Raw genomic sequence first — 115,343 nt, forward strand, 5'->3', positions numbered from 1 at the left:
TTCCATAAGCTGCATAAAAAGAGGGTAGCGGGCGAATAGTATGTTCAGGAGGTGCTGATAATGGCTATTCGAAGAAAAGAACCGAAAACAACCGGAAAAGCTGATGACAGCAGTCAAAACTCCCCGCTCTCCCACAGCCTTGAGGATAATTTGCAGCAGATTAGAAAAGCTCTGGGAGATAGCCTGGACCTGACGATACGCCATTTCGAACCGATTGAATGGGCTCCCCAGGTTGCTGCTGTCTACATGGTAGGCATCACCGATAAGGAAATCGTAGATGATTTCATTTCACATGCCATGTCCTTTCAAGCCTATCGCGGTGAAGAGGAGCCCAAGGTGTTAACGGGCATGGATGTTCTAAATTACATGAAGGAAAAAGCGCTGAATGTCGGCAAACAACAGCCTGTCAAAAATCTTAGCGAGCTGTTTGCTGCCCTATTGTCCGGGAACACCATCGTTCTGATTGATGGCCAGGATGAAGCGCTCAGCAGCAACACAAGCGGAGGCGAGGTCCGCAGCGTCTCCGAAGCGGGAACCCAGGTGTCGATCCGCGGCTCGAAGGAAAGCTTTACGGAAACGATTTCGACCAATATATCGCTTGTGCGCCGGAAAATTAAGAACCCTAATCTATGGGTGGAGTCGATGAAGCTGGGTGCGGTGACTCAGACGGATGTGGCGATTATGTATATGCACGGCATTGTGAATGAAGAGATTCTCGGGGAATTGAAGCAGAAGCTGAAGGAAATCCGGGTAGATTCTATTTTGGAATCGGGCTATATTGAACAATTGATTGAAGAAAGCGGGTATTCACCGTTTCCTACACTATTCAACACGGAACGGCCCGACAGCGTTGCCGGTAATCTGCTGGATGGAAGAATTGCTGTTTTTGTGGATGGAACGCCTTTTGTACTCATTGCTCCTACAACATTTTTTATGTTTTTCCATACCGTAGAGGATTACTATCAGCGGTTTGATATTTCGACATTGATCCGTTTATTGCGGTTCCTCTGTCTGCTCATTTCTTTGTTTGGCCCTGCTGTCTTTGTCGCAGCGCTTAACTTTCACCAGGAAATGATTCCTACTCCGCTGCTGATTAATTTGGCTTCACAGCGGGAAGGGGTCCCATTTCCTGCTTTTGTCGAAGCCTTGATGATGGAGGTTACGTTTGAAATTATCCGCGAGGCGGGAATCCGCCTGCCTTCACCGATAGGACAGACTGTATCTATTATTGGAGGTTTGGTTCTTGGACAGGCCGCGGTTCAGGCGGGGATTGTCTCTCCAGCCATGGTTATCGTAGTTTCATTAACGGGGATCTCAAGCTTTACCACTCCTGCATTTAATATGGCGCTCTCTATACGTATGCTGCGATTTGTTATTGTGTTTGTTGCTGCGTTTATGGGGCTGTATGGAATAGCCATATTCAGCATGATGCTGGTAGCCCATTTATGCAGTCTGCGTTCGCTTGGAGTTCCATATATGTCGCCTATGGCTCCTTTTGCCCCGCAGGATCAGAAGGACACTTTAATCCGTTCACCTATCCATTTCACGAAGATCAGGCCGCGCCTGGCAGACAAGTCCAATATTGTGCGCAAGAAGGCGGGTAAAGCCAGCGGACGGGGAAATAGCAATGAGAGCTAAAATAATCGTCTGCATGGTTGTATGTTTGGGTCTCTCCGTAATCCTGACCGGCTGCTGGAACAGTAGGGAATTGAACGACCTGGCGATTGTGAGCGGGATCGGGATTGATAAGGCGCCTGGCTCGGATAGGTATCAGGTTTCATTTCAGGTGGTGGTCCCATCGGCTTCGAACTCCAGTCAAGGTGCAGGCAGCGGCCAAGCGTCAATTACCATTTATTCCTCAACCGACAGCACCATCTACGGAGCGCTTCGCAGAACCTCAAAGCGGGCGACCCGGAAGCTGTTTTTTGCTCATACTCAGCTATTGGTGCTGGGGGAATCTGTGGCCAAAAGCGGGATCAATGAAATATTCGATATCTTTGAAAGATCCCATGAGCTCAGACTGAACACGACAGTGCTGATATCCAGGGATACGGACGCAGCTTCGGTCCTAAAGGTATTATTGGCGCAGGAAAGCGTGCCTTCTATTGGACTGGTCAAAAAGTCGGACAACACTGCAAAGGTGTGGGGAGAGAACCAGAAGATCAATGTTTTTGAGGCGATTAATGATATCACAGGAAATGGCGGTATGACCATCAGCGGAGTGCGGATTATCGGCAGCGTGGAAGATGGCAAGAAGAAAACGAATCTGGATCAATCCGAGGTGCAGGCAGCTATACTGATGAGCGGTCAAGCTGTATTCAAGAAGGGAAAGCTTATAGGCTGGATCGAAGGCTCGGAAGCGAGAGGTGCGGGATGGATTGTTAACAAACTTCTGGAAACCAATTTGAATATTGACACTAGTGATATGAAGGATGCCGTTGCCGTTAACGTGCTGTTTTCCAAAACAAAGGTCAAGGTAGAGATCGTGAAGGGGTTGCCGGTTTTCCATGTCCTCGTCACTGAGGAAGGAAATATTTTTGAAACGAAAACCTTCGTGGATTTGAGCAAAAAAGCGGAAATCAAAAAGCTGGAAGCGGCCATGGAAAAGCAGACGAGGGACGAAATCCAGCAGGCTGTGCAGGCGGCGCAAAAAATGAAATGCGATTATTTGAACTTTGGAAATGAATTAAAACGCGTAAGTCCGGCCGTATGGGCAACTGTAGAGAAGGATTGGGAACAATTATTTGCCAAAGGAACGCTTGATCTTAAGATTAAAGCCTATATTCGCGGTACTGGAATGAGGCTGGCGCCGTTCTCGTCCCCTTGAGGGAGGAGCGCTTGGTTTCTAATGAATAGATAGGGTGAGCTAAGGTGATGAGAAAAGAAGCTGTCGGACCAAGTCAGTTATTCTCTATGATCGTGCTATTTGAATTTGGAACGGCGCTGGTTGTTCCTATTGGCCTGGAAAGCGGTCGGGCAGTATGGCTGTCCATACTGATGGCCTTGCCTGGAGGAGTAGCGCTGTATCTGATCTACAATGATTTATACCGGCAGTTTCCGGGTCTGATCATCAGCGGCTATACACAAAAAATACTTGGCAAGGCTATCGGCTGGCCGCTGAGCCTGCTGTATATTCCAGTGCTGTTGTTCAATGGCTCCAGAAATTTGCGGGAGGCGGGCGACCTCTTAATCTCGGCTGCCTATGACCGGACACCGCTCCTGATCATCACTGCGATTATGGTCATTGCTGTAATGTTCATTCTGAACAAAGGCATCGAGGTATTTGCCAGAACCGCTGAAATATACTTTTGGATTATGATGATCATGGGGGTCATCTGCAATTTTGTAGTGATTGCTGCCGGACTGGTTGATTTCAAGCACCTGTTTCCGCTTCACGCCAAGGATCTATGGGACGCATTCGGTTCGGCATACCCCAGCATCTGGATTTTTCCGTTTGGGGAATTGGTCTGCGTAACAACGATACTTCCATTTTTCAGCAAAGTTAACAAGGCGAAGAGAGTAGGCGTAACAGCAGTGATATTAAGCGGGCTGCTGCTCACGATTACTCATATGGTTGAAATGTCGGTGCTTGGGGAGGACATGTACAAAAGAGCAGCCTTCCCGATATATACGACGATAACATTGGTGAACGTGGCTAACTTTATCCAGCGGCTGGATGCGCTTGTCATTTTAACCTTGATTATTGGCGTATTTTTTAAAATGTCGATCTATTGTTACGCGGCAACGGTAATCACTGCAGATTTATTTAAGGTTAAGGATTACCGGAAATTGGTTGTGCCTGTCGGGGTGGTTGTTCTGTTCAGTTCTTTTGTCAGTGCGGAGAATTATTCCAGTCATCTGAACGAGGGAAAGGTATTCCTGAAATATATTTTGCAGGTCCTGTGTGCGTATATTCCCATATTTCTGTTCGTTGTCCACCATATACGTAAACGGTTTGGCTGGTACGATTAGCTCAGGATTGGGATTTCTTGTTCTTCTTAAGCGCCTCCCATGCTGTGATGATAACCGGAAGACAGAGAAATGCAGTGATGACCACCAGTTCCTGGAAGGTTGTAGTGGCAAAGATAGAGCCTAAGAAGCTGAACGACTCGGAAAATGGAGTCCCGGTCAGCCAATCAATGGAGATTACGATGGATAAGTCCAGCATGGCAAGCACCAGGTAAATAAAGAGGATTTTCACGGGGATCGTCTCCTTCATGGATGAATTAACGTTACTATTCCCTTCTTCGCCGGTCTCTAGTCATTCGGGCAGCCTTTATATTGACAGACTACGAACAAATCGGTAGATTGATTGAAGGCTGGAGTAATAAGGTTATTTACTTCAGGAAGGAGGCGGGGCATATCATGACGACCTGGAATTTGCAAGGGACGGTCAACCATTTGCTGATCTGCGGCGGCAGCAGTTGCCGGAAACATAAAGGTGAAGAGGTAGCCGAGGCCATAGAGAATGAGATTGAGAAGCAGGGCGCGGCAAGCAGGATACATACCACTGTGACTGAGTGCAACGGAAGATGCTCGGATGCCTGTATCGTGATCTCTTATCCTGAAGGGGTATGGTACAAGGAGATGACCCCCAAAGCGGGCAAAAAGCTGGTGCGGAAGGTTCTGCAGAGGGAGCAACTGGAAGATCACATTCTATACACCTATGACGGAGGGCTGCGGGCCGCGACTGAAAAGGGTGCCAAGGGTAAAAAGAAGAAGTAAAAATTACATCCAATAAGATCAAAATACCGTCAAAGCGCTGACGGTATTTTTTTTATAATGTAAGCAGAGTTAAGGCATGACCTATAACGAAACAATTGAGGTGCTTAAGACATGGGGCAAAATATGGAGACTATAACGCAAAAGCCGCGGGCTGCGCGGGAGCGCAAGTCCTGGTCGCTGCAAAAGGGCGAAACGCTGTCCGGACTGCTGTTTGTAAGCCCGATGCTGATCGGGGTTACGGTTCTGGTGCTGATCCCGATCATTGCTACGATGGTGCTCGGCTTTGCCGACTGGAACTTTGTGCAGGGCTTTGATGGTATCCGCTGGGTGGGGCTGCAGAATTTCAGCAATCTGCTGCAGGATGATATGTTCATCCGCTCGGTGCGCAACAACTTTATTTTTCTGCTGACGGTGCCGGTGTATTTGCTGGTGTCGATGGTACTGGCGATATTGATTGACCGCTATGTGTATATGAAGGGCTATTTCAAAATCGCTTATTTTGTCCCTTATGTATCCATGACTGTCGCGGTGGCGATTGTGTGGCAGGTGCTATTCCAGCCCTCCTACGGACCGATTAACGAAATGCTGAAAGCCTTCGGAATTGCCGATCCGCCAAAATGGATTGCCGATCCGAATTTTGCCCTGATCTCGATTATGATGATCTCCATCTGGATCTCTATCGGCTTCAATATGATTATCTACATCGCTGGCCTGCAGTCCATTCCAAAGGATTTATATGAGGCTGCCGATATCGACGGGGCAAATAGCTGGACGAAATTCAGACGGATCACTTTCCCGCTGCTGTCGCCGACTACCTTTTTCCTGCTTGTAACCGGTATCATTGCTACGTTCAAGGTGTTTGACATTATTGCAGTTCTGACACAAGGCGGGCCGATTGGCTCAACAACGATGATGGTCTGGTACCTGTATGATACAGCCTTTGTTAATCTCAAGGTTGGTTATGCTTCCGCCATCGCTGTAGTGCTATTCATATTCGTCATGCTGATTACGTTCGGACAATGGCTGGCCGAGAAGAAATGGGTCAATTATTAGACAGAGAAGTGAGGGGAAGAAGCATATGGAAATGCGCACAGGCCTTGATTGGCGCAAAATTATCGTTACGGTTGTGATGTTTGCGGGAAGTATATTGTTCCTGCTGCCTTTTATATGGATGCTGGTCACCTCGTTCAAGGTGGAGTCGGAGGTGTTCGCTTATCCGATTCAGTGGCTGCCCAAGCAATGGAATGCGATTGAGAACTATAAGGAGGTCTGGTTCGGAGATTACCCGTTCACGCTGTATTACTGGAACTCGATTAAGGTTGCGGTGATTACAACTGCGGCGTCTTGCCTGATCTCGGCAATGGCTGCCTACGGCTTCTCCAAAATCAAATTCCGCGCCAGCAATATCCTCTTTATGATCGTGCTCGTTACCTATATGATTCCAGGACAGGCTATTCTGATTCCGCAGTTTATTATTTACCGCAATATCGGGCTGTTCGACAGCCATCTGGGTCTGATTCTGCTCGGGACCTTCAGTGTGCTTGGAACCTTTATGCTGCGGCAGTTTTTTATGGGGCTGCATCAGGAGTTCATTGAATCGGCCAAAATCGACGGTGCCGGACATCCGCGTATTTTCTGGTCGATTGCCCTGCCGTTGGTGAAGCCTGCTGTGGCCACCTACGCGATTCTCCGTTTCATCTGGACCTGGAACGATTATCAGAACCCGCTGATCTTCATCCGCAGCGACAAATGGCTGACCCTCCCGATTGCGATCCAGAAGTTCACTTCCATGAGCGGAGAATTCTATTCCCTGATTATGGCTGCGGCGGTATCGGCAATCCTCCCTCTTATTATTATTTTTATTCTGGGTCAAAAGAATGTTATTGAGGGAATCGCGCTTGGTGGAGTGAAGGGTTAGAAATTCTGAAATACCGCTTATAAAAGCAGTATAAAAGGTGAACTTGAAAAATCCGAAAATTTAGGAAAGGGACGGAGGGGAAGTTTGGAACTGGAGGAGCGAACGCGTCCGCCTGAGAGCTTTCCGTAGGAAAGCTGGCATCGTAAGCATAGGCTATGTTTGGATTTCTACCGCGACCAGCGGTTTCAATCAGGAAATCCAAACATAACAGCGGCCGGAAGTCCAAACATTCCCCGCAGTCACGACCAAGCCCAAATTGGCCGATCTCAGATTCACTTTTAATACAAGTAAAAATAATTCAATAAAAGTAAATATTGTTTCATGTGCCAAATGAAAGCGTATTCTATAATTCGTTTATGAGTCACCTAAATATTCAAGGGAGGGTTCAATGATGGTCACAAGAAAAGTATGGCCGGCGGCAATTGCGGGGGTTCTGATGTTAAGCCTGCTGGCTGGCTGCGGCGGCAATAATGCTGCAAATAGTAATGAAGAGGCGGGCAAGGCAACGAATGGAGCAGCAGCCGGCAGTACAGAGAAAACAAACCTGCGGCTCTATACCTATGGTACGGAGGAAGCCTACAACTGGAAGCACACGCTGGAGGCTTATGAAGCAGCCAATCCGGATGTCACGATTGAACTGGTGCAGTTGAGTGAGAAAGGCGATACACAGGAGGCTTTCAAGAAGCTGGATCTGGAGGCGGCATCCTCTGCACAGATGGATATTCTCATGTTCAGTGATGCAGCCGGTTATGCGCAGCGTGTGGCGCTCGGCATGGCTGAGCCTTTGGATGATTATATTGCCAAGGACGGCTACAAGGTAGAAGAAGACTATAAAGTGGATACCCATCTGGATGGCAAGGTCTATGCGCTGCCAGGCAAATTCAATCCGTGGTATGTGCTGCTGAACAAGGACAATCTGGATGAGGCCGGTCTTGCGGTTCCAACGGATTGGACATGGGATGATTTTGCCGGCTATGCCAAGAAGCTGACGAAGGGCGAAGGCGCTTCGAAGCGTTACGGCGCTTATTTCCACGGTCCGCAGGCAGGAGGCTGGATGGAGTTCCTGAAGCTGAAGATGGAGAACCAGCCGCAGAACTCTGAGTTTCTGAAGGCAGACGGCACCTCCAATCTGGATGACCCGAATTTTAAGGCAACGCTTGAGCTCAGACTGAGAATGGAAAAAGAGGATAAATCCTCGGTGCCCTACACGGACATGATCTCTCAAAAGCTGGCTTACCGCACACAATTCTTCAACCAGTCCGCCAGCATGATTCTGATCGGCAGTTGGATGAACACGGAAATCGGCGGAACGGAAAAGGTGCCTTTGAACTTTAATCTCGCGGTAGCTCCATTTCCCAAGAACAACGCTGGTGATGAAAATGGTCTGACGCCAGTGACTACAGACTATGTGGCCGTAGCCGCCAAATCCAAAAACAAGGAAGCCGCCTATAAATTTGTCCGCTGGTACACCACGGAAGGCCAGCTTGTCCAAGGCAAAAACATTCCGGCCTGGAGCAAGGTGACAAGTGATCAAGTCGAAGGGATTATTGACACGATCCTTGCCGGCACGAAGAATCCGGAGAAGGTTGACAAGAAATCACTCGTAGACACGCTCGTAGCTTCCAAAGCATCGGCAATCATTCCACCGGCCACCTATCAGGCTGAGGTATACAAAGCGATTAACGAGGAATATGAGAAGATGATTCTTGGCGATCAGGATGTGGATACGACGATTCAAAACGCTCAGGACCGTGTTAATAAAATAATTTCGGCCAACAAAAAATAATTTGATATAATGTTAACAAATTCAAGTGATTGTGGGACGGCCTGCCTTCCTTAACTGGAGAGCAAAGCCGTTTCTACTTGTCTAGGGGGATACAGCCATGCTTGGCAGACTCAGGGAACTCACCCCGAAATCAATCCGGCACAAGCTGATCATAGCTTCTATAGCCTGTATTCTGGTTCCGGCTGCCCTCACGCTGCTCATTTACAATTCCTTGACCCAGGAGGCCGTCAAGCGGCAGGCGATCGCCAATGCGGAGGATTCCCTGCAGCTCGTGAACGGCTCGGTGACGAACAGCCTGAAGGGGATGCTGACCATCGCCAACTATGTCCAGACCAATCCTGGGCTGAAAGCCTATTTCAAGCTGGCAGCGACCAATAATGTCAGCGGCAACGAGTATCAACGGTTTATGGACTCGAACCGGGTGCTGGAACAATTGGATACCCTTACAGTCGTTGGACAGAACAGCTATGTTACGATTCTATTGACGAATAATACTTATTTCATGAACTATTCTGTTAGCGATTACAATCCGCTGGATTTCAAGAAGAAGATCTGGTTCCGCAAGATGACGGAACTGAAGGGATTGGAGTCATATTGGGCGGGTGTGGAGCCGACCGGGTTCTCCTACGATAAATTTGATCATCCCTATCAGATCACGGTGGCCCGGACTCTGCGTCTGGACAGCACAGAGATCTATGGCTATGCGGTGGTGACGATTATGGAGGATCAACTGCATAATATCTTTGGCAATCTGTCAGCGGGACAAAAGGTGGTGCTGCTGGACGGCAAAGGCAATATTGTGTCTGAGGCGGCTTCGGAACGGCTTGGCCAGCCTTTTCCGTATACGGATGATGTGGACCGGTTAGACGGTTCCGGGGTGGTGACGATTGCTGGAGACAGATACCTGGTGGTGCAGCAGCAGCTTTCCTTCAACGGCTGGCGTCTGGTGCTGATGCAGCCCTATAAGGAGAGCATCGTCGATATCAGTTCGATTTTTAACCGTGTGTTTATTATTCAACTGCTCTCCTTCTTCTTATTTCTTCTTCTGCTGATTACACTTGTGCGGACCTTCACGAAGCCGCTGGTAAGGCTCGGCAAAGTGACAAGTGCGGTACAGCGGGGCAATCTGGAAGTGCGTTCCGGGGTTAGGGGCAATGACGAGATTGGACGGCTTGGCCTGCTGTTCGACCAGATGCTCGACCGGGTGAAGGAGATGATATTCGAGGTGTCGGACACCCAGGCACGCAAAAGAAAGGCGGAGCTGAAAATGCTCCAAGCCCAGATCAACCCTCATTTTCTGTTCAACGTGCTGAACTCGATCCGCATGAAGGTGATGAAGCGCGGAGATCCGGAGAGCGCCAAAATGATCGGCTCGCTGTCCATGCTGCTGCGGATGACGATCAGCCGGGAGGAGGACGAGATTTTTCTGCATGAGGAGATGGATCTGGTCTCGCATTATGTCGGCCTGATGAATTTGCGGCAGAAGGAGAAAGCGGAGCTGCAACTGGATATAGATCCGAAGGCTTTTCTGATTAAGGTGCCACGCTTCTTCCTTCAGCCGCTGGTTGAGAACGCGCTGATTCACGGGCTCAGCCAGCAGCCGGGGATCATCAGCATCCGGGCGGCAGTGGAGGAGAAGGGGATTATCCTCGCGGTTGCTGACAATGGTCGAGGGATGAATGCAGGTGTGCTCGCAACCATTAAGAGCCGGATGGAGGAGGGGACCGGGAGCATTCCTTCCTCTGAGGAGCCTAAAGGCTCTTTCTCCGGCATGGGGATGTCTAATGTGGCGGAGCGGATGCGCATGCTGTTTGGCGGGGATTTTGCCATTGATGTGTCCAGCACAGAAGGCATAGGCACACTGATTGAGATGCATATTCCGCACAGGGAGGAGATAGGGGATGTATAAGGTCATGCTCGTGGATGATGATTATCCGGTAATAGAGCTATTATCCGAGAGTATCCGCTGGGAGGAGCTGGGCTTTGACCTGATGGGCACTCATGAGAATGGTGAGAGCGCGTGGGAGCATGCGCAGCAGGAAATGCCGGATATTCTGATTACGGACATCGGCATGCCACGGATGAATGGGCTGGAATTGTCCGCCCGTGTCAAGGAGCTGAAGCCGGGGGTCCGGATCGCGATTTTGTCCTGCCATAATGAATTTCAGTACGCCCAGCAGGCGATGCGCCTTAATGTACAGGATTATTTGCTGAAGGATGCGCTCGACCCTGAGGATCTTGTCGGGCTGCTGCGGAGATTCAAGGAGTCGATGGAAGAGGAGAATCGTGCAGGCTGGGAGAATTCCAGAATTAAGCATCTGTTCAGAGAGACCAGAGAGCTGCGCAAGGAGCGAAGCATCAAGAACTTCATTCACCAGCCGCTGCTGTCTCCCGAGAAATGGATGGATGAGGTTGCCGAGTACGGACTGTTTCAGCATGAGGAATTCTGCCTGCCTGTCATAGCTTATCTGGAGGATTACAGGCATGTGAAATACCGTTTTTCCTCGGATCAGACGCTGCATTTTGCCGTGAGCAATGTCATGAATGAAGTGCTGGACGGGATGAAGCCGCGCGGACTTTATATTGGCTACAATGTCAGAGCCTCATTCCTGCTCTTCTCCTACAGGCCAGGACTTCATGGAAATATTTATGCTGAAGCCGCTGCCGGGCTGAAGGTCATCCAGTCAACCTTGTCCAGAGTGCTGAAGGTCCGCATGTCCTTCATTACCGGGGAGGGCGCGGGTACGCCGAAGGAGCTCAAGCAGCAGCTATCCGAATTGCTGAATGCCGAAGAGCAGCGTTTCTACCTGGTGCCGGAGGAGATTGCCAAGAGAAAGACTGTTCATCCACCGTCCATCCCGGGCAATCTCTTCGCCCATTATGATCAGGCAACGGCAGAGCTGAGGGAGGTGCTGCTTGGGCGGCAGGCGGAGCAGGCGCGAGCCGTGACAGAGAAATGGATATCTCTGATCTGTAATGAGAAGTACCCGCCGGAAATGGTGAAGGACTGGACGCTGAAGCTGCTGCTGGACCTGAAGCTGAAGCTGCATTCCTTGCAGTATATCCGGCCCGCTTATTCGGCAGATACGCTGTACAAGGAGATTGTGGATATTGATTCTCTGCTGGCGCTGCGGGAATGGCTGGACAGCCATCTTGAATCCATTGTTGCCGCGAAAGGGGCGGGAGCCGGAGGCAGCAAAAGGGCTGAAGTGACGGAAGCCTGCCAGTATGTCTCTTTGCGTCTGGGGGCAAGGATCAGTCTCGATGAGGTGGCGGATCACTTGCATTTGAATGCCAGCTATTTCAGCAGGCTCTTTAAGAAGGAGACAGGCATTACTTTCATCGAATATGTTACGAGGCTGAAAATGGAAAGAGCCAAGGAGCTGCTGGATGGGACCCATTCCACCGTGGGGGAAATCTGCGAACAGCTTGGCTATGACAACCAGAGCTATTTTATTAAGACATTTAAGGTTCATGCGGGGGTAACACCGGCGGAATATCGGGGCTAGCTTGCATGACGGGAAAGGCGGCGCGTGATGGAACGATCCGAACTGCTTGCGGTAGTCAGAAATATGGAGGAAGCCGATCTCAGGCTGTATTACCCGGATGGAAACCCGTCGGGCTTTTGGTCCACGGTAAGGGATTCACCGCTGTACGCGGAGGAAGTAGCAGAAATTCGCGGAGAAGGGGCAAGGCTGAGGGGGACGCCGATTCCAGGGCTTACTTATGAGCTGTTCTCTATCTATAGCCGTACCGGTTCCAGGCTGGAATATGAACGGGTCTATTTCGAGCGGAGAAGAATATTGAACACGGCTGTGCTGCTCATGCTGCTGGAGCCAGAGCAAGAATCGCATGTAAGCGCTGTATGTGAGATAGTATGGAGCATCTGCGGCGAGAATACCTGGTGTCTGCCCGCCCATGTGGGGGAGAACGGGATTTCGGAGACGATTGATCTGTTCTCGGCCGAGACCGGCTTTGCGCTTAGTGAAATCGGCTGTTTGCTCGGGGACCGGCTTCCGGCCCTGCTGCAGGCCCGGATTAAGGAAGAAGTACATAAACGCCTGTTCGTACCCTACCTGACCTTAGGTCCATACCACTGGGAGACGGCAACGCATAACTGGGCCGCTGTCTGCTCCGGCTCGATTGGTTCGGCAGCCCTGCTGCTGATAAAAGACCCTGAGGTCCTTACAGATATTCTCATCAAGGTGCAGGGCACGATGGAATATTACCTTCAAGGCTTCGGGGAGGACGGTGCCTGTCTTGAGGGGCTGGGCTATTGGAATTACGGCTTTGGTTATTTCGTCTATTATGCCGATCTGCTCCGTCGCAGAAGCAAGGGAGCGCTGGATTGGTTCCGGCGGGACAAGGTGGGCAGCATTGCCGCGTTCCAGCAGAAATGCTTTCTAGGCGGGGGCTTGGTGGCGAATTTCTCCGATTCTCAGCAGAACGGCAGCGTGTTCCTGGGCCTAAGCCATTATCTTGCTGCAGCCTATCCCGAAGTGGAGCCGCCTCCCGCGTCTCTTCGGGCCGCGTACACGGACGACCACTGCAGCCGCTGGGCTCCGGCGCTGCGCAACCTGCTCTGGCGCAGCCCGGAGGCGGGCAGCAGTGAATGGGGCAGCGCCAGCAGCTATTTGCCGGATGCAGCGTGGCTGTTGTCCCGCAGAATCGGGCCGGAAGGTGCGTTCAGCTTTGCCGCGAAGGGCGGGAACAATGACGAGCCTCACAACCACAACGATCTCGGCCAGTTCATTCTGCTCGGAGAAGGAACGGTCTACCTCTCTGACCTTGGATGCGGGGAGTACACCGCCGATTACTTCGGTGCAGCGCGGTACTCTTATGACTGCAACGGCTCGCAGGGCCATAGTGTTCCGATTATTGACGGTCAGTATCAGTGTACCGGAGCGGATGCTTATACAGAGGTTCTGGAGGCTGCTGTGGGCGGGGGCGCGGATGTGCTGAAGCTCGATTTAACACGGGCCTACAGCCACGTGCCGCTGGAACAGTTGACGCGTTCCTTCAGGTGGCATGGGGAGGGTGAACTGTCGGTGCTGGAGCTGATTGACGAATTTCGGTTTGGGGAAGTGCCGGAGACATTGACCGAGCGGTTCGTGACCTTTTGCCGGCCGGTGCTGGAGGACGGCAGTATTCTGCTGAGAGGCAAAGGCGGCCGGGGGCTGCGCATATGTAGTGGCGGCGGCCCGCTCAGCACGGAAATTTCGGAACATACCTACAATGACCATTTTGGGGTGGTTAAGACTTGGTATGGTCTCGATTATCATGCCTTAGGTAAGCTGGACAAGCAAGCAAGATATGAATTCAAGTTTCAGTTCATGAACTTATAAATAATATCAAATCCATGAATGGCGGTGGCTCAAGTTGACAGCGGAAACAAAGCTGAAGTGGGTAGAAGAGGCATGGAGCAAGGCACTGGAGAAAACACAGCGGAATAGTCTGCGGATCGGCGCGGGCTTCCCCCATGCCAGTCAAGGCGGAACCTATGTGCTGGAGCAGCCGCACTGGTGGACGGCGGGCTTCTGGCCGGGCCAGTTGTGGCTGCTGTATAACGGCAGCAAGGATGAAGCCTTGCGGGCGCTGGCCGAGCAGTGCGAGGAGCAGCTGGACCAGGTGCTGAATGATTATGTGCGTCTGGACCATGATCTGGGGTTCATGTGGACCTTGACCAGCGTAGCTTCTTATAAGCTGCTGGGCAGCGAGGTCTCGAAGGTAAGAGCGCTGAAGGCGGCGAATTTCCTGGCTGCGCGCTTCAATTTGAAGGGCAGCTACATCCGGGCCTGGAATCCCTGGTACGAAGGCGAGGACAACAGGGGCCATGCCATTATCGACTGCTGCATGAACATGCCGCTACTCTTCTGGGCTGCGGAGGTCACAGGAGATCCGCGTTACCGCCATATTGCTGAGGCGCATATGGATACGGTCGTGAAGCATTTCATCCGCCCGGACGGCTCGGTGTATCATATTGTCCGCTTCGACCCGGAAAGCGGGGAATTTATCGAAGGCTTGGGCGGCCAAGGCTACGCGGCAGAGTCCGCCTGGTCCAGAGGAGCGGCCTGGGCGATCTACGGGCTGACGCTGGCGTATCATCACACCGGCAAAACTACGTATCTCCATACAGCCCAGAAGGTGGCCCACTTCTTCCTGGCACGCCTGCCGGAGGATCATGTGCCGCATTGGGATTTCCGCGCACCGGAAGCAGCGCGGAAATTCCGCGATTCATCGGCTGGTGCGTGTGCTGCGAGCGGACTTCTGCTTCTCGCCGGGAAAGTCGGGGAGGTTGAGGCGCTGGTATACCGGGAGCCTGCGATCAGGATGCTGGAGTCGCTGTACCGCAATTACGGCACCTGGGGCAATGATGCCGAGGAAGGGCTGATTCTTCATGGCACGAGCCACTATCCGGCAGGTACGAACATTGACGTTCCATTGATTTACGGGGACTATTTCTATGTCGAAGGTCTGGCGCGACTGAAGAACATTGGCCCATTTTATTGGGAATAAATAAGCTCACTATGGGAGTGGTAAGGATGAATAAGCATTTGGAGCAGATAAAAGCGAATCCGCTGGTTACTAAAGCGGATATGCAGGAAGCCTTCCGGCAGCTTGTCTATCCACTGAAGCCGCATTACAGCGCAGGGCATGCCCGGCTGAAGCTGGGGGTGACGGGAGTTCATTATGGCCCGGATATTGCGGAGATGGAAGGGTTCTCGAGGGTGCTGTGGGGGTTTGTGCCTTTTCTTGCCGGAGGCGGAGAAGATGCGCTGTGGGACAACCTTCTGGATGGCATCAGGAACGGAACCGATCCCGGGCATCGGGAGTATTGGGGCGTGGCCAACGATTATGATCAGCGGCTTGTAGAGATGGCGGCATTCGGCTACGCGCTGTCACTGATCCCAGAGCGGATCTGGGGGCCGCTGAACGAGCGGGAGCGGTCGAATCTGTATGCCTGGCTGAATCAGATGAATTCGCATCCCTGCTACGATTGCAATTGGCTTTTCTTCAACGTGCTGGTCAATCTGGGCTTCCGCAAGGCGGGACTTCCTTATGACGCGCAGCAGATGGAGGCCAATCTGCGGCGCATAGATGATTTCTATTTATCGAACGGCTGGTACAGCGACGGAATCGGCGGGCACAGCGATTATTATGTTCCGTTTGCACTGCATTTCTATGGCCTGCTGTATGCCAAGCTGATGAATGACGAGGACCCTGAGCGTTCCCGTATATTCAAGGAGCGCGCCGCGAAGTTCGCAGGTGAATTTATCCATTGGTTTGCCGAGGACGGCTCAGCCCTTCCGTATGGGAGAAGCCTGGCATACCGCTTCGCGCAGTCCGCATTCTGGGGAGCGCTGGCCTATGCCGAAGTTGAGGCGCTGCCTTATGGTGTAATCAAGGGGTTAATTCTGCGCAATCTGCGATGGTGGTTCAAGCAAGATATCCTCAATGAAGCAGGCGTGCTGACCATCGGTTATGCTTACCCGAATCTGGTGATGGCGGAGAATTATAATTCTCCGGGCTCGCCTTACTGGTCCCTGAAATACTTCATGCCGCTGGCGCTGCCGGACGAGCATCCCTTCTGGATTGCTGAGGAGCTGCCGCTTCCTGAGCTTGAGGCGCTTGCTGTCCAGCAGCCTGCGCATTTGGTTATTTGCCGGCAGTATGATACCGGTCATGTCGTTGCCTTCAACAGCGGACATCTCTCAACCAATGATCATACGCACACTTCGGCCAAATATGAGAAGTTTGCGTATTCCACGGCTTTTGGCTTCAGTGTGCCCCGCTCGGAATGGGGGATAGGCCAAGGCGCGTTCGATTCCATGCTGGCGCTCAGCGAGGCCGGCGACAATCTGTACCGTGTAAGAAGACAGAATGAGGAGTCGCGGATTGAAGACAATATCCTGTACTCCCGCTGGAAGCCGTGGCCGAATGTTGAGGTGCAGACCTGGGTTGTGGCTGGTCTTCCCTGGCATATCCGTATCCACCGCCTGCAGACCGAAAGAGCGCTGGATGCCGCTGAAGGGGGTTTTTCTGCCAGTCTAGAGCCTGCGCATCAGGAAATCGTCTCTGCTGACCGCAAAGGAATCACTGCAATCAGCAGTCATGGCATCAGCGGAGTCCTTGGTTTTGCCGGCCACAGAGAAGCCGTGATGATCCGTCCGAATACCAACACTAACGTGCTGATGCCCCGGACCGTTATTCCGACACTGCTCGCCAGTCTAACTCCCGGAACACACTGGCTCGTCTCGGCGATCTATGGAGAGCCGGTTGACATGAGCACAATGAGCGCGGAGATTGCTGCACGCCATGCTGAACAAGCTGGCGATCCGCTGCAGCTTCTGGGCGTCCGGATTAGCGAACAGGAGATCAGCATTACGGCCCGCAATGGACGAAGCGTGATTCTTCCGCTGGATTGATTCAAGCGAATATTATGTCGTGTAGATGCTCTGTTGCCGGAAATTGTTGGCAGCGGGGCATTTATTTTTGGAGGAGGGAGGATTATGATTGAAAGAAAGGGAGATTAAGGGGGAGAGGTAATGTTTGAGAGATTTGAAGCGGATGATCGGGTGCTGGAGAGTGGGCAGTTCGTCCGGGAGGAGGTTCGGTATAATATCATCCGCCGGATTATCGAATATCCCGATGCGGTTCTTCTTACTACAGCGGAGCGCAATTTGATTCTCGCTCAAGCCGGGGGGCATAATCCGTGGCTGTGGGTGTCGGATGAGCTTGAAGCTCAGCAGCAGACCAGTCTGGTGCAGGAGCTGGCAGAGTGGGTAAGCGATTATGATTTCCCCGGGATCTCTGCGCAGCCGGAGACGGCGAAGACGTTTGCGGAGGTTTTTTGCGGAGCCAAAGGTAAACTCTATCATACCAATATGATACTGGAAGCCTATCAATGCCCTGAGGTGCGGCGGCCTGCGCAGGTCAAGGGAGAGCGGATACAGGCGAAGGCGGAATTGATTCCGGTGATTGCGGAGTTCATGCTCCGTTTCATGGAGGACGCCTTTGGCGAGAAGGGGCAGGCGGAGCATTTTTTGAAGATGGCTGAAGAGGATGTCCGCTCCGGGAATCTCTATCTATGGACCGTGGAGGGCACGCCTGTTTCGATGGCCAAAATCACTAACCGCTCAGCCCGGCATGGACGCATTAATGATGTATTTACGCCGCGCAGCCACCGCAAGCAAGGATACGCTAGTAGGCTGGTTGCGGAGCTGAGTGCGCAGCTTCTTGCCGAAGGTCTGACCCCGGTGCTCTACGCGGATGGCAAAAACCCCGATTCGAATAAGGTCTATCGGTCGATTGGCTTTCGGCACGCCGGACAAATTGCCGACATCAAATTTGACTGAGTGCGCCAACATAGGAGGTTGTATGCAAAGAATATTAATAATCGGTTCAGCAGGTGCGGGCAAATCGACCTTGAGCCGAAGGATTGGCGAAGCACTGGATCTCCCCGTAATCCATCTGGACGCCTTTTATTGGCAACCTGGCTGGGTAGCCACGGAACGCGAGGATTGGGAGCAGGTCGTCAAGGCCCATGTGGAAAAAGACACCTGGGTACTTGACGGGAATTATTCAGCAACCCTGGATATGCGGCTGGAGCGGGCGGATACGGTGATTTTTCTGGATATGCCCAGGCTGCTGTGCCTTTACCGTGTTATTAAACGGCGGATTCAGTATCATGGCCGGACCCGGCCGGATTTGAATGAGGGATGCCCGGAGCGGCTGGATTGGCCGTTTATCGTTTGGATCTGGAATTACCGTAAGCGCAGCAGAAGCAAGGTAGTTGCGAAGCTTGAAGCGTGCCGGGAGGAGAAGCAGGTGATTATCCTCGACAGCCGCCACAACATCCAAAAATTCATCAGCTCCATCACCCGCCAAATTTGACTTGCGGCCCCGGCGTTGACTATGCTATTACATAGTACAAATAATCTTACATATGAATGAGGCAAATGTGGTAAGGGGTGGGGGAACGATGGATAGACTGCAGGTATGGCCTGAGAAGTTCAAGAAATTTATTCTGAATAACAGATTTGTGGTATCTCTGCTTATTGTGCTGCTGATCGGGGTAAATGTGCTGGTATTCTCGAAGGTTCCGTTCGTCTTTAAGCCGATATCGGTGCTTCTGAATACGGTGGCTGCACCGCTGCTGCTGTCAGGGATCTCTTACTATCTGCTGAATCCGCTGGTTGACTGGCTGGAGCGGAGATTCAAGATCAGACGGGCATATGGCATTGTCATTTTATATCTGTTGATTGCCGGGATTGTCACGCTGATTCTGCTTACGGTGATCCCGATCATCCGTTCTCAGTTGGTTGGCCTAATTGACAATTTCCCCAAATACAGCTCTGAGATTCAAGATCAATTCGTCAAACTGACCGGCAGTGAGCTGTTTGGGCAGATTCAGGAAAATGTCGGCACGGATTTCAAGGATATCACCAGTAAAGTGACCACATGGGGGACCACTTTTCTGAACAATGCCGTTAGCGGTGTAGGCAATTTCGTTGGAGCGCTGACGGAGATTGTTTTGGCTGTGGCTACCACGCCGTTTATATTGTTCTATCTGCTGCGGGACGGAAGAAAGCTGCCTGATTATTTGATGAAGTTCATTCCTACCGCCCTGCGGCCGCAGACCCGGGAAGTGATGTCGGAAATGAACAGCCAGGTGGCCTCCTACATCCGCGGGCAAATTATCGTAAGCTGCTGCATCGGCGTTCTGCTCTATATCGGCTATCTGATTATCGGGCTGGAATATTCACTGGTGCTGGCAATTGTCGCGGCTTGTACGGCTGTCGTTCCTTACTTGGGCCCGGCGATTGCCATCACTCCGGCGTTGATCGTTGCACTAGTAACCTCTCCGTTCATGCTGCTGAAGATGGTGTTTGTGTGGACTGCCGTCCAGCTCATTGAAGGGAAGTTCATCTCTCCGCAGATCATGGGCAAGTCGCTGAAGGTTCATCCGATTACGATCATTTTTGTCATTATTTTTGCAGGTAAAATGTTCGGGGTGCTTGGCATCATTCTGGCAGTACCGGGTTACGCCGTGCTTAAAGTGGTCGTTACCCATGTGTTCCAGTGGTTTCGCCTCCGCTCCGGATTATATCAGCAAACTGCAGAGAACAAGGAATAAAGGAAGAGGATGATTGACATGACAGCACCACTGGTAACCACATTATATGGGAAGCTGCAGGGCACCCATGAGGATGGCGTAAATGTGTGGCGCGGGATTCCTTTTGCAGCGCCGCCTGTCGGCAAGCTGCGCTTTCGTGCGCCGCAGCCGCCGCAGTCCTGGAGCTCCGTCAGAGATGCTCTGGAGTTCGGGCCGGTCAGCCACCAGCCTGTGAGTACCAGCAGCACCCGGTTTGGCGGCTTGTCTCCGGAGTATTCGGAAGACTGTCTCTATCTGAACGTCTGGTCTCCTGCCGCAGAGGGCGAATCGCTGCCCGTGATGGTCTGGATTCATGGCGGAACCTTTGTCACCGGTGCGGGCAGTCAGCCGATGTTCGATGGTGCCAATATAGCCCGTAACGGCAAAGTGGTCCTGGTTACAGTAAATTACCGGCTGGGACCGTTCGGCTTCCTGCATCTGTCCCAGATCGGCGGAGGCCTTGCCTCCAACGTCGGCCTCCTGGACCAGATTGCTGCGCTGGAATGGGTGCAGGGGAACATTGCCGCCTTCGGCGGCGATCCGCAGCGCGTTACAGTCTTCGGCGAGTCGGCGGGCAGCATGAGCATTGCTGCACTACTGGCAATGCCTGCTGCGAAAGGGCTGTTCGCGGGGGCGATCATGGAGAGCGGTGCGGCGCAGAGCCTGCAGCCGCAGCAGGGGGAAGAGATTGCTGCAGCGCTTCTTGCTGAGCTGGGGCTTGCCCCCGGCGGCGACCTCACGCTGCTGGACACTCTTCCGGCAGAACGGATTCTGGAAGCGGGCGCGCGTATGACGTACAAGCTGTCCGGTGAAGCGCTCAGTATGTTTTTCCAGCCTGTAGTGGAGCCTTCCACCTTGCCGGTGGAACCTGCTGAGGCTATCGCGAACGGCGCGGCAAGCGGGATTCCGCTGCTAATCGGGACCAATCTTCATGAAGGAAATCTGTTCTTCCGGGAAGAGCGACCGGGTGAGAGCTTCGAGCAATCGCTGAAATCGCTGGAGCTGCTGATGGGCATAGATGATCTGGCGGAGCTTGCCAAGGGCTATCCGAAGTCATGGGAGGGCCAGGCCGAGTTTCTGACGGACCTTTTTTTCTGGGGCAGCTCAATTGCACTGGCGGAGAGCCAGCTAGGGTTAGCTCCAGTCTGGATGTACCGGTTCGACTGGACGGTTCCCGGTCATCCGCTGCTGGAAAAGGCCGTGCACGGTGCAGAGATCCTGTACGTGTTCGGCAACCTGCATCAGTTGAAGCATTACGGCCTTACAGTTACTCCAGAGATGGAGCGCTTGTCGGAAGCGATGCAGATGACCTGGACGGCGTTCGCCTACCGGGGCGATCCGTCTTCAGCCGGCTTGGCTTGGCCGCAGTATACGCTGGCAGACCGTGCCACGCTGATTTTTGACCAGGAGGTAAGAGTGGTGCAGGACCCTGATCAGGAGAAGCGCACACGCTTGTTCTCTTCCGCTTCGAACTGGCCTGCGCCAGCCGCAGGCGCAACTGAAGCTAACTAATATACTAACCCGCAGCTCTGCCAGGCAAACTGGCGGCGCTGCGGTTTTTTTGCATGCTCGAACAGGGAGGCTTTTCTGGTAGATTCACACTCCGCCGAACTCCTGATCCAAGCAGAGGAAGTTCTTGCTGGAGTCGTTGTTTATCCCGTTATCGTAATTGCCGAACATGCTAGTTGGAATTTCTCCACTTCATTTCTCTGCATGCACACCCAAGCGGTTGTTAAGTGGAAAAAGGAAACTTAAATCAGAGAAATTAAGCGGAATTGGGAGTAACTCGAAGAATTAGTTTTACTTTTTCCACCTAAAGACTGAAATTCTGCAGAAATCAAAGAATTAGTTTGCTTTTTTCCACTTATGGCTGCTGAGCAGGGGGGATTCCGTCACCGCCGCACTCCCCAGCCTGCCGGTCAGAGAGGCTGCTCCAATAGCATAATAAGATCATTTCAACGACGTATAGCCTGTCTTCTCCACCAGCTCCTGCCCCTCAGCCGACTGCATCCAGTCCAGAAACGGCTGGACATTAGGGTTGACGCTTCCTGCGGTAACTGCGTAAAACTCGGCGGTAAACGGGTATTCTCCGCTACGGATGCCCTCTTTGTCAGGCTTGACTCCGTTGATCTCCAGCAGCTTGATGTCAGAATTACCATTCATCTCGGAGGCATAGAACAAAAAGCTGAAGCCCAGCGCGTTCTTGAAATTACGGTAGTCGGCTGTCTGGGAGATGATTCCGCTCATAACGTCCATAACGTCATCCTGCGGTGGTGTCATAAGCTTGCGGCCCTCCATGATTTTCTCCAGCATGGTTTGGCTTCCGCTGCCCTCATCCCGCTGAAAAGCCCGAATCTTCTCTCGCTTGCCGCCGACCTCCTTCCAATTCGTGAGCTTTCCGGCATAGATATCCTTGATCTGATCTGTGGTCAGCCCGGAAACCTTGTTACGCTTGTTAACAAAAAAGACAAAGGCCTCCCGCCCGATTGGAGTAAGCTTAAGCTCCCTTCCGGCCCGCTTAGCCTGCTTCTGCTGGGCAAGGGAGGGAGCGGCGGCAAAAATAATGTCGCTCTCTCCGGCAATCAGCCGGTTGTAGGCTTCGGGGGTTGTGGAGCAGAGCACCGTTCCCTCATCCGTTCCTTTCAAATTATAACTGCCTTCGGGGTATACGGCCTGCACATAAGCAGCATACAGCGGATAGAGCGCAGTTGCTCCATCTAGCCGGGGGAGATTGTCCTTAATGTGGTAGGAGGCCGTATGATCCAGAACAGCAGCTTTGGAGTCCGGAGCGAACGGCGTATACTGGTTCAGATCTACTTCCCGGTCATTTACTACAGTCAGGCTGTTGACATACATTTTATTCAGCTCATGTCCGGCGGTAGCCAGCAGGCACAGCCCGGCGAAGACTGCGAGGGCGATACTGCGGACACGCCGGGAGAGTAGCTGAAAAATCGCGATCACGGCATAGACGGCCAGCCCGGCAGCAATAACCACAACAAGCGGCGCGTAAAAGACAAGTCCACCGGCTAATGAGACGATAATATACGCGATAAATCCGGAAAAAACGAGGGCGATCAGCGCCAGAATCGTATAGAGCAGATTCGTTCCAAAGGATCTTTTCACAGCGGCCTCTCTTTCCTGAAGCTAAAATATGGATAAAAAACACAATTATATTATATCTGAACTCTATCAGAATATCTTCCAGATAATGAGATGGACTTGTACCAAAAATGCTGTGCATGATGAAAGAAATGTGAAGATTTTCATAAAAGACTGGACGAAAAGCAGGAACAGAGGTATTCTGAGGTTGTGAAAATAATAACGGAATACAAGATTCTCGGGGTAAGGTGAAATTCCTGACCGGCGGTGATGTTCAAGCGAACTAAGCCCGCGACTTCCTTTCTCTGTCCGCAGGGGAAGGAACTGATCTGGTGACATTCCAGAGCCGACGGTAAAGTCCGGATGGGAGAGGATCATAAGGCATAGGCGACAGGGTTATTTCTGCTGTCTTTGCTCTGAATAACCCCCGAATGATGCCTGTTTGTTTCAGGTGATTCGGGGGTTTTGGTCTCTTATCGAGGGTTTGTATCGACAAGGAGAAATGAATCATGAGTCAAGTTACTGCTTCATCTTCAGGAGCACGCACAGCACCGCTGCGCAGCGGATTCTGGCTGGTTGTGCTGGGAGCGGCGTTATGGGGCGTCGATCCGTTGTTCCGCATCATTTTGCTTAAATCACTGACCTCTTCCCAGATTGTGCTGCTGGAGCATGTCGTGCTGTTTCTGGCTGCTGCACCGGTGCTGTGGCGCCACCGCGCCGAGCTGAAGGCTGTCCGCTTGCGTCAGGCCGCGGCACTATTGATCGTATCGTGGGGCGGCTCTGCCGTGGCGACGATCCTCTTCACCAAAGCCTTGTCCAGCGGCGACCTGAATGCCGTGCTTCTGCTGCAAAAGCTGCAGCCGCTGTTCGCCATCGGTCTTGCCGCTGTAATTCTTAAAGAGCGTTTGCCCAAAAATTTCGGAATATTAATCGTTGTCGCTCTTGCCGGAACCTATCTGCTCACCTTCGGCTGGACGATTCCTTTCGGTCATGTGAACAGCTTTATCGGCGTTAGCAGTCTGCTCGCGCTGGGGGCGGCCGCATTATGGGGCGCTTCTACGGTGATGGGCCGTTATTTGCTGGGTTCGATGAAATACGAGACGGTGACTTCACTGCGCTTCATTCTTGCTTTGCCTTTGCTGTTCGTCATTACAAGCATGGAGGGGGCGCCTTGGCAAATCAACGGGGGGTTAGGCACATCAGCATTGATTGGCCTCAACCTGCTGCTTCAGGCTCTTCTGCCGGGACTGCTCAGCATGCTGCTGTACTATAAAGGACTTAACACCACCAAGGCCTCATTTGCAACACTCGCCGAGCTCAGCTTTCCGATGACCGGTATTCTGATCAACTGGATTGTTTACAACCAGCTTGTAACATTGCCGCAGATTATCGGCTTTGCGCTGATCTGGACTGCGCTCTTCTTCATCTCGAACCAGCAGAGCCGGCAGGCCGAGCCAGCCGCCCTTGATCTGTCCAAAACGAATAAAATCAGCGCCTGAGGGGACTGACCCCAGGGTACTGCCAGTAAGAAAAAGATGTCTCCGGCAGCCATTTGCGGCTAAGGAGGCATCTTTTTTGTCTGATGCTGCCGCTTTGAGTATTCCAGCTATTACCTTTGCGTCCCGGAAGAAACTTTGTACAATAAAAGCTGTGACTCTATCCTGAAATAACGATGTCCGAACAGAGGACATTGTTATGGAAGCCTCGAATTTGGCGAAGTCAAACCTAAGGGCCTTCTATGAAATTTCATCGTCTGAAGTGCCGCGGAAGAGCGGCATGGATGTCTAGTGCGGGGTGTGAAGCAGGATGTATAGAACTAATTTGTTCAGCAAAATCGTAGGTATCATGGTCATTATGCTCATCCCGATTACCATTCTCTATTTCTATTCCAATAAGACGACTACCGATGTGCTGCGGAGCGAACTGAACACATCGAATAATAACCAGCTCAGCTTTTTTCAGAGTCAGGTGGAGACCAATATGGAGCTGCTGTCCTCCTGGCCGATCCTGCTGATTCATGATCCCGATATTCTTAGGCTGAAGGACATTTCTCTCGCGCAAGGGAAAATGAATCTTGATGCCATCCAAATGGTAAAGCGGATTCAAACCAAAATCAGCATCCAGGAAAGCTCCTCCAACTGGAACAGCAAGCTGTTTTTGTACTCTCCCTCTATTCAACGGATGGTAACGGAGAACGATGCTACACTATACAGTGACGATGATTTGAAGCGCAAGGTGAAACCGGGCTGGCATGTGGAGAAAATCAAGGATCAGGGAGAGGAGCGGTTCCTGTTCTCCTGGTATTCTTTTACACCGTATATGTCCGAGTTCTCTCCGCAGCAGGCAGCCACGATTATGAAGGTAGAGTTCGACAGCCGCAACATTGAGGATATGCTTGATAAATTCAAGAGCGACGGCAGAAGAGATCCTTTCTACTATAAGCCGGGAACGGGACTGATCTTCAACCGGAGCAGCGACCGGGCACTGGCGGAGCAGCTGGTGAAGCGGCTGGAGCAGGGGCTGCTTACCGACAGCGGAAACCGGACGCTGGACATCGGCCAGCGATCCTACAGTGTCAACATCGTATACTCCGCCAAAATGGGCTGGTATCTGATCGATTACATGCCGCTCTCGGAGATTCTGCAGCCGATACATACCTCCAACCGGTTATTTTATGTCTCAGTCGGGGCTCTGCTGCTCATGAGCAGTCTTGTAGCTTACTTGCTGTACGTGCAGGTGCAGGTGCCTGTCAGACAACTGGTGGGAGGATTCCAGAAGCTCAAGCAGGGTGATTATTCCGTCCGTGTCGGCATTAAGGGCAGAAATGAGTTCAGCTTCCTTTCCGTGCGCTTCAACAGCATGGTCGAGCAGATGCAGGAGCTGATTGAGAATGTGCTGATGGAGAAAATTCATGTGCGCGAAGCCAGGCTGAAGCAGCTGCAGTCGCAGATCAATCCGCATTTTTTCTATAATTGCTTCTCCTTTATTACAAGCATGGCGAAGCTGGACAATACAAAGGCAGTGATCGGCATGTCGCATAATCTGTCCAGATATTACAGGTACACTACCCGGCAGGAGCGCGATTTGGTGCCGCTGCCCGAAGAAGTGGAATTCGTGACCCATTACCTGGAGATTCAAAAAATGAGAATGGCCCGCCTGCAGTATTCGGTGAGTATACCGCCGCAAATGCGCAGGCTTGAGATTCCTCCGCTTGTGCTGCAGCCCTTGGTGGAAAATGCGGTGCTGCACGGCATTGAGCCGGCAGCGGATGCCGGGCGGCTGAGGATAACGGGCACCTGCAGCGGCAGAAGGATGACGCTTACGGTGGAGGATGATGGACTAGGGATGCAGCCGGAGAGTATTGCCAAGCTGGAGCAAATGCTGAACCAGCCGATGGATGAAGAAATGGGCTGCGGATTATGGAATGTCCATCAGCGGCTGCGGCTTCGTTACGGCGAAGAATCCGGCATCACCTTTGCTCCTTCGCAGCTCGGCGGCTTGCAGGCCACCATTCATTGGCTGCTGCCCATCGTCCATTCTGACAAGAGCACCCGGGAGGGAAAACAATGATCGAGCTATTATTGGTTGATGATGAAGCTTATGTAACGGAGAGTCTGGCCCGTACAATTCCCTGGAGGGAACTGGGAGTGGAGCAGGTATATCAGGCGGCATCCGGTCCTGAGGCACTGCAAATTCTGGAGCAGCATGACATCGACATTATCGTTACTGACATCTCCATGCCCGGCATGACCGGACTGCAGCTGATCGAGACAGCAAGTGAACGCTGGCCGGATCTCCGCTGCATTCTGCTTACGGGATACTCCGATTTTGATTATGCCAAGAAGGCGATTCAGCTTCAGGCGTTCGATTATATTCTGAAGCCGGTAAATGACGAGGAGTTCATACGGAGTGTCTCCGGCGCAATTGAGTCGCTTAAGGATGAGTGGGAGGCGCATGACCGCTACCATCTGCTGCTGTATAACCGCAAAGCCGACTATAGCGTGCTGCGCGGCAAACTGATGCATGATTTGCTGCTTGGGAAGCGAATGACTGAGCGGGCGCTTGCCTCGAAGCTTAAGGAATACGAGATTCCGTTCGATACCGGAGCAGAAGCGGTGATGCTGCTCATTCAGCTTGGCAAGCATTACACGGCAATGGACCCGGGCTCCATCTCACTGATGGAATATGCCATTTGCAATATTGCGGAAGAGCTGTTCGAGAACCGGTTCCGTGTCTGGCTCAGCAAAGCGCCGCATGACTGCCTGATTCTGCTCGCGGAGCTGAGCAGAGAGACGCTGAACGAGATCGGGCTGCTGGACAACTACGAAGAGATCCGGCATGAGCTGCTGAAGGCGAATATCGCCAGCTTCCGCGAGAGCGTCAGCGATTATCTGAAAGGCGAGATCTCGCTCGTCGTCTCGGAGTGGTTTGCTTTTCCCGATGAAATGACCGCTGCATACCGCAGTGTGCTCAGTACCATTTATTTGGCAGCGCATAATGAGTCCGGCTATGTATTGTTCCTGAAGGACAGCCATTTGCAGGAGCAGCAGGCCATAAGGCCGCTGGACAGTCTGTATCGCCCGCCGACGCTGATTCACCTGCTGGAGTCCAAGCAGTGGGAGGCCGCCCGCCAGAAGCTTGAAGACGTGTTCCGGGATATGGAGGGCGTGCGCTTTTCCAGAGAGCATCTGTATGAGGTGTTTCTGTCCATCACCAATGCCATCATGTATATTGCTCATAAGAGCGGACAATTCATTCTGCAGATTGACCAGCACGCGTTTGATCCGCTGATTGCCCAGAATATCATCTCTTCGTTTGACAAGCTGCGGCTGTGGGCGTTCGAGCTGCTGGAGCGGCTGAAGACGGAGCTGTCGGAGAGCGACCAGAATACGAAGAGTTATATTGTCAAGCAGGTGCATGCGCTAGTGGGGAGCGATTCCGGCCATGACCTGTCGGTGAAGACGATTGCTGAGCAAGTGTATCTGCATCCGGTGTATTTGTCCAAGATTTACAAAGCCGAGACGGGAGAAGGACTGGGGGATTATATCATCCGCATGCGGATGGAACGCGCGCTCTATCTGCTGAAGAATACGAACAAAAAGGTCTATGAAATCACCACAGAGCTGGGTTATCAGAATCCGCAATACTTCAGCAAAATGTTCAAAAAGCACTATGGCATGACGCCGAATGAATTCCGGGAGGGCTAGAGGCCGGATTATGAGCGAATCCAAGGGGGAAGACAATGGGTAGGGCAAGAAAAATGTGGCTGCGGCTCCTGGGCTTAAGCGTCGTGCTGGCCGTCAGTCTTGCAGGCTGCGAGGGCAACGATAAGCGGGAACCCTCTAACTCTAACGGTGAAGCTTCCGGCGTCAATGCCCAGCCCGCAGTAACTGCCGGCAATGTCTACAAGGATAGATACGATCCTGAAGTTACGATTACTACCGTGTGGGGCGTCGACCCGGAGCTTAAGTTCAAGAACGGTGAATCCATCGAGAATAATGTGGCCACCCGGTGGGCCAAAGAGAAGTTCGGCATCAACGTCAAATCGCTCTGGTCCATTACGGATACGGGCGGAGCGTTCGGCACGAAGCTGCGCTTGTCGATGTCCTCGGGGCAGGAAATGCCTGATATCGTGACCATCGGTACGGCTGACGCTGCGGTTGCACAGGACTTGATCGATTCCGGCATGTATGCGGAGGTCGGAAGCCTATTCGATAAATACGCCTCCAGCACCTGGAAAGCTGCGATGGCTCAGGACCCAAGTGTGTGGAACCCATACATCCGTGACGGCAAAAAAATGGGCCTTCCTGTCCTCGACTATGCGTACAATCATGACTATATTTTGTGGTTCCGCCAGGATTGGCTGGATAAGCTGCATTTGAAGGTTCCTGTTACGATTGAGGAGCTGGAAAAGGTGATGGAAGCCTTCAAGTACCACAACCCTGACGGATTGACGCCTGAGCAGGTTACTCCGCTGAGCATCGGCTTCAAGACAACGATGAACACCTGGATGGGCGATCCTTCCTGGATTTTCGGCGCCTATGGCGCACTTCCGCAGCAGTGGAACGTAGGGGCGGATGGCAGGCTGGAGTACGGCTCCGTGGATGCAAGGATGAAGAAAGGCCTTGCGAAGCTGAAGGAATGGCTGGGCAAAGGCTACATCCCGCAGGAAGCGGGCTTATGGGATGAGAACAAAACAGCGGAGCCAGCCGTAGCAGGAACAGCAGGCATTATTCCCGGCCCCTACTGGATGAGCGGCTGGCCGCTGAAGGACACGCTGCAGAATGTGCCGGATGCCGTGTGGGCACCCGGAGTAATCCCGGCTGGACCGGATGGAACCGTCATGCGCCACGGCACGCAGTATGCGAATGGTGTTACGCTGATCAGCAAGAAGATGAAGCACCCGGAAGCATTCTTCACCTATGAGAACTATCTGTTCGATAACTTTGCGGACCCGCAGCCGGGCAGCGGGCTGGATAACGGTCTTTTTGCCGGGTATGATTATGAGCTGAGCGCCAGCGGCAAGATGCTGTCCAGCGATAAAATTTCCGGCGGTTATGTCAACAGTATCCGTTACCTGCTGGTGCGTGACGGAGCGCGCATCCCCGATGCCCAAATGAAGGCGATGCTGCATCTGGCGGACGGTATGGAGCCGGCCTCCAGGCTGGAGAAGGATGTGGCGGTTAACTATGGCAAGGCTACTCCTGCGGCGGCCAAAGTGCTGCTGAAGCAGAAGGAGAAATCCTTCAAGAACATGTTCACGGGGCCTACTACCGAAACGATGAAAGCGAAGCTGGATTACTTGAACAATCTGGAGAGCGAAACGTTCAGTGCCATTATATACGGCGAGCAGCCGCTGGATGATTTCGATTCCTTCGTGGCTGACTGGAAGGCGGGCGGCGGCGACCGGATTACCCGTGAAGTGAACGAATGGTACGACAAGGTGACGGCAGGCGGCAGTTGAGTCAAAATGCAGCATAGATGCTGTACGAACTTAAGCGGACGTAATAAAGAAGGCAGAACCGGGGTGATCCGGTTCTGCCTTTTCGTGATGCGCTGAAATGCCCCTTAGTTCAGAAATGCGTCAAGCGTAGCTGTTGCTCCCAATAGAACACGCCGAGTCCTTTGCCGCCGCTGACCTAGCACTGACGTCCATGCCGGCTTCGGTAATCATCACCTTTTTGCCGTAGCGCGAGACCAAGTCGTTCATGTTGGACAGAGTTTGCGTATTCTTCGTGGACCAATCGAGCTTAACAAGGCTAGCGGTTCAACAGGTTTTGTCCTACGGAAATGGTATAGACATTTGAATTGAGCGGCTCAAGAGTAAAAATAAGCCTTTTCTCCCATACTACCGTTATTCTTGCACTTAAGCTGCTTCACATCACAACCGTCAGGAGGTATCCGCGGATGAATGCCCGTACGGCGCCAACGATCTACATACAGCTCAAAAACCGGGTGATTGTGCCAAAAGGCAAAGGTGTGCTGCTGCGTGACGTGGCCTATTTAATAACGGAGCCGGAGTGGAAGGAGTCGCTGTATTCGCTTGTGCTGCAGGAGCCGAGACATAGCGACGGCAATCTGATTCTGATAGACCTGCTGATGGTCATTCCCCGGATTCATGAGCTTTTGCCCGGAGCGGATATTCAGCCGATTGGCGAGGGGCGTACTATCGTGCAGATTGAAGGCCCGGTCGAAGCCCGTAAACCTTCTATAGCGCTATTTGTGCTGGTATGGCTGCTGCTGTTCTTCGGCTCGGCGCTGACGATTATGAATTTTCATGCCGATGTCAGCATGCAGGAAGTGCAAATCCGGATTGTTGAAATGCTGACCGGACGCCGGGATGAGCATCCTTATATGTTCCAGATCGCCTATTCCCTGGGCATCGGGTTTGGTATGGTAATTTTTTTCAACCATCTGTTCAAGAAAAAATGGAATGAAGAGCCGACTCCGCTGGAAGTGGAGATGTTCCTGTATCAGAAAAATATCGACCATTATGTGGTCAACGAAGAGTACAGCAAAATGAAACGCCATGAAGAAAAAGTAAAAGGGCGCATGGAGGAATAAGCATGACCGCACAACTGTCGATGGGGCTGAATCTGCTGCTGGGCATTGCCGGAGGGATTGCTGTGGGCGGCGGGGTGATTGCTCTTTTTATTGTACTGGATGTGGTTCCACGGCTGGCTCAGCTCACCTCCTCCTATGATAAAGTGCACTGGTACGAAGGGGCGATGGTAGGTGGCTCGCTGCTCGGCACCATGAGTGATTTCTGGAATTGGCGGATTGCCGCCGGGCCTTTGGTGGAGCTGGGAGTAGGGCTGTTTGACGGAATATTTATCGGCATGCTGGCCGCAGCTCTCACGGAGGTGCTGAATGTGCTGCCGATATTAGCCAAACGCCTGCACATGACCCATCTGCTGTTCGGGCTGCTGATGGCGATGGTCTGCGGCAAGGTTGCGGGCTCTTTGTTCGACTGGTTTGTGTACCGACAGTAAAAGGGGGTTACAGAGTGGTTAGGTATATTCACAGCGGGGACTATGTTGAAAATAAGAAGGATGCAGCCAAGCCAGGTGCACCAGGCGCACAGCAGAGCAGCGTGGAAACCGATGGCAGCGCGGCAGCCGATAGCAGTATGGAGGCCAATGACAGCAGGGAATCCAGTGGCAGCGCTGAATCTGATGGCAGTATGGAGGCCAGTGGGAGTGAAGAAGCTGGCGGCAGCGTGAAAAATGATGGCAGCATGGCAGCCAATGACAGTGCGGAAGCTAATAATAGCGTGGAATCTGATGGCAGCACGGAGTTTAGTGGCAGTGGAGGAGCCAGTGGTAGCGAAGCAGCCAGTGGCAGCACGGAATCCAATGGCAGCACGGAATCCAATGGCAGCATGGCAGCCAATGACAGTGCGGAAGCCAATAACAGTGCAGAATCCAATGACAGCGTGGAATCCAGTGGTAGCGTGGAATCCAGTGGCAGTACGGAAGCCAGTGGCAACGTGGCAGCCAACAACAGCATGGAAGCCGCTATAGCGGCGAACAGCACCTCGGTAGTGGCTGCGGCAGATGTCGATGTTGCCCTTCAAGCCGGCAGCGGCTTAATGGGAGCTGGAGCAGACCCGGCTGCTGCGGATTATTCACCTGCGGGAGCAAGCGGAACCGCCGGGGAAAAAAGTGCAAATCCCGGTGAGCAGGATGCAGGGAATGCTGCCGCACCCGAAGGAAGTCAGCCGCAGGATGCGGAAATGGCCAGCGAGCCGGGAACAGAGAAGCCGCAGAGCGGCAAGAAAGGCTTCCTGGCCAGACTGTTCGGAGACGATGAGGAGGAGGAAGAAGACGACGCTGCGCCAGAAGCTGGAACTGGCGAAGGTGCAAACACTGGAGGTGATGCAACGGCAGGAGCCGATCAAGGTGCAAACACTGGAGCCGACGCAACAGCAGGAGCAAGCGAAGGGGCAAACGCTGGAGCTAACGAAACAGCAGGAGCTGACACAACAGCAGGAGCCGATGGTGCAAATGCTGGAGCTGACGCAACAGCAGGAGCGCAGGCGCATGCTGGCACGAGCCCCGGCAAGCAAGACACGGAAGCTGCGGAGGAGTTAGGAGCTGAAGAGCCGGGGAGCAGCAAAAAAGGTTTTTTTGCCAGATTATTCGGAGACGACGAAGATACAGAAGATGAAGCTGATGCAGATTCAGACCCAGGCTCAACAGCGCCGCAGGCCCAGGCGGGGAACGAAGCTAAGGCCCAGGCGCAGCAGCCGGACAAAGCCAAGCAAAGCAAAAAGAAAGATCCGCTGCAAAAGAAACGAGACGCCGAGCAGTCCGATTCTCTGGAGCAGTCGATTATTTACTGGCAGGGCAATGACAAAATCTCGCCTCATCTTGAGGAAACGAAAAAAACACTCACTGAAGTGCTGGGCCTGGGCTCCTCCTTTGATGTGATATTCCGCGAAATGTCCTTCTCCGGGCACAGGACGGCACTGCTGTGCATCAGCGGATTCGCCAAGGATACGATTATTGCAGAAATTCTGAAGCGCTTATCCTATTTGACGCCAGAGAATATTAATGCCGATGTGCTGGTCAGCTTCATGAACGAATACATCCCCCATATTCAGGTGGAAAAAGGTGACCTTCTGAGCGAGAGCATAGGCAAATATCTGGCGGGGATGAGCGTCTTATTCATCGAAGGCGAAACAGAAGTTATTATAATGGATACGCGCATCTATCCTTCAAGAAATCCCGATGAGCCCTCCATTGAACGGGTGGTGCGCGGTTCGCGCGACGGATTCACAGAGACCTTGCTGAGCAATGTCGCACTGGTCAGAAGACGGGTGCGTGATCCCGGATTAAAATATGAGCTGCACCAGGTTGGCCGCAGGACGCGAACCGATGTCTGCGTAGCCTATATTGACGATATTGTTGACAAAACCCAGGTACAGGCCGTCACCGATAAAATTAAAAGCTTGGATATCGACGGCATCCCGCTGGCGGACAAGCAGCTTGAAGAGGCGATTGTCGGCGGGGGCTGGAATCCTTATCCGATGGTCCGTTATTCCGAGCGTCCTGATGTCGTTGCCTCGCATTTGCTGGAAGGCCGGGTAGTGATTTTTGTTGACACTTCGCCCAGCGTCATGGTTCTGCCGACAACGTTTTTTGATCTTTGCCAGCATGCCGAGGAGAATCGCCAAACCCCTTTTATGGGGACCTATCTGCGCTGGGTGCGGTTCATCGGAATCTTCGCTTCGATGTTCCTGTTGCCGCTTTGGATGCTGCTCGTCATCCATCCCGAGCTGAAACCGCCGATGCTGGATTTTATCGGGCCGCAGAAGATGGTCAAAATCCCGATCCTGGCCCAGTTCATCATCGTCGAGCTTGGGGTCGATCTCTTGCGCATGGCTGCGGTGCATACACCGACTCCTCTCGGCTCAGCCATGGGCCTTATTGCCGCTATTCTGATCGGAGACATTGCCGTAAAGACAGGCCTCTTCGTCAATGAAGTGGTGCTCTATATGGCGGTTGCCTCCATAGGCATGTTCGCCACGCCCAGCTATGAGCTGGGGCTGGCGAACCGGACTGTCAGGCTTGCGCTGCTGCTTGCCGTAGCTGCGTTCCAGGTGCAGGGGTTCATGATCGGCACTACGCTGCTGATTATTCTCCTGACCACACACCGCTCCTATAATTCTTCATACTTGTGGCCGTTTATACCGTTTAATGCAAAGGCGATGGGCGAGATCATCCTGCGCCGGCCGGTGCTTACCAACAAAACAAGGCCTTCCTTCAACAAAACCAGGGATAATACACGGATGCTGCCTAACACGGGGAATAAAAACAAATCGTAGGAAAATACAAATCAACTGCAAATTAGTCCATTCTATGGCGTTCCCTCTGTCTGCTATACTGAATACACTAAATAGCCCCGTAAGAGTTCGTTACAGACTGAAATGAGGAACACTTCGGGACCACGAAACATACATTAGACAGGGTGGAATTAGAGTTCCACAGAAATTGGAGGACTGCGCAAATGTTTTTACACGGGACGAGCCGAATTAATGATAGCGGGCATTTGGAGATCGGCGGATGCGATGTTGCAGATTTGAAGGCGGAGTATGGTACCCCGCTGTATATAGTGGACGAGCAATTGATCCGGCGCCGCTGCCGCGAGTATATGGACGCTTTTGCAGCTTCCGGACTTGAGTTTCAGGTTGCTTACGCCAGCAAGGCTTTTTCAGTAATGGCAATGTGCCGGCTGGCTGACGAAGAAGGCCTGTCGCTGGATGTTGTGTCTGATGGAGAGCTGTATACCGCACTGCAGGCCGGATTTCCGGCTGAGCGCATTCACTTCCATGGCAACAATAAGACACCTGATGAGATCGAAATGGCGATTGACGCCGGAATCGGCTGCTTCGTAGCCGACAATCTGGTTGAGCTTGGCATGCTGCAGGCTATTGCCCTGCGCAAGGAAGTGACCGTGAATATTCTGCTGCGTGTAACCCCTGGGGTGGAGGCGCATGCGCATCATGCCTATGCCTCTACCGGCCAGACCGACTCGAAGTTCGGCTTCGATATCGGCAACGGCTCGGCTCAAGAAGCAGTGCGTCTGGCTTCCGGCAAAAGCAATCTGCAGCTTCTGGGCGTTCATTCGCATATCGGCTCGCAGATTTTTGAAACCGAGGGCTTTGAGCTGGCGGTTGAGCGGATTGCCGACTTCACCCGCAAGGTGAAGGAAGAGCTGGGTATTCAGTTCCGTGTAGTGAACCTTGGCGGCGGCTTCGGTATCCGCTATGTGGAAGGTGATACCCCACTGCAGGTATCCGAATATGTCGCTGCGATTACAGGTGCGGTGAAGAAGCATTTTACAGGGATAAACGAAACGCTGCCGCAGATCTGGGTGGAGCCGGGCCGCAGTATTGTGGGCGACGCCGGAACTACGCTGTATACCGTAGGCACAAGCAAGGAAATTCCCGGCGTACGCAAATACGTTGCTGTTGACGGCGGCATGACTGACAACCCGCGTCCGGCGCTTTATGAATCCAAATACGAGGCGCTGCTGGCTAACCGTGCCACCGAAGCGAATGAAGAGACCGTTTCGATTGCCGGCAAATGCTGCGAAAGCGGCGATATGCTGATCTGGGATGTGGAGCTTCCGAAGGTGGAGAGCGGGGATCTGCTCGCTGTAGCCTGCACCGGTGCGTACAACTATTCTATGGCCAGCAACTATAACCGGATTCGCCGCCCGGCGGTAGTCTTCGTCCAGAACGGGCAAAGCGACCTTGTCGTGCGCCGTGAGAGCCACCAGGACATTATCGCCAACGATATTGTACCGGCGCGCATCGCGAAGCAGGCGGTTGTGAAATAGGTCTATAGCGGCAGATACGAAGCGCAAAACAGCAGGCGGGAGAACTCCCGTCTGCTTTGCTTTGTGCGTGATTTCATAGTACACTAAGAAAAGTGTTCAATATCTGAAATTTCGAAAGGGGTCATTTACATATGGCAAAGCAAGCGAAAATCACTCTTGAAAATGGCGGCGTAGTGCTGCTGGATTTGTTCGAAAAGGATGCTCCCAATACAGTTGCCAACTTCGAGAAGCTGGCTAAAGACGGTTTCTACAACGGTTTGGTTTTCCACCGCGTTATCCCTGGATTCGTAGCTCAAGGCGGCTGTCCAAATGGTACAGGCTCTGGTGGTCCTGGCTATACCATCGACTGTGAGATCAACCCGAACAAGCATGAGCGCGGGACGCTTGCTATGGCGCATGCCGGCAGAAATACAGGCGGAAGCCAGTTCTACATCTGCTACGCACCACAGCCGCATCTTGACGGCGTTCACACTGTATTCGGCAAAGTGGTTGAAGGCATGGACCAGGTAGATGCTTTCAAAGGACGCGACAAAATGACTTCAGTGGAAATTATCGAAGCTTAATTTTCACTATTTCAGCTAAATAAAGAGCGCGAAGACAGCAGGTCCCAGATACGGGGCCTGCTGTTTTTGTGCGCGCCTTTGCTTACAATATCCTTCTCCGGCGTTCATGGCGATTACTGAAGCGCTGCGGCAGCCAGAAGAACACCAGGTACATCAGCACAAAGACGGCAAAAGCAAACGCCTCTTCAACCAGCAGATAATACGGATAAGGGCCAAAATAATCCAGCACGGAAAAAGTGCTTGGTTTGTGTGCCAGGAACATGTAGTTGGACCCCAGCATTCTATCGGCAGCATAGACCGCAGCAGCGATAATATTGAGGCAGAGCATCGTGAAGAACAGCGATTTCCAGGTTGGCCTATAGCCTTCAATCCAGGTCATATACAGCGAAGCCAGGATAATCGCGCCGTGGGCGATGAAGAACAGCAGGAAGCGGAAATGCGGGAATGGATATACCAAATTTGGTGTAATGAGCGCAATGAAAGCACCGGAAGTTCCGGCAAAATAAAGAAAGGAATAGAGCAGACGGCTGCGGGTAAGCAGCATAACGATGGAGAGTAGCAGCGTGATTCCGCACAGCTCCAGCGGCAGTGACGCACTTTTTTTCCATATGTCCTGGGATACATACCACATTTGCAGGGCTCCCTCTGACAACAGCAGGATGACCACCAGCAGCAGGCGGATGAATCTCCTTGGCCCGGAATGTGAGCGAAGTGTAAACCGCGCCCCATAGAGCAGCAGACATAAACATGCGACTAAAGACAGGGCAATGAGATGTGAAGGGGAGAACATGGTGAAATCGGTATCGTGCTGCCGGTCAAAGAAAGATATACGGTCCACAAACTGCCTCCTTAGGCCTAAAAAATATTTTTTCAAAAAAAATTATCCGAATTTTAAGATTTTATGATTCTAAAGATCTATCGTTAGGTGATATAAGTATATATCGCAGACTCTGGCCAGAACAGGATCAGATACAAATTTCTCATAAGATGAACGTAGAATTTCCAGAATACATAACTGGCCTTTTTGCGGAGTATGTCTCTACAGGGGCATTCGGCGGTGATCTTTATAAGACCTTTGGTATTCTGGCCGTTTTCTGAACATACCTATGTGTATTCAGATGGGATGAGCTGCAAGGAGGATTCATTGAATCCCACAATAATTTGGGGAACGGGGGCTTTTAGTAAATGGTGAAAAAAAGAATTAGCATGGCCGTCGTAATCCTTATGCTGTTTGTGCAATATGCCTACGGCATAGGATTTACTACGCAGGTTAAGGCAGCATCCATTGAAAATGATCGGGACATCATTACCAGTGTCTCTATGGCGGTGTACGGAGCGGACGGACAGACCGTTACAGACAATGTGTATGAGGTGGGGGCGAACGTCAAGCTGGACTATACCTGGTCGCTTCCAGATGGTCATGGCTATAACGCCGGAGATACCTTTACCTTTCAGATCCCCGCACAATTCCAGTTGTTTAATGACATCAGCGGACCGCTGGTTTCGGATGACGGAGAAGTGGGCAGCTTCAGTGTGAGCCAGTCTACACACCAGGTGGTCATGACCTTCAACAGCTACATTGAGACTCATGACAACGTGCAGGGAACGCTTAGAATCAATACGAAATTTGATAAGCAGGTGATCACCGGAAGCACGGTGCAGGAGATCAAGTTCCCTGTGAACGGCGGGATACAGACGGTAACGGTAATCTTCAAGCCGTCCGTTGACTCGACGATTGAGAAGAAGGGAGTGTCCAGCGGCTTCAACGCAGACTCCATTCAGTGGACCGTTGATGTCAACAAGAAGCTGGAACATGTGTCAAACGCTGTTGTCACCGACCCGATCCCGTCCGGTTTGTCTTTGGACAGTACGGTTACACTTGCAGTGTATCAGCTTGGAGTTCAGCTCGATGGTACGGTTACTGTAGGCGCTCTGCTTGACAGCAGCAAATATACGGCTGACGTTTCGGGCGGGAAGCTTACTGTGAATTTTACCGATCCTGTGATCAGCAGTGCTTACCGGATTGCTTATACCACAGCGATTGTGGACGACTCACCGTACTTCACCAACAGGGCGACGTTTACCGGGGATGGACGTGTTCCTGTAAGCTCTTCGGCAATAGTATCGGTGGAGCGCGGCGGAAGCCTCAGAAAAATGGCAACTGCTTATGATTGGGGCAGCCAGACCGTTTTCTGGGCAATTGAGTACAATTACAACAACAAGAAAATCCCGCAAGGCAATGCGGTCCTAAAGGATTTATTCGACGATTCACAAAGGCTTGAGACAGGTACGTTATATGTCTATCCGGTAACTCTGGATGCTGCCGGGAAAGCCACAAAGGGTACTCCTCTTGTAAATAATGTGGACTATACCGTAACAGGGCTTGGCATTGTCGGTAAGAACGGCTTCAAGCTGGAGTTCACAAGCGATATTTCTTCAGCTTACCGGATTGAGTATCAGACAGAGTCGCAAAGCCGCGTATTCAAAGACACAACCATCACCAACACGGTATCGGACAGCACCTACAGCGCTGAGGCGAAACAACTGATCCGGCCGGCAATTATTTATAAAAACTTGTCCGGTACAGATTATAAGAACAAAACGGCAGTCTGGAAAATCACTGTGAACGGCGATAATTATCCAATGAGAGAAGTTGTGGTCACGGACTCCTTCCCGCAAGGGGGATTGAAGTTCGTTCCGGGAACGCTGGTTGTAAGGGATCCCTTCGGTAAGGTGCTGGATAGCTCAGCCTATACCCTGGAATATAATACGCCGGTGCAGCCGAATGCCCAGTTCAAGGTGAAGTTTGCTTCGCCGATCAGAGATACTTATACCATCACTTATACAACACAGTTCAGCAATGACTGGTTAAATGGCAACACCGATAATTTTATCAACAATGCGCGTGTAGACTGGAAGGATATTGAGGGTCCGCCCCTTTGGACAGAAGCTAAGGGATTATTTATTCCCCGTACTGAAATGAAGAACAACGGCTTCAAAGCGGGAAGCTACAATGCCTCCGCCAAAGAAATCACCTGGACTGTAGGCGTCAATTACAACAGCAAGGAAATTGCTGATCCAAACGTCACAGATATCCTGAACTCAGGGCAATCCCTGGTCCCAGGTTCACTTAAGGTCTACAACATGAATATCAATGCCAAAGGTGATCCTTCGCAAGGCTCCGAAGTCAGCAGCAGCGCTTTTTCGTACAGCGTGAGCGGCAATGAGCTTAAGGTAGCATTTGCGGAGCCTATCAGCTCACCGTATTATATTGTTTTCAAAACAAGCCTTGAAGGACAGTTGGTGGGCACTTCAGTCTTCAATACGGCTAAGCTGCTGGACGGCACTAAGAAAGTCTCCAAGGATCTGACCGCCTCTGTGAGCATCCCCCACGGAGATGAATACGTCAATAAGGAAGGCCAGCAAAATGGCGACAAACTGGATTGGACAATTACAATCAACCGCACACAGTCTTATGTGAAAAATGCAGTGCTCACAGATACTCCTAGCTCCAATCAGATTCTGCTGCCTGATTCCTTCCACCTCTATCCTGCCGCTGCTGCAGCGAACGGAGAGGTGACAAAGAGCGGAGCTGAACTGGTGAAGGGTGCCGATTATACCTTGAACATCAGCACGGATGACGCAGGCAAGCAGTATTTCGTGCTCAGCTTTCTGCATGACATCAACTCCGCTTATATTCTGGATTATCAATCGCTAATCGTTGCGAACTCAGGCGATAAGCTGGTTAATACAGTGCTTTTCAACGGCACTAATGTCACGCAGGTAACCAAGTATACGACCAAAGAAGTGATTGTAGGTGTCTCCAGCGGCTCGGGAACAGGCAGCGGTGTCCGTGGAACCTTGACTGTTCAAAAGCTGGACGCTGCCAATAATCAGCTTGCGCTTAGCGGCGCAACCTTTGAGGTATACCGTCTGAGCGGTACGGAACGGGTGCTTGTCAATACCCGGACTACCGATGCCGCAGGCAATGCGGTGTTCAATAATCTGTGGCTGGGCAATTATATCCTGATTGAGAAGGCAGCCCCGGAAGGCTATGCGCTCGATACGAAAGAGTACCCGGTTACTATCGGTTCTTCGGCCAATATCAACCTGACTGTACTTAATACGAAGCTGGCAACACCGACGCCGACGCCGACGCCAACACCAACACCGACACCGACTGCAACGTCTACGGCAACTGCAACGCCGTCGGCATCACCGGTAGTATCGGCGACACCAGGATCGAGTGCAGTTCCTACTGTGGCACCAACACCAGGAGCACCTGCAACACCGTCTCCTTCACCCACTGCGGCACCTACTGCGGTGAGTCCTGTCAGTACTGTCGCACCAACACCGGGAGCTTCCCAGATACCGGGAGTGATTATTAATGATGATCCGGTTCCGGCCGGTGCCGCTCAGACGGCCACACCGACGGTTTCACCTAGCCCTGCGGTTTCCCCAACACCGTCAGCAGATAATGCGATTGAAATTGACGATGATGAGGTTCCGGTAGGAGCCGTTAAAGACCCTGCAAGCGGCGGCAAGCTGCCGCAGACCGGAGAAAGCAGTCCGATGCCGATCTATCTGGCAGGTCTTGGACTGATTCTTGTCGGCATTATTCTCAGCCGGGTATTCAAACGGTCTAAAGAATAGAACATTTGCTTACTAAAGAGCACGCGGCAGATCATCTGCTGCGTGTTCTTTTTTTTGGTGGGGCTCAGCCCGCCGGGCAAGTGAAGTATGAGAAACAAAAAGGCGCATGCTATGTGGGTTGTCTAAGCCCCATTTGGTAGACATTGGAGAAATACTAGGATGTGAATTGTAGTCCAAGCCTTATGGCCCAATGGGGTTGAGCGGCAGGTAACGAAGAAACAACGGCAGAAATGCCGTTGTTAGGGGCAGGGCGGCGGATTTGGGTTGGAAACAACGGCAGAAATGCCGTTGTTAGAGGACGAATAGTCAGTTTGCCCGGGAACAACGGCAGAAATACCGTTGTTGGAGAGAGGAAGGCCGGTTTTCCCAGAAATAACGGCAGAAATACCGTTGTTGGAGAGAGGAAGGCCAGTTTGCCCAGGAACAACGGCAGAAATGCCGTTGTTAGAGGACGGGCAGCCGGTTTGCTCGGAAATAACGGCAAAAATGCCGTTGTTAGAGGATGATCGGCCGGTTTGCCCAAGAACAACGGCAGAATTACCGTTGCTAGAGGAGCCAGCGGTCGATTTGTTCCGCCAAGCTCCAAGGGGCAATCGGCCTTAAGGCGCAGGCAATCCAGCCGCCTTCTTTCAGAACGGCGGTCTTCCTGCCCACCTGCGTTGCCCCCGGCCAACAGGCCAGCAGGCGAGCGCCCTCAGGCATGAAGCCGCGCCTCGGCTTCCCGGTTCTGCACTGCCTCCTGCTCACTGCCGCTCTTAAGTCCTCTCCGTCCCAGCAGTGTGACAAGTAGAATGGCAAATCCGGAGGCCAGCAACAGGAGCTCGGACGGAATCTGGTCCACAAGTACTCCGAACAGAATCATCCCAATCGGCGCGATTGCCCCGGAAGCTGTCTCGACAACGGCGAACACCCTTCCGCGATAGTCCTCTTCAATGATCTGCTGCAAATAGACCTGAATCGGGATATTGATATTCATCACCGTGACGCCGACAAGAAACATTAGCACAAGCAGGAAAATAAAAGTAAAAGTGCTGTTGAAGGAAAAAATCAGCGGGAACGCCATGCCGAGGAACAGCAGACCAAGTATGCACAGGCCCCGAATGAGGGAGCTGGTGGGATTGTTACTTTGGCGGCGGACTGTCAGCAGCAGGGACATGGTCAGCATGCCTGCCCCCAGCATGGCCTCGATTGTGCCATATTGGCCGGAAGTGAGCGAGAGGAGCTGTATAGCGACAAAGGGCAGCACGATATTTAGTGATACGACGAAAAAATTGACCCAGAAAACGATAATAATTACAGCGCGGATGATGGGCTTTTTAAACACATAGGAGATGCCCCCGGCAAGACTGGCCCGCAACTCCGCGAGCACATGGGAGCGTACCTGCGGGGCAGGGTCTTCCGCTGCCGGATGGGATGGTTCGCTGTGATCTGCCGTATCCACGGATGGCTTGAACCGAAGTCCGCAGCTCATGAGGGTGGAAACGGCGAAGCCGGCTGCGTTCAGCAGCATGAACAGCTTCAGGGAGACAATGGCGTACAGCATGCCGCCGAGTACGGGGGCGAGCAGGTTGCCGATGGAGCCGGCGATTTGATTGAGCGAGCCGGCGCGCTGGATCTGGTCTTTATCCACAAGCTGCATCAGGGAGGAAGAGACGGAGATTCCATAGAAGGTGGAGCATATGGACAACAGAACCAAAGAGGCGTAGATGGGAAGCAAAGAGACACCTTCAAGAGAGACAGTCAGAAAGGCCAGCAGCAGCGTAAGAACGGCAGCAAGGTCAGAGCAGATTAGCAACATGCGGCGGTTCATCCGGTCTGCCATAACACCGGCGAACGGCGCGAGCAGAATCCGGGGCAGCATCCCGCATACCATCGTAACGGCGAAGCTTCCACCGGAGCCAGTGAGGTTCAGGATATATAACCCGACTACAAAGGTATACATTCCGGAGCCCAGCATGGAGGCCAGCTTGCCGGTGAAGAACAGGAGCATATTCCGGTTGCTTGGCGACGAGAAAATAGCGTTTTTAGTGCTCATATGAATCACTCCATTCAACAAAAGTTAAATTTAATTAAACTAATTGTAAACTCGAAGAGCTAATTTCGCAACGAAAAGTTTAATATTATTTAACTTAACTTTTTATGAGCTTGCTGTTACGCTATACTGGAGATTAAGACGGACAGAAGGATGGCTCACATATGACAACCAAACAAACGCTCGGAGATAAAATCAAGCATTTGCGCAATACCAAAGGGCTTACGCAGAGTGACCTGGCCGGAGAAGATATGACCAAAAGTATGCTCAGCCAAATTGAAAATGGCCGAGCGCTGCCTTCTATGCGCAGTCTGCAAATATTAGCTGCACGGCTTGGGGTGGATGCGGGCTATTTTCTTGAAGAGGAACAAAGTGAAGACCTGCCCCGCTTGGTTCGCGACATTGAAGCCAAGCATAAGCAAAAAAACTACCAGTCGATTATTTCCACCGTTAAACCGCTTATGGGCGGGAAGCTGCCGATGACCGTGGATGCCGCACGGTTGATGGAGTTCTACGTGAGCGCCTGTTATTATACAGGAACGGATGGCGGTGAAGAGGCGATACAGCGGGCTGTGGAGATCTACGAGCGGTTCAATTTATATGTGGAAAGCGCCAAAGTCCAGTATTTGGCCTATGCCCTAATGTTCGCCCAGAGCAGGTACCAGGATAGCCTCGAGCTGATCCTCCGTGTCAGAGAAGATTATGTGAGCAAAAAAGTCGGCAACGACTTTTTATTCGAAATCGACCTCCATTATGCAGAGAGTGTTACGTTATCCGCGCTGGGTGATTATGACGGGAGCCGGGAAGCCGCGCTTGCAGCAATTGCGCTGTCGCGGGAGGAAGGCGTGTTTTATTTAACGGACCATTTATATCGCGTATTGTCCAATCTTGCCCAACAGTCCGGGAATCTGGACGAGGCGAGGAAGTACCTGGATAAAGCAGGGCTGTTCGTGCAGCTTACGGAGGATGACCAGTCCGTGCAGCTTTTAAGGTTGTCCGAGATCAGACAGGCTAATGTGGAGCAGCGGTATGAAGAGGCTTTATTGCTTGGACAGCAATGCCGAACGGAAGCCAAGGGAAGCAGGTATGAGTCCAGCTGGTTCCTTCAGTCCGGAATCGCCCTGTACCATCTGGGCCGGGATGAAGAAGCGCTGGCGTCTCTCTCCAAGGTCACTCTGCCTGATGATGCCTACCATCCGCTGGACCTTGCAGGTTATTTCACTGCCTATGCCTACAAAGCCAAAATCTATGCCAGTCAGGGAAAGATGGAGGAGGCGCGCCAGCAGTCGCAGATTGCTTACGAACGGGTAAGGCAGTATCCGCCTTCGTCATACAGCAAGTTCATCGAAGCCACTTACCTGGAGCTGCACCGTTAGGGCTGTCTCAAATTTCTCTTAAAAAGCCTGCAGAAATGCTATAATAATTTTAAATTCAAGATTTCGGAGGGATTAGCAATGTGGAAAGAGTTTAAGAGCTTTGCGCTGAAAGGAAATGTGCTTGATCTGGCGGTTGCGGTAGTGATTGGGGCGGCTTTTGGAAAGATTGTCTCTTCACTGGTAACTGACATCATTATGCCGCTTATTGGTATCATTACTGGCGGTATAGATTTGAAGGGGCTTAATTTTCATTATGGAAAGGCAATTGTCAATTACGGGATATTCCTGCAGTCAGTTGTTGATTTCTTTATCATCTCCTTCTCGATATTTATGGTAATCAAGCTGGCAAGCCGGTTTAAGCGCAAGGAAACGGTAAAAGAAGAGGTCGCACCGGAGCCTGCACCAACACCCGAGGTGGCTTTGTTAACGGAAATTCGTGATTTGCTCAGCGCCGGCAAGCGGCATGAAGCGGATAATTAAGTTACACAGATAAGAGCGTGGACCTGATTCATCGTTTCGTGCTCTTATTGAACATCTACACACTCTCTTTCATATGATATCGCAATTGATGAAGAGAGGTGGCCGAGGATGGAAATACCTGTAACAGGCTTCGTTGTACATTCGGGTGATTCCGATTTCAACCATTCGCATAAGCTGTATATTACTTCGTGGGACGGTAGACCAACTAATGTTCACGTGCATCCATTTGAAGGAAATACATCATTTGATATGGGGCATTACCACCATTACGCCGGAGTAACAGAGCCGGCTCCAAGTGGAGTGCCGCATGTTCATAATTATTATGCAGAAACATCATTTAATGACCAGCATAAGCACCTTATTAGAGGAACGACGGGGCCAGCCATTCCCTTGCCAGGAGGCGGGCATTACCATCATTTTGAGGGGTATACCACAGTAAACGGCAGGTTCCCTCATGCTCATGGGTACAGCGGTAACACTGGGAATGAGGAAGGATCACGAATTTAGGCTTCATGGATACAATGAACGAACCGGTTGGTTTGGTTGCTGCCGGTTCGAGATCGTGCCTTTGATAGAATCTGCGAAAAGGTTTTGTTTTGACTCCAGATCTATAAGCATTTACAATGGATCGAAATGGAGTGATGAGTTTATGGCAAAGCGCGCGATGACGCCTGAGGCGAAGGCTTTAAAAGCTCAGGCTATCTTAGACAAAGCGGCAGAAATGTTTCTTTCATCCGAGTACGAAAAAATTAAAATGTCTGATATTGCGAAACAGATGGGCATGTCGAACGGGATTTTGTTTGTGTACTTTAAAACAAAAGAAGCGTTGTTTTTCAGCCTGCTGTGCCGGGAGTATGAGAAAAGGCTTGCCCGCCTCACGGGAATGGTGAGGGAAATGCCAATCATGGATTTTAATGACTTCAAAATGCTCCTAATCAATGAGCTTACAGAGCTGGTAGATCATAACCCCTTGTATATTAGACTGGAATCCATGCGCACAGCGGTTCTTGAGAGAAATATAGATGCAGAAACAATGCTGAATCAGAAGATCAATTTGTACAAGCTGATGTCAGAGATGGTGTCCCTAATTTGCAGTCATAACGCATTGCCGCATGAGGATGTCGTGGAGATCCTTCAAGCGGAGGCGTCGATTATAACCGGGTGCAAATTATCTGCCACCTTGCCCGCAGAGGTTATTGATATTATCGAAAAAAACGGGTTGGAAGGATTTAAACGTGATTTTAAAGCTGATGTCCTGAAGACAACGATTTGTTATTTGGATGGTTACCTTAAGAATCAAATAGAAGCTCGTATTACCAAGCAATAGTTGAAATCTAATTTGCGAAAAGGAATCGGTTTGTCGCTTATGAATAAATCCAGCCTTGAGAATCACAATAAGTAGGGTGTGAATTCATAAAAGGTGGTTCTTCCATGAAAGGTACAAAAGGGGCATTGATTGCTCTGGCTTCCATTCCGCTGATAATGACACTCGGGAATTCCATGCTGCTGCCTGTTCTGCCGCAAATATCGAAAAAGCTGGGTATCAATGCTTTTCAAGTCAGTATGATCATTACTGTGTATGGCCTTATTGCCATCTTGATGATTCCAATTGCCGGATATTTATCTGACCGTTTTGGACGAAAAACCGTGATTTTACCCAGCCTCATCCTCGCTGCCTTAGGTGGAGCGGTCTGTGTTGCGGCTGCCTGGTTCTTTACTTGGGGAACTGCTTATTGGCTAATACTGGGGGGACGTTTACTTCAGGGAATTGGAGCAGCAGGCGCCTTTCCGATTGTGCTTCCTTTAGTAGGGGATCTGTTCAAGGATGAAAAGCAGGTCAGTAAAGGATTGGGAATCATTGAGACCTCCAATACCTTTGGAAAGGTATTAAGTCCAATACTGGGTGCTTATCTGGGGACATTGCTGTGGTATGCGCCTTTTATAGCCATTCCTATCCTTTGTTTGATCTCATTTGTGCTGGTTGTGCTTCTCGTTAAAAAACCGGAGCCAGGCGAGCAGGCTGCCAAAAAGAGCCTTGGGCAATTTTTAACCGCCATAAAAGGAATCTTGCATGAGAAGGGCCGCTGGCTGTATGCAATTTTCGCGATTGGTGGAATATGCATGTTTGCAACCTTCGGGGTGCTGTTCTATTTATCCGAGACCTTGGAAGCAAAGTATAACCTTCATGGAGCCACAAAAGGATTTGTACTGGCTATTCCCCTTGCCTTGCTGTGTCTGGCTTCTTATGGGAGCGGAAAGATCATCGGGAAAAATAAATTAGTAATGAAATGGCTTGGCTTCGGTGGAATAGCATTACTTACTGCGGCAATGTTCATTATTTGTTTTAGCCAAAATATTTATTTTATTGTAGGATTCTTATGTCTAAGCGGCATTGGGATTGGAGCAGCCTTGCCATGTATGGATGCACTAATCACAGAGGGTATTGAAAAAGACAACCGGGGTACAATCACTTCTCTTTATAGCAGTATGAGGTTTATCGGGGTTGCGCTGGGACCGCCGGTTGTTTCGCTCCTGATGAACCGGGCACATTGGGTCTTATTTGGCACAATGGCAGCAGTAGGGGCAGTCGGTGGAATATTGTCCTTGTTCGCTGTTACTCCGAGTAAGGAGAGGACTGACTCAAGGGGACAACAGAAGTAAAGAATTTCATCAAACCGCCAAAACCCAATCATATTAAGGGATTTTGGCGGTTTTTTTGTGTGCAGAAATGCTTTTGACCCTGATTGCCTAATATTCAGAAATTCTTTAGAAATTTCCCCTGAAGTTCTTCAGAGTTAATCTATACAATGGTGGCATTGATAATCCGATACAGGAGTTGAGAACTTGCCCCGCTTAAATCAACAAAACTCCCAGCCTGCATGGAAATCTCTGTTATGGCTTATTACTATTCCGGTCATAAATGTTTTTTATGGCATACTGAATGGTCCCAGAGAACATGTCTATAGTCTGGAAACGAGTCTGGACCGCATGGTTCCTTTTGTCCCTTCGTTTATTATCCCTTACTTACTATGGTACCCGTTTATTACTGCTGTACTGATTGCCCTTGCGTTTAAGAACAGGCAAATCTACTTTCAAACATTGCTTGCGCAGTGTAGCGGCCTGATCATCTCTTATATCTTTTTTGCTCTGTTTCAAACCGTGATTCAGCGTCCCGATGTTCTGACAGAAACAGACTTTATTCACCGTATGGTTGTTTCTGTGTACAGCAATGATCAGCCATACAACTGTTTTCCAAGTATTCATGTGTTAACCAGCTATCTCATGCTGCGGGGATCACGCATATTCGGGCAAAGGATCTGGTTGTCGATTTCCGCAATGTCCGTTCTAATTATCGTCTCTACCGTGTTGGTGAAACAACATGTATTGGCAGATATTGTCGGGGGGATTCTGGTCGCGGAGTTATGTTACCGGTTGGCAGGTAGAGTTGTTTTATACGTGCGAAAAGACAACAATATTAAGCCGCCAGTATGATTGCCCGCCTGGAGCATTTGAAAAGTATGATTTTCTGCATAATACAAGAGAGCAGGGGGAAAATGTTCAGTAGTCATGTCTGACATTACACCCACAATGGAGGAAAATCAGTTGAGTACTAATGAAAATTTTTTATTTTTGCGCAGCTTTATGCACAACCCGAAACGAGTGGGAAGCATTACGCCGAGTTCCCGCTTTCTGGCGAACACAATGGTTAGACAAGCACCATGGCCTGAGATGAGAGCAGTTGCTGAGCTTGGATCGGGGACAGGGGCAATCACCCGATTTATTAATACCCAGGCAAGTGAAACCATGAAAGTGTTGTTGTTTGAGATGGATGAGATGATGCGGAATAATCTGCAAGCCCAATATCCGGGTTTCTCTTGTCACCCCAATGCTGCCAAATTGGTACAAGCGATGAAGCAGGCGAACATAGAGCAGTTGGATTGTATTTTTAGCGGGCTGCCTTTTCTTGCATGTACATGTCGTGAAAGACATCAGTGATTCCCCGATTATTACTCCGTTTGACAGCGATAGCACTGGAACTTTTCACTACCCACTTCAACCTTTAGCATAATTCAAACCTAAGAGATAGGCTTGGTTCAGCAGCATTTCGTAATGACTGGGAGCTGAATCCAGTGTCTCATATAAGAATTCAACCTTGGAATTGGTAACACCGCAATAATCTGCAATTCCCACGTTCAGCAAATGAGTAATCGTTTCATCATAGTTACGCTTTTTCATCTGTTCTTTTGAAACACCAGCCAGACCAATCCACAAGACATGCTGATGATGAAGGTGGTTCGAACCGTACGCAAACCCATTGTTCCATACACGGTCAATATACCCCTTTAGCATAGCCGGTAAATGCCACCACCAGAGTGGAAAAATAAATGCCAAAGCATCATGCTCCTTCATCCGCATTATCTCCGTTTCTACTTCAGGGGAGAAGGACTGTTCCGCAACTGACCCATCGGGTTCATCCGGTTCTTTTAAAACAGGGTCAAAACCAATCCGGTGCAAATCCAATATCTCATAGTCGTGGCCAGCCTCGGCAAGGCCTTGTACGAAACGAGCGGCGACCTCAAAGGTCAATGAGTCTTTTCTCGGGTGTGAAACAACGATTAATACTTTCATGCTTGTATCTTCACTACCTTTCTTGAGCAGTTAATTTCTAGCCACGATCATTGGCTGATGCTATTATAAACAGTAGTAAAATGATCTGGAAGTACGCACTTTGAAGTTCTATAGGATGATAAAGGTGCCATAGGAACATGGAAGTACCTAGGCGGATTCCTTGGAAACTGACCTGGTAACGGAGGGTTAAGAGATGAGCGAACAAATGGAAAATAGCATTCAAAAGAAGTATCAAGTTGGAGTGGAAGCGGCTTTAGAAGTAATGGGAGGAAAATGGAAGCCTTTAATTATATACCATTTGATGACAGGACGGAAACGAACGTCTGAGCTTCGCCGGTTAATACCCGGCATTACCCAAAAAATGCTGACCACTCAGCTTAGAGGCCTGGAAAAGGATGAGATCGTTACAAGAAAGGCTTATAATGAGATCCCTCCAAAAGTGGAGTATGAGTTAACGCACTACGGCTGGGGCTTAAAACCCGCACTAGACCTTTTATGCTATTGGGGAGAAGATCACCTGGAAAAGATATATGGAGACAAATCCAAGGTTTTGGAAGAATTCCAAGGCAGTTGTGAAGAGTAGCACCTTCGGGTGCTTTTTTAATACTGTTGACTTCAATTGTTCACATTAAAAACTGATTGATTACACGAAAGGAAGGCATAAGAAAATGAATCAAAAAGAAAGAATGCTTGCTGGTCTCCCTTACAAGGCTTGGCTGGATGGATTGAGTGAGGAGAGAATCAAGAACAAATTGAAAATCCATGAGTATAATTTGCTTCGCCCTGATGAAGATACAAGAAGAAATGAATTGATCCGAAGCATTCTCGGCAGTGCCGGTGAGGGTGTTTCTGTTGAAGCTCCTTTCCACTGCGATTACGGAACGAATATTTCGGTAGGGAAGAACTTCTATACCAATTATAACTGTATCATTCTTGACGTGGGCAAAGTTGTCATTGGCGACAATGTAATGTTTGCTCCTAATGTGTCAATTTATACGGCCGGACATCCCGTACACCCGGAATCGAGAAATTCAGGGTATGAGTATGGTATTGCTGTTACAATTGGCAATAATGTATGGGTTGGAGGCAATGTTGTTATCAATCCGGGGGTAACTATCGGAAACAATGTGGTGATTGGCGCTGGTAGTGTAGTGACCAAAGATATACCCGATAATGTAATTGCAGTGGGTAGCCCGTGCAAGGTTGTCCGTGAAATTACCGAGGAGGACCGTAAATATTATTATAAAGACAGAGAATTCGATGTATCGGATTATTGCTGACCCTAGCATATGAAGTATGTCGTGTAATACTATCCACTTTCAAGCCCGAACTTCACTGAAGTTCGGGCTATTGTTTTGTGTATCCTTTTATATACGATATTAATATAATTATGGCCGATTTTGTGAGAAAACAAACGATTTTTATACTATTCTGTAAGTGGGAATAAGAAGGTGAGGTGCAAGTGAGTACAGAAGCTGGTTTTCCATCGAACTACAACATTGCTCAACTTTTAAGGAGGGAACTTTATGATTCTCCAAGCTGTTTTGTTTATTTTTTTGGTAACAGGTTTGTACTTCTCTATAAATAGCTTAGTTAATTCTCAGTGGTTCGAAAAATTGGCTAAACGTCAACATGAAAGATTTCTCTATTATACAAGTACCAACTATTCAAGTATGGAGGGGAACGAAAATTGAGATCATGGATTCAATTGGCCCTGTTTGCGATAATCTTGTGGTATTTGACCAATTTGTTTACGGAAAACATACGCAAAATAGCTTGCAGTTTGAAAACCGCAGGCAATGCCTATCTCACCAACAGGCCTATTTGTCTCTCTTAGCATTTCACAGCTTTTTTGAATACGATACTGAGTCAAGTAATTATTGGGTGTCAGTCCAACGTATTTTTTGAAAAGTTCACAGCATCTGCTCCTGCATACTGAACCGGCGACTGCAATCTCATCAATTGTTATTTTGGAGTCATAATTCTGATGAATGTGCCCAGTCATTCTACGGATTGTCATCCATGAAAGTTCATCATTAATATGTCCGGGAACCTGCTGTATATGATCCGCTATACTCGCACATAAAGATGCTGTCTGGGACAATAAACGAAGCAAATTGCCTGCATTGCTGTGCATCTCATCATAAATCTGGGCAAGTAAGAGCAAAATTTCCTGCTGCCAAGGAATTTGGGATGATAATAATAAAAAATCGTCAGTATTTGAACCGAATTTTTCTTCCAGGTACGCTTTTCCCGCGAGTGTGCCTTCACCAAGCAGTAAAGGATGGACGACGATTACAATGTAAGTGCAATCATCCTTGTTTGCAGAAAAGCCGTAATGAAGACGTTTACTGTTCACAAAAATTCCATTGCCTTTATTTAGAGTAACGGTTTGCCCATTCACAAAATATTCCATTGACCCATCAAGCACTAAAATGAACTCCAAATCCGGGTGCCAATGACAAGCAGCAGCGTATTTATCGAATTGATAAAGCGTTCCTTTGCGTGCGTATAAAGGAAAATCCGGCAAGTTATAATTCAATCTTTCAGATAAATCGGAAAATACTTCAAGTTGCTTGTCCATAGCTATACCTCATGGAAATATACGATTTTGATAATATAATAAACACTTTTGGAGGAGAAAACAAACGGAATCGAATACAAGTACATTCAATCGGGAGCTGTTATCCTTAGTAATTCCTATTGCATTGCAGAACCTTATATCAGCAACAGCAGTTTCAGCAGATGTTGTAATGCTGGGAGTTGTCGGGCAATCTGCAATGTCAGCCGTGTCATTGGCAGGGCAAATAACCTTTGTTTTGACCTTATTTTATATGGGGATGTCAGCAGGGGCAGGTATTCTGGCAGCTCAATATTGGGGAAAAAAGGATCTGCAAACCATTCAGCGAGTTCTTAGCATCGCCTGTGTGTTTTCTATTTGTATATCTCTTATCTTTTTCGTGATTTCCTTATTATTTCCAGATGCATTGATGCGATTTTTTACGCAGGATGAGGAACTGATCAGCTACGGTGCAAATTTTCTGCATACGATTTCCTTCTCCTATCTTGCAATGGGTCTTTCTCAGATGTATCTTGGTGTGATAAGAAGTATGGAAAATGCACGTCTGAGTGCATTGATTAGCTCTGTAGGCTTGCTCCTGAACATTCTGTTGAACGCACTGTGTATATTTGTCTTTTTTCCAGGCATGCCTGAAAAAGCGATAACGGCAGTTGCGCTTGCGACAGTTATTGCACGTTTTTTTGAGCTTGGATGGTGCTATGTGTATTCGATTACACGAGGGCCGATTCGCTTCCAATTGCCTGTACGTGATGCCATACAGCGCAAATTGCTTAAGGATTACTTAAGATACACAATGCCTGTACAAGGAAACTATATCGTTTGGGGAGGCGCTATAGCTGCAACGGCGGCAATTATTGGACATGTAAATGCTGATATGGTCGCGGCAAATTCCGTTGCGTCGGTAGTAAAGAATCTAGCCGTTGTATTATGTGGAGGCATTGCCACCGGCGGATCGGTGCTTGTCGGAAAATATTTGGGCAATGGTGAAATCGAGATGGCCAAAAGAGCCGGGAGCAGGTTGAACTGGTATGCGCTGTTATTTGGCGTTCTTTCCGGTGTGATGATTTTGCTAATTAAACCATTGGTGTTCTATGCAGTGGATTTGAATCAAAACGCACAGGACTATCTTCATAGCATGCTTTATATATGTGCTTATTATTGTATTGCCAAGTCGATGAATTCGACGACCATTGCTGGCATATTCGTCGCTGGAGGAGATTCCAAATTTGGGTTCTGGTGTGATACTGTGGTAATGTGGGGCATCATCCTGCCATTAAGTTATCTCTGTGCTTTTGTGTGGCGAGTGCCGCCGGTTGCTATGTATGCCGTAATCAGTTTGGATGAGCTTATCAAGCTGCCGGCCGCCTTAATGCGGTATCGCCAATTCAAATGGCTAAACAATATTACAAGAAATTTTGCCGAAGCAAAATAAAGGAATTTATACAAAAGGAGAAATAGAATGAATATTAGAGAACGGATGTCGAGCCTGCAATTGTTTACCGATCATGATGCTAACTATCCCGAGGAGGCTGCTGAACTTGCCCGTGCCCGCCAGCGCGGCAAAGCGCTTTGTTATGAGATTAACCGCTTGCATCCCGATGATACGGAGAAGCGGTCGGAACTGATGAAGGAGTTATTTGGAAGCATGGGGGAGAACGTATGGATGGAACCTCCTATTCGCATGGCATATGGCTCTAACACCACGGTAGGAAGTAATGTCTATATTAACTTTAATTTGACTGTCGTAGATGATTATAAAGTTACAATTGGAGACAATGTAATGTTCGGCCCTAACGTGACAATTGCAGTTACGAACCATCCGGTACATCCTGATCTGCGCAGGGAAGGCGGGATGTACGCCCTGCCGGTAGTGATTGAGGATGATGTATGGATTGGCAGCGGCGCTATCATTGTGCCAGGCGTTACCCTTGGCAAGGGTTGTGTCATCGGTGCAGGAAGTGTAGTTACCAAGGATATTCCGGCTAATGTAATAGCTGTCGGAAACCCATGCAAAGTACTTCGTGAAATTACAGAGAACGACAGAGTATATTACTACAAAGACATGCGGGCAGATCAGGTCCAATGGTAAAGGGGAAAAATAGTTCAGGAGGACGCAAAGGTTCTTATTTCGCTGAGTAGCTGAAACTGAAATACTTGCGTTTTTTGAGCAGCAGTGGTAATATTTTCGCTAAGTTAAGCCTGTGGTAGAAAACGAACTGAATATGTGTTTATCCTTCAGGGCAGGGTGCAATTCCCTACCGGCGGTGATGCTGCTGTATATTAGCTGAGAATGCTGATTGCGCTGCTCAGTCCGCTACCCGCTTCGTATGGTTCATATGGACGGTGGACCCGGTGCAATTCCGGGACCGACAGTATAGTCTGGATGGAAGAAGGAGAGATTGACGTTCTGTGCTTGTGTAGACAGGCGTAGTGCAGTGTTTTCGAATATTATGTGCGAACTTTCACAAAAGGGGACTTTTGACTGTAGGATCGCGCAGTTTTATTTGAATTGCCGTAAACTCTCGTATAACCCGTCTTGAGCTCCTCCTGGAGATTGAGACGGGTTTTCTGTTTTGAACTGAAATTCAGCATGTACATCAATGTGATCGGAGGCAAGACATGGATAGAATGAACGACGAGTTTTATATGTCGCTGGCGCTGGATATGGCGGAAAGAGCACAAGGACAGACAGGCATCAATCCGGTTGTCGGCTGTGTTGTTGTGAAGGATGGAGCGATGATCGGGCTTGGAACCCATCTGCAGCGCGGAACAGGGCATGCGGAAGTGCATGCGCTGAATATGGCCGCTGGCAAAGCGCAGGGCAGCACAGCTTATGTAACCCTGGAGCCCTGCAGCCATTATGGCAAGACGCCGCCCTGCAGCCAAAGGCTGATTGATGAAGGCGTCGCCCGGGTGGTTGTAGCCTGTGAGGACCCTAATCCGCAGGTTGCCGGCCGGGGAATTGCCATGCTGCGTGAGCAGGGGATTGAGGTAGAAGTAGGGCTGCTGCGAGGCCGTGCGCTAAGGCTGAATGAGAAGTTTATCAAATACATTTTGACTAAGCAGCCTTTTGTTACGCTGAAAAGCGCCAGCACGCTGGATGGCAAATTGGCGACCCGGACGGGAGACAGCAAATGGATTTCGAACGGTCAGGCGCGGGAGATCGTACATACGCTGCGGCACCGCCATCAGGGGATTATGGTCGGCGTCAACACCGTAATTGCCGACAATCCGTCCCTGACGACCCGAATGGAAGTGCCGGGACTGAATCCGGTCCGTATTGTCATCGACTCCACGCTGCGCATTCCGCTGGACGCTGCCGTTGTATGCGACAAACAAGCGCCAACGATTGTCGTAACTACAGAATCCGCTGATCCGGTGAAGCGTGCGGCGCTTACGGATGCTGGTGTCCAGATCGTGGTTAGCGGCGCAGGGCCGCGTGTGGATCTGCAAGCCGCGATGATTGCGCTGGGGGAGCTCGAGATCGGCTCGATTCTGCTCGAAGGCGGCGGAACCTTGAACGGCGCGATGCTGGAGAGCGGACTTGTGGACCGGGTTATCCTCTTCTTCGCTCCGAAGATCGTGGGCGGCGGCGTGGCTGCGCCAGGGACCTTCGACTTTCCGGGCGTCGAGCTGATGAAGGATGCGATCACCTTAGAGGGATTGGAAGTAGAAGTGCTCGGGGATAATGTGTGTATCAGCGGCACGCCCATCCGCTAACCAAGCGGGTGTCAGCCAAACAATATTTCAGGAGGGGATCTCATGTTCACAGGCTTGATTGAGGAAGTCGGCGTCCTGCGCGGTGTCACCAGCGGAGGCGAGATGATGGTGCTGAATATCGGCGCTTCCCTCATCATGGATGATCTGAAAATCGGCGACAGCGTGTCCGTCAACGGGGTTTGTCTTACGGCGACCTCAATCGGCGACCATTCGTTCACTGTTGACGTCATGCCGCAGACCTACCGCAACAGCACGCTGAAGGAGCTGCGAAGCGGCAGCAAAATGAACCTGGAGCGGGCGATGGCCGCCGGCGGGCGTTTTGGCGGACATATCGTTCAGGGCCATGTGGATGGAACAGGTGAAATCCGCAGTGTGAAGCGCGACCAGAATGCGGTCGTATTCGAGATTGCGCCGGAGCGCAAATCGCTGTTCAAATTTATTATTCCCAAAGGCTCCATCACGATTGACGGCATTAGCCTGACAGTGGTGAACACCACGTCGTCCCTGTTTACCGTTTCGGTGATTCCACATACCCTTGGAGAAACAGTGCTTGCGCACAAGCGGCCGGGAGACCGGATCAATCTTGAATGCGATGTACTCGGCAAATATGTTGACCATCTGCTGAACTACGGTTCCCGCTCAGGCAATGAGGAAGAAGAGAACAGCTCCCGGATCAGCCATGATTTTCTCGCGGCTAACGGGTTTGTATAATTAAGATTTGGCTTACGTCTAAGCCCGTCAGGGCTTCGTAAAGCTATCAGGAGGACAGAAAATTATGAGCCAGCAAGACAAGAAGATCAGCATCCTCGACCCTATCGAAGATGCCATTTATGACCTGATGCGCGGCAAGGTTATCATCGTGGTCGATGATGAGGACCGCGAGAATGAGGGGGATTTCATCGCCCTCGCTGAACGCGCCACACCGGAAGTGATCAATTTCATGATCACGGAAGGACGCGGGCTCGTCTGCGTGCCGATTACGGCAGAGCGGGCAGAGGAGCTGGATTTGAAGCCGATGGTGGCGAACAACACCGATAACCACGGCACCGCTTTTACCGTCTCCATCGACCACAAGGACACCACCACCGGGATTTCTGCCGGAGAGAGATCCATGACCATCAAGGCGCTGATGGACCCGAATGCGAAGCCCTCCGACTTCCGCAGACCGGGCCATATGTTCCCGCTGATCGCGAAGAAGGGCGGCGTGCTGCGGCGCTCCGGCCACACGGAAGCGGCTGTCGATCTCGCCCGCATGTGCGGCGCCTATCCGGCCAGCGTCATTTGCGAGGTAGTTAAGGAAGACGGAACAATGGCCCGCCTGCCGGATCTGGTGGAGATTGCCCGCAAGCATGAGCTCAAGCTGATCAGCATCAAGGACCTCATTCATTACCGTAATGAGAAGGAGCACCTGGTTACCCGTGAAGTGTCGGTGAAGCTCCCGACGGATTTCGGCGACTTCCAGACCATCGCCTACACGAACGAGGTAGATGACAAAGAGCATGTCGCCTTGGTCAAAGGTGATATTACCGGGGAGGAGCCGGTGCTGGTGCGGGTGCATTCTGAATGTCTGACCGGCGATGTGTTCCACTCCCACCGCTGCGACTGTGGCCCGCAATTCGAAGCGGCGCTGCGCCAGATTGAAGCGGCGGGCCGGGGGGTTCTGCTCTACATGCGTCAGGAAGGCAGAGGCATCGGTCTGATCAACAAGCTTCGTGCCTATAAGCTTCAAGAGGAAGGTCTTGATACTGTAGACGCCAACCTGAAGCTGGGCTTTCCGGCGGACCTGCGCGATTACGGCATCGGAGCGCAGATTCTTAAGGACCTTGGCGTCAGCAAGATCAGACTGCTGACCAACAACCCGCGCAAGATCAAAGGCCTGGAAGGCTACGGTCTTGAGGTTGTGGAGCGTGTGCCGATTCAAATGCCGGAGAACAAGGACAATACCAAGTATCTCCATACAAAGCAGGCCAAGCTGGGCCATCTGCTGTCTTTTGACGACATTGAGCAAAATGAGGATTCCAAGCGTTAAAATCCATATAATTTACTAATGAAGGGTAGATGAATACAATGCCAAACTTTTTAGAAGGACATTTAGTATCCGAGGGACTGAAATATGGGGTAGTCGTAGGACGTTTCAATGAATTCATTACAAGCAAGCTGCTGTCCGGCGCGCTCGATGCCTTCAAGCGTCATGGTGTAGCTGATGATGAACTGGATGTAGCCTGGGTTCCGGGCGTGTTCGAAATCCCTTTGATCGCGCAAAAAATGGCCGAAAGCGGCAAATACGATGCGGTCATTACACTCGGCACCGTCATCCGTGGATCTACAACCCATTATGACTATGTGTGCAATGAGGTTGCCAAAGGCGTAGCGGCAATCAATCTCAAGACAGGCATTCCAACTATATTCGGCGTAGTTACAACCGAAAATATTGAGCAGGCCATCGAGCGCTCAGGGACCAAAGCTGGCAACAAAGGCTGGGATGCTGCGACTGCTGCCATTGAAATGGCGAACCTGAATAAGCTCTTCAAATAAGAGAGCCACTTGACGAATGGGCCTCAAACGTGCTTATTTATATGTATAAGAAGAAAGCATGGTCAATAAGAACTTTCTACTTGTGTAGCGCCCGGGCGGCGCTGCACTTTACTTTTTTTGGCGGGAGGAAACCGCGTGACGGTATTGTACAAGCTGGAGACGTTCGAAGGTCCGCTCGATCTGCTCTTGCACCTAATTGACAAGGCGGAAATCGACATCCAGGACATTCCGGTCAGCGAGATCACCGAGCAGTACATGGATTACCTGCGGAGCATGCAGGAGCTTGAACTGGATATTACCAGTGAATTCCTGGTGATGGCTGCGACGCTGCTGTCGATCAAGAGCAAGCTGCTGCTTCCGAAGCCGCCTGTGATCGAAATCGAGGATTTCGAATATTACGAGGACGACGGCTACGATCCGCGTGCGGAGCTGGTTCAGCGCCTGATTGAATACCGTAAAATTAAGAGCATCGCCGTGCAGCTCCTGGATATGGAGAGCGAGCGCAGCCTGATTTTCACCAAGGAGCCTGAGGACCTGGGGCCTTTTGTGCCGGCACAGATCGACAATACGCTAAAAGGTCTGCACACCGCGGACCTCATTGCTGCATTCCGCAAGGCGCTCAGCAAAGCGGCCAGAAGATCCTCCTATCAGCGGATTACGCGTGACGAGATTTCGGTGAAGGACCGGATTCGCGACGTTTCGGAAGCGCTACGGCACAAAGGCGTGGGCGGGAGGCTGCGTTTCTCTTCCCTGCTGGATGATGACATGGCCCGGTATGAGATTGTGGCCACCTTCCTGGCGATCCTGGAACTCATGAAGATGAAGGCGATTTATTGCTATCAGGAGAAATTGTTCGACGACATTGTGATGGAGTGGAGAGGAGACGAAGCATTCAGTGGATTACAAAACGCTGAAATCAATTATTGAAGGACTGCTGTTTCTGTCCGGCGACGAAGGATTATCCGTCCGTCAAATTGCCGAGATTACCGAGCAGCGGCCTGACCTCGCCGGAAAAGCACTGGAGGAACTGAAAGAAGACTATGTTTCGCAGGAACGCGGCTTGCAGGTGGTGCAGATTGCCGGGAATTACCGGCTGGCTACGCTGCCTGACCATGCACCCTATTTTGAGCGGCTCGCTTATTCGCCTTCCAGATCTTCCTTATCCCAGGCGGCGCTGGAGACACTTGCTATTGTTGCTTACCGCCAGCCGATTACCAGAGTGGAGATTGAAGAGATTCGCGGCGTGAAGTCCGAACGGGCGATTCATACGCTGAATAATAAGGATTTGATCCAGGAAGTGGGCCGTGCGGAGGCTGTTGGCCGTCCGATTCTGTACGGAACGACCAAATCGTTCCTGGAGAGCTTCGGACTGGCCGATCTGAAGGAGCTGCCGGAGCCGTCGAACTTCGATACCTCCGAGGACCTGGAAGAGGAAACACAGCTTCTGTTCAGCAAGCTGGACAGTCAGATGACCTTCGATGATGTCGAGCAATCATAGAATAGGACTATGGAAATTGCTGTGAAGCCTTCTTCCATCATTCACAATGCCAAGGAGCAGCGGCGTGAAATGGTGGGAGAGGGCTTTTTTGCGCGGGCACCGAATTTTTTCCAGACAGACATGCCATACTAATCCAAAGGCTCCCAATTATTAAGGTTGCATGGAGGTTACTTTCGTGGCATTATGGCTGGCAATACCTTTGGCCCTGCTCCTGCTTGCGGTTGCACTGATTCTACTGATTCTGTCCTCGGGTATTCACTTTCATTTTCGGTTAAACAGGCTGGGGAAGGATGACCGGGTGGAATTTGATATTAAAGCCGTATTTGGACTGGTTAAGTTTCATTATGAGCTGCCTGCGCTGGTTTTTGAGAACATTAAACGGGGTATCATGGTAAAACTGGAGGAGAGCGGCATTGCGCCGTTCAGGAAGGATAAAGATCAAGAGGAGCAAATCAACAAGGAGTGGATTTCGACCTGGCTGGACAATTTCCGCAAGGCGCTGAAAGCGACCCGGGGGTTCAATAAATGGTTGAAAGATACGCTGTCCCATATCCAGATTACCAAGCTTGACTGGTCTACCGATTTCTCTCTGGGCGATGCCGCAAATACGGCGGTTGCAGCGGGAGCGCTGTGGGGCATAAAGGCAAGCATCATAGGCTGGCTGTCACAACAGGTCCGGATGAAAAAAGCTCCGCGGCTGTTTGTTGTACCTGTCTTTCAGGATGAGCTGTGTTTTTCTACAGAAGCAGTGTGCGCAGGAAAGCTGTCTGTTGGTTATGCGTGTTATGCCGGATTGCTGCTGCTGCGACGTATCTCTAAGGAAGAGGGGGGATTAGGCCAGTGGATGGAGTTGCTGAGCCGCAACCGCAAGAAGCCGGACAGATCCGAGGAGAATTCAGACTAAAAAGCACGCCAAAAAGGCAGCACGGCAAGGCGAGAGCACTTGCTAGCTGCCTCAGGTGTATACCCGGAATAAGCTCAGACCGGAACAGTCAAATCAATGCTCTCTCCGTTGAACTGAACGGGAATATGTTCCCGTCCATCGAGGTAAGCTACTGTCCCCATAGCCATCAGCCCTTCGGCGCTGGTGCCGACAAAGAAGCCGCCGATATCTTTTTTCAAAATCTGAGACTGGCCGTTATTTACGTAGTAGTGATACCAGAAGTGATGTCCTCCCAGTTTATGCCGCTTGCCCCCTTGCTCGCCGAGGAACACATGCTCAAAATAACAGGTGCTGTTGTCTTTGAAGGTGCCGAACCAGATGGATTTCAGAAATTGAATCCACTCTTCCATAGAACAGCCTGCTTTGAGCTGATGATTATCCTCCGCATATTTGCGTGCGAGCCGCATAGGCGGCGTGTTGGCAGCGAACTTGAGAAATTCGTTGATCTCCGCTGTTTCGGGGGAAATGGTCTTGTCATGAAGCTTCATGAACAAGTCATATGAGTGCTGCTTGCTGGCCGGAATCACCACCTCCTTAAAGACGGAGATTTCTTTTCGCTCGCTTCCATTCACTGGGGAATCAGGTTCAGGCAGCGGATCCATATCGACAATGACATAGCCGTTATCCTCTTTTTTCTGATCTTCGCTTACACCTTTGATGAGCGGCAGCACTCCGTTGCTTTTCATGTCCGCTTCCCAAATCTCGTTAAAAATCATCTTTTTGCCTCCCGGTGATGTGTTTGCCTTCCTGATCATTTTTGGTTCGGCTGTTGATATTTATGTGGGTCGAATTTTAGAAGGATTAATTTAGGGAGCATGCCCAACTGCGGATTTATCCCTGCGGCAGGGCGTGATGAATTTCTTATTGTTGTACATATCATGCCCGTGATGTGAGCAAACTGTAAAAGAGTAGGTTATTCCCTTACTTTTCAGACAGCAGAGGAGGAGTAGTTGATGTCAGATCACCCGATTCAAGGTCTCATGCAGACCGCTATGGAAAATATTAAAGGCATGGTGGATGTCAATACAATTGTTGGAGACCCGGTGGAAACTCCCGATGGCAGTGTCATTTTGCCGATCAGCAAAGTGGGGTTCGGCTTTGCCGCAGGCGGCAGTGATTTCCGGGTAGAGGATGACGGACCGGGAGTAAACGGTGCAGGAGCAGGTGTCAAGATGCTTCCGTTCGGAGGCGGTAGCGGCGGCGGGGTATCCATCCGACCAATTGCTTTTCTCGTAGTGGGCCGGGAAGGTGTGCATACGGTGCCGCTCGACAATCAGACTCATTTGTTTGAGAAAATTATTGATGCAGCCCCGGGGCTGATTGATAAAATTCAAAGCATGTTTCCAAACGGCACAACCGAAGGGGCAGAAGTAGTGGTAACCCCGGCGGTTAAAACAACGGTTAGACACGAGCCGGTCTCTTCGGAATCATCGACTCACTAGCGTGCAGCTCTTTGCCCGGATACTACAATGGATTGGGGATGTCGCCTTGAGTGGGGCGGTGTCCCTTTTTTTTGATCATTCACAGGGTAGAGTCGGACGCTGATTCAAGAGAAGGACATACCTACCTGCCGCGCCGCATATACTTGTACAACACAAGCGCGATTCCCTGTACTCCCTGATTAAGAACTGATAGAAGCCGGAGGATGAACATGAAGACATTACCATTCAAATCGTTGATGATGGGTTTACTGTGCGCTCTGCTGCTCTTTGCGGCTCCGCAGCCTTTGCTCCGTGCCGAGAACAGCACCATCAATACCCATGCCCGGGCGGCAGCGCTGATTGATGTGGCATCCGGAAGGATTCTGTACAGCAGCCGTGGGGATGAGCGGATGCTGATTGCCAGCCTGACCAAAATCATGACAGCACTCGTGGCTATAGAGAATGGAAGTCTGAATTCCAAGGTCAAGGTCGGGAAAAATGCCTTTGCTAAGGAAGGCTCTTCCCTGTTCTTGAAGCAGGGGGAAGAAATGACGCTTGAGGATATGCTCTACGGTCTGATGCTGCGTTCAGGCAATGATGCGGCTACAGCAATTGCCGAGCATGTCGGCGGATCGGAGGAGGGTTTCGTCTATATGATGAATGCCAAGGCGGAGGAGCTTGGTTTAAAGAATACCCGCTTTGCCAATCCGCATGGGCTTGATGCCGAGGGGCATTATTCGAGCGCCAATGATTTGGCTGTGCTGACCGCCTATGCCATGCATAACCCTGTCTTCAAAGAAATCGTGAGAACCGAAGTAAAGACGGCGGATAACCCTTATGAGAAATGGGACTACAAATGGAGCAACAAAAATAAAATGCTGCGCCTCTATGAAGGAGCGGACGGAGTGAAGACCGGTTATACCAAAAAAGCGCTGCGCTGCCTGGTCAGCTCCGCTACCCGCAACGGACAGCAGCTCGTCGCGGTTACGCTGAATGACGGCAATGACTGGAATGACCATGCTTCGCTGCTGGATTTTGGGTTCAATCACTATCCGCTCAAGACATTGGTTGAACGCGGAGAGGGCATCAGCGGCTACAAATTTGTAGCCGGCAGGAAGTTTGCGTATCCGCTGGGGCAGGGGGAGGAAGCTCACCTTGTGACGAAGCTTGTGCTGAATCAGCCGAAGAAGCGTAGCGGGGGCAGCTTTGGCCTCAAGGGGACGCTGGTGCTGCAGCTTGGCAGCAAGGAAATAGGCCGGGTTCCGGTCTATACTCCGGATCAGCTGCCGCCGGAGCACTCGGCCTACGAGAAGAGATACAGCCCGGCAGGTGCTGCCGCTTATCCGGCGGCCCACTGGCTGCAGGCGCTGGGAAGCGCACTTCGGGCATTGTTTGAATTAGGGGGGAAAGCATCATGATCAATGGGATTTGGCTGGGGATGATATTGATCGGCTTTGTATTTGCCGCCGTGAACGGCAGGATGGATGAGTTCACCGCGGCTGTGTTCGACGGCGCGAAGAACGGAGTCACAGTCAGCTTCGGCCTGATCAGCGTGCTGGTGTTCTGGATGGGAATCATGCGGGTGGCCGAGGATGCTGGCCTGCTGATGAAAATCGCCAAGGTGCTTGGGCCGGTGGTAGCCTTCTTGTTCCCGGATGTGCCGAAGGGACATCCGGCGATTGGCTATATCCTCTCTAACATGAGCGCCAATCTCCTTGGGCTCGGTAATGCGGCAACGCCGATGGGTATCAAGGCGATGCAGGAGCTGCAGACGCTTAACCCTGACAAGGACACCGCCACTCCGGCGATGTGTACGCTGCTCGCCTTGAACACGGCCAGCATTACGCTTATCCCGGCTACACTGATAGCGATTCGCCTCAATTACGGCTCGGCGGACCCGGCGGGTATCGTCGGCACGACGCTTGCCGCAACGGCGGTAGCGACGTTTGCCGCCATTGCTGCAGACAGGCTGTGCCGCCGCCTGGCTCTGATGCGCAGACCGCCGGGTCCGCCTGCCCTGAGGTCCGGCAAGTCTGCCGGAGGGAGCGCTACGCTCCCGCATTCTTCACTGAAAGGGTGAGCTTGCCTTGTTCCAGCTAATCAGCCTTATCTCAGCCTGGGCGATTCCAGTTATGATTACCTTCATTCCGCTATACGCATTTACGCGCAAGGTTCCGGTCTATGAATCGTTTGTCGAAGGAGCCAAGGACGGGTTTGGCACGGCAATAGCTATCATACCGCATCTCGTCGGCATGCTCGTTGCCATCAGTGTCTTTCGCGCCTCCGGCGCGCTGGACTTCCTGATGGGCTACATCGCTCCCACGCTGCAAAGATTTGGCGTACCGCCGGAGGTGCTGCCGCTCGGACTTCTCCGGCCACTCACGGGCACGGGCTCGCTCGCCTATACCACCGATCTGATCCGTGTCCACGGACCGGACTCCCTGATCGGGATGATCGCCTCCACCATCCAGGGCAGCACCGACACCACGCTCTACGTGCTCACCGTCTATTTCGGCGCTGTAGGCATCCGAAACGGCCGTTACGCCCTTAAGGTCGGCCTCTTCTCCGACATCGTCGGCTTCGTTGCCGCTGTAGCTGTATGCCTGCTGGTGCTTGGTTAGAGAAACCAATACGTGAACAGATCATTAAAGGGCTTGTAGATTATCATGACCAGCATCAGCGGGCTGGGCACATTAATTTTGTATGCGGAGCATGCGGTGGCGGCGAGACCCGCGAGCCAGAACAGGAAGTAGACGAGGAGGTCGCGAGGCTTCCGTTTGCGAATGAGGGCAGGCAAGTCCCATGCCGCACATCCGGCGGCAATCGCTACAAATAACAGAAACAGCATAGGGCTTCACTCCTTGATTTCATCCAGGAAAGTCTTATCCATCGTGCCGATCCGGTTGATCCTCACACTAACTTTATAGTGGACGGGCAATCGTTGCAGATACTGGTCACCTTGTTCCGCCTTCAGCTTTGCCCAGGCCTTGGGATTCGCCCGGTAAATGGCTTGCCCGAATCCCATTGCATCAACCTTCAATTGTTTGTTGATTTCCTCCACAGCACCCTTCATTCGCTCAATAATGGTTTCTTCCGTTTTTCGCTCCAAATCTCTGATGGAGCTTACAGCCTCCAGGTTCTCTTTGCTCTGAGACTCCTCCACATTGCAGGTCGCTTGAACTTTTATAAAAATATGAGGCTCCCCGTTAATGAATTTAACCTTGAGCTTCGACGACGTCTGGAGCGTTTCAATCACAATGGGCTTGTCGTCTGTTCCTGGGACGTACCCTGAAGATTGGCTGACTTTATTGATGATATAGTTATAGCCGGCCGTTGATTTCTCAGTCAGCCAACCGATGAGCTTATCTTTTCTGAACACGGCTACATTTTGGTAACGCAGTGTTGTTTTGGGCGCCGATCGTTCTGTGTTTTTTTTGTCACTACCTTCCTCTACATCGCCTACAATCTCTACTCCAGTCAAGACTGGGGCTTCTCCTTCATATAATAAATCTTCAATAAATCTGTCGAGTGTAATAGCGACAGTCCTGGCCGATATTTTATAGGATTTATCCAGAGAACTGAACAGCATGTTTGCCGGTATTTTGTCCAGTGGGGTAAGCACCTTAAGTACATTTTCCGCTGTGTTGTCCCGGGCCACCATAACATAGAAATCCATTCGCGGTTCACGGCTTCTCTTGATAACATCCAGGATTTCGCCAACTCCGGACCGGGCGAGCTCCTCCCCAATAACCAGCGCGCGGATATGGCCGAGGTAGCTCCTTCTTGAGCTGACCAGATTGAACTGGCGCAACGCATCATAAAATGTGGTAGCCGTAAAATTATATAGGACCACCGGCACCCCGCCGCCCCCCCCGCCCCCGCCCCCACCTGTTTGCGAGGTGATGGCGGATGGGATAACTACCTGCATGCTGACTTTATACCCAGACTCCGCTTTATCCAGCCCCAGTCCCAGTACAAATGCCATTTCATTGAGTTCCTTTCTCTCCCAGCATCCGCTGAGTACTATAGGAAGAAACAAGACAAGCAATACCTGGAGTAGAGACTTGTACCGCTTTTTGATCATGACTCAGGTTTCCCGCGCTTGGATGTGCTTTGCCGGACAGAATTTAGAGTATGATTCTCTGCGGGTCTGGTGCGCAGCTTCGGCCAGGGAAAGCGGAAGATCCCATCCTTCATATCACTTTTGACATAGGGGCCGAGCGGGCTCATATAAGGCATTCCGAAGGAGCGGAGACTCGCCAGGTGCAGCACCATAACAATACCCCCGCAGATCATCCCGTACAGTCCGATAAAACCGGCCAAACCTATGAATAGGAAACGGATCATGCGTGCGGCTATCGACATTCCCGACTCCGGAATGACAAAGCTTGAAATCGCAGTAATCGAGACGATAATGACCATGGCGGAGGAAATGAAGCCAGCAGCAACAGCTGCTTGACCAATAACAAGTGTGCCGACAATGGAAATGGCCTGGCCGATATTTTTCGGAATCCGTACGCCTGCCTCGCGCAATATTTCATAGGTCAGCTCCATGATCAGCGCCTCCACAAAGGCGGGAAAAGGCACGCTCTCGCGCTGGGCGGCCAGGCTGATGACAAGGGTGGTGGGGATCATCTCCTGATGGTACGTGGTAACCGCAACATAAAACGAAGGCGCAAGCAAGGTGAGGAAAAATGCCAGAAAACGGATCAACCGCAGCAGAGAGGCGATGTCCGCTCTTTGATAGTAATCTTCTGCTGACTGGAAAAAGGCAATAAAAAAAGTGGGAGCGAGCAGCACAAACGGAGTTCCATCCACAAGTATAGCTACCTTCCCTTCGAGAATACCCGCAGCTATCGTATCAGGACGGTCGCTGTTATATAAGGTTGGGAAGGGAGTAAGAGCAGTATCCTGAATAAATTCCTCGATATATCCGCCCTCGAGAATGCTGTCCGTGTCGATCTGCTGCAGGCGGCGCTTAACCTCCTGAACCAGCTCTTTGTTAGCGACATTGCTGAGATACATAATCGACACATCCGTCTGTGTGACCCTGCCGATCTGAAAGGTTTCCAGCCACAAGTGGCTGCTTTTGATTTTGCGCCGGACGAGAGCGGTATTGACCCGCAGACACTCATTGAAGCCCTCCATCGGGCCGCGCACCACCGCCTGCGAGTTGGGCTCGCTGACATTGCGGTCCTCCCAGCCGGGAAGACCCATCCGCAGAGCCGAGGAGCTGCCGTCCAGGAGCAGCATAACATTGCCGGACAGCAGATCGTGCATGAACTGTTTGTATCCATGAATTACGGACAGACTGCCGGCCATCAGGATGCGTGTCTTCAGCAATTCTATCTTCTGTTCCGGATCTAGCCGGTTGAGCTCGGAAGAGCTGTTTTCCAGCAGGGAATAGAGAACGGAGGTATGGAACAAATTCATATCCACCAGTCCATCTATATAAAACAGCGCAATCCGGGTATCCTCCTCCAGCAGATACTCCTTAACGATCACATCGGTGCTGCCGCCCAGCATTTGCAGTAGCTGCTTGTGACTGGTTTCCAGCCGGGTTGAAAGCTCATCTGAAGCCGTGTCTTTCATGCAACTCCCTCCATTTCCTATGAAAATGCTATCTGTAGTTTGGTTCATATATCCACAATTATTCCTGCGCCTTGTCTAAACCGGATAACATAATTCTGGAAACTGCAGCCATACTAAGAAAGGATCAGAGGAAGGAAAGAAGTCTGAACGCCCGCAAAGGAGGGACTATATTGAGTCTGGAGAAAGGCCGGATCAGCACGAAGCAAATGGTTACACTCGGCTTGTTCACATTAATAGGAGATATGGCGCTGGTGTTCCCGGCGGCAATAACTGCCGGTGCCAAGCAGGATGCATGGATTGCCGGACTGATCAGCATTCCGATCGGAGTGGCCCTTACCATGCTGCAGGTGCAGCTTCTAAAGCTTAATCCGGGGAAAAATCTCGTCGAGATTTGTTTGAAAATTCTCGGGAAGTGGCTAGGCAGCGCGGTTGCGTTATATTATTTGTTCTTTTTTCTACTTGCAGCTTCTACCTATGTCCGGGAAATTGAAGATTTTATGGCTACTCAGATCTATGAGAGGACACCTGGAGGGGTCATCCGGTTTATGGCGATTGTCGTATTGGTGTACGGCGTGCGTCTGGGGCTGGAAACCTTGGGCCGTGCGGCGCAGATCTTTTTACCCTTGTTTATCTTTTTTCTGGCTACTCTGATGATTCTCCTGTTTCCGCAAGTCGAGCTGGGCCGGCTGCAGCCTATGCTCATTACACCCCTGCCAAATATGCTGCATTCGATCATGTTTGGCGTTTTCTATCCCTTTGGAGAATTGTGTGTATTTACTATGGTATACCCCTATGCCCAGAAAGAAAGCAGTACAAAACGCGATATATTGATCTCCCTGATGGTTGGAGGGGTGGTGCTGAACCTTGTTTTATTTTTGTCCCTGTCGGTATTAGGAGTTTTTTACACGGAGCATCAATTTTATGCCGCTTATATTCTGGCCCAGAAGATCAATATCGGGAATTTTCTGCAAAGAATTGAAGCCTTTTTGGCAACTGCATGGATTATAAGCACCTATTTCAAAACAGCGATGTATTTCTACGCCTTTACTTTGGGTACGGCTCAATTGCTGAAGCTCAAAAGCCATATCCCCTTAATCTTTCCGACAGCATTTCTGATCTACGGCCTTTCAGAATTGATTGCGAAAGACATCATATTCATTATCAAAGAAATCCCTGCCTACTGGGTGGACTGGGATATGACCTATTCTCTCGTTCTGCCGCTGATTATGCTGATTGTCTACTATATCAGGAAGCGGCTCGGCGCTGGCTCTTCATAAAAAGCCCATCACCCCAATCCTCCGTATAACATATGCTATTTCAGCAACACGGAGGGAGGCCGACCTCGATGGAATATAAGGGTTTTATTCTGCACCATTCCCGCTGTTCGTCCATTAACGGCAAGGGCTTCGACTTTTGGATCGGAGTAGATGGGGCGATCTATGCCGCGCCGCTGCTGACGGACCCGGAATATATCCATATCTGCCTGGAAGGTAATTACGGGGAAGAGGATGCGCTTCCACCGCTCTCTGGACGCAAGGATCAGCTCTTCGCGGCAGGCAAGCTCATTTTGGAATTGGCGGCGCGGTATCAAATATCCCCATTGCTTGTAGAGCCCCACACGAAAACCTGTCCCGGAGCATTTTTTCCATGGAATGAACTTGTGATTTATCCCGCTGATGGTTATCATTAACCTGAGGTGAATAGTCGAAAATGGAAAGATTACAGAAAATTTTGGCGCAGGCAGGTGTGGCGTCGAGACGCAAGTGTGAAGAAATGATTTTGGCCGGTAAAGTGGAAGTCAACGGGGAGCTCGTAACTACGCTTGGCACGAAGGTGGACCCCGCAACAGATATAATCAAGGTCGCCGGAAGACTGATCCAAGGCGAGAATAAAATTTATATCATGTTCAACAAGCCCAAGGGTGTCATTACAAGCGCATCCGATGACAAGGGCCGCAAGGTGGTAACCGATTACCTGAAGGGCATCAAAGAGCGCGTGTACCCTGTGGGCCGCCTGGACTATGATACGGAAGGGCTGCTGCTGCTGACGAACGACGGCGAGTTTGCGAACCTGCTGACGCATCCGAAGCATCATGTGCCGAAGACGTATCTGGCTACGGTTAAGGGTATACCGCACGGAACAGCGCTGGACAAGCTTAAGGCAGGCATTAAGCTGGAGGACGGAATGACCGCTCCGGCGGAAGTGGAATACAAGGATATTGACGAAGAGAATAAAGAATCGGTCATCAGCATTACCATTCATGAAGGCCGCAACCGCCAGGTCCGGCGGATGTTCGAAGCGATAGGCCATCCTGTTATCCGGCTGAAACGGATCTCCTTCGGCGACATTCTGCTGCAGAATCTCAAACGCGGCTCTTACCGCCATCTGACCAAGGATGAAATCAACCATCTCCAGCAAATTGCCAAAGCCGGCATGCTGAAAGCAAACCAAACCCGCAAAGACACATAATGTTCACAATTCCCCCCTCCTAAAACTGTGACCACATTCGTTATAATGTTCATGAGATGTTCACATCTAACAACTAGAGTAATGAGTTGCGTCACAGAAGGGGGCTTGGCGTATGGGCAAAGCAAGAAAGCCGGTTCAAATCGTCATTCTGTTCGTGATACTTCTGCTTGGGGGTTATGCAATCAGTTCCTCCGTGTTCGGAGGAGACGGCAAGCCAAGGGAAGGCGGGAAAGCGCCGTCCTTTGAACTGCTCGGTCTTGATGGTCTGACCCATACGCTGGACGAATACAAGGGCAAGTCCGTTGTGCTAAATTTCTGGGGGTCCTGGTGTGCCCCCTGCGTCAAGGAAATGCCCGCTCTGCAGGCCCAGTGGGAGAAATGGAAGGATCAGGGCGTTGTAGTTGTGGGTGTAAATGTCGGCGAGGATCAGATGACGGTGGAGAATTTCGTCAAGCTCGTCGATATTGATTTTCCGGTTGTCATGGATACGGGCCGCGATGCTGTCCGCAGCTATGGCGTATCGCCGCTTCCGACCACCTTCTTCATCAATGCGAAGGGCAGGGTGGACAGCATTCATATCGGCCAGCTTGATCTCAGCTCGCTTGACGAGCAGATCGGGAAGCTGGTGAAGCCGTGAATAAGCACGTACCGCTGATCACCAACACCAAGTGCGAATGCGGCCATCAGAACCCGGTGGGGACCGTTCTCTGTGAAGCCTGCGGCAAGCCGCTGGATGAGAAGGAGCAGCTTTCTTCAGAGCACCTGGAAATGCGCTACGACGGCGTCGCCCGGCGCTCACAGCGTGTGAACCCGGGGGTAATCGACAGAGTGTGGAATTTTTTTTCCTCGGTCAAAATCGCCATCTACCTCATTGTGCTGACACTGCTGGGCTCCATGCTGGGAACGATATTCCCCCAGGAGAGCACCTTTTTGAATATTGACGCTTCGACCTATTATGGAGAAACGTACGGAACAGCCGGGGAGATTTATTACAGACTCGGCCTTTCGCACACCTATGAGTCATGGTGGTTCGTCACCCTGCTTGTGCTGATCGGGGCATCGCTGGTCATCTGCAGCCTGGACCGCGTGCTTCCGCTGTACAAGGCGCTGACCCGGCAAAAGATCCGCAAGCACCGCCAGTTCCTGATCCGCCAGAAGGTAGTGCTCGTAACCAAGCTGCAGGAGGAACCGGAAGAGTGGGTCGCGCGGCTGGTGCAGCCTCTGCAGAAGAAGGGCTACCGTGTAAGGACGGATGGAGGGGCATTACTGGCCGAGAAGCACCGTTTCAGCCGCTGGGGACCCTATGTAATTCATATTGGCCTGATTATCTTTTTACTGGCCGTGCTGGCAAGAGGGCTCCCGGGACTGAATATGGATCAGCATCTCGCGTTTCCGCAAGGGGAAATCGTCAAGATTCCCGAAACCACCTACTATCTGCAGAACGAGAAATTTACTGTAGAGTTTTATACCGCAGACGAGATGCCCAAGGAGTTCCGCGGCACCAAAATCCTGCCGAAGCTTTACGAAACCAAGGCAGTGCTCTATGAATGCACTGCGGATTGTGCCGACCCTTCCAAGGAGCCGAAGCTTGCGAAGGTGACGAGTCATAATATTCAGGTGAACTCGCCGCTCAGCTACAAAGGTTTGAAAGCGTATCAGTTTGACTATGACCTGACCCCCGTGCTGCGTTCGGTGCAGCCTGAGCTGACGAATGCGTCAAACGGGAAGGTGTATGGCAAATTCAAGCTGGACATGAAGAATCCGCAGCGGACATTTCATGCCGGTCCCTATACGCTGGCGCTCAAAGAGAAATATATGGATTTCGGTTTGAACGAGGAGGGACAGCCGGTGTCCAAATCTCCCTATCCGAATGCACCCGCCTTCCTCTTCTTGATCACCGGACCGGATTTGCCGCCTGAAGGGCAGCAATATTTCTATTTTCCCAAGCAGGTCGACAAGGAGAAATTCCAGATGTCAGCCATTAACGATAAGCTTAGCGGAGGCAGCCGGTTTCTGGAGCTTCAGGTCAGCAGTATGAGCGATGTGGACTTCTCGGAATCCACGACTTACCTGAACATACGTGTGGACCGGGCAATGCCCTTTGTCTGGACCGGGGCAGGCATTGTTATGGTGGGGCTGGTGCTCGGCTTTTACTGGCAGCACAGACGCATTTGGCTGGCGGCCGAGGGCGGGGAGCTTGTACTCGGGGGGCATACGAACAAGAACTGGTTCGGCTTCCGCCGTGAGATCGTTTCGATTCTGGCAAAGACAGGCTTGACAGTGGATGAAAAATCTCTGGATAACGGGGGAGGCTTGGCATGAGCTTGCTCGATTTCAGCAGTGATGTCTTTATTGCCGCGTTTTTCTTATACAGCGGGTCGTTCATGTTGTTTACCATTGCCATAATGGGCCGCAGATGGTCCGGCAGGAAGCCGGATGAGCATACCGCCCGCTGGGGCAGAATCGCTTTTATTATCTCTTCGTTAGGTCTGCTGTGCCATCTGGCTTATTTCATTACCCGCTGGATCGGGTCTGGGCATATTCCGGTCAGCAATATGTATGAGTTCATGACATTTTTATCTATGATGGTCATGGTGGCCTTTACCGTTATCTTCGCGATCTACCGTAAAATCATCCTCGGTGTTTTCGCGGTGCCGATTTCGATTATCGTGATGGCTTATGCGGCGGTTTTTCCGCAGGAGGTTCAGCCGCTGATTCCTTCGCTCAAATCAATCTATCTGAACATCCATGTCACGCTGGCTGCGCTGGGTGAATCCTTCTTCGCCGTCGCCTTCGCCGCCGGTCTAATGTACCTGCTGCGTACTGTGAATTTCCACAGCGTGGAGCGGAATGACCGCAAGCAGCAGCGTCTGGTTGAATTTACTCTGTTCTCAATCATTGTTATAATTGGTTTTCTTGGGTCGGTATTTGCTTTTCGCGGCGCCGGTTACGAAACTGTTTTTGTCCGTTCGAACGTTACGATTGACAGCCCCGGGCAGGGAGATAGTACAATAGAGAAAGTGAGTTATAAAATGCCGCCAATTGTGGCACCTTACCATAGCGAAATTGAGAGCTTCCAGCCGTTTCTCGGGATGCGTGAACCGCTTTTCGAAGCGCCTTCATGGATGAAGGGCGTGAATGCCGGGCGGAAATTCAATACAGTAATCTGGTCGCTGATTTCCGGAGCAATTCTGTACGGAATTCTCCGTTTGGCTGCCCGGGGGCCTCTGGGCGCTGCTATTCATCCGATCCTGGATGGAATTGATGAGAATGATCTTGATGAAATTACGTACAGGGCGATTGCCATAGGCTTCCCGATTTTCACGCTGGGGGCTTTGATTTTTGCAATGATATGGGCCCAGGTGGCCTGGGGCAGATTTTGGGGGTGGGACCCCAAAGAGGTCTGGGCACTTGTCACCTGGCTGTTCTACAGCGCCTACCTGCATTTGCGGCTGGCACGCGGATGGCAGGGGAGCAAATCCGCTTGGCTCGCCGTACTCGGCTTTCTGGTCGTAATGTTTACCCTGGTTGGCGTCAATTTGGTCATCGCCGGACTTCATTCATATGCGGGGACGGATTGAGGATACTTTATCTGCTGATGCAGCACTTAAATTTAAGGGTAACGTTCTACTGTATTTGATGAAGGGGTTGTTGTGAAATGGCAGAGCATTTGAACAGAATTCTGGTGGTAGATGATGAGGAACGCATTCGCCGCCTGCTAAAGATGTATCTTGAAAAAGAAGGCTATGAAATTGATGAGGCAGAAGACGGCGAAGTCGCTCTGCGCAAAGCAACGGCCAATGATTATGGCTTGATTTTGCTGGATGTGATGCTGCCTGGAATTGATGGGATTGAAGTGCTGACCAGACTCAGAGGGGTCAAATCGACTCCTGTCCTGATGCTGACAGCCAAGGGTGAGGAGATCAACCGCGTGCAGGGCTTCGAGATGGGGGCTGACGATTATGTGGTCAAACCGTTCAGTCCGCGCGAAGTGATCTACCGGGTAAAGGCGATTATGCGCCGCTCCTCCGCGACAGCCTTTTTATCCAAAGAGAGCAATTCCAGCAACAATATCGTCTTCCCGCACCTTATTATTGAGCACGATGCACACCGCGTAACTGCCGGAGGCCAGGAGGTAAGCCTCACTCCGAAGGAGTATGAGCTGCTGCATTATTTGGCTATCTCGCCGGACAAGGTGTTCTCGCGCGAAGAGCTGCTTAAGGATGTGTGGAATTACGAATTTTTCGGAGATTTGCGCACTGTGGACACGCATGTCAAACGGCTGCGCGAGAAGCTGAACAAGGTATCACCGGAATCGGCAGCAATGATCACCACGGTATGGGGCGTAGGGTATAAGCTTGAGGTACCCAAATAGGTGAATTTCTGGAGAAGTCTTGTCGGGAAGCTGTGGATCACGATCATCTGTCTGGTTGCTGTCGTGCTTATCACGCTGGGGCTTTTCCTGTTGCCCTATATCGACAGTAACTTCGCCAATTCCGGGGCGATCAAACGCTTGTTTATGTATGCCTGTATGATAGGATTTTCCTTGACTACGTTCTTCGCCTTATTCCTGTTCACGAAAATAACCCAGCCGATGCAGCAGGTGATTGAAGCGGCCAACGATATCCGCCGCGGTGAATACGGGACCAGACTGACGCTGGTGACCAGTGACGAAATCGGCCAGCTAGCCACGTCCTTCAATCACATGGCAGAGGAGCTGGAGAAGAATATCCGCAGCCTGAATCATGAAAAGGGTCATTTATCCAGTGTACTGCGAAGCATGAGCGATGCCGTAATCACCTTTGATATAGAAGGGCGGATTATACTGACGAACCCGCATGGCCAGGCTCTGCTTGAGACTTGGAGCGATCTGAGCTGGGAAACGGAGAGCGAATCCGAGCTGTACCCGCAAGGGGCGGGTAGCAGTAGGGTTCCGCCGCCGCTGCGCCGGTTGTTCGACAGCACTCTGCACCAGGGGGGAGATCAGCGCTCCCAGGTGCATGTCCGCCAGGGCGTCTGGTCTGTTCATATGGCCCCGCTGTATTCCGAGGATTCGATCCGGGGAGCTGTTGCTGTTCTGCGTGATGTAACCGAGGAGGTTAAGCTGGAGAAAATGCGCCGGGACTTCGTCGCGAATGTCTCGCATGAGATCCGAACGCCGCTCTCGATGATGCAGGGCTACAGCGAGGCGCTGCTGGATGGAATGGCCTCCTCCCCAGAGGAGAGCAGCGAGCTGGTGCAGGTTATTCATGATGAATCGCTGCGGATGGGGCGTCTTGTGAAGGATTTGCTGGATCTTGCCCGCATGGAGGCAGGACATACCGATATGAAAAAGACTCAGGTCGATATGGGTGAGCTGCTGGAGCGGATGTACCGCAAATTTTCCGTACGGGCCAAAGAGAGAGGGATTATTCTTGAGCTGAATGCCTCAGGTGATGCCCTGCTTCTTAAGGCAGCGGATGAAGACAAGCTGGAGCAGGTACTGACCAATCTGCTTGACAATGCCTTCAGGCACACGCCAGCGGATAAACATATCTCGATGCTGGCCCGCTCTACAGTGCTTGAAGGACGCCGCTTCCTGGAGATTGATATCCGGGATGAAGGGATGGGCATTCCGCCCGAGGATCTCCCCTATATTTTTGATCGCTTCTATAAAGCGGACAAAGCCCGTGTGCGTGGCGAATCCGGAGGAACCGGGCTGGGACTAGCGATTGTCAAAAATATCGTCGAGTCACATCACGGAACGGTCTCGGCATCCAGCAAGCTGGGAGAAGGAACCACCTTCACCCTGCGGCTCCCTGTCGAAAAACAGTAAAGCCAGACAATGTGTGACAGCGCCTCTGACAGCAGAGGTGCTTTTTGTTGAAATCACCACATTAATCTTGTTCATCGTGGAACATATTCTAAGCGTTCGAAGCCAGTTCTAGGAGGCGCAGCTTTATGATTTTATCACTAGACCAAGGTACTACCAGCTCGCGGGCGATTCTGTTCGACCATAAGGCGCGTATGATCTCACAGGGGCAATATGAGATCAGGCAGTCCTTTCCCCGGCCAGGCTGGGTAGAGCACGACCCGGAGCAAATCTGGGAGAGCCAGCTTGCGGCAGCGAGAGATGCCATCAGCAGAAGCGGAAGGGCGGCATCTGAGATATCCGCCATCGGCATTACCAATCAGCGGGAAACCGCGCTGATCTGGGATAAGGCGACCGGTGAACCGATATATCCGGCTATTGTATGGCAGGACCGCCGCACGGCTGAGCAGTGCGAGGAGCTGAAGCAGAGAGGCCTGGCCGAAGAGATTGCCGCCAAAACCGGCTTGGTTGTGGATGCCTACTTCTCGGCCACCAAGCTGGTCTGGATTCTGGATCATGTGCCAGGCGCCAGAGAACGCGCGGACAAGGGAGAGCTGCTGGCCGGAACCATTGATAGCTGGCTGATCTGGAAGCTCACAGGTGGCGCTGTGCACGCCACTGATGTTACGAATGCTTCGCGGACTATGCTCTTTAATCTGCATGAGCGCAGATGGGATGCACCCCTTATCGATAAACTCGGAATTCCCTTCTCTATTCTGCCGGAGGTCAAGATGTCAGGCGGAGAATTTGGAGCGGCTGAAGCCCGCTGGTTCGGAGCAGAAATTCCAATCCGTTCCGTGCTGGGAGATCAACAGGCTGCCTTGTTCGGACATACATGTCTTGAGGCCGGCAGCGCCAAAAATACCTACGGCACAGGCTGTTTTATTCTCATGAATACAGGGACTGAAGCCGTTGCCTCCAGCCATGGACTGCTGACCACTGTAGCTTGGGGCATGGGCGACGAATTGTATTACGCCCTTGAAGGGAGTGTATTCGTAGCCGGAGCCGCCGTACAATGGCTGCATGAGGGACTGGGGCTTATTGAGGGACCGGCGGACTCGGAGGAGCGGGCCGGGGAGGTAGAGGACAGTGAAGGGGTTGTAGTCGTCCCTGCCTTCACTGGGCTAGGCGCACCGTATTGGGATATGTATGCCAGAGGCGCGGTTTTCGGCTTGACCCGCGGCACTACAGCGGGGCATTTGGTGCGGGCTACACTGGAATCGCTTGCTTTTCAATCGCGTGATGTGATCGGAGCTATGGAGAAGGATGCCGGCATGCCGCTGACCGGACTGCGGGTCGATGGCGGCGCTGTGCGCAATGATCTGCTTATGCAGTTTCAAGCAGATATTCTGGGAAGCAGGGTTACGCGGACAACGTATGCGGAGACGACAGCACTCGGGGCAGCGCTGCTTGCCGGTCTGACCTCAGGGATTTGGACCAGAGAGCAGCTTGAGCGCTTTAATAAGGCCGAGAAGGTCTTCCTGCCGTACATGGAGGAGGCAGAGCGGGAACGGCGTTACGAAGCCTGGCAGGATGCTGTATCGCGCACTATGGGCTGGGAGAAGCATGAAGGATATCGGTGAGTAAGAGGCAAGCCGGAATTGAATACCGGAGGCGCCAGCAACAAAGAGCGGCCTGCAGCAGAATTCTGCTTGCAGGCCGCTCTTTTATCATTAACTCTAGTACTCGATTACAAAAGCTACGTTTTGCCAGCCTGCGCCAACGGTCCAGAACAGGACCTTGTCGCCGCGCTCGATTTGTCCCGTAGTTACCGCTTTATGCAGAGCGACAAAAGGGCTGCTAGTCGAAGTGTATCCGAATTCATCGCCGATGTAGACGGCAACGTCGTTGTCGATGCCGGTTTTCTCGGAAACCGCGCGGATGTTGGGCAGTGACAATTGCGAGAAGCAGGCCGCTTTGATGGATTCCGGGGCAATCTCATTGATGCTTAGCAGCGTGTTGATGGATTCAGAGGCCGCGTCCACACAAATAGAATCATCAAAGGGAATGAATCTCACATTGAACTCTCCCGCATCCACGCCTTCACGTCCAAGGTTAGCCAAGCCTTCTGCAGGGAACAACGAGTTCCCGTATACACAGGTATCTGTCTGGTAGATGGAATCAATGAAGCCTACGGAGTTCTCATCACGCTCCAGAATGAGTGCAGCAGCGGCGTCGCCGAAATTGGCATAATAGACAGGATCGTTTTTGTTCGCATGCGGTGCAACATGGTCGGAGCCGATGACCAGCGCGCGGCGGATTCTCGGGTTGGCCATCATTTGCCGGCTAACCTGCTCCACCGATGCCGTCATGCCCGCACAGTTCGCATTGCTGTCGATACAAATTGTATGTGATGCTCCGCCGATTAGCCGATGGATCATCAATGAATTCGTAGGAAAAATATATTCAGGAGTTTGGCTCGCATAAGCAATAAGGTCAATATCAGCCCCGGTCAGTCCCGTCTTATCCAGCACATTGCTTGCGGCCTCAAAAGCCATTGTCAGAGAGTTCTCATCCTTGCTATCAATGCTGTAGCGGCTTTCACGGCCCAGAGTAGCCAGAAGACCACGGATATCAATACCCTTTTCATCAAAATGCTGTATGAAAAAGTCATTGCCAATCTTTTTGCTTGGATGATAGATATCAATGTCCTTAATTCGAATTCCGGCCATATTAATCCTCCTCAAAGTTTTGTGAGAATAAACTTCCTGATACTTCTCTTCGAACAAAACTTGCTTCGGAAATATTTAATTAAGCAGAAACAGTCGAAATGATCTCCAGGTTTTCAAGTCCTGCCTTGCGGCCCAGACGGGCAAGCTGCATTTTGAGGATCGGGTTATTTTCCAGAGTAAGGCTCACTTTATCAAATCCGTCAGCCTTGAACATTACGAAGCAGCTTTCCAGCAAAGGCACAACATCAGGAGCGGTTACATTCAGCTTTCTGCAGTCAATGTCAAGTGCATATTCAGCAGGTGTAATTGGATTGATGGTTTGCTGATAAGCCTGGATTGACTTAAGGCCATCGTCGTTTGAGAAAGTACCTTCCAGTTCAATTTTAATGACCTTTTTAACAGAATCGGTGTTCAAAATAAATTTTCCCATTTGCTGATCTCTCCCAAGTAATTAAATTGTGTGAAGCATAAGTATTAAAATTCAAAAAACTTATATTTATATGTCGAAAATCGACATTAAAACCTTGGTTTTGGGATATTTTCCCTTTAAATATAACCATAATTTTAACTGTAATGCAAGAATAAAGTCGAATAATGTATAATTTTGTCGCAAAAGAACTTATTTGATTTCCTCCAGTGTGTCGAGCAGCACATTAAAGGCCGAAATGACTCTTGGAGCGCCTATAACCGGCACCAAGTGCAGCAAAATGCCCTTAATCTGCTCCACGGTCATTCCCACCCGGAGCGCCATCACGTAATGGACTCCCAACTGCTCGTACTGTCCCATCGTAATCAGCGAGGATATGACGGCGATTTCCTTCCAATCAGAACCGATCGCAGTACGCTGGAAAATATCGCCGTAGGCATTGCCCATAATAAACTCAGCCAATTCGGGAAAATGCTCTTTAACCGGAGCCAGCGCCTTGGCGCCATAATCGCCGGACAGATTGGAGAAATGCTCAAAACCACTGTTGATATTCTTCACAGAGATGCCCCCTATAGGTTGATGGTGCAGATGGTTCTTCTTAGTTGAGGTTCAAGGTACGGTGGGCCGTAGGAGGCACTTCGTCACGGTCAGTAAACAGCTCAATGACAGCGACACGGTTCGATGCTACTGCTTCATTCAGAGCTGAAGTAAACTGTTCTGCAGTTTCGCATCTATAGCCCGTAGCGCCCAGCGATTCGGCGAATTTTACCGCATCCATTGGAACCTCAAAGAGGGAACCGTCAATTCGGCCCGTGGTTTTTTGCATGCCCTTTAATGCCATATCGAGCTGCATATTGTTCACTACGATAAAGATGACGGGGATATCCTTGCACACTGCTGTGTTGATTTCCGCCCCGAGCATCATAAAGCATCCGTCGCCGGTAATGCAGACAATGGTTTCTTCAGGTGAGGCTACCTTTGCGCCTATAGCCATGCCAATTGAATTGCCCATGCAAGCAAAATAGGCATCAAAGACAAAGCTGCCCGGTTTCTTCACGTTGTACCACTTCACAGCATGGAAGCCATGGCTGCCGTCATCAACAAAGAGGGTGTTGTTATAAGGGAGCTGTTCGCTCAGTGTGCTCATTACCGAAGCGAGAGAAAGCTTGGACAATACAGGAAGCTCCTCTGTATAACGCGGGGATGTCTCCGGTTGACGTGCCGGAATGCTGCTGGTATCGACATTTTGCAGATAGAACGCCAGATTATCACGCAAATCGCCGCTGACAGAAATGGTGGGAGAGTTTAATATTTTCCCGACAAACGTAGGATCGACATCAAATTGAATCAAGGTCTGCGGATGGTTCTCCGCCTTGAGATTGCAGATGGTCATATCGCTCAGCCGCGAACCGAGCACGATGAACAAATCGCTGCGGTTCAACAAATCATCGCCATGCTTGCAGCCGCCGACACCGATTGGACCGTGATATAACGGATGATCCCAGGCAATAGCGCCTTTGCCCCCAGGAGAAGTCACAACAGGAATATTGAACATCTCTGCGAGCTGAACCAGCTCTTTATGCGCTCCGGAGCGGTTGACACCTTTGCCGGCAATGATGAGGGGATGGCTGGATTGATTGATAGCCGAGATCACCCGCTCGAAATTACTGTGGCTGATCAGACTCTCCCGTTCAGGGATCACAATCCGGCACTCTTCAAGGAGTTCTGTCTGCACATCAAAAGGGATGCACAGGTGGACAGGACCCCGCTTGCCGCTTAAAGCCGTCGAAATGGCATGATTAAATATGGTGCTGAAATGATCTCCGCGTTCAACCAGCTTGCTGAACAGAGTTGCGGGTCTGAACATATCCGCCAGATCGGCAAGATAGTTCGAAGAATCCTGACACTGGGGAATCCCCAGCTCCTTGATGGATTGATGGCCGGTAATGAACAGCACAGGAAGGTTGTTTGCCTTGGCATGCGCTGCGGCGGTAAGCAGATTGGTTCCGCCTGGACCGGAGGTGCCGAAGGCCACTCCAAGGCCGCCGGTTTTTAGAGCATAACCTGCGGCTTCGAACCCAGAACTGGATTCATGTCTTCCGGGAATAAACTCAATGCCATGATCAACCATCTTCAGAACTACAGGACAAATAGACTTGCCGATTATGCCAAAAGAATGTGTTACACCGAGGTTTCGTAGTGCCTGAGCCATATAATCTGCGACTGTTTTCAGAAAATCCACCCCACCCAATGTTATTATTTATTTAGCTTAAATAGAAAACCTGCACTCAGAAGGAGCACAGGCAGCTGCTAAATAACCATGTTGAACGAGAGAAACATAATACAGACGTTCCGGTTCTTAAGCAACCTGGCTGTCATGGTCCCGGGAAGCATGAGACTGTAGATCCATGGCTTTGCGTCATTCCCTTTCGGAGAATTTTGCCAATATATTTTTATTAATGAAATAAAGCATAATTTTACTTTACAATATATTCCTAGCGCTGCTTTTGTCAATATATTTGATCAAATAAGCTCGAAATTTGACGAATATAACGATTAACGACATTTATTGATTTGCATGCCAAGTGAATATTAATGCAGGAAATAAAATAATAAAGTCCCAGGTGAAAAAGTCCTAAAATGCAAACGGGATTTGAAATGCCGGACCATGGTGCTATTGATAGTTATCACGGAGGATGGCCGTAACTGTGGGAATACTTAGACTCCCAGTTGCTAATCGTAATCGTACAAGCATTCCTTGCGGCACTATCGTCCTTTGGATTCATTTTCCAAGCTCAGCTTATCCAGATATAAATGCAAATTGAAATTATCATTTTATACTGCGAAAATTCAGCATTTGGTGAATATTACATCAAGGAAATTGTAAACACAAAAAAACTGCCGCATGAGCATTTTTTGCTCAAGCGGCAGCATTGCAGGGGACGCCTAAAATTTGAAAATATGGATTGTTTTTTGCAACTGGAATACAGCTTGGGTCATCTTTTCTGTCTCTTCGGCAACGGACTTGAGGGCATTGATCTGTTCGTTCATAGATGCGGAGACCTCTTCGGTGCCTGCGGCTGTCTGCTCGGTAATTGCGGAGATATTTTCGATGGCTCCGGAAATTTTGAGCGCACTCTCCAGCATAAGGTCGCTTTCAGCAGAGAATGAAGCGATTTGCTCGGTTATGTATTGAACGCTTTGCACAATTTGAGCGAAAATATTAGCCGTTTCAATGATCATTTCATTCTGTACTTGAACGACTTCCTCGTTGATGGCAATATGCTCAATCGCCTGCTTGATGTCGCTCTCAATGCTGCGCACCAGACTGAACACCTCTTTGGTCGAGGAGGTGGATTCCTCGGCAAGCTTGCGGACCTCCTGCGCCACCACAGCGAATCCCCGGCCATGCTCGCCTGCACGGGCGGCTTCAATGGAAGCGTTGAGCGACAGCAGGTTCGTCTGCTCGGCGATTTCCGTTATCGTCTTGGTGATCATCGTGATGCCGCGGGCATTTTGTGAGAGTGCTTCAATCGTGTCGGCTACCTTTTGGGTGGCTTGTATATTTTTACGCATGCCTTCCGCTTGCGTATCTACTGACTGACGGCCTTTTTCAACCAATTCCAGCGTATGTACGGAGCGTCTGTTCATTTCCTTGGTGGAGCTTGTGTAATTGGAAACCTTCGTTTCTATATCCTTGATCGACTCTGTCATATCTGCGATATCTACAGAGATTTCATTAGCGCCAAGAGCCAGCTCATTGGAGGAGGAGGCAACCTGGGCCATCACAAGCTTCAGGTTCTGGTTCTTGTCTTCAATGCCACGGCTCGCATCCATGACTTGGCGGGTGATCTGCGACGCTTCGGTGAGAATCTTCTTCAGCTTGTCGATCATGGTATTGAAGGAACGGCTAATGTCGCCCATGGAGCCGTTTTCGTCAGCGCGGCTGGTAAAATCCCCTTTGGCTATGGTATGAGTTACGTTGGAGATGTCTTCGAACGAAGATGTAAGCGTTCTCTCAACAACGCGTGCAAGAGGATAGGTTAAGGCTGCCAGTACCGCTACTAAAATAAAGCCGATAATGATTTTGCCCATCACAATGAGTGTGATCAGAACAGGAACAGCGAATAAAGCGGCGATCAGGTAACATCCGGCAATAATTCTTTGTTTTAAAGGAAGCCTGTTCATCCATGCCATCATAAAAGTTCCCCCTAAATAAAATTAAGTTGTTTACTGTAATATTATAGGCGAATCGTGGAGGTTTGGTCTATTGTAAGAACTGACATAAAACCTTTTTTTGAGCCTATTTATGTTTGTTTTTGTGTGTGAACTCCTTATATAACGTTACGGTTTCGGCAAGGGTGCAGGTTATCCGTTCGACAAGTTCTCCAGGAGCAACGGCAATTACATCCGGGCTTAGCGAAAGCACAATGCGGCAGGCGGATTCCAGAGTATTGAAATCGGCATCCACGGACAGCCATTCCGGCTGCGCTGCTGCGCTGCTGCTGGTAATTGACACATAGCGTTCCCGCTCCAGCTCCTCCATCGTCCTGCCGTTCACCAGCAGCTTTGCGGGAAAGCGGGGGAGAGCAGATTTGAACAAAGCAGTGGATTGCTCCCAATAAGCGGCAAGCTCAAAGCCTTCCGGGCGCGTAAATGTCTCATCAGTAATTTCGGCTGCTGTCAGTCTGGAGACCCGGAAGGTTCTGAATTCTCCTTCGGTTTCGGCAACGACATACCATACTCCTCGTTTGGCTACCAGCCCCAGCGGCGAAATTAGCCGCTCCTTGCATTCTCTATCACGCATATAGCTGATCTTGACCTTGCGGTTCTCCCAGAGCGCCTCCTGCAGCAAAGAGAGGAACGGATAAGACTCGCTTGAAGGATGCCAACCCGCGCCATCAATATGGATTCGCTGATTTAGAAAGGCGAGCGGGGAATCAGGAAGCTTGGAGGTGGCGGCCTCCAGCTTGCGGGCAGCGGAGGAGAAATCCTCCTGTATCCCCAGAGCGTTCAGGATTGCAGTATCAGCCGTCAACAGCAGTGATCCGATTTCCTGGGGTTTCATGCCGGTTAGAGAGGTCCTGTAGCCTTCGCTGAGCATCCAGCCGCCATCACGGCCCCTTTCAGCGAGCACGGGCACACCTGAAGTACTTAGCGCCTCCATGTCGCGGAGAATCGTCCGCTCTGACACCTCCAGAGTCTGCGCCAGCTCCTTGGAGGTGATTTTGCCGCGGCTTTGCAGCAGCAGGAGGATGGATAACAAACGGTCGGCTCTCATGGTGAAGCTCCTTTCTACGGTGAGTTTGAGTAAAACGAGCATTTTTAGTTTAGCATAAATATATGTCAATTGGTGTCATATATAAAGCTTATGATGATTATGAAAGCCAGAAGAGAGGAGCTGTACAAATGACAAACCTGAAGGGAAAAGTAGCGCTTGTTACCGGCGGGAGCAGAGGGGCAGGGAGAGGGATTGCCCTGGAATTGGCAAAGGCGGGGGCCTACGTCTACATTACAGGCAGAACTGCACACTCTGGACAGCCGGTTCAGCGCAAAGAAACCATCCATCAAGTTCTTCGTGAGATTACGGGCATGGGTGGAGCGGGTTCCGCGATACGCTGTGACCACACAATTGACAGCGATACGGAGGCTGCGATCGGGCAGATTGCGGCAGAGCAGGGCAGACTTGATATTCTGATCAACAACGTATGGGGAGGTAATCAGCTTCCTATAGAAAGCAAACCTCTGTGGGAGCTACCGACAGAGCATTGGGACAATATGTTCACAGCCGGAGTGCGGGCGCAGCTTATGACGAATTATTATGCGCTCCCACTGATGCGGGGCGGCGGAGAATCCGGTAAACTGATTATCCATACTACCTTTTGGGACCAGTATAAATATATAGACAACCTGTATTATGATTTGGCTAAAAATGCGCTCGTGCGTCTGGCCGGCCGTTTGTCCATTGAACTGGCGGGGGAGGGTATAGCTGTGATTCCGCTGTCCCCCGGCTGGATGCGGACAGAGCTGGTGCTGGAGAGCATGAATACGGACGAAGCGCACTGGCAGGAGGTGGCGGAGCTGCAATCAAGTGAATCCACAGCTTATATTGGGCGGGCTGTAACCCGCCTGGCCGGTGATCCTGAAATCATGTCCATGACAGGCGTGCCACAGCAGGTGGGTAAGCTTGCTGAGAAATATGGTTTCTCCGATGTAGACGGGAGAATAGTTCCTGTATTCCGGATTCCGGAATAATTGCGTTGCCCTATCAGGCAGCAAATTGGCAACAAAAAATCGCTCTTTGGAAATGACTGGCTTGCGCCGCCATTCCAAGAGCGATTTTTTTAGACTTAGAGCAGAATAATTTCTTCGGCTGTGTTGATTTCAGGCAATCCGGCCAGCTTGACAAGCACTTCTTTAGGAACTGCCTTATCAACGGTCAAAAGCATAATGGCTGCACCGCCGACAATTTTGCGTCCCACCTGCATGGAAGCGATGTTGACGTCGTTTTGGCCGAGCAGGGTGCCGACATGCCCGATGATCCCCGGCTTGTCGTTATGCGAAATCAAGATTTGATGGCCTTCTGGAGCAATATCGACCGGGAACTTGTTGACTTGTACGATCCGTTCCCCGTAGCCTTGCAGCAATGTGCCTGCAACCAGGAATTCCTGTTCGTGATCTGTTTTTGTAGTGACAGTAATCAGGTTGGTGAAGCCCTTGGTCTTGGAAGCCTTTGTCACGACAACATTCACGTCACGGGTTTTGGCCAGATGCATCGAATTGACGATGTTCACATCACTGCCGAAGTGGCGTGTGAGCACGCCTTTTACAACATAGCGGGTCAGCGGCTGGGTGTCCACATCCGACAGATCGCCTGCATACTCTACATGGATTTCGCGGATAGCGCCATCTGTAAGCTGGGTTACGAAGCTGCCGAGCTTCTCGCCGAGTGTGAAGTACGGCTGAAGCTTGTTCATCACACTTGGAGCAACCGGAGGGATGTTAACGGCATTGATGAACGGTTCGTTCCGTAGAATGTGCAGAACCTGCTCCGATACGTCGATGGCCACATTCTCCTGAGCTTCAATCGTGGAGGCGCCCAAATGTGGAGTGACGATGATTTTGGGATTGGAGAGGAACGGGTGATCCGCTTGCGGCGGCTCCTTTTCGAATACGTCAAAAGCCGCTCCGGCAACAATGCCGCTGTCGATGGCTTCAACCAGCGCCGCTTCATCAATGACACCGCCGCGGGCACAGTTGATGATGCGCATGCCTTTTTTCATAACTTCAAACTGCGGGCGGGAAATCATGTTGCGTGTTTCCGGGGTCAGCGGAGTATGCACAGTGATGAAATCCGCGCCGCGTACAATGTCGTCTACGGAAGCCAGCTTCACTTCCAGCTTCTCGGCACGGTCGGCAGTAAGGAACGGGTCATAGGCGAGAATGTCCATGCCAAAGGCTTTGGCCCGTTTAGCCACTTCGCTGCCGATCCGGCCCATACCGAGGACACCCAATGTTTTGCCGCGCAGTTCTACGCCGAGGAACGTTTTTCTATCCCACACACCGGAGATGGTTTTGGCATAGGCTTGTGGAATGTGACGGGCGAGCGCCATCATCATTGCAAAAGCATGCTCACAGGTTGTAATCGTATTTCCGTCAGGAGCGTTAATGACCACAACACCGTGCTGTGTAGCTGCCTCCAGCTTGATATTGTCAACCCCTACTCCGGCACGTCCAATAACCTTCAGCTTGCTGCCTGCTGCAATAATCTTCTCTGTTACGGTTGTCTGGCTGCGGACGAGGAGGGCATCATATTCGCCGATAATGGCAATAAGCTCATCTTCACTCAGTCCAGTTTTCTTGTCTACAGTCACATCGCTTGCGTCCATTAGCTGCTGAATGCCCAAATCGCTGATCGGATCCGATACTAATACTTTAAACATGGTTTCTTGTCCTCCTTAAATGTGGAAAGCTTGTATATGCCCAAGGATGCCCCGAAGAGGCAGTCCACAGTACCAGAAGCATTGTGACGGGAAAAAACATGTCGAAATAACGAAGTAACGCGCTGTCGCGCAAAAGAAAAATGCTGCAGAAGTACGCTGAATCAAGAGAATTAGTCCTGAAAATGGCTAACAAAAAAACTCTCAACCCCATACTACTGCCGTAGTAAGGGACGAGAGTTGTCGTGGTACCACCCTAATTCACTGCAACTTATGAAGAAGCAGCCTCATTGGCCTGCAAAGGCCACACTGGTAACGGAGATGATCCGATTGTGCCTACTATAAGGTTCAACACAATATCTCAGGAGCGCTAAAGAGTTCTGTCCGCCACCGGTTTGCACCACCCACCGGCTCTCTGAAGACTTGCAGAATCCTTGTTCCATCATTGGTTTTGCTTGATTAATTTTTCATAATGTAACATGGTGATGCCAGATGTGTCAATAGGCTTATTCCGAGCGGGCTCAGTTGAAGTGCGGTTCTTTTTTGGTTATGATGCAATAGCTGGTTCTATTCATAAAAAAACGGGAGCTGGGGCATCGTTTCCTTGCCGTAATATTGCTCACGCCATTTGATGAAATCCTGTTCCTGCACCGCTCCGGTAGAAATCAGCAGGGTTACCGAAGATTGAACATCCTTCAGCTTCAGCGAGCTGGCCGTGCCGGAATAGATCATATCGTCGATCTTGGCAGTAATATCCTGCGGATCGTAGCCGGCGTAGATGCTGCGGTTGAGCATCATGCCCGCAATTGAAGCGTTTTTGAGCAGCAGCGGCATCTTTTTCCATTGGACGAAGGTGAGGGTTTTCAGCTCTCCGGCTTCATTCGGAATTTTATTGTTGGCCTTGGCTCCCCATTTCAGCATGGAGTCATAGAAATTTTTCTGCGCCAGAAGTCCGAATTTGACTGCATTTCCCGTGAAATTGTCTTTGTCCAGCAGCTTGGCCGTCTCAGCGCCGGATGCGCCCGCAGACACCTTGCTGGAGGCCTGGGAGAACAGGGTCAGACTTTTTAGGATATTGAGCTGGGCTTCATGCAGCAGCGGCGAATTGGTGAAGATGGAATCCTGGGTAACCTTTTCATACTGCTTGTCCGCCAGAATGCTGAGATTTTTCAGAATGGCTGCATTCTCACGAGTGCCTGTGCTGCGGGAGAGATTATCCACTTGGCTGTTCCAGCTGCGCTTGAATTCCCGATAAGGCAAAAATACGTTATGATAGAACGTAACAAGATCCTGCTGTTGGTAAGATCCGGAGAATTCCTGTGCGGCCCCTTCTTGCTTCAGGTGAGCGTATTTGGCTTCTGTCTTGTCTGCCCCAACCTTCACTCCCGTAAAAAAAGCGGCGAATGCAGATATCAGAAAACATAGAAATCCTAGGGTGTATAACATTTGAGTGCGGGAGGTACGGCTGTTCATAATTAATGCTCCTTCGTCTAGGGAAATTATCTTATGTAAAAACAATATAGAACAGGCAGGTTACGATGAAAAAATTCAAATTTGGCGAAATCAAGATAAAAAAAGCCGACCCTCAGCAGTTAACCGACAGGCTGCTTTTACTGAATTTGTATATAACACAGGGCCTTACTTTAATTATCGGTTTGATATGGATATTATTACAGAAAAGAAATCCTATTCACATATTAATTTTTCCGGAAAACGTACAATTTGTGTACTGGGGCCTCGGACTGGCGGGAATCATGCTCATTGTCGATTTCCTGCTAACCTATATTGTTCCAGAGGAAAGCATGGATGATGGAGGCATTAACAATCTGCTGTTCGGCAACAGGCCTTTGTGGCATATTATTGTCATTTCAGCTATTGTGGCGATTTGCGAGGAGCTTTTGTTCCGCGGAGCGATCCAGTATTCGCTGGGTCCTTATTGGACAAGCATCCTGTTCGCCGTTATTCATGTCCGCTATTTACGCCACTGGATTCCCACAGGCTGGGTATTTCTCAGCAGCTACGGTCTTGGTTATATTTACATTCATTCTGGAAGCCTGTGGGCACCGATTGTCTGCCACTTTTTCATTGACCTGTTCTCAGGTCTAATGATCCGCTACCGGAGGGCATCATGAGCGAGGAATTGAGCCGGGTAAAATCCCGGAAGAAAAAGTATAAGGGCGAAGAGCAGTTTGAGGTCAAAGGTCTGGAAAAATCACAGTCTTCCACGCACACATCAGATGAAGCGCCTGCTGCGATATCCGGCACCCTGTCCAGAACTAGCCGCTATTCTTCGGCAAAAGCGAAAAAAATGGTCAAGCGGGAAGTGACCCGGACCGATGAGGAAATAGCAACACCTTCCCGTTCTGAGACCTACCCATCAGAGCGTCTCCGCTTAAGCAAGATGTTCATCAATTCACTGATCGTTATTTTTGTGCTGCTGCTCGGATCCCTTCTGTGGTGGGGACTTGAAGGAGCGCCGCCGCTTAGGACAATATGGTGACCGTCTGGCTGCTTGGCATTCTAACGGTTTGTGTTCTGCTGCCTATTACGGTTGGAATGCTCATGCTGACGGCTGCTTTCAGAAATCATATTATTGCCGAGGAAATATTCCTGGAGTCTCTTCCGCAGGGATTTGACGGCTTCCGTATTCTGTTTATCTCGGATATCCACCGCCGGCGGCTTCCTAAAAGGCTGCTTGAGCCGATGAAGGGGAAAGTGGAAATTGTGCTCCTGGGCGGCGACATGACGGATAAGGGCGGCTCCATCAGCCGGCTAAGCGATAATATGAAGCTGGCAGCATCGCTTGCCCCGGCTTACGCGGTGCATGGCAATCATGATTACCGGGCGAATGCAGCACTTGTTGATGATGTCCTCCGTGGCAGCGGGGTACGGCTGCTGATAGATGAGAACATCATCATTGAACATGAGGGAGCTGAAATGCTGCTGACGGGTGTAGACTTTCCCTCAAAGGGCGGGAAGAGGGCTTACGCGCCTTTACCGTCACCGTCCACCTCGGAAGCTCAATTGTTCCGGATCATTCTTGTTCATGATCCGCTCTGGCTGACGCAGCAAACTGAGCTTCCCGCTGATCTTGTCCTGGCCGGGCACACTCACGGCGGGCAGGTTGTGCTGCCCTTTATCGGCCACAGGCATGTGGACCCCTTCTACCGCGAATACAACGCGGGGCATTATGTGCTTCCAAGAAAAGACGGCTCAAAATCGGAAGTCGGGCTGCTCATCAGCCGCGGCTTCGGCACCGCACATCTTCCACTGCGCTGGGGCAGTCCCGCTGAAATGCATGTGCTGACCCTTCGCAGTGGAGGGAAGCAGCAGGACATGCCGGAAGCCCGGAGATAAGCGGCTTAGTGAACAGACAAAAAAGGTATCCCTCATGTTGCAGGGATACCTTTTTTTGCTGCGCCTTCGAATCAGCGGGCGCTTATTCGCCGCTTAACGAGCTTTCAACTCGATGCTGCGCGGATCGACAAAGCTGTAGCCTTTGCCTTCCAGCGTAGTAAGCAGTGTATCGAGCGCATCTACAGTCCAAGGCAGCTCATGCATCAGGATGTTGCTTCCGGAGTGAAGCTGGTCGGTAACATTCTTAATCAGCTTTGCTGTTTTGCCGCTTTCCTTCTCCTTCATTTGCCAGTCGAGCGAGCCTACGGACCAGGTCATATAGAGCAGGTTGTTCTCGGCGGCAACCTTTTTGCCGACATCACCGCCAGCGCCATGCGGCGGACGGAAAAACTGCGGGGTTTCGCCGGTAACTTCTTTTACGATATTCTGTACGTCTTCGATCTGCTTCTTCACTTCGGTGTAGGACTTGCCTTTAAGCACAATATGATCCCAACTGTGATTGCCGATAATTCCGCCGCGGGAATGAATGAGCTTAAGCAGCTCGGGATGCTCCTTCACCCTGTAGCCGTTCACGAAGAAGATGGCCTTCGCGTGATGCTTATCCAGCGTATCCATCAGCGGATTGATCATGTCCGCATCCTTTGGACCGTCGTCGAAGGTAAGCAGGATGACTTTTTTGTCGGTACTGGCTTCATTCGGGACAACGTCATAATTTTTGTTCATATGGTACAGGAGCGGAACTTCTGCAGAGGCGGCGTTGTTTCCGGCTGCCTTCCCGTCTGTACCGGGAGTGCTGGAAGGTGACGCATCAGGTGAAGCGCTGGCCTCGGGACTTGCGCTTTCCTGTACCGCAGGGGCTGCTGTTGCCGTTTGCGTAGCAGCCCCTGCAGGCTGTTCTGTGCCGGCAGCTCCTGCATTTTTGCTATCGCCGCTGTTGCTGCAGGCTGTCAGCAGCAGTGCGGCGAGCAGCAGCGCTGATGTAGCTTTACCCACTTTTTTCATCTCGCTTTCTTGTTGTTTGACTGCATGAGCCGGAATCTTTCCGCGAACACTAAGCATGATTTTACCATACAAGGAGGTTAGAGTTATGAATACTTCGTCATTTTTATGCGGAATGCTGCTGGGTGCGGCTGCCGGCATGATGATGTCCAAAAAACGAAGTGCCATGATGTCCTCACTGCTCCGGTCGAATGATTCGATGTGCGGGGCCGGGGAAAAAGCGAAGGACAAAATTATAGGCATGGCCAAGACCGGATTTGGGAGCACGGCAACAGGAGCGGAGCATGATCACAGCGCTCATGCCTCGCATGGCCATGACGAGCACAAGGAGGAGTCTCCGGTTAAATCCAAGGAGTCCAATCTCAAAATGCTGAAGGATTTCATCCGCAGCAATCCTGATGTGAAGCAAGAGGTCGAGCAGATTCTCAAGGATACCCATACCGTTATACCGGGGCTGTAACCGCTATATGCTAAGAAGAATCATTTTGCGGATGTGTGTCCGTAAAATGATTCTTTTTCAAAAATATAAGAAAGTATAAGTTTCACGATATACTTTATCCTTATATTTCTCGCTGAAACTGATACCGTCCTTTTATGGACGGTGTAGCCGTTTCTACTTGCAGCAACAAATCAGTCAAGAATTATTTTTTATTTACGTGCATTTGCCGTGGCAAAATGATAACATACATACATAGTAACCATTTTTGGCTCATTACTCGGGACTCATCATACATTATAATAAATGAGCTTGCAAAAGGAGGATCCTGTCATGAGAATAGAGCGATTAAGTCAAGATAAGATACGGATTTTCCTCACTTTTGACGACCTGAGCGAGCGAGGCATCCAGAAGGAAGACATGTGGCAGGAAGTTCCCAAGGTGCATGACTTGTTTACGGAAATGATGGACCAGGCGTACAGTGAACTTGGGTTCGATGCTACCGGTCCGCTTGCCGTGGAAGTATTCGCTTTGCCAGCACAAGGTATGGTCGTTATAGTGACTCGGGGAAAATATGATCACCATCAGTACGGTGCATCCGGGGAAGAAGAATTGCCTGAAGAGATTTATGAAATGGAAGTTACTCTTGAACAAAGCGACTCCATTGTATATGCATTCCGCGATTTTGAAGCTCTGGTTGAAGCGGCACATGTGCTCATCGGCAATATTACTTCTCAAGGAAAGCTGTATTCTTATAATGATATATGGTATCTCTACTTCGATCCGAAGGAATTTGAAGAATCCGTTTTGTCCGGCCTAGTTGGGGTGCTCTCCGAGTTCGGAGATTCATCTCCGGTCACTGAAGCTGTTCTGTCGGAATACGGCAAGACAGTAATGCCGGAGAATGCAATTGAACTGATATGCACTCATTTCAAACGCCAGCAATGACGGCAGGGATAGGCCCTGGAAGTGTGAATTCCTTGCGCCTATCCTCGTTTTTTCCATACTAAAAAGTTAAGGCGGGGAGGGTATTCGGTGCTTTTGTTATCGGTAATTACGTCAGCAGTGGCACCGGGACTTGCGCTGCTGACTTTTTTCTATCTGAAGGACAAGTACGATCAGGAACCGCTTCATATGGTCATTAAGGTATTTTTGCTTGGCCTGCTGATAGTTTTTCCTGTAATGATTATCCAAAGGGGTCTTGCGCTTGGCTTGAACGGCGGACCTTATGTGGATTCATTCCTCATCTCCTCTGGTGTGGAAGAATGTCTGAAGTGGTTTGTGCTGTACCATATGATTTACAATCATACCGAATTTGACGAGCCTTATGATGGGATACTATACGCCGTGGCAATTTCGCTCGGCTTCGCAACAATAGAAAATGTAATGTATGCCTGGTACAGCCATGCTTCAATAGGCACTATGTTCGTTAGGGCGCTTCTTCCGGTATCGGGACATGCGATGTTTGGTGTAATTATGGGATATCACATGGGCAGGGCCAAGTTTTCGGGCGGCGTCAAGACAAGGGGGATTCTGCTTATTTCCCTTCTGCTGCCGTGGCTGTGGCATGGGATCTATGACTTCATTCTTACGACTATGGCCAATTACTGGATCTGGTTTATTGTGCCTTTGATGGCTTTATTATGGTATGGAGGCATGGGAAAGGTGAAGCTGGCCAACAGCCGTTCCCCGTTCCGCTTCCTGAAGCGTGAAGAAGAGGTTAAGCTATAACAGAGATGGACACACTTATTCTTGAAGGGCAGTTCCGTAGCAAGGAATTCCAGAAAAGAGCGAGGTGTCTTTTTTTTGCGTGTAAAAGTACGGATTATCTGCAAGCAGTGCGGTGAAAGCTACATTTTGAGAGGAAACAAGGAGCAGGGAGTCATTCAAACAGGCTTTAAGCAATGTCTGTGCAACAGCAGCAGCGGCTTTGAGATTGAAGAACGGGCATGAAGCGGCTGCTTCTGAAACGTTCTTTTTTATTTTGCTGGCCGGTCCGGTGCATAAGACTTCTCAGTTATTGTCAAACTAACGGCAATAAGCTACCGAAAGGAGTCTTGCGGCCCTATGTACAGAAGATTAAGTGCCATAATGTTCCCGCTCACTGCTCTGCTGCTTGTCGGAGCGCTGCTCTGGGGGTATCAGGAGAACCAGGAGAAAAATTCAATTCTGATTAAGGCGGAGAACCAGTATCAGCGGGCTTTTCATGACCTCTCTTATCACGTGGAGCGGCTTCATGGAGAGCTTGGAAATACCCTGGCGGTGCATTCCGGTTCCAGTGGGATGCACCGGAAAGGACTGGTTAACGTGTGGCGGCTGACGAGCGAAGCACAGAATGAAATTAACCAGCTCCCGCTTACCCTGCTGCCATTCAGCAAGACCGAGGAGTTCCTCTCCAAAATTTCTAACTTTTCCTACAAAGCGGCGGTGCGCGATTTCACCAAAAAACCTTTGACCGCAAACGAAATGGGCAATTTGAAGGCACTTTACAAAAACTCCGGTGAAATTTCCAAGGATCTGCAGGAGGTTCAGCACAAGGTCATCAGCAACCGGCTGCGCTGGATGGATGTAGAGTCGGCGCTCGCGACTGAGGAGAAAGCAGAGGACAACACCATTATCGACGGCTTCAAAACAGTGGATAAACGGGTTGCAGCCTATCCCGAGCTGGATTACGGCCCTTCCGTAGCCAGTATTTATGACAAGCGGTCTGTGAAAAAGCTGGGCGGCAAGCCTGTCACTGTGGAAGATGTGAAGCGTAAAGCGATCAAGTTCGCCGATCTCGGCGGAAATGCAAGTGTGGAAATCAGGGAGAACGGCAAGGGGACCGAATGGGCTTCTTATACCGCCACTGTAACCAGCCAGAACCATAAGCATCAGATCAGTATGGATTTTACGGTGGAGGGCGGACTGCTGATCTCCTATAATGACAACCGTGAAGTCGGGCCGGCTAAGGTCACGATGAAGCAGGCTGTTGTGAAGGCGGGGGAATTCTTGAAGAAGAAGGGATATCCCGGCATGACGGCGGTCAGCGCTGACAGATATGACAATCTGGGTAATTTGACCTTTGTAACGAGCAAGAACGGCGTGCTGATCTATCCGGAGAAAATGACGGTGCGTGTCGGGCTGGATACCGGTGATCCAACCGGCTTCCAGGCCAGTGACTATGTCCGCGAGCGTCAGGAGAAGCGGCAGATTCCGAAGCCGGTGTTGTCTCTGGCCGCTGCCAGAAAAAAACTCAATCCTGAATTCAAGGAGCTGTATAACCGGCTGGCCTGGATCAAAAATGACAATGCCGAGGAAATGCTGACCTATGAGTTCGGAGGCAGAATCAACGGCGCGCAATACCGGATATATTTGAATGCTGCAGACGGAAACGAAGAAGCTGTCGAACAAGTCAGAACGTCTTCAAGGGCCCAGAATAAATAAATACGGCCGAGCTTCAAGATATAGCTGGAAAAGGAGGGTGTTCCATAGGGATACCCTTTTTTTGTTGTATGCTTGCCTGCACAGAATAATATTTTCTCACCGGGTGCTGGGCCTCCATGCTATAATTAGCTCTAGCATATATTACTAATCAAGTGGCGGTGACATGTTTGTATCCCAAAATCAACGAATATCTATACATACAAGTTGCTTCAAGCGATGCCGCTGAAGCCGAAGTAGAATATAGATCGAGAATTGCAGAGACTGAGGATGACGCTTTTCTTATTGAAATCCCCATGCAGGAAAGCAGCGGGCGGCTGAAAAAGCTGTTTATCGGAGATGAACTCTCCGTGTATTTTCTTACAGAAGGCGGAATCAAAAATTATTTCAATACGCATGTGATCGGCTTTAAGGAAGATGTTATCCGTATGGTCCGGGTCCGCAAACCGGAGAAGGACGCAATTTTCAAAATTCAGCGCCGCAGCTTTTTGCGTGTGAATGCCGAGCTTGAGCTGGCAGTAAAGGATTCTCTGGGAGGCCGCTTTTTGGTGCACACAGAGGATATTGGCGGGGGCGGCACATCGTTCCTAAGCGATGCCAAGACGAGCATGAAGATGGGGGATAGGCTGTCTTGCTGGGTGCTCATCAATTACCGCAACGGCAGCACCGAGCATGCGAACTTCGAAGGTGAGATTGTGCGGATTAAGAAGCTTGAGAACGGCCGCAGTCTTGTAATGCTGAAGTTCGCAGAAATTTCCGATACCGAGCGGCAAAAAATAATCCGTTACTGCTTCGAGCGCCAGTTTGATTTCCGCAACCGCTGAAAAGGCATAAAGAGACACTTTTTTCTGTATAAAAAACTCTGTGCGCTTTTGCACTGAGTTCTAAACTGTGGTATAATTTTATAAGTCGCAGGCAATGCCTGCTTTTTTCTTGATAATATCAGCAAGTCTAGGTGTTTTGAGGAGGAATGCCCCGTTGGATAGGCAGGGGACACATACTTACGACAGAATTAACGTCGCCATCGACGGACCTGCCGGGGCAGGCAAGAGCACTGTAGCCCGATTGGTAGCCCAGAAGCTGTCTTACATTTATGTTGATACGGGTGCAATGTACCGGGCAATTACCTGGTATATGATCCGTGAAGGCATACCGGCTGAAGATCATGAACAGGTGGATCAAAGGGTCCGCGATATGGTGATTGAGCTTATTCCGGAGCAGGATGTGCAGAAGGTGCTGATTAATGGGGAGGACGTCACTCCACATATCCGCAGTCTACAGGTCAGCGGCCAAGTGTCGCAGTATTCGAAGATAGAAGGCGTAAGATCCAGACTGAGTCATTTGCAGCGTCAAATGGCGCTCCGCAAGGGAGTGGTGATGGATGGCCGCGATATCGGTACGACCGTGCTGCCGGATGCCGAAGTGAAGATATTCATGACGGCAAGCGTGGAAGAGCGGGCTCTTCGCCGTTACAAGGAACTGAAAGATGCGGAAACAGTGACGCTCCAGCAGCTTGAACGTGATATTGCCGCGCGGGACCGTCTCGATGAAGGACGGGAGATTTCACCGCTGCGCCGTGCCGAGGATGCCATTCTTCTGGATACGACGCATATGGATATCCAGCAAGCCGTGGAAGCTATTGTCTCCCACTGCAGATCTCATGTTTACGGGGAGAGAAATCATTTATGATTTATGCCATTTGCGTTGGATTGCTTCGCTTGATTTATGCCGTTTTGTTTCCGCTTAAGATCATAGGGAAAGAGAATGTGCCGAAGGAGGGCGGAGTGCTGCTGTGCGCCAACCACATCAGTCTGCTTGATCCGATGACCATCGGAATCAAACTGAAACGCCAGGTCAAGTATATGGCCAAGGCGGAACTGTTCAATGTTCCTGTACTGGGCTGGCTCATTAACAAGCTGGGCGCTTTTCCTGTCAAACGTGGCGGCGTAAGCAAGGAATCCATCAAAACGGCCCTTAATACGCTTCGCGGCGGACATGTTATGGGCATCTTTCCGGAAGGAACGCGTAACTCAGATTCCGGTGTGGCCAAGAAGGGCGCAGCAAGTTTTGCGCTTCGCAGCGGCGCAGCAGTTGTTCCGGCCGCTATTGTCGGGTCTTACAAGCCTTTTCGCCGGATGACCGTTATTTATGGGGCTCCCATAGATCTCAGCTCGTTTGACGGCGCGGGGAGCGACTCTCTTGATGAAGTCACCGATGTTATTATGGGACGTATTCATGAGATGATGAAGACCGGGAAGCCTACTGCGAACTAAGCAATGGCAGACAGGCGGATGTTCCGCTGATTATATAATGGCATAATCGCTATTTTTTGGAACATACTAACCTGAAAGTGCAAGTGATATCATTAAGCAATGCTTGTTTTGAACTCTGCTCTACGCGGGTTTAAATAAATGGGGTTTTGAATCGAGGAGGGTAATCACATGTCTGAAGAAACTAGAAATCAGGAAGCTGCGGCAAATGTTGACAACAATGAAGCCGTGGAAGCTGTGGAAACCGCAGCAGAAGCAGTTGCCAGTAGCGAAGAGGAAGTGACTAGCCAAGAAGGTTTGGAAATCATTTCTCTGAAAAAAGGCGATACCGTGAAAGGAACAATCGTCAAAATCGAAGATAACCAAGCTTATGTAAGCATTGGATATAAATACGACGGCGTGATTCCGATTCGCGAATTGTCTTCCGTTCAACTGGACAACGCTGCAGCAGCGGTTGAAGTTGGACAAGAAGTGGAATGCAAGGTTGTCAGCATCAACGACAACAAGGAAAGCCTGGTGCTTTCCAAACGTGCAATCGACAGCGAAAAATCATGGGAAGATCTTGAAAAATACTTTGCTTCCCAAGAAGTGATTGAAGTTACTGTGGCTGACGTTGTCAAAGGCGGCCTCGTGGCTGATGTTGGCGCGCGCGGATTTATTCCAGCTTCCATGGTTGAACGTCATTTCGTTGAAGATTTCAGCGACTACAAAGGCCGCACATTGCGTGTGAAAGTGAAAGAACTCGACCGCGAGAACAGCAAGGTTATTCTTTCTGCCAAAGAAGTGCTGGAAGAAGAATTTGAAGCCAACAAGCAGAAAATTATGTCTGAGCTGTCCGAAGGACAAATCATCGAAGGTACTGTGCAACGTCTGACTCAATTCGGCGCATTTGTGGATGTTGGCGGCGTTGACGGTCTGGTTCACGTATCTGAAATCGCTTGGACTCACGTTGATAAACCTTCCGATGTAGTATCTGAAGGCGATAAGGTTCGCGTAAAAGTACTTAAGGTTGACCCTGAAAAAGGAAAAATCAGCCTCAGCATCAAAGCCGCCGCTCCAGGTCCTTGGGACTCTGCAGCCGGCAAAATCAACATCGGTGACATAGTTACAGGCGAAGTTAAACGTCTTGTGAACTTCGGCGCCTTCGTTGAACTGCTTCCAGGCGTGGAAGGCCTTGTGCATATCTCGCAAATCTCCCACAAGCACATTGGCACTCCGCATGAAGTGCTTAAGGAAGGCCAAGAGGTACAGGTTAAGGTTCTGGACTTCAATCCGTCCGAGAAGCGCGTTAGCTTGAGCATCAAGGAAACCGAAGAAGCTCCGGCTCCTGTGGCTAGACCGGAACGCACCAACAACAGAGACAAAGCTCCAAAAGAAGTGCTGAACAATCCTAATGTGTCGCTCAGCAATGAAGGACTCAGCTTCACCCTTGCTGAACGTTTCGGCGACAAGCTGGACAAATTCAAGGGTAATAACTAATCCCTTTGTATTTACACTCATTAATGGGTAAAGTAATCGGCGAACCCTCGATACGGGGGTTCGCCGATTGTCTTTTACGGAGAGTTGATTGTTACAGAGCGGCCATCCTTTAAGGGTGTTAGCCAATTTCATGGTTTTTTGCTATGATGAGAAACGTAAGAAGGACAGGAGGAATGAATATGGCAAGACCCGTTGTGGCCATTGTTGGGAGGCCTAACGTCGGTAAATCGACGATATTTAACAGGCTGATCGGAGATAGACTGGCCATTGTAGAAGATAAACCGGGGATTACACGGGACCGGATCTATGGCGTTTCCGATTGGAACGGCAAATCCTTCAGTGTGATTGATACCGGAGGGATTGAAATTGACGGTGAAGATGCGATTCTGAAGTCAATCCGCGTTCAGGCGGAACTGGCGATTGAGGAAGCGGATGTCATCGTTTTTATGTGTGAAGCGAAGAGCGGACTGACGAATGCAGATGAAGAGGTAGCGCAAATTCTTTTCCGCTCCGGCAAGCCAATCGTACTGGCGATCAATAAAGTGGACAACATGAGACGGGCAGAAGATATTTACGAATTCTACAGTCTCGGAATCGGTGATCCTATCGGCATTTCCGGAAGTCATGGCACGGGCATCGGCGATCTTCTGGATGCGGTAACTGAACGCCTGCCGGAGAAGCTTGACGAGGAATATGATGATGACGTCATTCGCGTGGCTCTGATTGGCCGTCCGAATGTAGGCAAATCTTCCCTGGTTAATGCTATTTTGGGGGAAGAACGCGTAATTGTCAGCGATGTCGCCGGTACTACGCGCGATGCTATTGATACGCCTTTTGAACGGGATGGACAACGTTATGTATTGATTGATACTGCGGGAATGCGCAAACGCGGCAAGGTATATGAAACTACAGAGAAGTACAGCGTTATGCGGGCAATGCGTGCGATTGAGAGAGCCGATGTTGTGCTTGTTGTGATTAACGGTGAGGAAGGCATTATCGACCAGGACAAGCATATTGCCGGTTATGCTCATGATGCAGGCAAGGCTTCGATATTTGTGGTGAATAAATGGGATGCCGTCGAGAAGGATGACAAGACGATGCAGAACTTCGAGAACACGATCCGCGACCACTTCCTGTTCATGACCTATGCTCCGGTCGTGTTCTTGTCTGCACTCACGAAACAGCGCTTGCAGAAGCTGCTGCCGGTTGTTCAGCATGTGGCTCAGCAGCATGCGCTGCGCATTACGACACATCTGGTGAATGATGTGGTATCCGATGCAGTCGCGATCAACCCTCCGCCAACGGATAAAGGGCGCCGTCTGCGGATCAACTATGTGACGCAGGTTGCCGTCAAGCCGCCTACGATTGTGGTGTTCGTTAATGACCCTTCGCTGATGCACTTCTCCTATGAACGGTATTTGGAGAATAAGATCCGTGCAGCGTTCGATTTCGAAGGCACACCAATTCGACTGTTTACACGGCGCAAATCCGAAAACGAAGGTTAGGGGAGAAGATCAGTGGCGTTTGAACTTCTGGTTATCGTTGTAAGCTATCTGCTTGGCTCTGTCAGCTTCAGTGTCCTCCTGGTCCGGCTCCTCAAAGGTGTTGATATCCGCCAATATGGAAGCGGAAATGCCGGAGCTACCAACACACTGCGCGTATTGGGAAAAGGGCCGGCCATTATGGTGCTGGCTCTGGATGTACTGAAGGGGATTGCCGCAGTCTGGCTCGGAACCTGGGCCGGCGGCTGGGGGACCTGGGTGGCTGTTGCCTGCGGTATCGCTGCCATTATCGGGCACAACTGGCCGCTATATTTCCACTTTCGCGGAGGTAAAGGTATAGCGACCACAATTGGCGTTATGGCTACACTCTGTTTTTGGCCTGCGCTGATTGCTGGCATCATTGCCATTGTGTCTATTGTGATCACGAAATATGTCTCTCTGGGCTCGCTCCTGTTCGTGGCGCTGACTCCGGTGTTCCTGATCTTTTCCGGGTTTACTCCGCCTGAGCTGTGGGGCAGTATTGTTATTGCCATTTTTGCCTTTTGGCGGCACCGGAGCAACATTGTGAAGATCATAGAGGGCCGGGAGAATAAAATAGGCTCAAAGGTCAAGGAGGGGAACCGCGTTGTCTGATAAAGTAACCGTACTGGTCGCGGGCAGTTGGGGAACTGCGCTGGCTACAGTGCTGGCGGCTAACCACTCGGAAGTTTATCTGTGGACACGGAAGCCCGAACAAGCGGCCGAGATTAATACCTCGCATACTAATGAACATTTTCTGCCGGGAATTACCTTGCCTGCGAATATTGTTGCCACCACGGATATGGGAGCGGCTGTTGCAGGGTCCAAGGCCGTTGTCATTGTGGCGCCTTCTTCCGCAATGCGGGAGGTAGCCCGCAGTCTTAAGCCGTTCTGGAAGGAAGACATGCTCTGCATTCATGCGACCAAGGGATTCGAGACTGAGACGATGAAACGGATGTCAACGGTTATTGCCGAGGAGCTTGGCTGCACGGAAGGGCAGATTGTTGTGCTCTCCGGGCCAAGCCATGCTGAAGAAGTGGTGCGGCTGTGTCCAACTACAGTCGTTGTGGCCTCGCCGGATGACGTTCGTTCGGGAGCGGCGCAGGAGCTGTTCATTAACAATGATTTCCGCGTGTATACCAATCGGGATCAGGTTGGTGTGGAGCTGGCTGGAGCGCTTAAGAACATTATCGCCCTCGGTGCCGGATTGTCTGACGGTCTGGGCTTCGGCGATAATGCCAAGGCGGCGCTGCTCACCCGGGGCTTGGCCGAGATTTCCCGCGTTGGTGTGGAGCTTGGCGCGAACCCGCTAACCTTTGCAGGATTGGCCGGACTAGGAGACCTGGTTGTAACCGCAACCAGCAAGCACAGCCGCAACTGGCGAGCCGGCTCGATGCTGGGTCAAGGCAAACCGCTGGCTGAGGTGCTGGACTCCATGGGAATGGTGGTTGAAGGAATCCGCACAACGGAAGCCGCCTACGCCATTTCGCTGAAGCTGAATGTGCAGATGCCGATTACGGATCAGATTTATCATGTGCTGTTCAAAGGCAGATCGCCGCGCAGAGCGGTTGAAGCCTTGATGGGGCGTGACCGCAAGACAGAGATGGAAGCCATTTCCCAGGAAACTTGGGAGCAGTGGCATTCCTGATGACTGTTCACCTTTTTCCGGAAATTCTCATATGTTGTAAGGGGATTGACGGAGGAGGGATGAAAAGTGAGCAGAGATTTTTCCAAGGATGCATTGAACGCCATCAACAAAAAGGCGGGCAAGAACATTACGGAAGGTGCCGTCAAAAAGCTGGCCGCTACGGTCAAGCCGGGAACAACGCAGAATGAAGCCCAGCTCCGCCAGTTAATCAAGCAGGTATCATCAATGGCGAAAGTACCGGTCAGTGAAGCTACTGTGCAGGAAATTGTCAACGCGGTCAAAAAAGGCGGCGCCAACACAGGCACAATGGAGTCATTAATGAAAATGATGCTGAAAAAATAGTGTGAGTTATCGCGGTGCAAAGAGCAAAGGTTCCGGAGTCCCCCTGATTCCGTGAATGTTTGCTCTTTTTTTCGTTACCATGATGCTATTTCTGGCTGAAAAGGATAAAATTCATGCTATAATGATCGCAATCCAATTGGCTGAACAGGGGGAGCTCTGACATGGACCCGATGACGAAGATGTGGTTGTCTTTGATTGCGATTCTGATTATGGGATTGTCTGTGTTTCTGATTACCTTTGCACGCAGCAAGACGAAAGGCCTGTTAAGAGCGGTATTGTCCGTTGTTGCTTTCCTCGTTATGTTAATCGGACTGCTTAGCGGAGCGGCTTCAATCATGTAAGCATTTACATTGAAAATCTGGCAGAGGGCAGAACTTAGGCCCAGGGAAGGAAGGTGCATCATGAAAACACAAAAGGGATGGACGGTCACCTTTCAGCCGGGCGGGCGTAGGGCTGTAGTTAAGCACGGAACCTCGCTGCTGGAAGCCTCGCGCAAAGCCGGTGTAGCTCTGACCACCCGCTGCGGTGGCAAGGCAGGCTGTCTGATGTGCAAAATAAAAGTGGAAGATGGCTGCGCTGCGGCTCTAAGGCCTCCGGAGGATGTCGAGCGGCGTAAGCTGGGCGGTTTGCTGGCAGAGGGAGTTCGTCTGGCCTGTCAAGCTGCTGTATGGAATGATGTGACCGTTCATATCCCGGAAGATCCGCTTAAAGCCGCTGTACGGCGCAGGCTGGAGGCGGCAAAGCGCGGGGAAGAAGATGAGCTGTGGTAGCGAATACTGCGGCAACTACTGTAAAAAGCGGAGGGAGGCGGGCTTAATGAGCTGCATCAGGAGGGTGAAGAACCTGGAAATGAAATGGCGTTCGGCTACGCTGGCTGTGTTAATTCTGCTGTCATGCTCCCTCTCAGGCTGCATGTATTCCGAGGCACAAAAGCAGTCAGGAAGCAATTACCGCGAAAGTGTGAAGCGTGTCCAGGCAGCCGTGGACGATTACCAGCGGGAGGAAGGGCTGCTTCCAATACTTAATGCGGATGAAGCTACACCAAGATACGAGAAATTCGTTATCAATCTGGAGAAGCTGCATCAGGAAGGTTATCTGGATGAAATTCCGGCGGCTGCCTTCGAGAAGGGCGGCAGTGCTAATTTTCTAGTATTGCATGAAGAAAAGGCGCCCTTGGTCAAACTGATGGATCTGGTTACGGTTCAGAAGGTCAATGATGTTCAGCGCCAGGTGGACCGCTATAAGTCCGCACACGGAGGTAGATTGCCTGAGGGGCCGGAGTTGTATCCGGGCCTCTTTGCTATTGATTCTAAGCAAGCAGGAACAGGCTCCATCACATTAAGCAGCATCTATTCCGGCCAGCCGCTGGAGTTCATCATGGACATGAACGGCGCTGTATACGCTGACTATAGTTTTGATATTATGTCTGCCATTGACAAGACTGGCGGCTCTCCTGAAGCAGGAGATGACCTGCGGCATTACTTGGAGGAGGCCTCTTATTATGTGCCGGTGAAATCTTTGCCCTATCTTTGGCAAGGGGGTCAGCCGATCCCCCAGCCCCCTCAGCAGTAAATCCCATTCTCTTTCCAAAAGAAAGTTCTATCCCCACATCCTCCCTCATATGCTAGCTGAGAAGGCTTCCGGGCGTCGTGACGCTCTGCGGTGCGCAGTGGCAGATTTTATGAAATTTCGATAGAATTGCGCGGGTAGCGGGTCATAAATCCGTTCTGGATACATATGATGATACTAGTCCAAATGCATGTCCGAGCATTCGGAGTTTAGCTTCGGGGCAGAAGGTTCCGCCCTTAAGGCAGGCTAGGCTCCCTGGCGGGCAATGTCAAGTCCGGTGGATGTCCTGCAAGGGTCAGATAGCCGGCGGAACGCGAAGTCGATGCTCTTCAGGCATTTTTTCTTCGGAGTACTATGAGGAGGGGATCTCTTTTGGAAAAAGTGGATATTTTCAAGGACATTGCCGAGCGTACCGGCGGAGACATTTATCTTGGCGTCGTCGGCGCGGTTCGCACGGGGAAATCAACATTCATCAAACGTTTCATGGAAACCATCGTCTTGCCGAACATTACGAGCGAGGCGGACCGGGTAAGAGCGGTAGATGAGCTTCCGCAAAGCGCGGCAGGCAAAACAATCATGACAACGGAACCGAAATTTGTGCCGAACAACGCGGTGCAGATCAAGGTTGCTGAAGGGCTGGAGGTCAACGTCCGCCTGGTCGATTGTGTAGGTTATGCTGTTGAGGGGGCAAAAGGCTATGAGGATGAAAATGGTCCTCGCATGATCTCTACACCTTGGTTTGAGGAGCCGATTCCATTCCAGGAAGCGGCAGAAATTGGCACACGAAAAGTCATTCAGGAGCATTCCACGCTGGGTGTGGTTGTGACTACAGACGGCACCATTGCTGAAATCCCGCGTTATTCGTATGTAGATTCTGAAGAGCGCGTCATCGCTGAGCTGAAGGAGGTTGGCAAGCCGTTTGTGCTTGTGATCAACTCCACCCGGCCGCGCAGTGAAGAGGCTCAGCAGCTCCGCAGCGAGCTTGCCGCCAAATATGATATTCCGGTAATGACGCTCAGTGCAGCGAGCATGACTGAGGAGGACGTGACTGGCGTCCTGCGCGAAGTACTGTATGAATTCCCGGTTCATGAGGTTAACGTGAATCTGCCGAGCTGGGTGATGGTGCTTGGTGAGAATCACTGGCTGCGCAGCAGCTATGAGAATTCCGTCCGTGATACCGTGAAGGATATCCGCCGGCTGCGCGATGTCGACCGGCTGGTCTCCCAGTTTACGGAATACGATTTTATTGATAGAGCAGGACTCAGCGGAATGAACATGGGCCAAGGTGTGGCAGAGATTGATCTGTATGCGCCTGAAGAGCTGTATGATCAGGTTCTGATGGAGGTTGTCGGCGTTGAAATCCGCGGCAAAGATCATCTGCTGCAGCTCATGCAGGAATTCGCACATGCCAAACGTGAATATGACCGCTTCTCGGAAGCGCTGGAAATGGTCAAAACTACAGGCTACGGCATCGCTGCCCCGTCGCTTGCCGAAATGGCGCTGGATGAACCGGAGCTGATCCGCCAGGGCGCACGGTTCGGGGTACGGCTGAAGGCTACAGCGCCATCCATTCATATGATCCGCGTAGATGTGGAATCGGAATTCTCGCCGATCATCGGCACGGAGAAGCAGAGCGAGGAGCTGATGCGGTATCTGATGCAGGATTTCGAGAACGACCCGATCAAGATCTGGGAATCCGATATTTTTGGCCGCTCCCTGCACTCCATTGTGCGTGAGGGTATTCAGGGCAAAATCGCCATGATGCCGGACAATGCCCGCTATAAGCTGCAGGAAACGCTGGGAAGAATCATCAATGAAGGCTCGGGCGGATTAATTGCTATCATTTTGTAAATTAAAGCTATAGGTAAAAAGAGAGTAGGGCGGGAGAAATCCCGCTCTCTTTTTGCGTAAATGAAGACCATGAGCAGGATGCTTTGCGGACAAAAAATGCTACTTTCTGCTCCTTTTTTGTGTAACGCCTTGAAATTATGAATGGGCTGTATTACTATAAGTTTGTTGCGCTTCTAGGAAGAGTGGCGCTAATATCTAGTAAAAAACGGGATTATCACGTATATTTTGCGTTGAAACGGAAACAGTGTATGATACCGGAAATTTGCCCAGGGAGGTGAGAAGACATGAATAAATCAGATTTGATCAATGTGGTAACAGAAGCAACTGAACTTCCCAAGAAAGATGCTACTAAAGCGGTAGATGCCGTTTTCGAAGCAATCACAGGAGCTCTGCAAAACGGAGATAAAGTTCAGCTGGTTGGCTTCGGAAACTTTGAAGTGCGCGAACGTTCCGCACGTAAAGGCCGCAACCCGCAAACTGGTGAAGAAATCGAAATTCCTTCGAGCAAGGTGCCTGCATTCAAACCAGGTAAAGCTCTTAAAGACGGAATCAAATAGAGATTTCTACATATCTATCCCATAATCTTTTTGAGTAACTACGATGCCGCCCGCAAAGGCGGCATTTATTTTTGAAAACTTTTAGGAGGATTGAATATGACTGAGAAGAATAATGGCGATCATTCCACTCCGGCGGACAGCGACTACGTTGTAATCAAAGCCAAAGAGAACGGCGTTCAGGTCATCGGGCTTACCAGAGGGCTCGACACGCGTTTTCACCACACGGAGAAGCTGGACAAAGGCGAGGTGCTCATCGCCCAATTCACCGATCATACCTCAGCTATAAAAATCCGCGGCAAGGCCGAAATATGGAGCAAACACGGACAAATGGAAAGTGAAAGCTGAAAAGCAGGCATAGCCTGCTTTTTTTAACAATATAACTAAGGATAGCCGAGTCTCAGTTCCCCGTATATTCGCACTACGAGGCGGCAACGATGGAGGATAAGGAGGCTTGTCATGAACCGGAGCTGGCTGATGGGAACAGTAATTCTAATATCCGTGGGTTCCGCCCTACTGCTGCCGCAGCTGGCGGCGGTCGAGCCTATCGTTGCCGGGAAGCATGTAGTGCTTGAGACCTTGGGCGGGAGCGGTACGGTTCTGGGGAATGACAATCTCGTAGACAGGCTGGCGGAGCTTCCCCTGACCCTGTCCATTGACAGGGTAGGCTGGAAGAGCCAGGTTCTGACTCTGGATCTGAAGTTGACTGCGAATGATTCAGAGCCGCAGGAGCTGTATCAGAATATGGCTATGGCTATTTCCTTTGCCTTTCAGGATACCACGAACGTGGATCAACTGCTGCTGCGGATCGTTGCGGAGGATAAATGGCTGGACAGCCGCCGGCTGCTGCTTGCAGGCGATATCCGCCGGAGCGAATGGTCGCTGGAGCTGCAGGAGGCTCTGCAGAATGCCGGGAGCAGGCCGCTGCCGGATGACATCAAGAAAGGCTTCCGCATAAGTGAAAGTGAGCTCTGGAAGAAGCAGTTCATTTATCCCTAATCTGGGTAAAAGAAACTAGGACGGTCCAGAGTGCGTGACAAAAAAACATGTGATATAATAGACAAGATTGTGAACAAAGATATTGTCAAAACGTCAATGGCTTCGGAGGCTGAAATGAAACCGTACCGCATACCCCAACTGGCTAAACCTTACACCGACTATGATATGATTCAGCGGCATGCGGAATTGCCGCCGTTTTCAGACGGGCGGGGTCATTTGCTATATATTTTTCTTAACCACGGTTCATCTGCCGGTCCGCAGAACGGAGAGCTGTTTACGCTTGTAACCGGGCTCGTACAGCTTGGACTGGATACCCATGAGAGTATCGACCGGTCGCAGGATGAGCCGGGTGGTGATCCTATGCGGTCCCGTCAGCTCAAGGTGCTGGCCGGAGATTACTTCAGCAGTTGGTTTTACCATTTGCTGGCTAAGCGCGGGCAGATTGAGATGGTGGGCGTACTAAGCACGGCCATAGCCGACTTTAATGTGATGAAATCGAATTTGTACAGCAAGATGAAAGGTATGCTCCTATCGGCAGAACAATACCTGCGCCACACAGTACAGCTCAATATGAGGCTGTTTCTTTCTTTTACACCGATGATTGAGGAGTCGCTTGCAGAGCTGTGGGAGATGCTGCTGGCCGAATTCAGCCAGTGCGAGACCGCTCTTCTGGAGCTGCGGCGCGGCTCGGATATGGCAAACGCCATTCAGGGCTATTGCTACTGGAAAGTGCTGGAGACCGCGACAGAGGATGAACGGCGGCTGCTCCTGGAGCAGGACCTTGATCTCAAGGATTGGAAGAAGCTGAAGCTGAAATCTAAATGTGACTCCCTGCTGATGGACAAACTGCACGGGTCGCTCCAGTCTATACAGGGCCTGCTGCAAGGCGTTAAGGACGAGAACCTGATCAGCGAGCTTAGTGCTGCGCTTGACCGCCTTCTCCTGCAGATGAAAATTTCCGGACAAGCAGCCGTGGAGGGTTAGGAATGACAATAGAGAAAACTACAACAATGGGTGATAAAGGCATCAAACCTAAGGAACAATTTGTGCATTCCGTATTTGAGAGTATTGCCGGCAAATACGATATAATGAACGACATTCTGAGCTTTCGCCGCCACAAAGCCTGGCGCAAGTTCACCATGCGCAAGATGGCGATGAAGCACGGAGATTCAGCGGTTGATTTATGCTGCGGCACCTGCGACTGGAGCATCGCCCTCGCTGATGCAAGCAAGACCGGCAACGTCATAGGGCTTGATTTCAGTGCAGGGATGCTGGAGGTCGGCCGCCGCAAGGTGGAAGCGCGGAATCTTCAGGACCGCATCTCTTTAGTTCAGGGCAATGCCATGGAGCTGCCGTTCGGCGACAATTCCTTCGATTATGCAACGATAGGCTTTGGGCTTCGCAATGTGCCAGACCCCGTTCAGGTATTGAACGAAATGAAGCGTGTGGTGAAGCCGGGGGGAATGGTTGTCTGCCTGGAGCTGTCCAAACCGATGAAGCAACCGTTCAAAGGCATCTATTATTTTTATTTCCAGCGCGTGCTTCCGCTGCTTGGCAAATTGTTTGCCAAACGCTACGAGCAATATAAATGGCTTCCCGAATCACTGGCCCTGTTCCCGGACAGAGAGCAGCTTGAGGTGATCTTCCGTGAAACCGGACTGCAGAAAGTGGAATCCTTCCCCTTGACCGGAGGCATCGCGGCACTACATATTGGGCTCAAGGAGAACGCAAATGTTTAAGAAAATCGGCATCTTTCTTCAAATGATCAAGTTTGAGCATACGGTTTTTGCATTACCTTTCGCATTTATGGGCGCATTGCTCGGTTCAGTTGTTGTGTCTCACGCCTTGCCCTCCTGGGGGCAGATCGGCTGGATTGTGGTCGCCATGTTCGGCGCACGCAGCGCGGCTATGGGGCTTAACCGGCTGATTGACCGGATCAGTGACGCCAAGAATCCCCGCACAGCGGGAAGAGCGATTCCGGCGGGATTGCTCAAGGTTGGAGAGGTTTCCCTGTTCATCGCGTTTTCATTCTTTTTGTTGTTCTGGGCGGCATTTAAGCTGAATCCTTTGTCAGCAAAGCTGCTGCCAATCGCTGTCTTCCTTCTTGTTTTTTATTCCTTCACCAAACGCTTTACCTGGGCCTGCCATTTAATTCTGGGGCTAACCATCGCTCTGGCTCCGCTGGGCGGCTGGGTTGCCGTAACAGGAACAGTGGACTCTGTGGCTATGGTATTCTATTTCACCATCGTATTTTGGACGGCAGGCTTCGATATCATTTACTCTTGTCAGGACGTTGAGTTTGATAAGAAGGAGGGCCTCTATTCCATTCCTGTCCGTTTTGGAGTTGCCGGTGCATTGACCATTGCCAAGGTGTTCCACATTCTAACGGGAATCGGCTTTGTCTCGCTGCTCTTTTTGACCGACCTGAGCTGGTGGTATGTGGCGGGAATGATCATAGCCTATATCATCCTTTTTTATGAGCATCATATTGTGTCTCCAAGTGATCTCAGCCGGCTGCAGACAGCCTTCTTCACGATGAATGGTGTGCTGAGTATTGTTGTGTTCTCCTTCACTCTGATTGACCTGGTGGTGCAGTATTACAAATGACAGAACGAAGTCCGAAAAATTTTGTGGTTGGCATTACCGGTGCGAGCGGCAGCATTTACGGTGTCCGTTTGATAGAAAGTCTGCTCTCGCTCGGTCATTCGGTTCATTTGGTGATCAGCAGTGCGGGCTGGCGTGTGTTCAAGGAAGAGCTGGGCTTTACCGCCTCAGACCGGGAAGGCTTCTTGAACGAACAGTTCAGGGGCTATCCCGGTTCTCTTCATTATCACCCTGCTGCTGATATCGGTGCATCCATTGCCAGCGGCTCCTTCCGTACGGAGGCAATGATCATTATGCCATGCTCGATGGGAACCCTGTCTGCTGTGGCGCACGGAAGCTCCGACAATCTGATGACGCGGGCTGCGGATGTAATGCTGAAGGAAGGACGTTCCCTTGTGCTTGTGCCCCGCGAGACACCGCTGCATGCGATTCATTTGGAGAATATGTTGAAGCTCTCCCGGCTCGGGGTGAAGATTATTCCGGCGATGCCCGCATTTTATTTTGGCCCGACATCTATGGATGATTTGATCAACTTTATGGTGGGCAAGGTGCTGGACAGCTTGAATATCGAGCATACGTTATTTCGCAGATGGGGGGAAGAGGCATGAGCCGCCCGGAAAGTACTGTTATCGGTAAAATCAGTTATACCAACTCATGGCCGGTATTTCACAATTTCGATCCTTCTTTGCTGAAGTACCCGGCGAAGATGGTGAGTGAAGTGCCTGCTTTTCTTAACAAGGGCATGGCGGAGGGAAGCATTCATGTAGGCGCTTTGTCTTCCTTCGCTTATGCCGCCGCCAGCGACCGGCTGCTGTTGCTGCCGGATTTGTCGGTCAGCGCCGACGGTCCGGTGAGATCCATTCTGTTATTTTCGCAGGCGCCGCTGGAGCAGATTTCCTCAGGCCGGATTGCCGTAACGAACACCTCCGCGACCTCGGTCAATCTGCTGAAAATATTGATGGAAAAGGCGTTTGGCGGCAAACCGGAGTACGTCAGCGCCCCTCCTGATTTGGATTCGATGATGGCTCAGGCTGACGCCTGTCTGCTTATCGGCGATAATGCGATCAGAGCCTCATGGCAGGATCAGGGCTACATCGTTACCGATCTGGGCCAGCTCTGGAAGGAGTGGACGGGCCTAAGCATGACTTTTGCCGTCTGGGCTGTGAACCGTGAAGCTGTGAGAGCTAAACCGCAGGCGATAGCCGAGATTGCCGAAGCTTTTGTAGAGAGTAAGAGACGCGGCCAGCACGATTTGGCACCCATTATCCGTGAGGCTTGCAGGGTTATCGGGGGAACGGCAGCCTACTGGGACGGATACTTTCGTAATTTGTGTTATGACTTTGGGGAAAGGCAGCAGGAAGGTCTGAACCTCTATTTCCGCTATGCCTATGAATTGGGCCTGCTGCCGCAGGAAGTGAAGATGGAGCTTTGGAGCCACAATCTGCTGACACGGGTGAAAGAATGAAACGAATGCAAATGTTCGGCTTGCTTAATAAAGATATGGACCAGATTGAAAAGGAGCTATACCGCAGTGTGCAGGGAGACGACGCTTTGCTGACCGAGACCTCCCTTCATCTGCTGAAGGCAGGCGGCAAAAGGCTCCGCCCTGTATTTGTGCTGATGGGCGGCAAATTTGGGCAATACGATCTGGAGAAAATGAAGCGTGTGGCGATTCCGCTTGAGCTTATTCACAGCGCTTCCCTCGTTCATGATGACGTAATCGACGATGCGGAGCTGCGGCGCGGCGAGCCTACCGTCAAAGCGAAGTGGGGCGACAAGATCGCCATGTACACCGGCGATTATATTTATGCTAAGGCGCTGGTCATGACCACAGAGCTGAAAAATCCCCGGATACACCAAATCCTCTCCAAAGCCATGGTGGAAATGTCAATCGGAGAGATGGAGCAGATCCGAGACTTCTTCAATACCGAGCAAACCGTGCGCCACTATCTGCGGCGGATCCGCCGCAAAACGGCGCTGCTTATCGCCGTCAGCTGCCAGCTTGGTGCGCTGGCTGCGGATGCAGAGCCGGAGACGGCACGGCTGCTCTACAATTACGGCTATAACGTCGGTATGGCGTTCCAGATCCGTGATGATCTGCTCGATCTTTCCGGGACGGAGAAGCAAATCGGCAAGCCGCCGGGCAGTGACATGCGGCAGGGCAACATCACGCTGCCGGTGATCTACAGTCTGGAGGATCAGCGTCTGCGCGGTGCGCTGCTGGAGGAGCTGGCTTCCATCCGTGAAGAGCACAGCGGGGTCGGCCGTGCCATTGAACTGATTCTCTCTGGTGAAGGCATCGCCCGCGCAGAGGAGCTGGCCACACGGTACATAAACAAAGCGCTGGCTGCGTTGGATCAGTTGCCGAGCAACCGGACGAAGCGCAATCTGCGGGATATTGCCCATTTTGTAACAGGCAGAGCTTATTAAGCTTCCGAGGGCTCAAAATATTAAGCGTTCACAGATGGCGAGGTTTCTGATAATATCAGAAAAACAGCTTATTTTTCATACGGAACAATAAAAAATGGAGAGTGACTCTATGGAGAAAACGTATCTGATGATCAAGCCGGATGGAGTGCAGCGCGGATTGATCGGGCGGATTGTCGCCCGTCTGGAGGACAAAGGATTTAAGCTGGTAGCCGCGAAGCTGATTACTGTTACAGAAGAGCAAGCGAAGAGACATTATGCAGAGCATGAGGGTAAGGATTTCTTTCCGGAATTGGTGGGGTTCATTACCTCCGGTCCTGTATTTGCCATGGTGTGGGAAGGTGATGATGTCGTAGCATTATCCCGCTTGCTGATCGGCAAAACGAAGGTAGGGGAAGCCCTGCCGGGTACAATCCGCGGTGATTTTGCCAGTCATACACCGCTTAACCTGATCCACGGTTCGGACTCTCCGGAAAGCGCAGAACGCGAGATTGCGAATTTCTTCGCTCCGGCTGAATTGGCAGATTACAATAAAGACATCGCAGCCTGGATCTAGCAGCCGGGCGGGAAGCAGGGGAGTAATATGGCTGAAAGAGATGAAGTGTCAACGATTGCGGACCCGGATTACACCGGCTTTATTCATAACGTCAACAAAAGCACCGGAATCGATTTGTCCCAGTATAAAGAAGCACAAATGAAGCGCCGGCTCACTACGCTGCGGACGAAGAACGGTTATAATTCCTTTAGTGATTTTTTTGCCGCGATGATGAAGGATAAGGCGCTGTTCTATGAATTTTTGGACCGCATGACCATCAATGTCTCGGAGTTCTGGCGCAACCCTAACCGGTGGGAGGTGCTGCGCGACGTTATTCTGCCTGAGCTGCAACGCTCAGGCCGCAGGCTGAAGCTCTGGAGCGCCGCCTGTTCAACCGGTGAGGAGCCCTATACGCTGGCGATGATCCTCTCAGACAAAAATATTCTGACGCAGACTGGAATTCTGGCAACGGACATTGATGACGGCGCGCTGGCCAAAGCCAAGCAGGGACTCTATTTGGAGCGTTCTCTTAAGGATGTGCCTAAGGATGTAGCCGAACGTTATTTTACACCCGAAGGACCGGTGTTCAAGGTCAATGAAGGTTTGAAGAAAAATATTGATTTCCGCAAGCAGAACCTGCTGCTGGACAAGTTCGATGACGGCTTTGACTTGATTATCTGCCGCAATGTTATGATTTATTTTACGGAAGAGGCCAAGAACAAGCTGTATCACAAGTTCTCGGCAAGCCTGCGCCCGGGCGGATATTTGTTCGTGGGCAGCACGGAGCAGATCTTCACACCGGCACAGTATAATTTCGAATCCACAGAAACCTTTTTCTATCGCAAGAAATCATAAAATCCATATCCATGTTCCATAGGCTCACCGCATGTCGTAACGTATACTTTTGTAAATTTTCAGTGATACTGATAGTAGATTAGATTACGTGCGCCATGCGAAAGGTCGTTAATTCAGATGGACAAAAGCAAGGTCTTTGAGGCTTACAAGCGGGGCTTTCTGACAGTCCGCGAATGCGGGCAAATCCTCGGCATTGAAGAGCGGCAGCTCCAGCGTCTGCTTGCGATTGAGGAGAGCAAGGCAGACTTCGATCCGCCGAGCCGGCGGATCGGCGGCTGACTGGAGCATTTGCCCGGGGCACACAGTAGCGCCGTCTTTACTCGAAAGAGTAGGGGCGGCGCTGTTCTTTTACAGGCTGGTGTTACTTAATTGAGCCGTATCCCTTTCTTGTCAAAGCCGATTCGCTATACTATAATGAGCAAAGACATTTAACATTTTAGCGGTTTACAGTTTAAAAGTGTGAAGGGGGAACGCAGCATGAGTTTACGCTATTTGACAGCGGGGGAAACGCACGGCCCCCAGCTTACAGCTATTATTGAAGGACTGCCCAGCAATTTGACACTGAATTTCGAAGAGTTGAATTTCCAGCTCCAGCGGCGGCAAAAAGGCTACGGACGCGGTCGCCGGATGCAAATTGAGAAGGATACCGCACAAATTGTCGGCGGTGTGCGTCACGGCTCCACCACAGGAGCTCCTGTAGCTCTGGTTGTTGAGAACAAGGACTGGACCCACTGGAAAAATATTATGAACATCGAGCCGATTCCGGGCAGTGACGAAGAGAAGCGGCGGGTGAACCGTCCGCGTCCCGGGCATGCGGATTTGAACGGCGGGCTGAAATACAATCTGACCGATCTGCGCAATGTGCTGGAGCGCTCCAGCGCGCGTGAAACGGCGGCAAGAGTAGCCGTAGGCGCGGTTGCCCGGCAACTTCTTGCAGCGTTCGGTGTGAAGATTGCCGGACAGGTGATCCGCATTGGCGAGATTGAAGCGCCTGCGAATGTTCTTCCGATTGACGAATTGATCGCGCAGACTGAAGCGTCTTCTGTGCGGGTCGTGGATAAAGAAACCGAGCAGAAGATGGAAGCTTACATAGACAAGATCAAGGAGGAAGGCGACTCCATTGGCGGCATCGTGGAATGCATCGTTGAGGGTCTTCCGGTTGGTCTGGGAAGCCATGTCCAATCCGACCGCAAGCTGGATGGCGCCATCGCCGGAGCTGTAATGTCCATCAACGCCTTCAAAGGTGTTGAAATCGGCATTGGCTTTGAAGCGGGCAAGCTGCGCGGCTCGCAGGTTCATGACGAGATTATGTATGAAGCCTCCAAGGGCTACTACCGGGCAAGCAACCGTCTGGGCGGCTTCGAAGGCGGAATGACCAACGGCATGCCGGTTGTGGTTCGCGGCGTAATGAAGCCCATTCCTACGCTCTATAAACCGCTGCAAAGTGTCGATATCGACACGAAGGAGCCTTTCACCGCCCAGGTGGAACGTTCGGACGCATGTGCTGTTCCGGCAGCTTGTGTCGTGCTGGAGAATGTGGTGGCCTGGGAAATCGCCAAAGCCT

At 50.9% G+C, this 115,343-nt stretch carries 110 protein-coding genes, 1 pseudogene, 3 riboswitches and 1 other annotated feature (1 of these 115 running past the window's edge); of the genes and pseudogenes, 91 read left to right on the forward strand and 20 right to left on the reverse strand.

All coding sequences use genetic code 11. The features are described from left to right. The first annotated feature begins 60 nt into the window (after window positions 1–60). The 3 genes from ACX1DY_RS10695 to ACX1DY_RS10705 are packed head-to-tail and all read left to right on the forward strand — an operon-like array spanning window position 61 to window position 3,972. On the forward strand, window positions 61–1,638 hold the full coding sequence (locus ACX1DY_RS10695; RefSeq protein WP_458964177.1) for a spore germination protein: 1,578 nt from the start codon (window positions 61–63) through the stop codon (window positions 1,636–1,638). Then, a complete protein-coding gene (locus ACX1DY_RS10700) occupies window positions 1,628–2,827 on the forward strand; it encodes a Ger(x)C family spore germination protein (protein ID WP_458964178.1) in 1,200 nt (399 codons plus the stop codon). Before ACX1DY_RS10695 ends, ACX1DY_RS10700 begins: the two co-directional genes overlap by 11 nt. Window positions 2,828–2,874: 47 nt before the next feature. Beyond that, window positions 2,875–3,972 (forward strand): GerAB/ArcD/ProY family transporter, encoded by a 1,098-nt coding sequence (locus tag ACX1DY_RS10705; protein WP_458964311.1) that lies wholly within the window; start codon window positions 2,875–2,877, stop codon window positions 3,970–3,972. A 1-nt stretch (window position 3,973) separates the two neighbouring features. Here the strand turns inward: ACX1DY_RS10705 and ACX1DY_RS10710 are convergent, their stop codons facing one another. Beyond that, window positions 3,974–4,201 carry a hypothetical protein gene (locus ACX1DY_RS10710; RefSeq protein ID WP_458964179.1) on the reverse strand — a complete coding sequence of 76 codons (228 nt, stop codon included), beginning with the start codon at window positions 4,199–4,201 and terminating at the stop codon, window positions 3,974–3,976. Window positions 4,202–4,365: 164 nt separating this feature from the next. Between ACX1DY_RS10710 and ACX1DY_RS10715 the strand changes: the two genes are divergently transcribed. From ACX1DY_RS10715 to ACX1DY_RS10775, 13 genes are all read left to right on the forward strand, one after another. Continuing rightward, window positions 4,366–4,725 (forward strand): (2Fe-2S) ferredoxin domain-containing protein, encoded by a 360-nt coding sequence (locus ACX1DY_RS10715; RefSeq protein WP_458964180.1) that lies wholly within the window; start codon window positions 4,366–4,368, stop codon window positions 4,723–4,725. A 111-nt stretch (window positions 4,726–4,836) separates the two neighbouring features. After that, a complete protein-coding gene (locus ACX1DY_RS10720) occupies window positions 4,837–5,778 on the forward strand; it encodes a carbohydrate ABC transporter permease (RefSeq protein WP_458964181.1) in 942 nt (313 codons plus the stop codon). Window positions 5,779–5,803: 25 nt separating this feature from the next. After that, window positions 5,804–6,643: a carbohydrate ABC transporter permease gene (locus ACX1DY_RS10725; RefSeq protein ID WP_458964182.1), complete on the forward strand. Its 840-nt coding sequence runs from the start codon at window positions 5,804–5,806 to the stop codon at window positions 6,641–6,643. A gap of 391 nt (window positions 6,644–7,034) precedes the next feature. Further along, on the forward strand, window positions 7,035–8,429 hold the full coding sequence (locus ACX1DY_RS10730) for an ABC transporter substrate-binding protein (protein WP_458964183.1): 1,395 nt from the start codon (window positions 7,035–7,037) through the stop codon (window positions 8,427–8,429). Between the two features lie 97 nt (window positions 8,430–8,526). Further along, a complete protein-coding gene (locus ACX1DY_RS10735; RefSeq protein WP_458964184.1) occupies window positions 8,527–10,338 on the forward strand; it encodes a cache domain-containing sensor histidine kinase in 1,812 nt (603 codons plus the stop codon). Next, a complete protein-coding gene (locus tag ACX1DY_RS10740; protein WP_458964185.1) occupies window positions 10,331–11,938 on the forward strand; it encodes a helix-turn-helix domain-containing protein in 1,608 nt (535 codons plus the stop codon). Before ACX1DY_RS10735 ends, ACX1DY_RS10740 begins: the two co-directional genes overlap by 8 nt. Before the next feature lie 27 nt (window positions 11,939–11,965). Beyond that, window positions 11,966–13,774, forward strand: a complete 1,809-nt coding sequence (locus tag ACX1DY_RS10745) for a hypothetical protein (protein WP_458964186.1) — start codon at window positions 11,966–11,968, stop codon at window positions 13,772–13,774. A gap of 34 nt (window positions 13,775–13,808) precedes the next feature. Then, window positions 13,809–14,945, forward strand: coding sequence for a glycoside hydrolase family 88 protein (locus ACX1DY_RS10750; RefSeq protein ID WP_458964187.1), 1,137 nt, complete (start codon window positions 13,809–13,811; stop codon window positions 14,943–14,945). 26 nt (window positions 14,946–14,971) lie between these two features. Beyond that, window positions 14,972–16,855, forward strand: coding sequence for a DUF2264 domain-containing protein (locus ACX1DY_RS10755; RefSeq protein ID WP_458964188.1), 1,884 nt, complete (start codon window positions 14,972–14,974; stop codon window positions 16,853–16,855). A gap of 120 nt (window positions 16,856–16,975) precedes the next feature. Continuing rightward, a complete protein-coding gene (locus ACX1DY_RS10760; RefSeq protein ID WP_458964189.1) occupies window positions 16,976–17,785 on the forward strand; it encodes a GNAT family N-acetyltransferase in 810 nt (269 codons plus the stop codon). Between the two features lie 22 nt (window positions 17,786–17,807). Continuing rightward, window positions 17,808–18,323 (forward strand): DNA topology modulation protein, encoded by a 516-nt coding sequence (locus tag ACX1DY_RS10765; protein ID WP_458964190.1) that lies wholly within the window; start codon window positions 17,808–17,810, stop codon window positions 18,321–18,323. Window positions 18,324–18,411: 88 nt separating this feature from the next. After that, entirely contained in the window at window positions 18,412–19,566 is a 1,155-nt protein-coding gene (locus ACX1DY_RS10770; RefSeq protein WP_458964191.1) for an AI-2E family transporter, read from the forward strand. A gap of 18 nt (window positions 19,567–19,584) precedes the next feature. Further along, window positions 19,585–21,096: a carboxylesterase/lipase family protein gene (locus ACX1DY_RS10775; protein WP_458964192.1), complete on the forward strand. Its 1,512-nt coding sequence runs from the start codon at window positions 19,585–19,587 to the stop codon at window positions 21,094–21,096. 438 nt (window positions 21,097–21,534) lie between these two features. Here ACX1DY_RS10775 and ACX1DY_RS10780 read toward each other — a convergent pair whose 3' ends face one another. Beyond that, entirely contained in the window at window positions 21,535–22,707 is a 1,173-nt protein-coding gene (locus tag ACX1DY_RS10780) for a PstS family phosphate ABC transporter substrate-binding protein (RefSeq protein WP_458964193.1), read from the reverse strand. A 206-nt stretch (window positions 22,708–22,913) separates the two neighbouring features. Further along, window positions 22,914–23,062: riboswitch (FMN riboswitch) on the forward strand. Window positions 23,063–23,192: 130 nt separating this feature from the next. On the opposite strand from ACX1DY_RS10780, the gene ACX1DY_RS10785 reads away from it, so the two are divergent. The 9 genes and pseudogenes from ACX1DY_RS10785 to ACX1DY_RS10825 all read left to right on the forward strand — a co-directional run bounded on the left by ACX1DY_RS10785 (window position 23,193) and on the right by ACX1DY_RS10825 (window position 36,092). Then, window positions 23,193–24,182, forward strand: coding sequence for a DMT family transporter (locus tag ACX1DY_RS10785; RefSeq protein ID WP_458964194.1), 990 nt, complete (start codon window positions 23,193–23,195; stop codon window positions 24,180–24,182). A gap of 307 nt (window positions 24,183–24,489) precedes the next feature. Next, complete coding sequence (locus tag ACX1DY_RS10790) at window positions 24,490–26,253, forward strand: sensor histidine kinase (RefSeq protein WP_458964195.1); 1,764 nt, start codon at window positions 24,490–24,492, stop codon at window positions 26,251–26,253. Continuing rightward, window positions 26,250–27,890, forward strand: coding sequence for a response regulator (locus tag ACX1DY_RS10795; protein ID WP_458964196.1), 1,641 nt, complete (start codon window positions 26,250–26,252; stop codon window positions 27,888–27,890). Before ACX1DY_RS10790 ends, ACX1DY_RS10795 begins: the two co-directional genes overlap by 4 nt. Before the next feature lie 35 nt (window positions 27,891–27,925). Continuing rightward, window positions 27,926–29,647 (forward strand): type 2 periplasmic-binding domain-containing protein, encoded by a 1,722-nt coding sequence (locus ACX1DY_RS10800; protein WP_458964197.1) that lies wholly within the window; start codon window positions 27,926–27,928, stop codon window positions 29,645–29,647. 443 nt (window positions 29,648–30,090) lie between these two features. Next, the gene (locus tag ACX1DY_RS10805; protein ID WP_458964198.1) at window positions 30,091–30,747 is read left to right on the forward strand and encodes a stage V sporulation protein AA; all 657 of its coding nucleotides are present in this window, start codon (window positions 30,091–30,093) and stop codon (window positions 30,745–30,747) included. Between the two features lie 2 nt (window positions 30,748–30,749). Further along, the gene (locus ACX1DY_RS10810; RefSeq protein WP_458964199.1) at window positions 30,750–31,175 is read left to right on the forward strand and encodes a stage V sporulation protein AB; all 426 of its coding nucleotides are present in this window, start codon (window positions 30,750–30,752) and stop codon (window positions 31,173–31,175) included. 1,229 nt (window positions 31,176–32,404) lie between these two features. After that, window positions 32,405–34,012 (forward strand): annotated as a pseudogene (locus ACX1DY_RS10815) (spore germination protein); the annotation flags it as partial. A 182-nt stretch (window positions 34,013–34,194) separates the two neighbouring features. After that, window positions 34,195–35,529 (forward strand): diaminopimelate decarboxylase, encoded by a 1,335-nt coding sequence (gene lysA / locus ACX1DY_RS10820; RefSeq protein ID WP_458964200.1) that lies wholly within the window; start codon window positions 34,195–34,197, stop codon window positions 35,527–35,529. A 131-nt stretch (window positions 35,530–35,660) separates the two neighbouring features. Beyond that, window positions 35,661–36,092, forward strand: a complete 432-nt coding sequence (locus tag ACX1DY_RS10825) for a peptidylprolyl isomerase (RefSeq protein ID WP_458964201.1) — start codon at window positions 35,661–35,663, stop codon at window positions 36,090–36,092. Between the two features lie 82 nt (window positions 36,093–36,174). Here ACX1DY_RS10825 and ACX1DY_RS10830 read toward each other — a convergent pair whose 3' ends face one another. After that, window positions 36,175–36,930 carry a YwaF family protein gene (locus ACX1DY_RS10830; protein ID WP_458964202.1) on the reverse strand — a complete coding sequence of 252 codons (756 nt, stop codon included), beginning with the start codon at window positions 36,928–36,930 and terminating at the stop codon, window positions 36,175–36,177. Window positions 36,931–37,277: 347 nt separating this feature from the next. Here ACX1DY_RS10830 and ACX1DY_RS10835 point away from each other — a divergent pair, with 347 nt between their 5' ends. Next, the gene (locus ACX1DY_RS10835; protein ID WP_458964203.1) at window positions 37,278–40,745 is read left to right on the forward strand and encodes a collagen binding domain-containing protein; all 3,468 of its coding nucleotides are present in this window, start codon (window positions 37,278–37,280) and stop codon (window positions 40,743–40,745) included. 154 nt (window positions 40,746–40,899) lie between these two features. On the opposite strand, the gene ACX1DY_RS10840 is transcribed toward ACX1DY_RS10835, so the two are convergent. After that, window positions 40,900–41,418 carry a hypothetical protein gene (locus ACX1DY_RS10840; protein ID WP_458964204.1) on the reverse strand — a complete coding sequence of 173 codons (519 nt, stop codon included), beginning with the start codon at window positions 41,416–41,418 and terminating at the stop codon, window positions 40,900–40,902. Window positions 41,419–41,439: 21 nt separating this feature from the next. Beyond that, window positions 41,440–42,780, reverse strand: coding sequence for an MFS transporter (locus ACX1DY_RS10845; RefSeq protein ID WP_458964205.1), 1,341 nt, complete (start codon window positions 42,778–42,780; stop codon window positions 41,440–41,442). Between the two features lie 161 nt (window positions 42,781–42,941). On the opposite strand from ACX1DY_RS10845, the gene ACX1DY_RS10850 reads away from it, so the two are divergent. The 7 genes from ACX1DY_RS10850 (at window position 42,942) to ACX1DY_RS10880 (ending at window position 48,629) form a co-directional block, all read left to right on the forward strand. Then, window positions 42,942–44,153: a helix-turn-helix domain-containing protein gene (locus ACX1DY_RS10850; RefSeq protein WP_458964206.1), complete on the forward strand. Its 1,212-nt coding sequence runs from the start codon at window positions 42,942–42,944 to the stop codon at window positions 44,151–44,153. Between the two features lie 78 nt (window positions 44,154–44,231). Beyond that, window positions 44,232–44,633, forward strand: a complete 402-nt coding sequence (gene mscL, locus ACX1DY_RS10855) for a large conductance mechanosensitive channel protein MscL (protein ID WP_458964207.1) — start codon at window positions 44,232–44,234, stop codon at window positions 44,631–44,633. A gap of 108 nt (window positions 44,634–44,741) precedes the next feature. Then, window positions 44,742–45,140 (forward strand): YmaF family protein, encoded by a 399-nt coding sequence (locus ACX1DY_RS10860; RefSeq protein ID WP_458964208.1) that lies wholly within the window; start codon window positions 44,742–44,744, stop codon window positions 45,138–45,140. A 142-nt stretch (window positions 45,141–45,282) separates the two neighbouring features. Beyond that, window positions 45,283–45,960 carry a TetR/AcrR family transcriptional regulator gene (locus tag ACX1DY_RS10865; protein ID WP_458964209.1) on the forward strand — a complete coding sequence of 226 codons (678 nt, stop codon included), beginning with the start codon at window positions 45,283–45,285 and terminating at the stop codon, window positions 45,958–45,960. A 104-nt stretch (window positions 45,961–46,064) separates the two neighbouring features. After that, entirely contained in the window at window positions 46,065–47,294 is a 1,230-nt protein-coding gene (locus ACX1DY_RS10870) for an MFS transporter (RefSeq protein ID WP_458964210.1), read from the forward strand. A 183-nt stretch (window positions 47,295–47,477) separates the two neighbouring features. After that, window positions 47,478–48,125: a phosphatase PAP2 family protein gene (locus ACX1DY_RS10875; protein WP_458964211.1), complete on the forward strand. Its 648-nt coding sequence runs from the start codon at window positions 47,478–47,480 to the stop codon at window positions 48,123–48,125. Between the two features lie 111 nt (window positions 48,126–48,236). Then, window positions 48,237–48,629 (forward strand): class I SAM-dependent methyltransferase, encoded by a 393-nt coding sequence (locus tag ACX1DY_RS10880; protein ID WP_458964212.1) that lies wholly within the window; start codon window positions 48,237–48,239, stop codon window positions 48,627–48,629. A 57-nt stretch (window positions 48,630–48,686) separates the two neighbouring features. On the opposite strand, the gene ACX1DY_RS10885 is transcribed toward ACX1DY_RS10880, so the two are convergent. After that, window positions 48,687–49,262 (reverse strand): NAD(P)H oxidoreductase, encoded by a 576-nt coding sequence (locus tag ACX1DY_RS10885; RefSeq protein ID WP_458964213.1) that lies wholly within the window; start codon window positions 49,260–49,262, stop codon window positions 48,687–48,689. A gap of 193 nt (window positions 49,263–49,455) precedes the next feature. On the opposite strand from ACX1DY_RS10885, the gene ACX1DY_RS10890 reads away from it, so the two are divergent. Both ACX1DY_RS10890 and ACX1DY_RS10895 read left to right on the forward strand, forming a co-directional pair. Continuing rightward, on the forward strand, window positions 49,456–49,845 hold the full coding sequence (locus tag ACX1DY_RS10890; protein WP_458964214.1) for a winged helix-turn-helix transcriptional regulator: 390 nt from the start codon (window positions 49,456–49,458) through the stop codon (window positions 49,843–49,845). A gap of 85 nt (window positions 49,846–49,930) precedes the next feature. Next, the gene (locus ACX1DY_RS10895) at window positions 49,931–50,542 is read left to right on the forward strand and encodes a sugar O-acetyltransferase (protein WP_458964215.1); all 612 of its coding nucleotides are present in this window, start codon (window positions 49,931–49,933) and stop codon (window positions 50,540–50,542) included. Between the two features lie 416 nt (window positions 50,543–50,958). Here ACX1DY_RS10895 and ACX1DY_RS10900 read toward each other — a convergent pair whose 3' ends face one another. Next, window positions 50,959–51,846 carry an AraC family transcriptional regulator gene (locus ACX1DY_RS10900; protein ID WP_458964216.1) on the reverse strand — a complete coding sequence of 296 codons (888 nt, stop codon included), beginning with the start codon at window positions 51,844–51,846 and terminating at the stop codon, window positions 50,959–50,961. 124 nt (window positions 51,847–51,970) lie between these two features. On the opposite strand from ACX1DY_RS10900, the gene ACX1DY_RS10905 reads away from it, so the two are divergent. The 9 genes from ACX1DY_RS10905 (at window position 51,971) to ACX1DY_RS10945 (ending at window position 60,500) form a co-directional block, all read left to right on the forward strand. Then, the gene (locus ACX1DY_RS10905; RefSeq protein ID WP_458964217.1) at window positions 51,971–53,275 is read left to right on the forward strand and encodes an MATE family efflux transporter; all 1,305 of its coding nucleotides are present in this window, start codon (window positions 51,971–51,973) and stop codon (window positions 53,273–53,275) included. Between the two features lie 27 nt (window positions 53,276–53,302). Continuing rightward, a complete protein-coding gene (locus tag ACX1DY_RS10910; protein ID WP_458964218.1) occupies window positions 53,303–53,932 on the forward strand; it encodes a sugar O-acetyltransferase in 630 nt (209 codons plus the stop codon). Between the two features lie 138 nt (window positions 53,933–54,070). Next, a riboswitch (FMN riboswitch) is annotated at window positions 54,071–54,242 on the forward strand. A 220-nt stretch (window positions 54,243–54,462) separates the two neighbouring features. Continuing rightward, window positions 54,463–55,563, forward strand: coding sequence for a bifunctional diaminohydroxyphosphoribosylaminopyrimidine deaminase/5-amino-6-(5-phosphoribosylamino)uracil reductase RibD (gene ribD, locus ACX1DY_RS10915; protein WP_458964219.1), 1,101 nt, complete (start codon window positions 54,463–54,465; stop codon window positions 55,561–55,563). A 42-nt stretch (window positions 55,564–55,605) separates the two neighbouring features. Beyond that, a complete protein-coding gene (locus tag ACX1DY_RS10920; protein ID WP_458964220.1) occupies window positions 55,606–56,274 on the forward strand; it encodes a riboflavin synthase in 669 nt (222 codons plus the stop codon). A 64-nt stretch (window positions 56,275–56,338) separates the two neighbouring features. Further along, a complete protein-coding gene (locus ACX1DY_RS10925) occupies window positions 56,339–57,592 on the forward strand; it encodes a bifunctional 3,4-dihydroxy-2-butanone-4-phosphate synthase/GTP cyclohydrolase II (RefSeq protein ID WP_458964221.1) in 1,254 nt (417 codons plus the stop codon). Window positions 57,593–57,630: 38 nt separating this feature from the next. After that, a complete protein-coding gene (gene ribH, locus ACX1DY_RS10930; RefSeq protein WP_458964222.1) occupies window positions 57,631–58,098 on the forward strand; it encodes a 6,7-dimethyl-8-ribityllumazine synthase in 468 nt (155 codons plus the stop codon). A gap of 135 nt (window positions 58,099–58,233) precedes the next feature. Beyond that, complete coding sequence (locus ACX1DY_RS10935) at window positions 58,234–59,025, forward strand: segregation and condensation protein A (protein WP_458964223.1); 792 nt, start codon at window positions 58,234–58,236, stop codon at window positions 59,023–59,025. Further along, window positions 58,994–59,596: an SMC-Scp complex subunit ScpB gene (gene scpB, locus ACX1DY_RS10940; RefSeq protein WP_458964224.1), complete on the forward strand. Its 603-nt coding sequence runs from the start codon at window positions 58,994–58,996 to the stop codon at window positions 59,594–59,596. The genes ACX1DY_RS10935 and scpB overlap by 32 nt, the downstream gene beginning before the upstream one ends. Before the next feature lie 175 nt (window positions 59,597–59,771). Beyond that, entirely contained in the window at window positions 59,772–60,500 is a 729-nt protein-coding gene (locus tag ACX1DY_RS10945; protein WP_458964225.1) for a DUF2953 domain-containing protein, read from the forward strand. A 74-nt stretch (window positions 60,501–60,574) separates the two neighbouring features. Here ACX1DY_RS10945 and ACX1DY_RS10950 read toward each other — a convergent pair whose 3' ends face one another. Further along, window positions 60,575–61,255: a hypothetical protein gene (locus tag ACX1DY_RS10950; RefSeq protein WP_458964226.1), complete on the reverse strand. Its 681-nt coding sequence runs from the start codon at window positions 61,253–61,255 to the stop codon at window positions 60,575–60,577. A 237-nt stretch (window positions 61,256–61,492) separates the two neighbouring features. Between ACX1DY_RS10950 and ytfJ the strand changes: the two genes are divergently transcribed. From ytfJ to ACX1DY_RS10970, 4 genes are all read left to right on the forward strand, one after another. Beyond that, complete coding sequence (gene ytfJ, locus ACX1DY_RS10955; protein ID WP_458964227.1) at window positions 61,493–61,981, forward strand: GerW family sporulation protein; 489 nt, start codon at window positions 61,493–61,495, stop codon at window positions 61,979–61,981. A gap of 203 nt (window positions 61,982–62,184) precedes the next feature. Beyond that, window positions 62,185–63,378, forward strand: coding sequence for a D-alanyl-D-alanine carboxypeptidase family protein (locus tag ACX1DY_RS10960; protein WP_458964228.1), 1,194 nt, complete (start codon window positions 62,185–62,187; stop codon window positions 63,376–63,378). After that, on the forward strand, window positions 63,375–64,040 hold the full coding sequence (locus ACX1DY_RS10965) for a nucleoside recognition domain-containing protein (RefSeq protein WP_458964229.1): 666 nt from the start codon (window positions 63,375–63,377) through the stop codon (window positions 64,038–64,040). Before ACX1DY_RS10960 ends, ACX1DY_RS10965 begins: the two co-directional genes overlap by 4 nt. Before the next feature lie 52 nt (window positions 64,041–64,092). Continuing rightward, window positions 64,093–64,581, forward strand: coding sequence for a spore maturation protein (locus tag ACX1DY_RS10970; protein WP_458964230.1), 489 nt, complete (start codon window positions 64,093–64,095; stop codon window positions 64,579–64,581). Here the strand turns inward: ACX1DY_RS10970 and ACX1DY_RS10975 are convergent. Genes ACX1DY_RS10975 through ACX1DY_RS10985 form a run of 3 tightly spaced genes read right to left on the reverse strand, consistent with a single transcriptional unit; the run spans window position 64,578 to window position 67,552 of the window. Beyond that, complete coding sequence (locus ACX1DY_RS10975) at window positions 64,578–64,808, reverse strand: hypothetical protein (protein WP_458964231.1); 231 nt, start codon at window positions 64,806–64,808, stop codon at window positions 64,578–64,580. The two genes, ACX1DY_RS10970 and ACX1DY_RS10975, sit on opposite strands and share 4 nt — an antisense overlap. 6 nt (window positions 64,809–64,814) lie before the next feature. Continuing rightward, window positions 64,815–66,044 (reverse strand): Ger(x)C family spore germination protein, encoded by a 1,230-nt coding sequence (locus ACX1DY_RS10980; RefSeq protein WP_458964232.1) that lies wholly within the window; start codon window positions 66,042–66,044, stop codon window positions 64,815–64,817. Then, window positions 66,041–67,552: a spore germination protein gene (locus tag ACX1DY_RS10985; protein WP_458964233.1), complete on the reverse strand. Its 1,512-nt coding sequence runs from the start codon at window positions 67,550–67,552 to the stop codon at window positions 66,041–66,043. The genes ACX1DY_RS10980 and ACX1DY_RS10985 overlap by 4 nt, the downstream gene beginning before the upstream one ends. A gap of 170 nt (window positions 67,553–67,722) precedes the next feature. On the opposite strand from ACX1DY_RS10985, the gene ACX1DY_RS10990 reads away from it, so the two are divergent. The 9 genes from ACX1DY_RS10990 to glpK all read left to right on the forward strand — a co-directional run bounded on the left by ACX1DY_RS10990 (window position 67,723) and on the right by glpK (window position 77,455). After that, entirely contained in the window at window positions 67,723–68,829 is a 1,107-nt protein-coding gene (locus tag ACX1DY_RS10990; RefSeq protein ID WP_458964234.1) for a GerAB/ArcD/ProY family transporter, read from the forward strand. Between the two features lie 68 nt (window positions 68,830–68,897). After that, window positions 68,898–69,242 carry a peptidoglycan recognition protein family protein gene (locus ACX1DY_RS10995; RefSeq protein ID WP_458964235.1) on the forward strand — a complete coding sequence of 115 codons (345 nt, stop codon included), beginning with the start codon at window positions 68,898–68,900 and terminating at the stop codon, window positions 69,240–69,242. A gap of 20 nt (window positions 69,243–69,262) precedes the next feature. Next, window positions 69,263–70,021, forward strand: coding sequence for a pseudouridine synthase (locus ACX1DY_RS11000; RefSeq protein WP_458964236.1), 759 nt, complete (start codon window positions 69,263–69,265; stop codon window positions 70,019–70,021). A 112-nt stretch (window positions 70,022–70,133) separates the two neighbouring features. Continuing rightward, a complete protein-coding gene (gene resA / locus ACX1DY_RS11005) occupies window positions 70,134–70,658 on the forward strand; it encodes a thiol-disulfide oxidoreductase ResA (RefSeq protein WP_458964237.1) in 525 nt (174 codons plus the stop codon). A 14-nt stretch (window positions 70,659–70,672) separates the two neighbouring features. Beyond that, window positions 70,673–72,343, forward strand: a complete 1,671-nt coding sequence (gene resB / locus ACX1DY_RS11010; RefSeq protein ID WP_458964312.1) for a cytochrome c biogenesis protein ResB — start codon at window positions 70,673–70,675, stop codon at window positions 72,341–72,343. Further along, complete coding sequence (gene ccsA / locus ACX1DY_RS11015) at window positions 72,340–73,602, forward strand: cytochrome c biogenesis protein CcsA (protein ID WP_458964238.1); 1,263 nt, start codon at window positions 72,340–72,342, stop codon at window positions 73,600–73,602. Before resB ends, ccsA begins: the two co-directional genes overlap by 4 nt. 77 nt (window positions 73,603–73,679) lie before the next feature. Further along, window positions 73,680–74,396 carry a response regulator transcription factor gene (locus ACX1DY_RS11020; protein WP_019909923.1) on the forward strand — a complete coding sequence of 239 codons (717 nt, stop codon included), beginning with the start codon at window positions 73,680–73,682 and terminating at the stop codon, window positions 74,394–74,396. Then, complete coding sequence (locus tag ACX1DY_RS11025) at window positions 74,397–75,836, forward strand: HAMP domain-containing sensor histidine kinase (protein WP_458964239.1); 1,440 nt, start codon at window positions 74,397–74,399, stop codon at window positions 75,834–75,836. A 125-nt stretch (window positions 75,837–75,961) separates the two neighbouring features. Further along, window positions 75,962–77,455: a glycerol kinase GlpK gene (gene glpK / locus ACX1DY_RS11030; protein ID WP_458964240.1), complete on the forward strand. Its 1,494-nt coding sequence runs from the start codon at window positions 75,962–75,964 to the stop codon at window positions 77,453–77,455. A 96-nt stretch (window positions 77,456–77,551) separates the two neighbouring features. Here the strand turns inward: glpK and ACX1DY_RS11035 are convergent, their stop codons facing one another. The 6 genes from ACX1DY_RS11035 to ACX1DY_RS11060 form a co-directional block, all read right to left on the reverse strand. Continuing rightward, window positions 77,552–78,544 carry a 3-oxoacyl-[acyl-carrier-protein] synthase III C-terminal domain-containing protein gene (locus tag ACX1DY_RS11035; RefSeq protein WP_458964241.1) on the reverse strand — a complete coding sequence of 331 codons (993 nt, stop codon included), beginning with the start codon at window positions 78,542–78,544 and terminating at the stop codon, window positions 77,552–77,554. Window positions 78,545–78,623: 79 nt separating this feature from the next. Further along, window positions 78,624–78,974 carry a hypothetical protein gene (locus ACX1DY_RS11040; protein ID WP_458964242.1) on the reverse strand — a complete coding sequence of 117 codons (351 nt, stop codon included), beginning with the start codon at window positions 78,972–78,974 and terminating at the stop codon, window positions 78,624–78,626. A 189-nt stretch (window positions 78,975–79,163) separates the two neighbouring features. After that, window positions 79,164–79,529 carry a carboxymuconolactone decarboxylase family protein gene (locus ACX1DY_RS11045; protein ID WP_458964243.1) on the reverse strand — a complete coding sequence of 122 codons (366 nt, stop codon included), beginning with the start codon at window positions 79,527–79,529 and terminating at the stop codon, window positions 79,164–79,166. Window positions 79,530–79,569: 40 nt separating this feature from the next. Beyond that, complete coding sequence (locus ACX1DY_RS11050) at window positions 79,570–81,213, reverse strand: thiamine pyrophosphate-binding protein (RefSeq protein WP_458964244.1); 1,644 nt, start codon at window positions 81,211–81,213, stop codon at window positions 79,570–79,572. A gap of 117 nt (window positions 81,214–81,330) precedes the next feature. Then, window positions 81,331–81,425: riboswitch (cyclic di-GMP riboswitch) on the reverse strand. 492 nt (window positions 81,426–81,917) lie between these two features. Further along, entirely contained in the window at window positions 81,918–83,168 is a 1,251-nt protein-coding gene (locus tag ACX1DY_RS11055; RefSeq protein WP_458964313.1) for a methyl-accepting chemotaxis protein, read from the reverse strand. 106 nt (window positions 83,169–83,274) lie between these two features. Continuing rightward, on the reverse strand, window positions 83,275–84,252 hold the full coding sequence (locus tag ACX1DY_RS11060; RefSeq protein WP_458964245.1) for a helix-turn-helix transcriptional regulator: 978 nt from the start codon (window positions 84,250–84,252) through the stop codon (window positions 83,275–83,277). Window positions 84,253–84,380: 128 nt separating this feature from the next. Between ACX1DY_RS11060 and ACX1DY_RS11065 the strand changes: the two genes are divergently transcribed. Further along, entirely contained in the window at window positions 84,381–85,226 is an 846-nt protein-coding gene (locus ACX1DY_RS11065; protein WP_458964246.1) for an SDR family NAD(P)-dependent oxidoreductase, read from the forward strand. A gap of 95 nt (window positions 85,227–85,321) precedes the next feature. On the opposite strand, the gene serA is transcribed toward ACX1DY_RS11065, so the two are convergent. Both serA and ACX1DY_RS11075 read right to left on the reverse strand, forming a co-directional pair. Next, a complete protein-coding gene (gene serA, locus ACX1DY_RS11070; protein ID WP_458964247.1) occupies window positions 85,322–86,914 on the reverse strand; it encodes a phosphoglycerate dehydrogenase in 1,593 nt (530 codons plus the stop codon). Window positions 86,915–87,137: 223 nt separating this feature from the next. After that, window positions 87,138–87,366 (reverse strand) — a binding site (T-box leader). A gap of 112 nt (window positions 87,367–87,478) precedes the next feature. Further along, window positions 87,479–88,384 (reverse strand): hypothetical protein, encoded by a 906-nt coding sequence (locus tag ACX1DY_RS11075; RefSeq protein WP_458964248.1) that lies wholly within the window; start codon window positions 88,382–88,384, stop codon window positions 87,479–87,481. Between the two features lie 65 nt (window positions 88,385–88,449). On the opposite strand from ACX1DY_RS11075, the gene ACX1DY_RS11080 reads away from it, so the two are divergent. From ACX1DY_RS11080 to ACX1DY_RS11090, 3 genes are read left to right on the forward strand one after another with little or no spacing between them, the layout of a single operon-like run. Further along, window positions 88,450–89,043 carry a CPBP family intramembrane glutamic endopeptidase gene (locus tag ACX1DY_RS11080; protein ID WP_458964249.1) on the forward strand — a complete coding sequence of 198 codons (594 nt, stop codon included), beginning with the start codon at window positions 88,450–88,452 and terminating at the stop codon, window positions 89,041–89,043. Continuing rightward, a complete protein-coding gene (locus ACX1DY_RS11085) occupies window positions 89,040–89,411 on the forward strand; it encodes a hypothetical protein (RefSeq protein ID WP_458964250.1) in 372 nt (123 codons plus the stop codon). The genes ACX1DY_RS11080 and ACX1DY_RS11085 overlap by 4 nt, the downstream gene beginning before the upstream one ends. Further along, complete coding sequence (locus ACX1DY_RS11090; RefSeq protein ID WP_458964251.1) at window positions 89,405–90,268, forward strand: metallophosphoesterase; 864 nt, start codon at window positions 89,405–89,407, stop codon at window positions 90,266–90,268. Before ACX1DY_RS11085 ends, ACX1DY_RS11090 begins: the two co-directional genes overlap by 7 nt. A 93-nt stretch (window positions 90,269–90,361) precedes the next feature. Here the strand turns inward: ACX1DY_RS11090 and ACX1DY_RS11095 are convergent, their stop codons facing one another. After that, on the reverse strand, window positions 90,362–91,261 hold the full coding sequence (locus ACX1DY_RS11095) for a polysaccharide deacetylase family protein (RefSeq protein WP_458964252.1): 900 nt from the start codon (window positions 91,259–91,261) through the stop codon (window positions 90,362–90,364). A gap of 94 nt (window positions 91,262–91,355) precedes the next feature. Between ACX1DY_RS11095 and ACX1DY_RS11100 the strand changes: the two genes are divergently transcribed. The 30 genes from ACX1DY_RS11100 to aroC all read left to right on the forward strand — a co-directional run. After that, entirely contained in the window at window positions 91,356–91,727 is a 372-nt protein-coding gene (locus ACX1DY_RS11100; RefSeq protein WP_458964253.1) for a hypothetical protein, read from the forward strand. A 309-nt stretch (window positions 91,728–92,036) separates the two neighbouring features. Next, complete coding sequence (locus tag ACX1DY_RS11105) at window positions 92,037–92,651, forward strand: genetic competence negative regulator (RefSeq protein ID WP_458964254.1); 615 nt, start codon at window positions 92,037–92,039, stop codon at window positions 92,649–92,651. Window positions 92,652–92,738: 87 nt separating this feature from the next. Beyond that, entirely contained in the window at window positions 92,739–93,434 is a 696-nt protein-coding gene (prsW, locus tag ACX1DY_RS11110) for a glutamic-type intramembrane protease PrsW (protein WP_458964255.1), read from the forward strand. Between the two features lie 75 nt (window positions 93,435–93,509). Beyond that, window positions 93,510–93,656, forward strand: coding sequence for a hypothetical protein (locus tag ACX1DY_RS11115; RefSeq protein WP_458964256.1), 147 nt, complete (start codon window positions 93,510–93,512; stop codon window positions 93,654–93,656). A gap of 114 nt (window positions 93,657–93,770) precedes the next feature. Beyond that, window positions 93,771–95,129, forward strand: coding sequence for a germination protein YpeB (gene ypeB / locus ACX1DY_RS11120; protein WP_458964257.1), 1,359 nt, complete (start codon window positions 93,771–93,773; stop codon window positions 95,127–95,129). Window positions 95,130–95,296: 167 nt separating this feature from the next. After that, on the forward strand, window positions 95,297–95,950 hold the full coding sequence (locus ACX1DY_RS11125; RefSeq protein ID WP_458964258.1) for a flagellar brake protein: 654 nt from the start codon (window positions 95,297–95,299) through the stop codon (window positions 95,948–95,950). 154 nt (window positions 95,951–96,104) lie between these two features. Further along, on the forward strand, window positions 96,105–96,815 hold the full coding sequence (gene cmk / locus ACX1DY_RS11130; protein ID WP_458964259.1) for a (d)CMP kinase: 711 nt from the start codon (window positions 96,105–96,107) through the stop codon (window positions 96,813–96,815). Continuing rightward, window positions 96,812–97,399 (forward strand): lysophospholipid acyltransferase family protein, encoded by a 588-nt coding sequence (locus tag ACX1DY_RS11135; protein WP_458964260.1) that lies wholly within the window; start codon window positions 96,812–96,814, stop codon window positions 97,397–97,399. The genes cmk and ACX1DY_RS11135 overlap by 4 nt, the downstream gene beginning before the upstream one ends. Window positions 97,400–97,567: 168 nt before the next feature. After that, window positions 97,568–98,875, forward strand: coding sequence for a 30S ribosomal protein S1 (gene rpsA, locus ACX1DY_RS11140; RefSeq protein ID WP_458964261.1), 1,308 nt, complete (start codon window positions 97,568–97,570; stop codon window positions 98,873–98,875). Window positions 98,876–99,054: 179 nt separating this feature from the next. Next, a complete protein-coding gene (gene der, locus ACX1DY_RS11145) occupies window positions 99,055–100,380 on the forward strand; it encodes a ribosome biogenesis GTPase Der (RefSeq protein WP_458964262.1) in 1,326 nt (441 codons plus the stop codon). 12 nt (window positions 100,381–100,392) lie between these two features. Further along, a complete protein-coding gene (gene plsY / locus ACX1DY_RS11150) occupies window positions 100,393–101,010 on the forward strand; it encodes a glycerol-3-phosphate 1-O-acyltransferase PlsY (protein WP_458964263.1) in 618 nt (205 codons plus the stop codon). Next, on the forward strand, window positions 101,003–102,043 hold the full coding sequence (locus ACX1DY_RS11155; RefSeq protein WP_458964264.1) for an NAD(P)H-dependent glycerol-3-phosphate dehydrogenase: 1,041 nt from the start codon (window positions 101,003–101,005) through the stop codon (window positions 102,041–102,043). Before plsY ends, ACX1DY_RS11155 begins: the two co-directional genes overlap by 8 nt. 66 nt (window positions 102,044–102,109) lie before the next feature. Beyond that, window positions 102,110–102,385: a stage VI sporulation protein F gene (locus ACX1DY_RS11160; protein ID WP_458964265.1), complete on the forward strand. Its 276-nt coding sequence runs from the start codon at window positions 102,110–102,112 to the stop codon at window positions 102,383–102,385. A gap of 161 nt (window positions 102,386–102,546) precedes the next feature. Beyond that, complete coding sequence (locus ACX1DY_RS11165) at window positions 102,547–102,726, forward strand: DUF2768 family protein (protein WP_458964266.1); 180 nt, start codon at window positions 102,547–102,549, stop codon at window positions 102,724–102,726. 60 nt (window positions 102,727–102,786) lie between these two features. Beyond that, entirely contained in the window at window positions 102,787–103,155 is a 369-nt protein-coding gene (locus ACX1DY_RS11170) for a 2Fe-2S iron-sulfur cluster-binding protein (RefSeq protein WP_458964267.1), read from the forward strand. Between the two features lie 46 nt (window positions 103,156–103,201). After that, window positions 103,202–103,957: a DUF3939 domain-containing protein gene (locus ACX1DY_RS11175; RefSeq protein WP_458964268.1), complete on the forward strand. Its 756-nt coding sequence runs from the start codon at window positions 103,202–103,204 to the stop codon at window positions 103,955–103,957. Window positions 103,958–104,326: 369 nt separating this feature from the next. Further along, window positions 104,327–105,805, forward strand: coding sequence for a stage IV sporulation protein A (gene spoIVA, locus ACX1DY_RS11180; RefSeq protein WP_458964269.1), 1,479 nt, complete (start codon window positions 104,327–104,329; stop codon window positions 105,803–105,805). 284 nt (window positions 105,806–106,089) lie between these two features. Further along, on the forward strand, window positions 106,090–106,362 hold the full coding sequence (locus tag ACX1DY_RS11185) for an HU family DNA-binding protein (RefSeq protein WP_020427702.1): 273 nt from the start codon (window positions 106,090–106,092) through the stop codon (window positions 106,360–106,362). Between the two features lie 96 nt (window positions 106,363–106,458). Then, window positions 106,459–106,707 carry a trp RNA-binding attenuation protein MtrB gene (gene mtrB / locus ACX1DY_RS11190; protein ID WP_458964270.1) on the forward strand — a complete coding sequence of 83 codons (249 nt, stop codon included), beginning with the start codon at window positions 106,459–106,461 and terminating at the stop codon, window positions 106,705–106,707. Between the two features lie 111 nt (window positions 106,708–106,818). Then, window positions 106,819–107,358 carry a hypothetical protein gene (locus ACX1DY_RS11195; protein ID WP_458964271.1) on the forward strand — a complete coding sequence of 180 codons (540 nt, stop codon included), beginning with the start codon at window positions 106,819–106,821 and terminating at the stop codon, window positions 107,356–107,358. A 114-nt stretch (window positions 107,359–107,472) separates the two neighbouring features. Continuing rightward, window positions 107,473–108,342, forward strand: coding sequence for a heptaprenyl diphosphate synthase component 1 (locus tag ACX1DY_RS11200; RefSeq protein WP_458964272.1), 870 nt, complete (start codon window positions 107,473–107,475; stop codon window positions 108,340–108,342). A 26-nt stretch (window positions 108,343–108,368) separates the two neighbouring features. Beyond that, window positions 108,369–109,097, forward strand: coding sequence for a demethylmenaquinone methyltransferase (locus tag ACX1DY_RS11205; protein WP_458964314.1), 729 nt, complete (start codon window positions 108,369–108,371; stop codon window positions 109,095–109,097). Beyond that, window positions 109,090–109,965: a UbiA-like polyprenyltransferase gene (locus ACX1DY_RS11210; RefSeq protein ID WP_458964273.1), complete on the forward strand. Its 876-nt coding sequence runs from the start codon at window positions 109,090–109,092 to the stop codon at window positions 109,963–109,965. The genes ACX1DY_RS11205 and ACX1DY_RS11210 overlap by 8 nt, the downstream gene beginning before the upstream one ends. Window positions 109,966–110,018: 53 nt before the next feature. Beyond that, entirely contained in the window at window positions 110,019–110,570 is a 552-nt protein-coding gene (locus ACX1DY_RS11215) for a UbiX family flavin prenyltransferase (RefSeq protein ID WP_458964315.1), read from the forward strand. Further along, on the forward strand, window positions 110,567–111,427 hold the full coding sequence (locus ACX1DY_RS11220) for a menaquinone biosynthetic enzyme MqnA/MqnD family protein (protein ID WP_458964274.1): 861 nt from the start codon (window positions 110,567–110,569) through the stop codon (window positions 111,425–111,427). The genes ACX1DY_RS11215 and ACX1DY_RS11220 overlap by 4 nt, the downstream gene beginning before the upstream one ends. Next, on the forward strand, window positions 111,424–112,392 hold the full coding sequence (locus ACX1DY_RS11225; RefSeq protein WP_458964275.1) for a polyprenyl synthetase family protein: 969 nt from the start codon (window positions 111,424–111,426) through the stop codon (window positions 112,390–112,392). The genes ACX1DY_RS11220 and ACX1DY_RS11225 overlap by 4 nt, the downstream gene beginning before the upstream one ends. Before the next feature lie 109 nt (window positions 112,393–112,501). After that, window positions 112,502–112,945 carry a nucleoside-diphosphate kinase gene (ndk, locus tag ACX1DY_RS11230; protein ID WP_458964276.1) on the forward strand — a complete coding sequence of 148 codons (444 nt, stop codon included), beginning with the start codon at window positions 112,502–112,504 and terminating at the stop codon, window positions 112,943–112,945. A 27-nt stretch (window positions 112,946–112,972) separates the two neighbouring features. After that, on the forward strand, window positions 112,973–113,779 hold the full coding sequence (locus ACX1DY_RS11235) for a CheR family methyltransferase (RefSeq protein WP_458964277.1): 807 nt from the start codon (window positions 112,973–112,975) through the stop codon (window positions 113,777–113,779). A 117-nt stretch (window positions 113,780–113,896) separates the two neighbouring features. Beyond that, on the forward strand, window positions 113,897–114,058 hold the full coding sequence (locus ACX1DY_RS11240; protein ID WP_458964278.1) for a hypothetical protein: 162 nt from the start codon (window positions 113,897–113,899) through the stop codon (window positions 114,056–114,058). A 198-nt stretch (window positions 114,059–114,256) separates the two neighbouring features. After that, a protein-coding gene (gene aroC, locus ACX1DY_RS11245; protein ID WP_458964279.1) for a chorismate synthase crosses the window boundary here: on the forward strand, window positions 114,257–115,343 show its 5' portion. Its footprint extends 83 nt past the window's final position; 1,087 of the gene's 1,170 nt are visible here — the first part of the coding sequence; the start codon lies at window positions 114,257–114,259; the stop codon falls past the right edge of the window.

The sequence above is a fragment of the Paenibacillus sp. BAC0078 genome, assembly GCF_054483875.1.

What these genes read in the sequence shown, in the direction of transcription:
- ACX1DY_RS10695 (WP_458964177.1), top strand. Translation starts at nt 61, where the DNA reads ATGGCTATTCGAAGAAAAGAACCGAAAACAACCGGAAAAGCTGATGAC.
- ACX1DY_RS10700 (WP_458964178.1), top strand. Translation starts at nt 1,628, where the DNA reads ATGAGAGCTAAAATAATCGTCTGCATGGTTGTATGTTTGGGTCTCTCC.
- ACX1DY_RS10705 (WP_458964311.1), top strand. Translation starts at nt 2,875, where the DNA reads ATGAGAAAAGAAGCTGTCGGACCAAGTCAGTTATTCTCTATGATCGTG.
- ACX1DY_RS10715 (WP_458964180.1), top strand. Translation starts at nt 4,366, where the DNA reads ATGACGACCTGGAATTTGCAAGGGACGGTCAACCATTTGCTGATCTGC.
- ACX1DY_RS10720 (WP_458964181.1), top strand. Translation starts at nt 4,837, where the DNA reads ATGGGGCAAAATATGGAGACTATAACGCAAAAGCCGCGGGCTGCGCGG.
- ACX1DY_RS10725 (WP_458964182.1), top strand. Translation starts at nt 5,804, where the DNA reads ATGGAAATGCGCACAGGCCTTGATTGGCGCAAAATTATCGTTACGGTT.
- ACX1DY_RS10730 (WP_458964183.1), top strand. Translation starts at nt 7,035, where the DNA reads ATGGTCACAAGAAAAGTATGGCCGGCGGCAATTGCGGGGGTTCTGATG.
- ACX1DY_RS10735 (WP_458964184.1), top strand. Translation starts at nt 8,527, where the DNA reads ATGCTTGGCAGACTCAGGGAACTCACCCCGAAATCAATCCGGCACAAG.
- ACX1DY_RS10740 (WP_458964185.1), top strand. Translation starts at nt 10,331, where the DNA reads ATGTATAAGGTCATGCTCGTGGATGATGATTATCCGGTAATAGAGCTA.
- ACX1DY_RS10745 (WP_458964186.1), top strand. Translation starts at nt 11,966, where the DNA reads ATGGAACGATCCGAACTGCTTGCGGTAGTCAGAAATATGGAGGAAGCC.
- ACX1DY_RS10755 (WP_458964188.1), top strand. Translation starts at nt 14,972, where the DNA reads ATGAATAAGCATTTGGAGCAGATAAAAGCGAATCCGCTGGTTACTAAA.
- ACX1DY_RS10760 (WP_458964189.1), top strand. Translation starts at nt 16,976, where the DNA reads ATGTTTGAGAGATTTGAAGCGGATGATCGGGTGCTGGAGAGTGGGCAG.
- ACX1DY_RS10765 (WP_458964190.1), top strand. Translation starts at nt 17,808, where the DNA reads ATGCAAAGAATATTAATAATCGGTTCAGCAGGTGCGGGCAAATCGACC.
- ACX1DY_RS10770 (WP_458964191.1), top strand. Translation starts at nt 18,412, where the DNA reads ATGGATAGACTGCAGGTATGGCCTGAGAAGTTCAAGAAATTTATTCTG.
- ACX1DY_RS10775 (WP_458964192.1), top strand. Translation starts at nt 19,585, where the DNA reads ATGACAGCACCACTGGTAACCACATTATATGGGAAGCTGCAGGGCACC.
- ACX1DY_RS10785 (WP_458964194.1), top strand. Translation starts at nt 23,193, where the DNA reads ATGAGTCAAGTTACTGCTTCATCTTCAGGAGCACGCACAGCACCGCTG.
- ACX1DY_RS10790 (WP_458964195.1), top strand. Translation starts at nt 24,490, where the DNA reads ATGTATAGAACTAATTTGTTCAGCAAAATCGTAGGTATCATGGTCATT.
- ACX1DY_RS10795 (WP_458964196.1), top strand. Translation starts at nt 26,250, where the DNA reads ATGATCGAGCTATTATTGGTTGATGATGAAGCTTATGTAACGGAGAGT.
- ACX1DY_RS10800 (WP_458964197.1), top strand. Translation starts at nt 27,926, where the DNA reads ATGGGTAGGGCAAGAAAAATGTGGCTGCGGCTCCTGGGCTTAAGCGTC.
- ACX1DY_RS10805 (WP_458964198.1), top strand. Translation starts at nt 30,091, where the DNA reads ATGAATGCCCGTACGGCGCCAACGATCTACATACAGCTCAAAAACCGG.
- ACX1DY_RS10810 (WP_458964199.1), top strand. Translation starts at nt 30,750, where the DNA reads ATGACCGCACAACTGTCGATGGGGCTGAATCTGCTGCTGGGCATTGCC.
- lysA (WP_458964200.1), top strand. Translation starts at nt 34,195, where the DNA reads ATGTTTTTACACGGGACGAGCCGAATTAATGATAGCGGGCATTTGGAG.
- ACX1DY_RS10825 (WP_458964201.1), top strand. Translation starts at nt 35,661, where the DNA reads ATGGCAAAGCAAGCGAAAATCACTCTTGAAAATGGCGGCGTAGTGCTG.
- ACX1DY_RS10835 (WP_458964203.1), top strand. Translation starts at nt 37,278, where the DNA reads ATGGTGAAAAAAAGAATTAGCATGGCCGTCGTAATCCTTATGCTGTTT.
- ACX1DY_RS10845 (WP_458964205.1), bottom strand. Translation starts at nt 42,780, where the DNA reads ATGAGCACTAAAAACGCTATTTTCTCGTCGCCAAGCAACCGGAATATG.
- ACX1DY_RS10850 (WP_458964206.1), top strand. Translation starts at nt 42,942, where the DNA reads ATGACAACCAAACAAACGCTCGGAGATAAAATCAAGCATTTGCGCAAT.
- mscL (WP_458964207.1), top strand. Translation starts at nt 44,232, where the DNA reads ATGTGGAAAGAGTTTAAGAGCTTTGCGCTGAAAGGAAATGTGCTTGAT.
- ACX1DY_RS10860 (WP_458964208.1), top strand. Translation starts at nt 44,742, where the DNA reads ATGGAAATACCTGTAACAGGCTTCGTTGTACATTCGGGTGATTCCGAT.
- ACX1DY_RS10865 (WP_458964209.1), top strand. Translation starts at nt 45,283, where the DNA reads ATGGCAAAGCGCGCGATGACGCCTGAGGCGAAGGCTTTAAAAGCTCAG.
- ACX1DY_RS10870 (WP_458964210.1), top strand. Translation starts at nt 46,065, where the DNA reads ATGAAAGGTACAAAAGGGGCATTGATTGCTCTGGCTTCCATTCCGCTG.
- ACX1DY_RS10885 (WP_458964213.1), bottom strand. Translation starts at nt 49,262, where the DNA reads ATGAAAGTATTAATCGTTGTTTCACACCCGAGAAAAGACTCATTGACC.
- ACX1DY_RS10890 (WP_458964214.1), top strand. Translation starts at nt 49,456, where the DNA reads ATGAGCGAACAAATGGAAAATAGCATTCAAAAGAAGTATCAAGTTGGA.
- ACX1DY_RS10895 (WP_458964215.1), top strand. Translation starts at nt 49,931, where the DNA reads ATGAATCAAAAAGAAAGAATGCTTGCTGGTCTCCCTTACAAGGCTTGG.
- ACX1DY_RS10900 (WP_458964216.1), bottom strand. Translation starts at nt 51,846, where the DNA reads ATGGACAAGCAACTTGAAGTATTTTCCGATTTATCTGAAAGATTGAAT.
- ACX1DY_RS10910 (WP_458964218.1), top strand. Translation starts at nt 53,303, where the DNA reads ATGAATATTAGAGAACGGATGTCGAGCCTGCAATTGTTTACCGATCAT.
- ribD (WP_458964219.1), top strand. Translation starts at nt 54,463, where the DNA reads ATGGATAGAATGAACGACGAGTTTTATATGTCGCTGGCGCTGGATATG.
- ACX1DY_RS10920 (WP_458964220.1), top strand. Translation starts at nt 55,606, where the DNA reads ATGTTCACAGGCTTGATTGAGGAAGTCGGCGTCCTGCGCGGTGTCACC.
- ACX1DY_RS10925 (WP_458964221.1), top strand. Translation starts at nt 56,339, where the DNA reads ATGAGCCAGCAAGACAAGAAGATCAGCATCCTCGACCCTATCGAAGAT.
- ribH (WP_458964222.1), top strand. Translation starts at nt 57,631, where the DNA reads ATGCCAAACTTTTTAGAAGGACATTTAGTATCCGAGGGACTGAAATAT.
- ACX1DY_RS10950 (WP_458964226.1), bottom strand. Translation starts at nt 61,255, where the DNA reads ATGATTTTTAACGAGATTTGGGAAGCGGACATGAAAAGCAACGGAGTG.
- ytfJ (WP_458964227.1), top strand. Translation starts at nt 61,493, where the DNA reads ATGTCAGATCACCCGATTCAAGGTCTCATGCAGACCGCTATGGAAAAT.
- ACX1DY_RS10960 (WP_458964228.1), top strand. Translation starts at nt 62,185, where the DNA reads ATGAACATGAAGACATTACCATTCAAATCGTTGATGATGGGTTTACTG.
- ACX1DY_RS10965 (WP_458964229.1), top strand. Translation starts at nt 63,375, where the DNA reads ATGATCAATGGGATTTGGCTGGGGATGATATTGATCGGCTTTGTATTT.
- ACX1DY_RS10970 (WP_458964230.1), top strand. Translation starts at nt 64,093, where the DNA reads ATGATTACCTTCATTCCGCTATACGCATTTACGCGCAAGGTTCCGGTC.
- ACX1DY_RS10975 (WP_458964231.1), bottom strand. Translation starts at nt 64,808, where the DNA reads ATGCTGTTTCTGTTATTTGTAGCGATTGCCGCCGGATGTGCGGCATGG.
- ACX1DY_RS10980 (WP_458964232.1), bottom strand. Translation starts at nt 66,044, where the DNA reads ATGATCAAAAAGCGGTACAAGTCTCTACTCCAGGTATTGCTTGTCTTG.
- ACX1DY_RS10985 (WP_458964233.1), bottom strand. Translation starts at nt 67,552, where the DNA reads ATGAAAGACACGGCTTCAGATGAGCTTTCAACCCGGCTGGAAACCAGT.
- ACX1DY_RS10995 (WP_458964235.1), top strand. Translation starts at nt 68,898, where the DNA reads ATGGAATATAAGGGTTTTATTCTGCACCATTCCCGCTGTTCGTCCATT.
- ACX1DY_RS11000 (WP_458964236.1), top strand. Translation starts at nt 69,263, where the DNA reads ATGGAAAGATTACAGAAAATTTTGGCGCAGGCAGGTGTGGCGTCGAGA.
- resA (WP_458964237.1), top strand. Translation starts at nt 70,134, where the DNA reads ATGGGCAAAGCAAGAAAGCCGGTTCAAATCGTCATTCTGTTCGTGATA.
- ccsA (WP_458964238.1), top strand. Translation starts at nt 72,340, where the DNA reads ATGAGCTTGCTCGATTTCAGCAGTGATGTCTTTATTGCCGCGTTTTTC.
- ACX1DY_RS11020 (WP_019909923.1), top strand. Translation starts at nt 73,680, where the DNA reads ATGGCAGAGCATTTGAACAGAATTCTGGTGGTAGATGATGAGGAACGC.
- glpK (WP_458964240.1), top strand. Translation starts at nt 75,962, where the DNA reads ATGATTTTATCACTAGACCAAGGTACTACCAGCTCGCGGGCGATTCTG.
- ACX1DY_RS11035 (WP_458964241.1), bottom strand. Translation starts at nt 78,544, where the DNA reads ATGGCCGGAATTCGAATTAAGGACATTGATATCTATCATCCAAGCAAA.
- ACX1DY_RS11040 (WP_458964242.1), bottom strand. Translation starts at nt 78,974, where the DNA reads ATGGGAAAATTTATTTTGAACACCGATTCTGTTAAAAAGGTCATTAAA.
- ACX1DY_RS11055 (WP_458964313.1), bottom strand. Translation starts at nt 83,168, where the DNA reads ATGGCATGGATGAACAGGCTTCCTTTAAAACAAAGAATTATTGCCGGA.
- ACX1DY_RS11060 (WP_458964245.1), bottom strand. Translation starts at nt 84,252, where the DNA reads ATGAGAGCCGACCGTTTGTTATCCATCCTCCTGCTGCTGCAAAGCCGC.
- ACX1DY_RS11065 (WP_458964246.1), top strand. Translation starts at nt 84,381, where the DNA reads ATGACAAACCTGAAGGGAAAAGTAGCGCTTGTTACCGGCGGGAGCAGA.
- serA (WP_458964247.1), bottom strand. Translation starts at nt 86,914, where the DNA reads ATGTTTAAAGTATTAGTATCGGATCCGATCAGCGATTTGGGCATTCAG.
- ACX1DY_RS11075 (WP_458964248.1), bottom strand. Translation starts at nt 88,384, where the DNA reads ATGAACAGCCGTACCTCCCGCACTCAAATGTTATACACCCTAGGATTT.
- ACX1DY_RS11080 (WP_458964249.1), top strand. Translation starts at nt 88,450, where the DNA reads ATGAAAAAATTCAAATTTGGCGAAATCAAGATAAAAAAAGCCGACCCT.
- ACX1DY_RS11085 (WP_458964250.1), top strand. Translation starts at nt 89,040, where the DNA reads ATGAGCGAGGAATTGAGCCGGGTAAAATCCCGGAAGAAAAAGTATAAG.
- ACX1DY_RS11090 (WP_458964251.1), top strand. Translation starts at nt 89,405, where the DNA reads ATGGTGACCGTCTGGCTGCTTGGCATTCTAACGGTTTGTGTTCTGCTG.
- ACX1DY_RS11100 (WP_458964253.1), top strand. Translation starts at nt 91,356, where the DNA reads ATGAATACTTCGTCATTTTTATGCGGAATGCTGCTGGGTGCGGCTGCC.
- ACX1DY_RS11105 (WP_458964254.1), top strand. Translation starts at nt 92,037, where the DNA reads ATGAGAATAGAGCGATTAAGTCAAGATAAGATACGGATTTTCCTCACT.
- ypeB (WP_458964257.1), top strand. Translation starts at nt 93,771, where the DNA reads ATGTACAGAAGATTAAGTGCCATAATGTTCCCGCTCACTGCTCTGCTG.
- ACX1DY_RS11135 (WP_458964260.1), top strand. Translation starts at nt 96,812, where the DNA reads ATGATTTATGCCATTTGCGTTGGATTGCTTCGCTTGATTTATGCCGTT.
- rpsA (WP_458964261.1), top strand. Translation starts at nt 97,568, where the DNA reads ATGTCTGAAGAAACTAGAAATCAGGAAGCTGCGGCAAATGTTGACAAC.
- der (WP_458964262.1), top strand. Translation starts at nt 99,055, where the DNA reads ATGGCAAGACCCGTTGTGGCCATTGTTGGGAGGCCTAACGTCGGTAAA.
- ACX1DY_RS11165 (WP_458964266.1), top strand. Translation starts at nt 102,547, where the DNA reads ATGGACCCGATGACGAAGATGTGGTTGTCTTTGATTGCGATTCTGATT.
- ACX1DY_RS11170 (WP_458964267.1), top strand. Translation starts at nt 102,787, where the DNA reads ATGAAAACACAAAAGGGATGGACGGTCACCTTTCAGCCGGGCGGGCGT.
- ACX1DY_RS11175 (WP_458964268.1), top strand. Translation starts at nt 103,202, where the DNA reads ATGAGCTGCATCAGGAGGGTGAAGAACCTGGAAATGAAATGGCGTTCG.
- ACX1DY_RS11185 (WP_020427702.1), top strand. Translation starts at nt 106,090, where the DNA reads ATGAATAAATCAGATTTGATCAATGTGGTAACAGAAGCAACTGAACTT.
- mtrB (WP_458964270.1), top strand. Translation starts at nt 106,459, where the DNA reads ATGACTGAGAAGAATAATGGCGATCATTCCACTCCGGCGGACAGCGAC.
- ACX1DY_RS11195 (WP_458964271.1), top strand. Translation starts at nt 106,819, where the DNA reads ATGAACCGGAGCTGGCTGATGGGAACAGTAATTCTAATATCCGTGGGT.
- ACX1DY_RS11200 (WP_458964272.1), top strand. Translation starts at nt 107,473, where the DNA reads ATGAAACCGTACCGCATACCCCAACTGGCTAAACCTTACACCGACTAT.
- ACX1DY_RS11205 (WP_458964314.1), top strand. Translation starts at nt 108,369, where the DNA reads ATGGGTGATAAAGGCATCAAACCTAAGGAACAATTTGTGCATTCCGTA.
- ACX1DY_RS11210 (WP_458964273.1), top strand. Translation starts at nt 109,090, where the DNA reads ATGTTTAAGAAAATCGGCATCTTTCTTCAAATGATCAAGTTTGAGCAT.
- ACX1DY_RS11220 (WP_458964274.1), top strand. Translation starts at nt 110,567, where the DNA reads ATGAGCCGCCCGGAAAGTACTGTTATCGGTAAAATCAGTTATACCAAC.
- ACX1DY_RS11225 (WP_458964275.1), top strand. Translation starts at nt 111,424, where the DNA reads ATGAAACGAATGCAAATGTTCGGCTTGCTTAATAAAGATATGGACCAG.
- ndk (WP_458964276.1), top strand. Translation starts at nt 112,502, where the DNA reads ATGGAGAAAACGTATCTGATGATCAAGCCGGATGGAGTGCAGCGCGGA.
- ACX1DY_RS11235 (WP_458964277.1), top strand. Translation starts at nt 112,973, where the DNA reads ATGGCTGAAAGAGATGAAGTGTCAACGATTGCGGACCCGGATTACACC.
- ACX1DY_RS11240 (WP_458964278.1), top strand. Translation starts at nt 113,897, where the DNA reads ATGGACAAAAGCAAGGTCTTTGAGGCTTACAAGCGGGGCTTTCTGACA.